The 115,343-nt window shown below is 50.9% G+C and carries 106 protein-coding genes, 1 tRNA gene and 2 riboswitches (1 of these 109 running past the window's edge); of the genes, 10 read left to right on the forward strand and 97 right to left on the reverse strand.

Translation table 11 applies throughout. The features are described 5' to 3' along the window. Nucleotides 1–252: 252 nt before the first annotated feature. The 3 genes from LIZ87_RS05575 to LIZ87_RS05585 form a co-directional block, all read right to left on the reverse strand. The gene (locus LIZ87_RS05575) at nucleotides 253–1,662 is read right to left on the reverse strand and encodes a Na+/H+ antiporter NhaC family protein (RefSeq protein WP_178316784.1); all 1,410 of its coding nucleotides are present in this window, start codon (nucleotides 1,660–1,662) and stop codon (nucleotides 253–255) included. Nucleotides 1,663–1,700: 38 nt separating this feature from the next. After that, nucleotides 1,701–3,056, reverse strand: coding sequence for an N-acyl-D-amino-acid deacylase family protein (locus LIZ87_RS05580; protein WP_178316785.1), 1,356 nt, complete (start codon nucleotides 3,054–3,056; stop codon nucleotides 1,701–1,703). Between the two features lie 232 nt (nucleotides 3,057–3,288). Further along, a complete protein-coding gene (locus tag LIZ87_RS05585) occupies nucleotides 3,289–4,344 on the reverse strand; it encodes a 1-aminocyclopropane-1-carboxylate deaminase/D-cysteine desulfhydrase (RefSeq protein ID WP_178317235.1) in 1,056 nt (351 codons plus the stop codon). Nucleotides 4,345–4,506: 162 nt separating this feature from the next. On the opposite strand from LIZ87_RS05585, the gene LIZ87_RS05590 reads away from it, so the two are divergent. Beyond that, nucleotides 4,507–4,869, forward strand: coding sequence for a NusG domain II-containing protein (locus tag LIZ87_RS05590; protein WP_227145743.1), 363 nt, complete (start codon nucleotides 4,507–4,509; stop codon nucleotides 4,867–4,869). 2 nt (nucleotides 4,870–4,871) lie between these two features. On the opposite strand, the gene metA is transcribed toward LIZ87_RS05590, so the two are convergent. The 6 genes from metA to LIZ87_RS05620 form a co-directional block, all read right to left on the reverse strand. Then, nucleotides 4,872–5,789, reverse strand: a complete 918-nt coding sequence (metA, locus tag LIZ87_RS05595) for a homoserine O-acetyltransferase MetA (protein ID WP_227145745.1) — start codon at nucleotides 5,787–5,789, stop codon at nucleotides 4,872–4,874. A 298-nt stretch (nucleotides 5,790–6,087) separates the two neighbouring features. Beyond that, a complete protein-coding gene (gene ligA / locus LIZ87_RS05600; protein WP_178315687.1) occupies nucleotides 6,088–8,040 on the reverse strand; it encodes an NAD-dependent DNA ligase LigA in 1,953 nt (650 codons plus the stop codon). Nucleotides 8,041–8,064: 24 nt separating this feature from the next. Next, the gene (locus LIZ87_RS05605) at nucleotides 8,065–8,814 is read right to left on the reverse strand and encodes a pseudouridine synthase (RefSeq protein ID WP_227145837.1); all 750 of its coding nucleotides are present in this window, start codon (nucleotides 8,812–8,814) and stop codon (nucleotides 8,065–8,067) included. A gap of 18 nt (nucleotides 8,815–8,832) precedes the next feature. Next, nucleotides 8,833–9,882 (reverse strand): tRNA preQ1(34) S-adenosylmethionine ribosyltransferase-isomerase QueA, encoded by a 1,050-nt coding sequence (queA, locus tag LIZ87_RS05610; protein ID WP_178315770.1) that lies wholly within the window; start codon nucleotides 9,880–9,882, stop codon nucleotides 8,833–8,835. A 27-nt stretch (nucleotides 9,883–9,909) separates the two neighbouring features. Then, nucleotides 9,910–10,998, reverse strand: coding sequence for a hypothetical protein (locus tag LIZ87_RS05615; protein ID WP_227145747.1), 1,089 nt, complete (start codon nucleotides 10,996–10,998; stop codon nucleotides 9,910–9,912). A gap of 232 nt (nucleotides 10,999–11,230) precedes the next feature. Then, nucleotides 11,231–11,302, reverse strand: a tRNA-Arg gene (locus LIZ87_RS05620). 504 nt (nucleotides 11,303–11,806) lie between these two features. Here LIZ87_RS05620 and LIZ87_RS05625 point away from each other — a divergent pair. Further along, nucleotides 11,807–12,709 carry a DUF5688 family protein gene (locus LIZ87_RS05625; protein ID WP_227145749.1) on the forward strand — a complete coding sequence of 301 codons (903 nt, stop codon included), beginning with the start codon at nucleotides 11,807–11,809 and terminating at the stop codon, nucleotides 12,707–12,709. A 4-nt stretch (nucleotides 12,710–12,713) separates the two neighbouring features. Here LIZ87_RS05625 and feoB read toward each other — a convergent pair whose 3' ends face one another. From feoB to LIZ87_RS05670, 9 genes are all read right to left on the reverse strand, one after another. After that, entirely contained in the window at nucleotides 12,714–14,960 is a 2,247-nt protein-coding gene (gene feoB / locus LIZ87_RS05630) for a ferrous iron transport protein B (RefSeq protein ID WP_330664548.1), read from the reverse strand. Continuing rightward, entirely contained in the window at nucleotides 14,957–15,193 is a 237-nt protein-coding gene (locus LIZ87_RS05635; protein WP_227145750.1) for a FeoA family protein, read from the reverse strand. The genes feoB and LIZ87_RS05635 overlap by 4 nt, the downstream gene beginning before the upstream one ends. A gap of 304 nt (nucleotides 15,194–15,497) precedes the next feature. Beyond that, on the reverse strand, nucleotides 15,498–17,030 hold the full coding sequence (locus LIZ87_RS05640; RefSeq protein ID WP_227145753.1) for a sodium:solute symporter family protein: 1,533 nt from the start codon (nucleotides 17,028–17,030) through the stop codon (nucleotides 15,498–15,500). Continuing rightward, nucleotides 17,027–17,179, reverse strand: a complete 153-nt coding sequence (locus LIZ87_RS05645) for a hypothetical protein (protein ID WP_178317059.1) — start codon at nucleotides 17,177–17,179, stop codon at nucleotides 17,027–17,029. Before LIZ87_RS05645 ends, LIZ87_RS05640 begins: the two co-directional genes overlap by 4 nt. A gap of 28 nt (nucleotides 17,180–17,207) precedes the next feature. Further along, nucleotides 17,208–18,542 (reverse strand): oxidoreductase, encoded by a 1,335-nt coding sequence (locus LIZ87_RS05650; RefSeq protein ID WP_227145755.1) that lies wholly within the window; start codon nucleotides 18,540–18,542, stop codon nucleotides 17,208–17,210. Nucleotides 18,543–18,557: 15 nt separating this feature from the next. Next, entirely contained in the window at nucleotides 18,558–20,087 is a 1,530-nt protein-coding gene (locus LIZ87_RS05655; protein ID WP_178317061.1) for a xylulokinase, read from the reverse strand. A gap of 27 nt (nucleotides 20,088–20,114) precedes the next feature. Then, nucleotides 20,115–20,786 (reverse strand): deoxyribose-phosphate aldolase, encoded by a 672-nt coding sequence (deoC, locus tag LIZ87_RS05660; protein WP_227145757.1) that lies wholly within the window; start codon nucleotides 20,784–20,786, stop codon nucleotides 20,115–20,117. 26 nt (nucleotides 20,787–20,812) lie between these two features. Further along, nucleotides 20,813–21,868 carry a glycoside hydrolase family 88 protein gene (locus LIZ87_RS05665; RefSeq protein WP_178316355.1) on the reverse strand — a complete coding sequence of 352 codons (1,056 nt, stop codon included), beginning with the start codon at nucleotides 21,866–21,868 and terminating at the stop codon, nucleotides 20,813–20,815. Nucleotides 21,869–21,904: 36 nt separating this feature from the next. Next, nucleotides 21,905–22,681 (reverse strand): 3-ketoacyl-ACP reductase, encoded by a 777-nt coding sequence (locus LIZ87_RS05670; protein WP_178316354.1) that lies wholly within the window; start codon nucleotides 22,679–22,681, stop codon nucleotides 21,905–21,907. Nucleotides 22,682–22,880: 199 nt separating this feature from the next. On the opposite strand from LIZ87_RS05670, the gene LIZ87_RS05675 reads away from it, so the two are divergent. Continuing rightward, nucleotides 22,881–23,633: a GntR family transcriptional regulator gene (locus LIZ87_RS05675; RefSeq protein ID WP_178316353.1), complete on the forward strand. Its 753-nt coding sequence runs from the start codon at nucleotides 22,881–22,883 to the stop codon at nucleotides 23,631–23,633. Between the two features lie 84 nt (nucleotides 23,634–23,717). Here the strand turns inward: LIZ87_RS05675 and acrA are convergent, their stop codons facing one another. The 23 genes from acrA to LIZ87_RS05790 all read right to left on the reverse strand — a co-directional run bounded on the left by acrA (nucleotide 23,718) and on the right by LIZ87_RS05790 (nucleotide 46,500). After that, nucleotides 23,718–24,827, reverse strand: a complete 1,110-nt coding sequence (acrA, locus tag LIZ87_RS05680) for an acryloyl-CoA reductase electron transfer subunit beta (protein WP_178316352.1) — start codon at nucleotides 24,825–24,827, stop codon at nucleotides 23,718–23,720. Nucleotides 24,828–24,846: 19 nt separating this feature from the next. Further along, nucleotides 24,847–25,647 (reverse strand): acryloyl-CoA reductase electron transfer subunit gamma, encoded by an 801-nt coding sequence (gene acrB, locus LIZ87_RS05685; protein WP_178316351.1) that lies wholly within the window; start codon nucleotides 25,645–25,647, stop codon nucleotides 24,847–24,849. A 12-nt stretch (nucleotides 25,648–25,659) separates the two neighbouring features. Continuing rightward, a complete protein-coding gene (locus LIZ87_RS05690) occupies nucleotides 25,660–26,802 on the reverse strand; it encodes an acyl-CoA dehydrogenase family protein (RefSeq protein WP_227145759.1) in 1,143 nt (380 codons plus the stop codon). Further along, entirely contained in the window at nucleotides 26,799–27,389 is a 591-nt protein-coding gene (locus LIZ87_RS05695; protein ID WP_227145760.1) for a pyruvate kinase alpha/beta domain-containing protein, read from the reverse strand. Before LIZ87_RS05695 ends, LIZ87_RS05690 begins: the two co-directional genes overlap by 4 nt. Before the next feature lie 16 nt (nucleotides 27,390–27,405). Beyond that, the gene (locus LIZ87_RS05700) at nucleotides 27,406–28,188 is read right to left on the reverse strand and encodes an enoyl-CoA hydratase/isomerase family protein (protein WP_178316993.1); all 783 of its coding nucleotides are present in this window, start codon (nucleotides 28,186–28,188) and stop codon (nucleotides 27,406–27,408) included. Further along, nucleotides 28,185–29,789: an acyl CoA:acetate/3-ketoacid CoA transferase gene (locus LIZ87_RS05705; RefSeq protein ID WP_227145762.1), complete on the reverse strand. Its 1,605-nt coding sequence runs from the start codon at nucleotides 29,787–29,789 to the stop codon at nucleotides 28,185–28,187. Before LIZ87_RS05705 ends, LIZ87_RS05700 begins: the two co-directional genes overlap by 4 nt. Nucleotides 29,790–29,808: 19 nt before the next feature. Beyond that, nucleotides 29,809–30,255, reverse strand: a complete 447-nt coding sequence (locus LIZ87_RS05710) for a MaoC family dehydratase (protein ID WP_178316845.1) — start codon at nucleotides 30,253–30,255, stop codon at nucleotides 29,809–29,811. 221 nt (nucleotides 30,256–30,476) lie between these two features. Next, entirely contained in the window at nucleotides 30,477–31,250 is a 774-nt protein-coding gene (locus LIZ87_RS05715; RefSeq protein ID WP_178316846.1) for a CAP domain-containing protein, read from the reverse strand. 307 nt (nucleotides 31,251–31,557) lie between these two features. Further along, complete coding sequence (locus tag LIZ87_RS05720; RefSeq protein ID WP_178314331.1) at nucleotides 31,558–33,138, reverse strand: glucose-6-phosphate isomerase; 1,581 nt, start codon at nucleotides 33,136–33,138, stop codon at nucleotides 31,558–31,560. A 154-nt stretch (nucleotides 33,139–33,292) separates the two neighbouring features. Further along, the gene (locus LIZ87_RS05725) at nucleotides 33,293–34,255 is read right to left on the reverse strand and encodes a D-2-hydroxyacid dehydrogenase (protein WP_227145764.1); all 963 of its coding nucleotides are present in this window, start codon (nucleotides 34,253–34,255) and stop codon (nucleotides 33,293–33,295) included. A 14-nt stretch (nucleotides 34,256–34,269) separates the two neighbouring features. After that, nucleotides 34,270–35,166 carry a sugar phosphate isomerase/epimerase family protein gene (locus tag LIZ87_RS05730; protein ID WP_178315851.1) on the reverse strand — a complete coding sequence of 299 codons (897 nt, stop codon included), beginning with the start codon at nucleotides 35,164–35,166 and terminating at the stop codon, nucleotides 34,270–34,272. A gap of 64 nt (nucleotides 35,167–35,230) precedes the next feature. After that, a complete protein-coding gene (locus LIZ87_RS05735) occupies nucleotides 35,231–36,139 on the reverse strand; it encodes an NAD-dependent epimerase/dehydratase family protein (protein WP_227145766.1) in 909 nt (302 codons plus the stop codon). Between the two features lie 16 nt (nucleotides 36,140–36,155). Beyond that, on the reverse strand, nucleotides 36,156–36,614 hold the full coding sequence (locus tag LIZ87_RS05740; RefSeq protein WP_178316991.1) for a RidA family protein: 459 nt from the start codon (nucleotides 36,612–36,614) through the stop codon (nucleotides 36,156–36,158). Beyond that, entirely contained in the window at nucleotides 36,604–37,965 is a 1,362-nt protein-coding gene (locus LIZ87_RS05745; RefSeq protein ID WP_227145767.1) for a dihydroorotase, read from the reverse strand. The genes LIZ87_RS05740 and LIZ87_RS05745 overlap by 11 nt, the downstream gene beginning before the upstream one ends. A gap of 6 nt (nucleotides 37,966–37,971) precedes the next feature. Beyond that, the gene (locus LIZ87_RS05750; protein ID WP_178316989.1) at nucleotides 37,972–39,207 is read right to left on the reverse strand and encodes a M20 family metallopeptidase; all 1,236 of its coding nucleotides are present in this window, start codon (nucleotides 39,205–39,207) and stop codon (nucleotides 37,972–37,974) included. Between the two features lie 20 nt (nucleotides 39,208–39,227). After that, a complete protein-coding gene (gene dapA / locus LIZ87_RS05755) occupies nucleotides 39,228–40,112 on the reverse strand; it encodes a 4-hydroxy-tetrahydrodipicolinate synthase (RefSeq protein WP_178316988.1) in 885 nt (294 codons plus the stop codon). A 19-nt stretch (nucleotides 40,113–40,131) separates the two neighbouring features. Then, nucleotides 40,132–41,076: an NAD-dependent epimerase/dehydratase family protein gene (locus tag LIZ87_RS05760; RefSeq protein WP_178316987.1), complete on the reverse strand. Its 945-nt coding sequence runs from the start codon at nucleotides 41,074–41,076 to the stop codon at nucleotides 40,132–40,134. A gap of 11 nt (nucleotides 41,077–41,087) precedes the next feature. Next, nucleotides 41,088–41,795: an ABC transporter ATP-binding protein gene (locus LIZ87_RS05765; protein WP_227145769.1), complete on the reverse strand. Its 708-nt coding sequence runs from the start codon at nucleotides 41,793–41,795 to the stop codon at nucleotides 41,088–41,090. Then, nucleotides 41,782–42,555 (reverse strand): ABC transporter ATP-binding protein, encoded by a 774-nt coding sequence (locus LIZ87_RS05770; RefSeq protein ID WP_227145771.1) that lies wholly within the window; start codon nucleotides 42,553–42,555, stop codon nucleotides 41,782–41,784. The genes LIZ87_RS05765 and LIZ87_RS05770 overlap by 14 nt, the downstream gene beginning before the upstream one ends. 2 nt (nucleotides 42,556–42,557) lie before the next feature. Beyond that, the gene (locus tag LIZ87_RS05775) at nucleotides 42,558–43,601 is read right to left on the reverse strand and encodes a branched-chain amino acid ABC transporter permease (RefSeq protein WP_227145773.1); all 1,044 of its coding nucleotides are present in this window, start codon (nucleotides 43,599–43,601) and stop codon (nucleotides 42,558–42,560) included. A gap of 4 nt (nucleotides 43,602–43,605) precedes the next feature. Beyond that, on the reverse strand, nucleotides 43,606–44,481 hold the full coding sequence (locus LIZ87_RS05780; RefSeq protein WP_227145775.1) for a branched-chain amino acid ABC transporter permease: 876 nt from the start codon (nucleotides 44,479–44,481) through the stop codon (nucleotides 43,606–43,608). Nucleotides 44,482–44,509: 28 nt separating this feature from the next. Further along, nucleotides 44,510–45,694 (reverse strand): ABC transporter substrate-binding protein, encoded by a 1,185-nt coding sequence (locus tag LIZ87_RS05785; protein ID WP_227145777.1) that lies wholly within the window; start codon nucleotides 45,692–45,694, stop codon nucleotides 44,510–44,512. A gap of 146 nt (nucleotides 45,695–45,840) precedes the next feature. Continuing rightward, complete coding sequence (locus tag LIZ87_RS05790) at nucleotides 45,841–46,500, reverse strand: GntR family transcriptional regulator (protein ID WP_227145779.1); 660 nt, start codon at nucleotides 46,498–46,500, stop codon at nucleotides 45,841–45,843. A 414-nt stretch (nucleotides 46,501–46,914) separates the two neighbouring features. Here LIZ87_RS05790 and sigG point away from each other — a divergent pair, with 414 nt between their 5' ends. Next, nucleotides 46,915–47,691: an RNA polymerase sporulation sigma factor SigG gene (gene sigG / locus LIZ87_RS05795; protein ID WP_178316140.1), complete on the forward strand. Its 777-nt coding sequence runs from the start codon at nucleotides 46,915–46,917 to the stop codon at nucleotides 47,689–47,691. Between the two features lie 134 nt (nucleotides 47,692–47,825). On the opposite strand, the gene LIZ87_RS05800 is transcribed toward sigG, so the two are convergent. Then, on the reverse strand, nucleotides 47,826–48,572 hold the full coding sequence (locus LIZ87_RS05800; protein WP_178316141.1) for a sugar phosphate isomerase/epimerase family protein: 747 nt from the start codon (nucleotides 48,570–48,572) through the stop codon (nucleotides 47,826–47,828). Nucleotides 48,573–48,920: 348 nt separating this feature from the next. Between LIZ87_RS05800 and LIZ87_RS05805 the strand changes: the two genes are divergently transcribed. Continuing rightward, a complete protein-coding gene (locus tag LIZ87_RS05805) occupies nucleotides 48,921–49,904 on the forward strand; it encodes an NYN domain-containing protein (protein ID WP_227145781.1) in 984 nt (327 codons plus the stop codon). Nucleotides 49,905–50,014: 110 nt separating this feature from the next. On the opposite strand, the gene sigE is transcribed toward LIZ87_RS05805, so the two are convergent. From sigE to lgt, 26 genes are all read right to left on the reverse strand, one after another. Beyond that, entirely contained in the window at nucleotides 50,015–50,755 is a 741-nt protein-coding gene (gene sigE / locus LIZ87_RS05810; protein ID WP_178316143.1) for an RNA polymerase sporulation sigma factor SigE, read from the reverse strand. A 104-nt stretch (nucleotides 50,756–50,859) separates the two neighbouring features. After that, nucleotides 50,860–51,720, reverse strand: coding sequence for a sigma-E processing peptidase SpoIIGA (locus LIZ87_RS05815; RefSeq protein ID WP_178316144.1), 861 nt, complete (start codon nucleotides 51,718–51,720; stop codon nucleotides 50,860–50,862). Between the two features lie 169 nt (nucleotides 51,721–51,889). Continuing rightward, nucleotides 51,890–52,129, reverse strand: a complete 240-nt coding sequence (locus LIZ87_RS05820) for a ribonuclease HII (RefSeq protein ID WP_227145783.1) — start codon at nucleotides 52,127–52,129, stop codon at nucleotides 51,890–51,892. Between the two features lie 102 nt (nucleotides 52,130–52,231). Next, nucleotides 52,232–53,143, reverse strand: coding sequence for an AraC family transcriptional regulator (locus LIZ87_RS05825; RefSeq protein WP_227145784.1), 912 nt, complete (start codon nucleotides 53,141–53,143; stop codon nucleotides 52,232–52,234). 78 nt (nucleotides 53,144–53,221) lie between these two features. Continuing rightward, nucleotides 53,222–54,523 carry a cell division protein FtsZ gene (gene ftsZ, locus LIZ87_RS05830; RefSeq protein WP_178316093.1) on the reverse strand — a complete coding sequence of 434 codons (1,302 nt, stop codon included), beginning with the start codon at nucleotides 54,521–54,523 and terminating at the stop codon, nucleotides 53,222–53,224. Between the two features lie 234 nt (nucleotides 54,524–54,757). Next, on the reverse strand, nucleotides 54,758–55,213 hold the full coding sequence (locus tag LIZ87_RS05835; RefSeq protein ID WP_178316094.1) for a (2Fe-2S)-binding protein: 456 nt from the start codon (nucleotides 55,211–55,213) through the stop codon (nucleotides 54,758–54,760). Then, on the reverse strand, nucleotides 55,213–56,052 hold the full coding sequence (locus LIZ87_RS05840; RefSeq protein ID WP_227145785.1) for an FAD binding domain-containing protein: 840 nt from the start codon (nucleotides 56,050–56,052) through the stop codon (nucleotides 55,213–55,215). The genes LIZ87_RS05835 and LIZ87_RS05840 overlap by 1 nt, the downstream gene beginning before the upstream one ends. Before the next feature lie 85 nt (nucleotides 56,053–56,137). Then, nucleotides 56,138–56,650 carry a hypothetical protein gene (locus LIZ87_RS05845; protein ID WP_178314631.1) on the reverse strand — a complete coding sequence of 171 codons (513 nt, stop codon included), beginning with the start codon at nucleotides 56,648–56,650 and terminating at the stop codon, nucleotides 56,138–56,140. 18 nt (nucleotides 56,651–56,668) lie between these two features. Next, complete coding sequence (locus LIZ87_RS05850) at nucleotides 56,669–57,613, reverse strand: ABC transporter permease (protein WP_178314629.1); 945 nt, start codon at nucleotides 57,611–57,613, stop codon at nucleotides 56,669–56,671. Beyond that, on the reverse strand, nucleotides 57,606–58,664 hold the full coding sequence (locus LIZ87_RS05855) for an ABC transporter permease (RefSeq protein ID WP_227145786.1): 1,059 nt from the start codon (nucleotides 58,662–58,664) through the stop codon (nucleotides 57,606–57,608). The genes LIZ87_RS05850 and LIZ87_RS05855 overlap by 8 nt, the downstream gene beginning before the upstream one ends. Further along, nucleotides 58,657–60,186, reverse strand: coding sequence for an ABC transporter ATP-binding protein (locus LIZ87_RS05860; RefSeq protein ID WP_227145787.1), 1,530 nt, complete (start codon nucleotides 60,184–60,186; stop codon nucleotides 58,657–58,659). The genes LIZ87_RS05855 and LIZ87_RS05860 overlap by 8 nt, the downstream gene beginning before the upstream one ends. 121 nt (nucleotides 60,187–60,307) lie before the next feature. Next, complete coding sequence (locus LIZ87_RS05865) at nucleotides 60,308–61,405, reverse strand: BMP family lipoprotein (RefSeq protein WP_178314415.1); 1,098 nt, start codon at nucleotides 61,403–61,405, stop codon at nucleotides 60,308–60,310. Beyond that, nucleotides 61,402–63,552 carry a xanthine dehydrogenase family protein molybdopterin-binding subunit gene (locus LIZ87_RS05870; RefSeq protein WP_178314417.1) on the reverse strand — a complete coding sequence of 717 codons (2,151 nt, stop codon included), beginning with the start codon at nucleotides 63,550–63,552 and terminating at the stop codon, nucleotides 61,402–61,404. The genes LIZ87_RS05865 and LIZ87_RS05870 overlap by 4 nt, the downstream gene beginning before the upstream one ends. A gap of 351 nt (nucleotides 63,553–63,903) precedes the next feature. Beyond that, nucleotides 63,904–64,632: a GntR family transcriptional regulator gene (locus tag LIZ87_RS05875; RefSeq protein WP_227145788.1), complete on the reverse strand. Its 729-nt coding sequence runs from the start codon at nucleotides 64,630–64,632 to the stop codon at nucleotides 63,904–63,906. A gap of 141 nt (nucleotides 64,633–64,773) precedes the next feature. Next, nucleotides 64,774–66,543, reverse strand: a complete 1,770-nt coding sequence (gene ade, locus LIZ87_RS05880) for an adenine deaminase (RefSeq protein ID WP_227145789.1) — start codon at nucleotides 66,541–66,543, stop codon at nucleotides 64,774–64,776. Between the two features lie 140 nt (nucleotides 66,544–66,683). Then, nucleotides 66,684–67,421, reverse strand: coding sequence for a cell division protein FtsQ/DivIB (locus LIZ87_RS05885; RefSeq protein ID WP_227145790.1), 738 nt, complete (start codon nucleotides 67,419–67,421; stop codon nucleotides 66,684–66,686). Between the two features lie 214 nt (nucleotides 67,422–67,635). Further along, on the reverse strand, nucleotides 67,636–68,955 hold the full coding sequence (gene murA / locus LIZ87_RS05890; protein ID WP_227145791.1) for a UDP-N-acetylglucosamine 1-carboxyvinyltransferase: 1,320 nt from the start codon (nucleotides 68,953–68,955) through the stop codon (nucleotides 67,636–67,638). A 104-nt stretch (nucleotides 68,956–69,059) separates the two neighbouring features. After that, nucleotides 69,060–70,223, reverse strand: a complete 1,164-nt coding sequence (locus tag LIZ87_RS05895) for an FtsW/RodA/SpoVE family cell cycle protein (protein ID WP_227145841.1) — start codon at nucleotides 70,221–70,223, stop codon at nucleotides 69,060–69,062. 112 nt (nucleotides 70,224–70,335) lie between these two features. Further along, on the reverse strand, nucleotides 70,336–71,697 hold the full coding sequence (murD, locus tag LIZ87_RS05900; RefSeq protein WP_178314266.1) for a UDP-N-acetylmuramoyl-L-alanine--D-glutamate ligase: 1,362 nt from the start codon (nucleotides 71,695–71,697) through the stop codon (nucleotides 70,336–70,338). Between the two features lie 32 nt (nucleotides 71,698–71,729). Further along, nucleotides 71,730–72,698, reverse strand: coding sequence for a phospho-N-acetylmuramoyl-pentapeptide-transferase (gene mraY / locus LIZ87_RS05905; protein WP_178314268.1), 969 nt, complete (start codon nucleotides 72,696–72,698; stop codon nucleotides 71,730–71,732). 65 nt (nucleotides 72,699–72,763) lie between these two features. Then, the gene (locus LIZ87_RS05910; protein ID WP_178314270.1) at nucleotides 72,764–74,557 is read right to left on the reverse strand and encodes a peptidoglycan D,D-transpeptidase FtsI family protein; all 1,794 of its coding nucleotides are present in this window, start codon (nucleotides 74,555–74,557) and stop codon (nucleotides 72,764–72,766) included. Between the two features lie 51 nt (nucleotides 74,558–74,608). Further along, entirely contained in the window at nucleotides 74,609–76,930 is a 2,322-nt protein-coding gene (locus LIZ87_RS05915) for a penicillin-binding transpeptidase domain-containing protein (RefSeq protein WP_178314272.1), read from the reverse strand. Then, nucleotides 76,908–77,423 (reverse strand): cell division protein FtsL, encoded by a 516-nt coding sequence (locus LIZ87_RS05920; protein ID WP_178314274.1) that lies wholly within the window; start codon nucleotides 77,421–77,423, stop codon nucleotides 76,908–76,910. Before LIZ87_RS05920 ends, LIZ87_RS05915 begins: the two co-directional genes overlap by 23 nt. A gap of 64 nt (nucleotides 77,424–77,487) precedes the next feature. Next, on the reverse strand, nucleotides 77,488–78,435 hold the full coding sequence (gene rsmH, locus LIZ87_RS05925) for a 16S rRNA (cytosine(1402)-N(4))-methyltransferase RsmH (RefSeq protein ID WP_178314283.1): 948 nt from the start codon (nucleotides 78,433–78,435) through the stop codon (nucleotides 77,488–77,490). Next, on the reverse strand, nucleotides 78,435–78,860 hold the full coding sequence (gene mraZ / locus LIZ87_RS05930; protein WP_178314276.1) for a division/cell wall cluster transcriptional repressor MraZ: 426 nt from the start codon (nucleotides 78,858–78,860) through the stop codon (nucleotides 78,435–78,437). The genes rsmH and mraZ overlap by 1 nt, the downstream gene beginning before the upstream one ends. A 348-nt stretch (nucleotides 78,861–79,208) precedes the next feature. Continuing rightward, nucleotides 79,209–80,075, reverse strand: coding sequence for a prolipoprotein diacylglyceryl transferase (gene lgt / locus LIZ87_RS05935; protein ID WP_178314285.1), 867 nt, complete (start codon nucleotides 80,073–80,075; stop codon nucleotides 79,209–79,211). 196 nt (nucleotides 80,076–80,271) lie between these two features. Here lgt and ychF point away from each other — a divergent pair, with 196 nt between their 5' ends. Both ychF and LIZ87_RS05945 read left to right on the forward strand, forming a co-directional pair. Next, complete coding sequence (gene ychF / locus LIZ87_RS05940; protein ID WP_178314278.1) at nucleotides 80,272–81,369, forward strand: redox-regulated ATPase YchF; 1,098 nt, start codon at nucleotides 80,272–80,274, stop codon at nucleotides 81,367–81,369. A gap of 128 nt (nucleotides 81,370–81,497) precedes the next feature. Further along, nucleotides 81,498–82,940, forward strand: a complete 1,443-nt coding sequence (locus tag LIZ87_RS05945; RefSeq protein ID WP_227145793.1) for an alanine/glycine:cation symporter family protein — start codon at nucleotides 81,498–81,500, stop codon at nucleotides 82,938–82,940. Between the two features lie 83 nt (nucleotides 82,941–83,023). Here LIZ87_RS05945 and LIZ87_RS22350 read toward each other — a convergent pair whose 3' ends face one another. The 9 genes from LIZ87_RS22350 to LIZ87_RS05985 form a co-directional block, all read right to left on the reverse strand. Then, entirely contained in the window at nucleotides 83,024–83,158 is a 135-nt protein-coding gene (locus tag LIZ87_RS22350; RefSeq protein WP_264467920.1) for an OadG-related small transporter subunit, read from the reverse strand. Nucleotides 83,159–83,173: 15 nt separating this feature from the next. Beyond that, entirely contained in the window at nucleotides 83,174–84,322 is a 1,149-nt protein-coding gene (locus LIZ87_RS05950) for a sodium ion-translocating decarboxylase subunit beta (protein ID WP_227145794.1), read from the reverse strand. 120 nt (nucleotides 84,323–84,442) lie between these two features. Beyond that, complete coding sequence (locus LIZ87_RS05955) at nucleotides 84,443–85,549, reverse strand: ABC transporter ATP-binding protein (protein WP_178316211.1); 1,107 nt, start codon at nucleotides 85,547–85,549, stop codon at nucleotides 84,443–84,445. Between the two features lie 82 nt (nucleotides 85,550–85,631). Next, nucleotides 85,632–86,744 (reverse strand): FecCD family ABC transporter permease, encoded by a 1,113-nt coding sequence (locus tag LIZ87_RS05960; RefSeq protein ID WP_178316210.1) that lies wholly within the window; start codon nucleotides 86,742–86,744, stop codon nucleotides 85,632–85,634. 61 nt (nucleotides 86,745–86,805) lie between these two features. Beyond that, nucleotides 86,806–87,963, reverse strand: coding sequence for an ABC transporter substrate-binding protein (locus LIZ87_RS05965; RefSeq protein WP_227145795.1), 1,158 nt, complete (start codon nucleotides 87,961–87,963; stop codon nucleotides 86,806–86,808). Nucleotides 87,964–88,007: 44 nt separating this feature from the next. Continuing rightward, complete coding sequence (locus LIZ87_RS05970; protein WP_227145796.1) at nucleotides 88,008–89,111, reverse strand: hypothetical protein; 1,104 nt, start codon at nucleotides 89,109–89,111, stop codon at nucleotides 88,008–88,010. 214 nt (nucleotides 89,112–89,325) lie between these two features. Further along, nucleotides 89,326–90,318 carry a sirohydrochlorin cobaltochelatase gene (locus tag LIZ87_RS05975; protein WP_330664550.1) on the reverse strand — a complete coding sequence of 331 codons (993 nt, stop codon included), beginning with the start codon at nucleotides 90,316–90,318 and terminating at the stop codon, nucleotides 89,326–89,328. A gap of 194 nt (nucleotides 90,319–90,512) precedes the next feature. Beyond that, nucleotides 90,513–90,708, reverse strand: a riboswitch (cobalamin riboswitch). A gap of 172 nt (nucleotides 90,709–90,880) precedes the next feature. Then, on the reverse strand, nucleotides 90,881–92,656 hold the full coding sequence (locus tag LIZ87_RS05980) for an ABC transporter ATP-binding protein (protein WP_178313533.1): 1,776 nt from the start codon (nucleotides 92,654–92,656) through the stop codon (nucleotides 90,881–90,883). Continuing rightward, nucleotides 92,646–94,400, reverse strand: a complete 1,755-nt coding sequence (locus LIZ87_RS05985) for an ABC transporter ATP-binding protein (RefSeq protein WP_227145797.1) — start codon at nucleotides 94,398–94,400, stop codon at nucleotides 92,646–92,648. The genes LIZ87_RS05980 and LIZ87_RS05985 overlap by 11 nt, the downstream gene beginning before the upstream one ends. 389 nt (nucleotides 94,401–94,789) lie before the next feature. Here LIZ87_RS05985 and LIZ87_RS05990 point away from each other — a divergent pair, with 389 nt between their 5' ends. Next, nucleotides 94,790–95,650 carry a LysR family transcriptional regulator gene (locus LIZ87_RS05990; protein WP_178315643.1) on the forward strand — a complete coding sequence of 287 codons (861 nt, stop codon included), beginning with the start codon at nucleotides 94,790–94,792 and terminating at the stop codon, nucleotides 95,648–95,650. On the opposite strand, the gene LIZ87_RS05995 is transcribed toward LIZ87_RS05990, so the two are convergent. The 14 genes from LIZ87_RS05995 to LIZ87_RS06060 all read right to left on the reverse strand — a co-directional run bounded on the left by LIZ87_RS05995 (nucleotide 95,645) and on the right by LIZ87_RS06060 (nucleotide 107,109). Next, on the reverse strand, nucleotides 95,645–96,472 hold the full coding sequence (locus tag LIZ87_RS05995; RefSeq protein ID WP_178315645.1) for a YihY/virulence factor BrkB family protein: 828 nt from the start codon (nucleotides 96,470–96,472) through the stop codon (nucleotides 95,645–95,647). The genes LIZ87_RS05990 and LIZ87_RS05995 overlap by 6 nt on opposite strands. A 24-nt stretch (nucleotides 96,473–96,496) precedes the next feature. Continuing rightward, entirely contained in the window at nucleotides 96,497–96,772 is a 276-nt protein-coding gene (locus LIZ87_RS06000) for an acylphosphatase (protein ID WP_227145798.1), read from the reverse strand. A 29-nt stretch (nucleotides 96,773–96,801) separates the two neighbouring features. Continuing rightward, a complete protein-coding gene (locus LIZ87_RS06005) occupies nucleotides 96,802–97,746 on the reverse strand; it encodes a 2-hydroxyacid dehydrogenase (protein ID WP_178315649.1) in 945 nt (314 codons plus the stop codon). A gap of 25 nt (nucleotides 97,747–97,771) precedes the next feature. Continuing rightward, on the reverse strand, nucleotides 97,772–98,164 hold the full coding sequence (locus LIZ87_RS06010) for a cupin domain-containing protein (protein WP_227145799.1): 393 nt from the start codon (nucleotides 98,162–98,164) through the stop codon (nucleotides 97,772–97,774). A gap of 40 nt (nucleotides 98,165–98,204) precedes the next feature. Then, nucleotides 98,205–98,840, reverse strand: coding sequence for an endonuclease III domain-containing protein (locus LIZ87_RS06015; protein WP_227145800.1), 636 nt, complete (start codon nucleotides 98,838–98,840; stop codon nucleotides 98,205–98,207). Between the two features lie 221 nt (nucleotides 98,841–99,061). Further along, on the reverse strand, nucleotides 99,062–99,259 hold the full coding sequence (locus LIZ87_RS06020) for a hypothetical protein (protein WP_227145801.1): 198 nt from the start codon (nucleotides 99,257–99,259) through the stop codon (nucleotides 99,062–99,064). After that, on the reverse strand, nucleotides 99,256–99,609 hold the full coding sequence (locus LIZ87_RS06025) for a hypothetical protein (protein WP_227145802.1): 354 nt from the start codon (nucleotides 99,607–99,609) through the stop codon (nucleotides 99,256–99,258). Before LIZ87_RS06025 ends, LIZ87_RS06020 begins: the two co-directional genes overlap by 4 nt. 184 nt (nucleotides 99,610–99,793) lie before the next feature. After that, complete coding sequence (locus tag LIZ87_RS06030) at nucleotides 99,794–100,099, reverse strand: DUF4491 family protein (RefSeq protein ID WP_227145803.1); 306 nt, start codon at nucleotides 100,097–100,099, stop codon at nucleotides 99,794–99,796. A 45-nt stretch (nucleotides 100,100–100,144) separates the two neighbouring features. Next, complete coding sequence (locus LIZ87_RS06035; protein ID WP_227145805.1) at nucleotides 100,145–100,663, reverse strand: GNAT family N-acetyltransferase; 519 nt, start codon at nucleotides 100,661–100,663, stop codon at nucleotides 100,145–100,147. A gap of 19 nt (nucleotides 100,664–100,682) precedes the next feature. Further along, complete coding sequence (locus LIZ87_RS06040; protein ID WP_227145807.1) at nucleotides 100,683–101,585, reverse strand: DegV family protein; 903 nt, start codon at nucleotides 101,583–101,585, stop codon at nucleotides 100,683–100,685. A 175-nt stretch (nucleotides 101,586–101,760) separates the two neighbouring features. Beyond that, the gene (locus LIZ87_RS06045; RefSeq protein WP_178315490.1) at nucleotides 101,761–103,146 is read right to left on the reverse strand and encodes an MATE family efflux transporter; all 1,386 of its coding nucleotides are present in this window, start codon (nucleotides 103,144–103,146) and stop codon (nucleotides 101,761–101,763) included. Between the two features lie 259 nt (nucleotides 103,147–103,405). Beyond that, a complete protein-coding gene (locus LIZ87_RS06050) occupies nucleotides 103,406–104,818 on the reverse strand; it encodes a hypothetical protein (RefSeq protein ID WP_227145809.1) in 1,413 nt (470 codons plus the stop codon). Next, a complete protein-coding gene (locus LIZ87_RS06055; RefSeq protein WP_178313369.1) occupies nucleotides 104,802–106,157 on the reverse strand; it encodes a DUF58 domain-containing protein in 1,356 nt (451 codons plus the stop codon). Before LIZ87_RS06055 ends, LIZ87_RS06050 begins: the two co-directional genes overlap by 17 nt. Further along, a complete protein-coding gene (locus LIZ87_RS06060; protein ID WP_227145811.1) occupies nucleotides 106,138–107,109 on the reverse strand; it encodes an AAA family ATPase in 972 nt (323 codons plus the stop codon). The genes LIZ87_RS06055 and LIZ87_RS06060 overlap by 20 nt, the downstream gene beginning before the upstream one ends. Nucleotides 107,110–107,320: 211 nt before the next feature. On the opposite strand from LIZ87_RS06060, the gene LIZ87_RS06065 reads away from it, so the two are divergent. Further along, complete coding sequence (locus LIZ87_RS06065; RefSeq protein WP_178313374.1) at nucleotides 107,321–108,862, forward strand: hypothetical protein; 1,542 nt, start codon at nucleotides 107,321–107,323, stop codon at nucleotides 108,860–108,862. Nucleotides 108,863–108,937: 75 nt separating this feature from the next. Here the strand turns inward: LIZ87_RS06065 and LIZ87_RS06070 are convergent, their stop codons facing one another. The 4 genes from LIZ87_RS06070 to LIZ87_RS06085 are packed head-to-tail and all read right to left on the reverse strand — an operon-like array spanning nucleotide 108,938 to nucleotide 112,383. Next, the gene (locus LIZ87_RS06070) at nucleotides 108,938–109,717 is read right to left on the reverse strand and encodes a sulfite exporter TauE/SafE family protein (RefSeq protein ID WP_178313376.1); all 780 of its coding nucleotides are present in this window, start codon (nucleotides 109,715–109,717) and stop codon (nucleotides 108,938–108,940) included. Nucleotides 109,718–109,749: 32 nt separating this feature from the next. Then, nucleotides 109,750–111,060: an amidohydrolase family protein gene (locus tag LIZ87_RS06075; protein ID WP_178313378.1), complete on the reverse strand. Its 1,311-nt coding sequence runs from the start codon at nucleotides 111,058–111,060 to the stop codon at nucleotides 109,750–109,752. A gap of 13 nt (nucleotides 111,061–111,073) precedes the next feature. Continuing rightward, the gene (locus LIZ87_RS06080) at nucleotides 111,074–111,520 is read right to left on the reverse strand and encodes a hypothetical protein (protein WP_227145812.1); all 447 of its coding nucleotides are present in this window, start codon (nucleotides 111,518–111,520) and stop codon (nucleotides 111,074–111,076) included. Further along, the gene (locus LIZ87_RS06085; RefSeq protein WP_178313383.1) at nucleotides 111,517–112,383 is read right to left on the reverse strand and encodes a DUF3100 domain-containing protein; all 867 of its coding nucleotides are present in this window, start codon (nucleotides 112,381–112,383) and stop codon (nucleotides 111,517–111,519) included. The genes LIZ87_RS06080 and LIZ87_RS06085 overlap by 4 nt, the downstream gene beginning before the upstream one ends. Nucleotides 112,384–112,577: 194 nt before the next feature. On the opposite strand from LIZ87_RS06085, the gene LIZ87_RS06090 reads away from it, so the two are divergent. Further along, nucleotides 112,578–113,285, forward strand: a complete 708-nt coding sequence (locus LIZ87_RS06090) for a Crp/Fnr family transcriptional regulator (RefSeq protein ID WP_178313386.1) — start codon at nucleotides 112,578–112,580, stop codon at nucleotides 113,283–113,285. A 9-nt stretch (nucleotides 113,286–113,294) separates the two neighbouring features. Here the strand turns inward: LIZ87_RS06090 and LIZ87_RS06095 are convergent, their stop codons facing one another. After that, the gene (locus LIZ87_RS06095; protein WP_330664551.1) at nucleotides 113,295–114,668 is read right to left on the reverse strand and encodes a sodium:alanine symporter family protein; all 1,374 of its coding nucleotides are present in this window, start codon (nucleotides 114,666–114,668) and stop codon (nucleotides 113,295–113,297) included. A gap of 98 nt (nucleotides 114,669–114,766) precedes the next feature. Continuing rightward, nucleotides 114,767–114,855, reverse strand: a riboswitch (glycine riboswitch). A gap of 255 nt (nucleotides 114,856–115,110) precedes the next feature. Further along, a protein-coding gene (locus tag LIZ87_RS06100; protein WP_009320106.1) for a site-specific integrase crosses the window boundary here: on the reverse strand, nucleotides 115,111–115,343 show its final stretch. The gene runs 961 nt beyond the window's last position; the window shows 233 of its 1,194 coding nt (coding positions 962–1,194); its start codon lies beyond the right edge, outside the window — the gene reads right to left on this strand; its stop codon occupies nucleotides 115,111–115,113.

Raw genomic sequence — 115,343 nt, forward strand, 5'->3', positions numbered from 1 at the left:
ATTTATGGCGCAGCCATGAATTCCAACAGAGTGGCGACTTTGTCGACACTCTGAGCACCTTATATGTTTCCATATAAAGTGCTTGGCTTATGTTTCTACCGTATCTTAGTGAACTTTTTGTTAAAACTCACCACTTCATCCCCCAGTATCCTGTGTCTGGCTATCAGGACACAATCCACAAAAGCTTTTCTCTCCGGCATTATACAGCAAAGGAGCCGGTTACTGGAAAAACAGGAATCGGCCCCGCAATCTTTACATCACAAACCCGCACACAATATACAGCACAAAGCTTACCACTGCAACGCCGCTCACATAGGGCAGCTGGGTCTTGATGTGGTCGATGATATCACAGCCTGTGGTGGAGCAGGTCATGATCGTAGTGTCAGAGATCGGTGATGCGTGATCGCCGAAAATGCTGCCTCCGAACATTGCGCCTGCTACAAGAGGGATATTGATACCCATGGAGTATCCCATTGGAAGGGCGATCACTGCCATGATCGCCATGGTTCCCATAGAGGTACCTGTCGCAAAGGAGATCATCAGGGCCATCAGAAACGTCAGGGCAGGCAGCAGGGCCGGGCTTAAGAACTGCTGGAAAATACTGGATAAGTAGTTTCCGGTATCCAGGGCCTTTACCACATTTCCCATGGTAAAGCCGAAAAGCAGCACAAATGTGATGGGAAGCATGGAGCTCATGCCGGCAAAGATCTCATCGATCACCTCAGCCGGAGTAAACACTCTCTGGGCCACACACATAACAGAGGCAACGAACAGGCTGGAAACGACTGCCCAGATCAGGGCCTTCATGCCGGAGCCGTTCATCAGGTTTCCTCCGCCTGTTACGAACAGCGCAATAAACATAACGCCGATCAGCACGCCCACAGGGATCAAAAGATTCATTGCCCTGGGAGTTGCACCGGACACGGAAGTGGAGGTGTCTGAATTTTTCTTTGCATGTGCAGGATCATCCAGGGCGCCCGTCTTCGCTGCGCGCTCCTCCGCCTTTGCCATAGGTCCAAAATCCTTCTGTGTCACTGCCAGCACAAATACCATCAGGATAGACAGGATGCAGTAAAAATTCAGGGCAATAGACTGGAACAGCACAGAGACAGACTGCTCCTCCGGGACACCGCCGGTTACCAGGTAGCCTGCCATCGCTGCCAGCCAGCCGCTGAAGGGGAACAGCACGCACCACGGCGTGGAGGTGGTATGTACGATGTAGGCTGCCTTCTCATGAGGAACCTTCAAGGCATCATTTACAGGACGTGACACAGAGCCTGTCACCATGCAGCTTAAGGTGCCGGAGGTAAATACTGCCAGTCCAAGGACCCAGCTGAACAGGTTCGCTCCCCTCTTTGACTTGATGATCCCCTTACGCTTTACCACTACATTGACAAAGCCCTCGATACCGCCGGACTTTTCTGCCAAATGGATGATGGCTGCAGTGATCAGCACGGAGCCGATGATCAGTGTGTTGCTCTCTGTCATAGTGTCCAAAATGCTGTAGATACCTGCATTGATGCCGGTAAATACGGAAAAATGGTTCAGCACCAGGTTTCCGGTGAGAATACCGATCAGTAAAGCGATAAAAACATTTTTTGTGATAAGTGCCAGCGCAATGGTAAGCACCGGCGGAACAAGCGACCAAAATCCAAATTCCATAACACTTTTTCTCCTTTTTCGTATTTGTTGCCAATTACCTATTTCTTATTTCTGCGCAAAGCCCGTCCACAGTCCGCCTTCACGATCCGGCAGTCCCTGGCAGCCAGCTCACCGCCCACAAACACATAGTCGATCCCCTTTGGCGCAAGCATTGGCTCATCAAAGGTTGCTCCATCCTGTACCTTCTCCGGGTCAAAGATAACCACATCCGCATCTGCGCCCACATTCAGCCGCCCCTTATTGGCAAGCCCCAGGCGCTTTGCAGGAATGGATGTCATCTTTGCGATGCCGTCATAGAGGGAAACATCCCCTTCTCTCACAAACTGGGCCAAAAACCTGGGGAAGGTTCCCGCAGCCCTTGGATGTCCCTGTCCGTTATCGATGAGGCCGTCGCTCCCCACCATCACGCCGGGATCTGAAAATGCCTTGCGGATATCGCTCTCCATCATAACATAACAGACCGTCAGGCATTCCGGGAAATCCCTTCTCATCTCCGCAAAGGTCTCAGGAGTACAGCGCTGCCCCTTATATTTCCCTTCCATCAGCTGGCAGGCACTGTAGTCACAGTGATACCTCTCCAGCCAGCCGTCATCATAGGTGGTAGCGCCGATACGGGTGGAAAATGCAAAATAGGGATAGCAGTCGCAGGCAATGTTAAGACCATTCGCCCGGTAGCCTGCCACCTGCCTGAGCAGTTCTTCCATCTGCCCAAAGCCTCCCATGCTCCCAATATGGGATACCTGGACGGGAATGCTAAAAAGCTTTCCAGCCTCCGCCACCTCTGCAATTGCAGAAAATACCCTGTCCTCATCATCCCGCACATGGGCGGATATCATACAGCCCTCCGCCTCGCAGCAGGAGGCAGTCTCCAGAAATTCCTTCCTGTCTGTCCCCGGCACATAGCGAAGGCCATAGGAAATGCCGATGCATCCGGCCTCCAGGGCCTCCCTAAGCCCTCTCTTCATGTTCTCCAGCTGCTCATCTGTCACAGGTCCGTATTTGTCAGAAGCTCCTGCAGCCTCCCTGTAATATTCATGGCCTGCAAACATCATCACATTGACCGGAGCCCCCTCACGGTCAACCAGCTCCAGATATTTACAGGGATCATATACATTGATGCCGCAGTTTCCGCCAACCGCAGTGGTAACGCCCATGCGCAGCATTGCGTTAAAAATACAATATTCAATATGCCCATCCTTCACCGGATCCTCGTGCATGTGAATATCGATGAATCCAGGAGCAACCACCCTTCCGGCAGCGTCAATGACGCTGTCAGCCTCCGGGCACTCCTCTGTAACGGCTGCCACCCGGCCATCCTCCAGCACCAGGTTCAGATACGCCTGGATCTGGTTTGCCGGATCGATCAGCAGGCCGTTTTTAATCAATGTCTTCATACTCTGTCATTTCTCCTTACAGAAGCTCCGAACATCACGCCAGGCGGCGTTTTCTGCCGGATGCTCCATAGTCTGATGGTCTACTGTTCACAAGCAGGCTGAAAGCAGCCATTCTGTGAACAAAGCGGGCAAGCCCGCCTCAGCCCCCCAACCTCGTACGCTACGGGGCTTGCACGTTTTGCGCGCCGCCGCGCGTGCTCTGTTTTTTAGAGCGCATTTCCTTCGCGGGATATCAATACAGTTCTCCTAAAATGGACTGCTCTGCAAACAGGGCCGTTGCTCCGCCTGTGTGCCAGAACACCACATTGCTTCCCGCCGGGATCTTTCCGCTGCGCACATAGTCCAGAAGGCCTGCAAAAGCCTTCCCGGTGTACACCGGATCAATAAACAGCCCTTCTGTTCTTGCAAGAAGGCGGATGGCCTCGCTGGCCGCCTCATTGGGCTGCTCGTAGCCTGGAGCATAATATCCGGTGTCCATACAGAGATCCTTCTGCCAGTCTACCTTAAGGGGACTGTTCAGAAGCTTCAGCACATTGTTTGCCAGGTCCTCCACCTTGTGCAGATAAGACTCGTCCTTACGGCTGACAGTAACAGAGATGATCTTTGTATCGCTGCCGCAGAGCTTCCGCCCTGCAGCAAGGCCTGCCATGGTGCCTCCTGTCCCTGTGGCATGAAAAATATAATCTGCATGGAGCCCTGCCGCATCCAGCTGATCTTCAAATTCCAGATAGCCTCTGGCAAAGCCCACAGAGCCCATAACGCTGGCTCCGCCCATGGGGATATCGTAGCAGGGATGGCCTGCAGCAGTGAGCTCTGCCGCCCTGGCTGCGCCCATCTCAAAGGAGCGTGCCTCTGCCTCCTCCTCTGTCTCCCCCGGCCTGATATCCACAATATGGAGCTCTGCATCCATGATCTTATCAAGGAGCAGGTTCGCCCGCACATCTTTATCATCCGGCGGAACAACAGCTGTCAGGTACAGGATCGGCTTGATCCCGCATTTCCGGCAGGAGGCCACTGTCTCCATGGCATGGTTTGACTGGGTGGCTCCATAGGTGACCGCATGGTCACAGCCCTTTGCTCTGGCGTCTCCTAAGAGAAATTCCAGCTTTCGGATCTTATTGCCGCCAAAGAGGTTCATCCCCGTAAAGTCATCCCTCTTGATATAGAGATTCACTCCCAGCTCAGCGGACAAATTGTCCAGACGGTAAAATGGTGTCGGAAAGAATCCCAGCTGTTCTCTTGGCAGAACTTCAAACAGCTTCCGCGCTTCCCTTGTAACATGTTCCAATGTGTTATCCCTCCTTCGTGCTTGTATACAAGCTGCAGTACTTTTTACGATTATAGCACATTAAACTAAAAAAGTACAGTCCCATGCGGAAGCGGAAAGCCTGCCTTTGCTTTTATGGAAAAATATGTTATGATAGCACAAGCAATGCTTGAGGAGATATATATGAAAAACGATAGAACAATCATGAAAAAAAACGATATGATTTTATTGGCCGTATTGCTCATGGCTGCTGCCCTGGCCGGGGCAGGCTACCATTTCTCCCACCGTGCCCCTGCCCTCCAGGCGGAGATCACTGTTGACGGCAAGGTGGTAGAAATGCTGGATCTGTCCAAAAACCAGGAGATCATCATCCACGGTGTACAGAACGGCACAAACACCCTGATCGTACAGGATGGGGAGATCTGGTGCTCCGATGCCTCCTGCCCTGATAAAGTGTGCATCCACCAGGGAAAACAGTCCATGGATGGCGGTACGATCGTCTGCCTGCCCAACCGGATGATCGTGCGTGTGATCGGGGAAAAGTAACGTCACTCCTCCGCATCCAGCAGATAAGGAGTTACCTGATAAACGTAATAGTTCAGCCAGTTTGTATACAATGTATTGGATGTATTTCTCCAGGTCAGGGCCGGAACGGAGAAGGGGTCGTTGTGCTCATAGTAATTGTAGGGCACTTCGGGGTTTAAGCCCTTCTTTAAATCCCTGTGGTACTCATTGTTCAGCGTCATCCTGTCATATTCCGGGTGGCCCTGGACGAAGATCTGGCGGCCGTCACGGCTCATTACCAGAAATACGCCAGCCTCCTCGGACTCTGCCAGGATAGCCAGCTCAGGATGCTTTAAGATGTCCGCCTTCCTCACCTCTGTGTACCGGGAATGGGGGGCCAGGAAAAAGTCGTTTAAGCTCCGCACAAGGGGCACCTTCCGTTCTAATACCTTGTGGTTGTAAATGCCGGAAAGCTTTGTTTTCCTGGGATATTTGGGTATCCCATAATGGTAGTAAAGGCCTGCCTGGGCTCCCCAGCAGATGTGGAGGGTGGAGGTCACATGGGTCTTGCTCCACTCCATCATCATGGAAAGCTCTTTCCAGTAATTTACCTCCTCAAACTCCAGGTTCTCCACCGGAGCGCCGGTGATGATCATACCATCGAATTTCTTCTTTTTTATCTCATCAAAGGTCACATAAAATTTGTTCAGATGGCTGGACGAGGTATTCTTTGACACATGGGTGGAAAGCATGAGAAAGGTGCAGTCCACCTGAAGAGGGGTGTTGGAGAGCGCCCTCAAAAGCTGTGTCTCCGTATCCTCCTTAATGGGCATCAGATTCAGGATCAGGATCTCCAGCGGACGGATATCCTGGCTCATGGCCCTGTCCTCATCCATAATAAAAATGTTCTCAGATTCTAATATTGCCCTTGCAGGCAGTTCCTTTTGTACTTTTATCGGCATAACCGTATCTCCCTTCAAATGCTGCTTTTATCATAACTGTTCAGTACCCTCACAATTACGGGCAAAAATCCATTTAAAATCGGCTCCCCCGATGGGATTTTTGCTTTCTAGCCCAGGTTATTTTACGGTCAGCGCAGCAAATGCGCAGACCTACCGAACAGCTATTTTTTACCATACAATTCTCAGAGCCTTCCTGCTATTTGGAACGGCTCCGTGTCACAGGTCCGCACAGCGTCCCACAGCCCAGAGCGTGTCTGAAAATTGCTTTCCGTCAGGCTCTAAGCTGCAGGCGGCTGTGCTACAGCATTCGCAGGAACTCCTCTTCCGAAATGATCGGTACGCCTAATTCCTTTGCCTTTTTATTCTTTGAGGAATTGGATGTCACATCGTTGTTGATCAAATAGGTGGTCTTAGCCGTTACAGATCCCGTGGCCTTACCTCCCTTGCTCTCGATCAGGGCCGTAAGTTCCTTTCTGTTTGCAAAATGCTCCACAGACCCGGTGATCACAAAGGTCATGCCTGCAAATATTGCCTCCGTCTCCTCCACCTGCTCCTTTTCAATATCAAGCTCCTTTAAGAGGCCGTCTACCTCCCGGTTGCTGGCCTCCGATGCAAAGTAATCCATCCAGGCCTGGGCCAGTACGCCTCCGATGCCGTCCACTGCGGTAAGTTCGTCCATATCCGCCCTCCTCATGGCATCAAAGTCATAGGAGAATTCCCTGCACAGCATTTTTGCATTGGCAAGACCGATTCCGGGGATCCCCAAGCCGTATACCAGACGCGGCAGCGTGGTATGGGAGGCTGTCTTTATGGAGGCTATCAGGTTGTCGTAGGACTTCTGTCCAAAGCCCTCCATCTCCACAATGGACTCCCTGTGATCCTCCAGATGGAAGATATCTGCATAGCTGTGGATAAAGCCTGCGCCGATGAATTTTTCCAGAGTTGCCTCGGAAAGGCCGTCTATATTTAAGGCATCCCTGCTCACAAACAGGGTAAAGCTTTTGATCTTCTTTGCCTGGCAGCCGGGATTGGTGCAGTAAAGGCTCTTTACGTCTCCCAACTGGCGGATCTCCGTGGCTCCGCCGCATACGGGACATTTCTCCGGGATATCCCTTACGCCGCTGCGGGTCAGGTTATCCGCAATCTGCGGGATGATCATATTGGCCTTGTACACTGTGACCGTATCTCCTGTTCCCAGCTCCAGGGCTTCCATGATGCTGATGTTGTGAACGCTGGCCCTGCTGACCGTAGTGCCCTCCAGCTCCACCGGCTCAAATACCGCCACCGGATTGATCAGCCCCGTCCTGGAGGGACTCCACTCAATATAAGAAAGGGTGGTCTCCCTGATCTCATCCTGCCACTTAAAGGCAATGGAGTTGCGGGGAAACTTCGCCGTGCGTCCCAGGGATTCCCCGTACGCGATATCATCAAAAATGAGCACTAAGCCGTCAGAGGGAATATCATTCGTCTCCACGGCCTTTGCAAAGCCTTCCACTGCAGCCGGGAGACTGTCCCTTGTCACTTCCTCGTAGCGGACCACCTCAAAGCCCTGGCTTTTCAGCCACTCAAACTGGTTTTTCCTGGAGTTGCCGAAATCCACCCCCTCTGCCTTCACCAGAGCAAAGGCCTCAAAATGGACGTTCCTCTCTGCAGTGATCTGGCTGTTCAGCTGACGCACAGAGCCGCTGCAAAGGTTGCGCGGGTTCTTATATTTGGCATCCAGCTCCTTGATCTCCTCATTGATGCGGTTGAAATCAGAGTAGGTGATAACTGCCTCCCCGCGGAGGATAAGCTGGCCCTTATACGCGATATTTAAGGGGATATTGGAAAATGCTCTTGCATTGCTGGTGATGACCTCTCCGATCTCTCCGTTTCCCCTGGTGACAGCCTTTATGAGGCCTCCATTTTCATAGGTCAGCACAATGGTAAGGCCGTCCATTTTCCAGGACAGAAGGCCCTTCTGTCCTCCCAGCCACTCCTGTAAGTCCTCCACGCTCTTTGTCTTGTCCAGGGAAAGCATGGGAGACTCGTGGGTCTCCTTTGGCAGCTCGCTTAAGACCTCATATCCTACCTGTCTGGTAGGACTACCGGACATGACAATGCCTGTCTCCTCCTCCAGAGAGAGGAGTTCATCGTACAGCTTATCGTATTCAAAATTGCTCATGATCTCCCGGCTCTCCTGATAGTAGGCCTTTGCGGCCTCCCGGAGAAGGGGAACAAGTTCTTTCATTCTCAGGATCTTATTTTCCATTCTACACTCCTGAATCGTTACCATTTATAATTGCTGCTTCACCGGCAGGCTGGAGGAGCCGGAAAGAAGCCTTAAAAGCTCCTCATACTCTTTCCCTGATATCTCCCGGCTCTGCCCTTCCTTCAGGCTTCCCAGCCCGATATTCATGATCCGCACCCTGACAAGCCGCTCCACACGGCAGCCGCAGGCCTGGCACATCCTGCGTATCTGGCGGTTCAGTCCCTGGGTCAGAATGATGGAAAAGCGGCGGTCATCCAGCCACTTTACCTTACAGGGTCTGGTGCGTACCTTAAGCTCCTCTAAATAAATGCCGGCAGACATCCTCCTCAGAAATCCGTCTGTGACATCTCTGTCAATGGTGACAATATACTCCTTTTCATGAGCATTGCCGCTGCGCATGATCTTATTCACCAGATCCCCCTGGTTTGTCATGAGCAGAAGGCCCTCAGAGTCCTTGTCCAGCCTTCCCACAGGGTAAATGCGTTCCGGATAATGGAGAAATTCTACGATGTTTTCCGCTCTGTCCTTATCCGATGTGGTACAGACAATGCCCCTGGGCTTATTCACCGCCAAGAGGATGGGGCGGGGTTCCTTCTCCTTCCCAGATAGTACGGGGCGTCCGTCAAAAAGAACAGACTGGCCCTCCGTGACCTTCTCGCCCATGGAAGCTCTCCTTCCGTCTACCAGGACACGGCCCTCCTCTATCATGCGGTCTGCCTCCCGCCGGGAACAGATGCCCATACGGCTCAGATATTTATTCAGCCGTTCTTCCATCGCCATTCCTCCAGCCTCTTATGCTTCCCGCGCCTTTGGATGTGATGCAATGAACATGGCATCCCCAAAGGAAAAGAAGCGGTATCTTTCCCTGATGGCCTCCTCATAGGCGGCCAGTATATGCTCCCTGCCTGCCAGGGCGCTCACCAGCATTACCAGGGTAGACTCCGGCAGATGGAAGTTGGTGATCAGGGCATCCAGGACCTTGAAGCGGTAGCCCGGATAGATGAAGATCTCTGTCCATCCCGTGCCTGCATGCAAGATGCCGTCCTCCGTGGAAGCGGATTCCACGGTGCGGCAGCTGGTGGTCCCCACGCAGATCACACGGCCTCCGGCAGCCTTTGTGTCGTTGACCTTTTTTGCCTCTGACTCCTCCACCATATAAAATTCCGAATGCATGTGATGGTCCAGCACATTTTCCACCTTGACGGGGCGGAAGGTGCCAAGGCCCACATGAAGAGTCACATGGGCGATCTTTACGCCCATGTCCTCGATCTCCTTCAGCAGCTCCTTTGTAAAATGAAGGCCTGCTGTGGGAGCCGCCGCAGAGCCGTCATGCTTTGCATATACTGTCTGATAGCGGTTCTTGTCCTTTAACTGATGGGTGATATAGGGCGGAAGGGGCATCTGGCCCAGCTGGTCTAAGATCTCCTCAAAAATCCCCGTATAATGAAACTGTATCAAACGGTTTCCGTCATCCACAGTTTCCACCACTGTTCCGGTGAGAAGCCCTTCGCCAAACTCGATGACAGTTCCCGGCTTTGCCTTCTTGCCAGGCTTTACAAGGGTCTCCCAGATGTCATTTTCCCTGCGCTTTAAGAGCAGGATCTCGATCTTTGCCCCTGTATCCTTCTTTACTCCGAACAATCTGGCTGGGATCACCTTTGTGTCATTGATGACAAGGCAGTCTCCCGGCCTTAGATATCTGGTAATATCCTTGAATATTCTGTGCTCCACTGCCCCTGTATCCTTATCCAGCACCAAAAGCCTGGAGGAGGAGCGGTCTTCCAGCGGATCCTGGGCGATCAGCTCCTGGGGCAGGTCAAAATAAAAATCCTTTACATCCATTTACTAGCTATTCCTCCGCTTCAAATCCTATTCAATCGTCACCTGGGGATCAGCTGCCGCCTCCTGGGAGGGAGCTGCCGACGGCTCTTCCTCACTGCCATCCTGAGATACTCCCGGCCCTGCTTCCTGCGTTCCGCCTGATCCTTCTGTGCTCTCACTGCTTCCTGCCTCTGAAGCTCCTCCCGGTCCGCTGACTCCCGGGCCCACCTCTCCGGCCGGGGCCTGTCCTGTCCCCGCACCGTCATCGATCAGCTCAATCTGACTGTCCTGGCCGCTTTCTGTCTCCTCAGAATCCGAGACAACGGCCCCGTTTAAGAGCTCCTTGTATCTGCCTGCCAGCAGGCTGTCAGACTCGATCGCCTGTCTTAAGCGCTCATTGACCTGTGTTGACAGCAGGCGCACGTCCTCTGTCTGGTTCTGGGATGCCACATAATCAGCCTCATCGCCGATCACATTTTCACGGATAATGTAATTCCCGTCCTCATTTTTTACAATATAGCACCACATAAGCCCCGGAGCCAGTGTGTCCACGCGGCGGAATTTCACCTCGTATGTCACATAGGCCACATAGGAATCCGCTGTAAGACCAGGCTTTGTATAGCAGGTAATGGCCTGGTAGTCCTCGATAAACACACCCTCATTTTCCAGCTCCTTTTTGCGGGCTGCCAGGGAGCCGTCGTCCGCCTTGCCAAACAGGCGGTAGAGCGTCTCTGCATCCTGGTCCACCTTTGCCTGGAAATACTCGCTGATCAGCTGGTTTACCTGGGGAATCTCATCTTTTTTCAGCTCATACTTGGAAAAGTCTGTCTTATACTCGCTGTTGTCCGGCTCCACGCTCTCATCCCCGGACGGATCCTCCCCGCTCTGGGCCTGATCCTCTGCCCGGCTCCCTCCATCCGGCTTCTGGTCTCCGTGGATCTCGATCTCCCCTTCTGCCGAAGAGTAGCCTGCCGGAGTACCAAACGTCTCCTCTGTCCCCGGCTTCTTATGCATCAGCACAAATACTGCTACCAGTACTGCCACAATGATAAGAGGGATTGCCGCTAATCTGATATATCTGATCCTGTCATCCACTGACAGGCTGTTCTTTCTGCTTCTCCGCCTGTTCTGTGCCATATCTGTCCTCCTGACCTTCCTGTACCATGTTACGGTTTCACTTCTTTATCTCCGCTCTATTCTAACAAAAAGCAGTTGAAATTGCAATGCTGCGCCTGTAATAAAAAAGAATCCTGCCGGTCGGGCTTTTTGTATCATAGGAGGCTCCAGAGGAGTTTCCTATGATATAAAAAGCGCAAAACCAGGGTTTCCCCTGGTTCCGCAGTGTAATGCAAATATAGGTATCAAAAAATGCGTCTGATAGGAATCGAACCTACGCACGCGGCTCCGGAGGCCACTGCTCTATCCACTGAGCTACAGACGCATCTCTAGTATAATACTATATTTTCCCAAAAACTTCAATACCTAATTTTTTTAATCTGGCCCTTGTGAGGATTTTTCGTAACAGTTCAGTCGGCTGCCGGGAGGGCGGCTGGAGCGACTTTGCAGGACATTAGAAGCACTTAGGCAGCTGGTTTTTCCGTTCAGAGCAGCATCAATGATTGTTTGAGCGCAGCGAGTTACGCCCACGCTGCTCTGGCTTTTAGGAAAAATCAGGTGGCTTAGTGCTTCTTATGTCCGAAACCGGAGCGCCAGCCGCCCTCCCGGCAGCCGACTGAACTGTTACGATTTTTCTTGACAAAATCCCTGCGGTGAATTAAGCTTATCTCATCTTAATAAGATTCAATCATAACATTCTTTTCTCTATATTCCATCTTGTTTCCTTCTGCGGAATTCTTCTCAAGACTTCCCTTTTTGCATGCAGATCCAGGATGATATGTGCTGCTTTTGGCAGATCGCATAAATATTTATAAAGGAGGTATATCTTTTGGTATACGAATTATTTCTCAACACGGTAAAGGAGCAGCTTGAACAGGCTCTGGGCGAAGGGTATGAGCTCTTTTTGCGGAAGGTGCCGAAGAACAACGGAATCGTTCTGGACGGGCTCTGCATTTCAAAAAAAGGCTCCAGCGTAGCGCCTGCCATTTACCTGAACTCCTGCTACAGCCAGTATCTTTCCGGGCGGCCGGTAACGGATATTGTGGCGGAAATAGAGGCCCTTTACCGCGCCAATGAGGATCTTCCCGTATTTGACTGTTCCTCCCTCACGGATTTTGAGTCCATGAAGCCCAGGATCATCTGCCGTCTGATCAACAGCCAGTGGAATGAACTGCTCTTAAGGGATATCCCCCACATTCCATGGCTGGATCTGGCCCTGGTGTTCCATCTGGCCCTGAAGGAGGATGAGGAAGGCCTTATGACTGCCCTTATACAGAAGGAACATCTGGACATCTGGGGCATTACCCAGAAAGAGCTTTATCAGGCTGCCATGGAAAACGGCCCCCGGAGCTTTCCTCCCATTATCACCAGCATGGACCATCTTTTGGAGGAGCTTGCCGGCAGTCCGGTCATAAGCGCCGCGCTTCCCCTCTACGTTCTTACAAATACAGGCGGTGTAGGCGGTGCCTCCTGCCTTCTCTACCCCAATGTATTAAAAAACTTCGCGGAAGGGACGGAAACAGATCTGATCATCCTTCCGTCCAGCATCCACGAAGTACTGCTTCTTCCCTATGAAACTCCCATCTCTTTCAAAGAGCTCTCACGTCTTGTATCCTTTATCAACCGCTCCGAGGTTCCGGAGCAGGACCGTCTCTCTGATCAGGTCTATCTCTATACCAGAAGCACGGATTCTGTGACCATTGCTCCCCAGAACAATGCCCTTGTGTGCTGACCGGTTATCCCAGGATCAGGCTTCCGATCTGGAATACGGCCACAGCCCCCAGCCATGCCACAGCCAGCTGGAAGAACACCATTCCCGCCGTCCATTTCCAGGACCCGGTCTCCCTTTTGATGGTTGCCACTGCTGCAATACAGGGTGAGTACAGGAGGCAGAAGATCATCAGCGCATAGGCATTGACGCCTCCAAAGCCTGCTGCTGCCAGCACATCTGACAGCTGTGCCATCCCTGAGGGGGAGTTGATGTTGTTAATGCCAAACAGAACGCTGAAGCTGGATACCACCACTTCTTTTGCAGAAAGTCCGGAGATCAGCGCCACTGCAACCTGCCACAGGCCCAGTCCTGCAGGCGCAAGTACCGGCACCAGCATATGGCCGATCATGGATGCAAAGCTGTCAGATACCTCATCCACAAAGCCTGATGGCCCCAGATTCATGACAAACCAGAGCACAATGGAGGCAATGAAGATCGTGGTTCCCGCCTTGCTCAGATAGTCCTTGACCTTATCCCATACATAGATCGCCACTGTCCGCTTGTTCGGCGTCTTATATTCGGGAAGCTCGATCAGGAGCGCATTCTTTGCACTGTCATTCCTGGCGTGGATATGTATGATAAATGCCACCAGGATCGCCATGCAAAGCCCGATCAGGTACAGAGAGTAGGCTACAAAAAGCGCCTTGTCCGGGAAGAACATCTCTGCAAACAGCACATAGATGGGCAGCCTGGCCGAGCATGACATAAAGGGCGTGATGAGGATCGTCCTGCGCCTGTCCTTTACGCTTTCCAATGCCCTGGTCGCCATCACTGCGGGCACGGTGCAGCCAAAGCCCAGCAGCATCGGCAGAAAGGCCTTGCCGGAGAGCCCCACCATGCCCATGGTCTCATTCATAACATAGGCCACTCTCGCCATGTAGCCGCTGTCCTCCAGGAAGGCCAGGGCCAAAAAGAGGATGAAAATGTTGGGCAGGAAGGTAAGGATGCCTCCCACTCCCGCGATAATGCCGTCCACGATCAGTGAGATCATCCACTGGGCTGCATGGATATTTGTCAGGAAGACCAGAACGCCCTCTGACAGCATATCAAGAGCTATCTGGAAATATTCCTTCAGGAAATCACCCACGGTAAAGGTCAGAAAGAACACAAGGGCCATGATCCCCAGAAATACAGGAATCCCCCACACGGGATGGGTGAGGAGCCTGTCTACCTTGTCAGTGAAAGCGGCTTTTTCCTCTTTATTAACAAGGCATTCCTCGATCACTTCCTCGATATAATCATATTTTTCATTGATGATCTGCTTCTCGTAGTTTCGCGGAAGGATCTCCCCGGCATTCTCCAGCGGATGGTCGCTTACCACCACCTGGTCAAATTCAAGGAACTTGATGGCATGCCAGCGCATGTTATCCATCTCCCCATACCGTTCGCGGAGGGCATCCTCGATCTGGCTGATCTTCTCCTCGATCTCCTCGCTGTAATGGATCACCACGCCCTGAGGGCCCTCCTCATAGTGGTGGACCACTGCATGCATCAGGACATCAAGCCCTGTGCGCTTCCTGGCTGACACAGGAACGACGGGAATATGGCCCAGCATTTCCGGAAGGCGGTGCATATCGATCTCCATGCCTCTCTCTTCCACGATATCCATCATGTTGAGAGCGAGGATAACCGGTTTTTTCAGCTCGATCAGCTGGGTGGTAAGGTAAAGATTGCGCTCCAGGGAGGAGGCATCTACTACATTTATGATGACATCGACCTCACCGTCCTCAATGCATTTTCTTGTGACCTTTTCCTCTATGGTGTAGGAGGTAAGGCTGTAGATACCCGGAAGGTCAATGACCTTAATGGGCCTTCCCTTATAGCTGGTCTCTCCTTCCACCCGTTCTACTGTCACTCCGGGCCAGTTGGCGACCTTCAGCTTTGCTCCTGTGAACGCATTAAACAATGTGGTCTTGCCGCAGTTGGGATTGCCCACAAAGCCTACGGTAATGGGGCGGTCTTCTGTCCTGTGCCCCTGCCTGTTTGGCCTCAGCGGTGCAGATATCCTGCCGGATACATTTCCATCTTTATCAGTACTGTTCAGCGTGATGCTGCCGTATATCCGGCTTCCCTCTGCGCGGGGACGGATACCTGGGGCCTCCTTCTGTCCGCCTGCAGCCTCAGGCTGCATCAGGTCTTTCCCCTCGCTTATCCGGCTTGAGGCAGCGCCTCCCAGAGTAAGGTCATTCTCTGCTCTTAAGTCTCCGTTCATGACGCCGCCTCCTCCTTCACCGTGATCCCCTCTGACAGCCTCCTTCCCAGGGCAAGCCTGGTTCCTCTTATTTTGATGATTACGCTGCCGCTGCCTTTTTTATTCAATATATTTACCGGCGTGCCCTCGTTTACCCCCAGAGCCTCCAGCCTTCTTGTAATGCTCTCGTCCACCTGTACGCCTGTCACCACGTACCGTTTTCCGACCTCGCATTCATTCAGTTGTTTTTCCATTTCTGGCTTATCCTCCTGTATGTCCTGTAGATCACATTTATTGTATGCTTATTGATAAAAAATGTCAACAACAGCTATGGCCGGACAAGTACAAAAGCAGAGCAAAAAAAACACCGGAGCGCTCAACATAACTGCAGAGCACCCCGGCACTTTTTATAGAACTGAACCGTTCGTTCCTCAGACTCTTATCTTTAAATTCCGATATGGATCCCCATTACCAGCCAGCACATCAAAAAACCGGCTATGGATCCAACAGCGATCAGAATTCCGAACAATGTATCATTATCCTTCATTACAATACCTCCTATTTGCTCTCAACATAACCATGAACCTTTTTATACTGACGGCTCTGCATGCGCCAGAAACCTTCCTCTGCTGCCTTGGTGGGCGCTGCGCGGCTCATTCCTACAAACAGAACGATGAAGGAAGCAGGCAGTGCAACGTAGATCTGGTGAGGCAGGATCGGATTTGTCAGAGTCAGCAGCCAGTAGCCGATATTAAGTACCAGAGAAATGATGATCGACCAATAAGCAGCCGGTTCGGATACCTTCTTGGAGATGGAGCCGATAAAGATTGCCGGCAGCCAGCATACGAAGATACCGGATGCAAATGCCCAGGAGTACAGGGTGAAGAAATCACTTGCCATATCAACCATGGAGATGAGCAGCATCAGGACACCGATCACTAACATACACCCGCGGGATACGGAGAGAACCTTCTTCTCCCTCTCCTCTGCAGGCAGGTGTGATAAGAAGAACTGTCCGTAGATATCATTTCCCAGTGCGGAGCCTGCCTGCTGCAGCAGCGTGGATGCTGTGGACAGACCTGCCGCTGAAATACCAGCCAATATAATACCGGCCAGATAAGGATTAAACCACTCCATAACCATCCACACGTATGCCTGGGAGCCCTGCATATCCGCGGGAGCTGCGATCTTGATAAAGGGAGCAGTCGCATAGACAAGCACCAGGAACAGAACTACTAAAAGCTGCGCAAAAATGAAGCTGCGGGCCACAACCTTCTCATTCTTACAGATCATGGTACGGCTGAGGCAGTGGGCTCCTGTAAGGCCTACGCTCATGGAAACCAGAACCATGAAGCCCATGAAGCCTACAAATCCGGAAGCGGACCAGAATGGCTTGCCAAACATCGGCATGTAGCCGCCTGCCTTAAATGCGCCGGGAAGGCTTGCATTGATGGCCTGTACCAGCTCTGCCGGGGAGGCTGTGCCTGCATGTGTCAGGGCGATGGGGAAGCCCAGGATGGCGGCGCCCACAAAGAGAACCATCATCATGGTATCAGTGACAACAACGCCCCACATACCGCCGGTTACGGAGAAGAACAATACTACGATACCGCTGATAGCGATAGCGAAATGCTTGGATACGCCCAGAGGTCCGGCAAGCGCGATGCCTGCGCCTGCGAAAATACTTACCAGATAGGTAGAGCAGGCTAAGATCATCAGGATGGATGCTGCAGTACGGATGCGGTGTGTGCCGTAGCGGATGGAAAGGATCTCCGGGATGGACAGGGCCTTCAAACGGTAAACGCGGGGGCCCAATACAAAGATCAGAAGCGTCCAGGTAAGCAGGCAGCCATAGTTTAAGATGCCGGGGCCCATGCCCAGATTATAGGCAGAAGCAAAGATACCTGTAAATGCCGTGGTGCTTAAATAAGATGCAACGATTGTTCCTGTAACCAGGAAGGTCGGAGCCTGACGCCCCATTACATAATAGTCCTCGGCGTTCTTCACTCTCTTAGATACCCATACGCCGACTCCCATAAACAGAAAGAATGATACTACGATCATAATTTTTGCAATTAAAGATGTATTCACGCTTTGCCACCGCCTTTCTCCGTTTTCTCTTCCTGCTCCTCGTCCTCAAAATAACCGATTTTACAAAAATGAATGTACAGCAGGGCGCTTACGAACGGAATACCCCATATTATAATTTGCCAGATCAAAAAGTTTGTTGCTTCCGACATGGAATAACACCTCCCAAAATTTGTCTCTCTATGCGCGAGACTGGATTGATTGATAGTAAGGCAGATAGATCTGCGTATTTCGTATGACGCATCCCGTGGGAACGCCTGCGCGGATCAGCTCGCTGCATTTTCCGCAGGTGACACAGGTGTGGAGCTTATCCAGCTTTCCCGTGGTCATGATCTCATTGGGGAAATTCGGATTAGCGAAAGAAAGCCTTCCAAAGCACGCCGCATCGCATATTCCCTCGTGGATCGCTCCCGCCACCAGATTAGGCGAGAACTGTCTGAGATAAGTCGGCGCCGATGCCGCTACGCCCAGGCTGGGGAACGCCTTTTTGATCACGCCAAAGCCCTCGTACAGCCTGGCAATGCTCACCAGCTGATGCTCCGGCACCTCTGTCAGCTTATCATGGTCGTAAGGCCTGGTCACATGGAAATTCTTGTGGGGATCTCCCATGGTCAGGTTGATAAAGGGCATTCCCAGCTCCTTGTGGAGGATCCTTACGATCTCAATGGGCTCCGTATAATCCGGCTCCAGGCTTCCATCCTTTGCCATGCCGAACCCATGGGGATAGGGGAACCTGTCGTGGATACCCAGACGGCAGATGATCGTAAAGGAATCGTCTTCTGCCTGTTTCGCATTCTTTACGGAATTGATCAGCAGGCGGAACCTGTTCTCAAAGCTTCCCCCGTAAGGCCCCTCTCTGGTGAAGGCCGATGCAAATTCATCAAAAAGATATCCGTGACAGCTCTTCACATCCATTGCGTCAAACCCGGCCTCCTTGCAGAGGAAGGCCGCCTCCCCAAAGGTTTCCTCCATCTGCTTTAAGTAGTCGTCCGTGGCAATGCAGCTGTCATCCAACCGGCCCAAAGCCTCGTGCTCCGGGCGGTGGTACGCAATGATCGGCTCCGGTGACGCCTCCGGGTTCGGCCGTGAGTAACGGCCGCTGTGGTTCGCCTGCATGACAACGTAAGGGGCAAACCCATTTTTCTTAAGCCCTATTTCTTTAACCTCTGCCACCAGCTTTTTAAATGCCGGCAGCGTCTCGCGGTTGAGATACAGCTGCTTGAGGCTGGAACGTCCCTCCTGCACAACGGATACCGCCTCAAACCATATTAAGGCAGCTCCCCCTTCAGCCAGCTTGTGATAGCGCCTGATTGTAAGCTCAGACGGAGCACCGTTCGGAAGGGAGTCAACACCCTCCATGGAAGCGATGCACAGCCTGTTCTCCAGCTTCACAGCGCCGAACTCACATGGCTCCTTCAGTATCTCTACATCCTCGCTGAGCGGAAGGGATTTGCCAAGCTCCTTCAGCTCATTTCTCACATCATCCAATGAATGATAATGGAACAACTGTTTCAACACCATACCTCCTCTTTATTTATTATCCAGTTTTGCCAGCCGGTGGCTGATCTCCATGGATGCCTGGCCTGCATCCCGAAAGATCTCATACAATTCCTTGTATATCTGGTGCCGCTTCATGTCCGGCTCAGTCACGCTGGACGTTCCCTGCAATTCCCGTATGACCTTTATGTCCGGGAAGATACCCTGGGCTGTGCCTGCGATCACCGCGATTCCCAGCGCGCCTGCCACATCGGAAAGATGGTTCGACAGGATGGGCACCCCGTAGACGTCCGCAAAAATCTGGCGCCACAGAGGGCTGGATGCACCTCCCCCCACAAGCTTCATACTGCTCAGGGCTTCTATCTGGTTGATATCCATGATCCTCATCAGGATCATCCTCAGATGCATGGCTACCCCCTCCAGCACACTCCGGCAAATATCGCCTTTCTTCGTCCTACCGGAAAGTCCCAGGAACGCTCCTCTAAGTTCTGTATCCCAGTAGGGAGAGCGTTCTCCTAACAGATAGGGCAGATACATGACACCCCCTGCTCCGGGGGAAGATTCCGCCGCCAGACGGTCAATGAGGATATAATCCTTCTGTCCCGTCTCCTTCGCTCTTATGCGCTCCTCACCGCAGAGAGTATTTTTAAGCCAGCTGTAGGAATAGCCGCCGGCCTGCATTGTCCCGGAATCGCGGAGAGTATCAAAGTAGTTGATCTTTGAAATACCTCTCTCAGGGTCCAGCCGCTCGCTGCCCGTCACAACAGAGACCCAGCTGGAGGTTCCGAGGCTGGTATACGCCTCCCCTTCCTCCACGATCCCTGCTCCCAGCGTGGCAGCTCCTCCATCGCCTGTTCCCATTACCACTGGTATTCCAGCCTTGAGCCCGGATTCCAGGGATGCTGCCCCGGTCACCTCCCCCAATATACTCCCTATGGGAAGGATATCCGGCAGTTTCTCCCGTGCAATGCCCGCTGCATCCAGCAATGTCTGGGACCAGTCCCTGACCCTCCAGTCTGCGCAGTGCATGTAGGCTGCGCATTCCGGATCTGTGGCCATCCGCCCTGTCAGACGGAAATTGATAAAATCCTTGACATTTAAAAAGCAATGGGTATGCTCATAAATCTCAGACCGGTGCTTCTTAAGCCACATCAGCTTTGGCAGGCTGTACCCTGCCGCTGACCTCATACCGGTAATGTTGTAATACTCCTTCTCTCCTACCCTGGCTTCCAGCTGCTTGGCTTCCTCTGCCGCCCTGGTATCTGCCCATATTATGGCCGGATAGAGCGGCTTTCCCTGCACGTCCACAGCCAAAGCACACATCAGCTGGCTGCACATGGAAACTGCCGCCACCTCCCCGGCGTCCAGGCCCTCTAACAATGTATGGTTGCACGCGCAGAACGCGTTCCACCAGTCCTCTGGATTCTGCTCCGCCAGGCCATTTGACGGCGTATGTACAGGGTAATTCTCCGTGCAGACCCGCAGCACTTCCCCGCTTGCGGATATCAGCGCCGCCTTGTCGCAGGAGGTTCCCAGATCATGGGCTATCAGATAATTTCTCAAAAAATCCCCGCCTTTAGTATTTGATAGTTAACGGTTGTTGGCCGCATCGCAGATCTCTTTTGCATGCCGGTAACCGATTCCGAACCGGGCCACCCCCATATCCAGCATCCTGTCTACTGTCTGGATATCTCTGATCCCTCCTGCCGCCTTGATCCACACCTTGTCTTTTACTGTCTTTGAGATCAGTTCCACATGGCGCAGGGTGCAGGGGCCTTCCGTACCGGAGCAGGTCTTGATGCAGTCGGCGCCGGAGGCTACGATGATCTCCGCTGCTCTCACGATCAGCTTCTCATCGTGAAGCGGGCATTCAATAATGACCTTCAGCGCCTTGTCCCCGATGGCATCCTTCACAATGCGGATATCCTCCTCCGCTTCCTTGTACATGCCGGAGACAAGATAGCTCTGGTTCATGACCATATCGATCTCCTGAGCTCCCAGGCTCACTGCCCACTTTGCCGCATAGGCCTTGCAGTGGGAGGGATCTGCTCCCGACCAGCGGGTGCAGCCGAATCCGGGATTCGTATCCGTTCCCTTAAGCTGCTCCACCAAATAGGGGAAATAGCAGGCCGGTCCGTTGATGGCAAAGAAATGATACTCCTTTGCCTGGGCGATCATCTCGTCTATCTCCTGCTTTGTGGCAAGCGTTCCAATATCCGTGCTGTCGATCATTCTCGCTAAATCTTTTCCGTTAATTGGCATATTATTCCACCTCGTATTTTGTTCTTTTATTCTGCTATGACGCCCATATAATCGCTTGTTTTTCCGTTCTCTCCCTTGAACATCTGGTTATACCATGCGTCAGGCTGATTGACAGGATTTTCTGCATAGTCGTAATATGCAGCCTCCATCATCAGGAAAAATGACTGCCCGTTTGCAGAAATGCCCGTCTTATTGTTGTCCGGCACGCCGCACACGCCGTACACAAAGCCGTAAGGATCCACCTTGTCATGAAGAGTCTGGCGCAGATGGTTGGCCTTCTCCTCATATGTCTTATCCAGATAGCCTGCTGCCAGAGCGCGGTATATCGCACCTGTGACCATACTAACTGCATTAATGCCGATAATGCTCTCGGGATTATCCAGGGTATCATGGCAGACGCCGTCGTCGTCGATGTACTTAAGGATCGAATCGATCACGATCTTCCCCTTCTCCATCATCTTGTCCTTCTCCTCCTTCATTGACATTGGGAGACGGGCTGCCACCTTCACAAGGCCTACTGCTGCGTAGCCGGTGCAGATGCTCCTGTGGTGTGTTCTCACATAGTGCTTTTTCTCATCGTCCCAGATCCAATAAAGCATCTTGATCTCAGGATCATAGAGGGCGTCCCAGTATCCGTTGATCTGCTTTACCGCCTCTTCATAATAGCCGGCTGCTGCCAGGAAGGGAGGCATCATATAGATGGAGTCAACCCAAAATTCCGGCGCGTCGTTTAAGTGGTAGAGGATTCCCTGAGGATTCCTTGCCGCCTTGTGCAGGGTGTAGTCCAAAAGGCCCTCATAGGTCTCGCGGATCAGGCGGTCATTGGTGAGCTGGGCAGCGACCATCATCGCTTCGCCGCAGGCGCAGGGATCTGTGACAGTGCGCTTCTCCCACTCGGTGGTGAGGGTTGTGCGGCCGTCCTCCAGGCGGATATAGGAGGCTTCCTTCGCAAAGGTGATCAGAGTCTCATAGTCTCTCAGCTCCAGCATGGCCTGCATTGCCTCGCTCTGCTCCCAGCTGCGGCGCTGGATGGACATCAACGCATTCTTTACCTTGCGGATGATTGGTGTATCAGGTATCATTTTATATTCTCCTTTCATATAAAAGTCTGCTGCGTTTTACAGGCGGCGGATATGGTAGCCTCCGTCTGCATTCAGGATCTGGCCTGTAGCAAAGTCAAGCCTTCCGCTGCAGAGCACTGCCACGCAGTCGGCCACATCCTTCGGAGTTCCAAAGCGCTTGATGGGGGTAAGTGTACCGGCCTCGATCGCCTTTCCAAACCTTTCTCTGGAAGCCTCGGCCATCATGTCGGTGAGGATCATGCCCGGACGCACTTCAAATACAGGGATGCCGAACTCTGCCAGCCTGTCGGCATAGAGTGTGGTAGTCATGGAAATGGCTGCCTTTGACACGCAATATTCTCCGCGGTTAGTGGAGGATGCATAGGCGGAAACAGAGGAAATGTTGATGATGCGCGGACAGTAGTCCTCCAGCCCCTCCTTCTGGAACTCGATCATCTTTCTCGCCGCCAGCTGGCACATGAAGAACATGGAGCGGGCATTGATCCCAATCACGCGGTCGTAGCTCTCCTCCTCTACCTCCAGAAGGTCACGCCTCACCTTCGGCGCTACGCCGGCATTGTTCACCAGAACGTCCAGACGCCCGAACTTTTCGCATACTGTGTTGATCAGATTCTCCCTGGCCTGGGTGTCAGCCACATTGCACTGGATATATTCACAGTCAATGCCCAGGGCTTTGAACTCCCCCATGGTCTCCTCTGCCTCGGCGCTGGCAGCGCTTACGACTACGTAGTAGCCCTCTCTTCCCAGCTCCTCGGCAATACCTTTTCCTATGCCCCTTCTGGAGCCGGTGACAATTGCAACTTTCTTAGCCATGTAACCCTATCCCCTTTCAATATTGTATTTATGACATTATGTCTTTACATTTATTATAGCAAAAAAATGGTTACTGTCAAGAAGAACTTGAAATTCTCCTCTTTTTACCATTTTTTTATAATTTTGAAATTGTGCGATTTGCAAAAATATGCTATATTCCTAATGTAAGAATAATATTACATTATAGGAGTGTTACTATATGAAATCTGATCTGTCTATTTTCCGCATTAACAAAGCCATACCTGTCCCTCTTTACTATCAGCTGAAGCTTTGTATTTTGGATCTCATTGAAAATCACACTCTTAATGAGGGGGATCTTCTCCCCCCGGAGAACGAGTTATGTGATAGCCTGGGAATCAGCCGCCCCACTGTGCGCCAATGCCTCGGCGAGCTGGTAAGCGAGGGATATCTTGTCCGCCAAAAAGGGAAGGGAACCTTTGTCGCCCCCAAACGGATTGATGCGCGCTTTCTGAATAAACTGCAGACATTTAACGAGGAAATGAGGGACCGCGGACTGGTTCCCACCTGCAAACTCCTTCAGATCGAGGTCGTAAATCCGCAGAATATGATCAATGAAAGCCTTGGCCTCGCCAAAACAGATAGGCTGATCCTTCTAAAACGTCTGCGCGGAGTTGACAATGAGCCCATCATGATACAGCAGAACTATCTGTCCTACGACAAATTCCACAAGCTGCTGGAGATTGATTTTTCTACCGCCTCCCTCTATCATGTGCTGGAGGAGGAGTACGGGCTCTATATCGACTATGCTCACAGGAGTATTCAGGCCGCAAATGCCACTTCAAAGGAGGCCCAGCTGCTTCAGATCAATTCCGGCATGGCTATCTGCATTGTGACAACGGTGGCCTATGCAAACCGTACGACTCCTGTGGAGTACACCATATCAAAATACAGGGGAGACAGGATGAACTTTGGCGTAGAGCTCTGCCGCTGATCTCCAAAGGCCCTGTACGCCCTGACCACGAATAAATGGCTATGCCCGCACATGAAGGATAGCCATTTTTCTTTCTCATTTTGTTTATTTTGCTTCCTTTGCCGCCTTCACCGCATCGGTCATAAGCGGGACCACCTTAAACAGGTCTCCTACGATGCCGTAATCCGCGCACTCAAAGATCGGGGCAGACTCATTGGCGTCTACCGCAATGATAAGCTCCGAATCCTGCATCCCGGCCTTGTGCTGGATCGCACCGGAGATGCCCAGGGCAACATATATTTTCGGACGCACCGTTTTGCCGGTCTGTCCCACCTGATGGTCGGAGGGCAGCCAGCCAGAGTCGATCGCGGCTCGTGACGCGCCGACCACTCCCCCTCCCAGGGCCTTTGCCAGTTCTTCTGCCAATTCGATCCCCTTCTTCGGATCCCTGCTGATACCGGCTCCCACGGAAACCACGACCTCGGCCCCTATGAGGTCAACCATTTTCCTTGTCTCCTTTACTACCTCAAGGACCTTTGTCTTTAATGCTGCATCCTCCAGCCTTACCTCCACTCTCTCGATCTCGCATGCATCTGCCTTTTCCCGGCAGAAGGCACTCTTCTTAAACACGCCGGGCCGGACGGTCGACATGCAGGGCCGGAATCTGGGACAGATGATCGTTGCCATCAAATGTCCTCCAAAGGCAGGTCTGGTCATCTTCAGGTTGGTGTCCTCCATCTTAAATTTGACGGAATCTACGTCAATGGTGGAGGATTCCCTCAAAAACTGCACATAGCGTTCCATGTCAATATCCAGATGCGTGCAGTCGGCTGTAAGGCCTGTGTGCAGCCTTGCCGCCACGCGGGGGCCCAGATCCCTGCCGATGTTGGAGGCCCCTATCAGCAGCACCTCCGGCTTTCTCTCCATTACGATGTCACAGATTACATTGCAGTACCTGTCCGTTGTATACACATCCAGCGCCGGATCTTCACAAACGATCACCTTGTCAGCGCCATAGCCTCCCAGCTCTCCTGCAGCCCGGCTGATTCCTTCTCCTCCGAGCAGGATGCCTACCAGCTTCGCCCCTCTCTCATCAGCCAGCTTCCGCCCTTCGCTGATAAGCTCAAAATCCGTATTCTGAAGCACGCCGTCCCGCTGCTCACAGAATACCCAAATATCAGAAAATCCATTGATCTCTGCACTGTTAAAAGCCATTCCCGTTCCTCCCTCTTCCTTAGATCACATGTTTTTTTACAAGCTGGCTGACCAATTCCTCTACAGCCTCCTCCTCAGTGCCGGCCAGTATGCGTCCTGCCTCCTTCTTCGGAGGCGTAAAGGAACGGAAAATATTGGTTGGGGAACCCTTCAGGCCAATGGTCGTAAGGTCGATCAGCGGATCATCCTTTAAAGCATTGTAATCTAATATCCGGACCGGTTTTTGATAGCAGCCGAGAATATTTTTAATTGTCATATAGCGCGGAGCGTTCATCTCCCTCACGCAGGTAAGCAGACAGGGCGTCTGTACCTGTATCGTCATATATCCGTCCTCCAGCAGGCGCTTTACTGTCAGAACATTTCCATCCTTTTTCATATCCGCCACATATGTAACCTGAGGAAGATTTAATTTTTCTGCGATCTGCGGGCCTACCTGGGCCGTATCCCCGTCAATGGCCTGGCGCCCGCAAAAGATCACATCCTCCCCGCCGACCCCCAGATAATGCAGGGCTCCGGCAATGATCTGGGACGTGGCAAAGGTGTCAGAGCCGCCAAATTCGCGGCTGGAAATCAGGACTCCATCGTCTGCCCCCATTGCCAACAGCTCCCGGAGCATCCCCTCTGCCGGGGCAGGCCCCATGGTCACTGCTGTGACCTGGCAGCCAGTCTCATCCTTTAACTGCAGGGCCGCCTCCATGGCAGCCATGTCGTCCGGATTAATGATCGTTTCCATGGATGCACGGTCCAACGTTCCATCCTCCTTTACAGCAACCTTTCCGGATGTATCCGGAACCTGCTTCACGCACACATAAATTCTCATGCCAGCTCCCTCCTATTTTAACAAATTGCCGGAAATGACCATTTGCTGTACCTGGCTGGTTCCTTCATACAGGGTCATGATCCTGGCGTCACGGTACAGCCGCTCCACTCTGTATTCCTTCATGTAGCCATAGCCTCCATGGATCTGGATCGCCTTTGCGGCAACCCGGTTTGCCATCTCCGATGTGAAATATTTACACATGGAGCATTTCATAGGAGCATCCTTTGCTCCCGCATCCTTCTCAATGGCAGTGCTGTAGATCAGCTCGCGGGCAGCCGCGATCTCTGTCGCCATATCTGCGATCATAAAGCTGATCGCCTGATTTTTGCAGATCGGTTTGCCAAACTGCTTTCTCTGCTTTGCGTAGCTTATGGATTCCTCCAGGCAGGCCTGGGCAATTCCCAGAGACTGGGCCGCAACGCCCAGACGTCCTCCGTTCAATGTCTTCATAGCTGCTGCAAAGCCTTTGTCAAGAGGCCCCAACAGCTGTGTCTTCGGTACGCGGACATTTTCAAATACGATATCGCTGGTGGGATATCCGTTGATCCCCATCTTGTTCTCGTGTTTGCCTATGGAAATGCCGGGAAGCTTGAGATCAACGATAAACATGGAGATCCCCTTGTTTCCCTTCAGGGCAGGATTCGTCCTCGCATATACAATGGCATAGTCCGAGATCGGAGCTCCTGAGATAAAGCATTTCCGCCCATTTAATATGTAGTCTTCCCCATCCTTTACCGCCCTGGTCATCAGGCTCCCTGCATCAGAGCCCGCTCCCGGCTCTGTCAGTGCAAAACAGAAATTCTTTTCCCCTGACGCCAGCAGGGGAATATAGGTCTTCTTCTGTTCCTCCGAGCCATAAGACAGCAGCGCCCCGCAGCCCAGAGAATTGGGAGTATTGGCATAGATGGCCAAAACAGGACTCACGCGGGCAAATTCCTCCACCATCAGGACGTACGCCAGCGTATCTCCTCCCTGGCCGCCATATTCCTCCGGGATCTTACAGCCCAGGAAACCATATTTTGCCATTTTATCGTGCATATCCCAATCAAATCCGCCCTCGCGGTCTAATCTGTCCTGGAGCTCTGCTGTAAACTCCGTCTCCGCAAAATTGCGGAAATTTTTCCTCATTAATTCATATTCCGGTGAAAGGATCATTCTTTTCCTCCTTTTCCTATTTGCGCTTTGCCCGGCACTATGGGCTTGCAGAGTATCTCGTCAATCCGTGTATCCAAAAAAACGGCAGTATACGCGGGCCTGAGGATGAGGGCAGTATCTGCGCCGCGGCTGGTTCCGGCAACGGCCATCACCGGCTCCCCGTAGGGTACAGCCCCGCAGTCCGCCGCCATGATGGCAGACTCAATGGCAGCCTTTGTCCCGCGTCCGAACATCATAAGCGTCTTTGCCGCCGCCTCCACTGGCCCGATGCCTCCAAAGGCCCTGGAAAATGCCCGCTCTCCTCCGCTGAGGCAATGGGCCGCTATGATGATTCTGACTCCCCTCTCCTCCAGCTGGCGGCGCACCACCTCCTCCATCGTCTGCTTACCGATCTCAAAATATCCGTATACAAGGGAAACACAGATAACTGTCATCCCTTCTATATCCATATCCAACAGTTTTTTTACGGTCTCCCCCGTATTTGACGCAACGATGATGCAGTTAATACCGCGCCTCCTTGCTCCTTCCAATGCAATGCTCAGCGCCTCATCCGTATTCGCTGGTCCTGGCTTTTCAAAAATATGCATCTCCCGTGCTTTTCTCCTATCTTCTGCGATACTCCGGCCTGCGTTTTTCCTTAAAGGCACGCATGCCCTCTATGCGGTCCTCTGTAGAAAAGATCACCCCCGCCATCAGGCCTTCCATATCAAGTCCATCCTGCAGGTTCGTATCCATGGAGGCTCGTATGGCGCGCTTTGCCATTGCGATCGCCAGCGGCGCCTTCTCAAGCAGCGTCTCAGCCAGCTTTTCTGCCTCCTCCATGAGCTGTGCCTGGGGTACCACCTTCATCACCAGGCCGAAATCCTGGGCCTCTTTGGCATTTAAGCGCCTTCCCGCCAGGATCATCTCCTTTGCCCTGCCCACTCCGATCATGCGGGCCAGCCGCTGTGTACCGCCTGCTCCGGGGATGATCCCCAATCCCGTTTCCGGAAAGGCGAAGGCCGCGTTTTCTGAGGCAATGCGGATGTCACAGCCCAGGGCAAGCTCCAGTCCCCCTCCAAACGCATATCCATTGATGGCTGCAATCACTGGTTTTGTAGATTTCTCCAGCTTATTTGTTATGTATAACAGTCCCCGTGCAAACACTTCTGACAGGGCATCGCGATCTGCCAGGGAACGGACATCGGAACCTGCACAAAAGGCCTTTTCACCGGCTCCGGTGATAACTAAAACCTTCAAGTGGTCCGCCGATTCAAAATAATCACAGAATGCTTCTATCTCTGTCCATGACTCCGGATCCAGGGCATTTAAGACCTGGGGCCGGTTAATCGTGAACCATGCAATTCCTGACTCCTCCTTCAATAAATAGCTTTTTCCCTGCTTCATGTTGCACTCCCTTCCTCTTCCAGCTTTTGATCCCCAGACGGAAACCTCTCCTTCAGCCCGATCAGCTCCTCCTTAAACAGCGACTCATCCATGATCTTTAAGTCCGGAGAAATGAGAGGAGCAAATTCCATTAATTTCAAGATATCCCTCTCAAGCTCCACGCCCGGAGCGATCTCCGTGAGCATCAGTCCATCCCTTGTGAGCTCAAATACGGCCCGCTCCGTGACAAACAGTACCTGCTGCCCGCATTTTGCCCCAAAGCTTCCGCTGTAAGTGACCTGCTCCAGATGATCCACAAATTTCAGGTTCCTTCCCTCCTGGAGTATGTGAAGCCTTCCCTCCTGAAAGGTCTCCCTGAGCCCTCCGGCTGTGAATGTACCGCAGTAAATGAGCTTTGGAGTCCGCTGGGAAATATTGATGAATCCGCCGCAGCCTGTTACCTTTCCGGAGAATTTTGAAACGTTCACATCTCCAAACCGGTTTGTCTGGGCTAATCCCAAAAATGCAATGTCGAGGCCTCCGCCGTCATAAAAGTCAAACTGAGGCGACTGCTCCAGGACACCGCTAAAATTGCGCGCTGCGCCAAAGCCAAGGCCCTTGCAGGCCTGACCGCCAAAAATGCCGCTTTCTAATGTAAGGGTGATCTGCCTTCCGCAGCCCTCCTCCTCTGCCACTGCACCCACATATTCAGGTGTTCCTATCCCCAGATTGACCACTGCATTGGGCGTAAGCTCCAGAGCACATCTTCTTGCGATCACCTTTTTCGCATCTAAGGGCAATGGCGCGTTTTGCTCTGCCGGGACAATGATGTCCCCGGACAGGGCCTTATCATAATAGCAGTCAGAGGATTGCTTGTGGTAAGAAACAGGATCCGAGGTCTGCACCACTGCATCTACAAAGATCCCCGGCACATGGATCTTATTTGGCATAAGCGTTCCCGCAGGAACAATGTGCTTGACCTGGGCGATCACCTTGCCTCCTGAGGCCTTTGCAGCCATGGCGATAAGACGGATATCCGTGGGAACCGCCTCATCCTCAATGCTTATATTTCCCTCTGTGTCCCCGCAGGTGCCTCGTATGATCCCCACATCGATCTTGGGAGCGGGATAAAAGAGGTACTCCTCCTCTTTGATATTGATCACTTCCACCAGATCCCGGTCAGTGACCGCATTCATCCTGCCCCCCTCCAGACGGGGATCCACATACGTATGAAGTCCCACCTGGGAGATGGCCCCCGGCAGTCCCTCTACCCTGCTGCGGAACATTTTCTGCAAAATGCCCTGGGGAAGATTGTACGCCTTCACTTTATTTTCAAAAATAAGCTGTCCCAGATTAACCGCAGCCCCATAATGTCCTGCCACTGCGCAGTCCAGAAAGCCCTCATGGGCAAAGTGATCCACCCCATGTCCATGCCAGTCGCTCATGCCCGAACCATAGTACAGCGTCAGATGGTTTGGACTGCCTGTCTGCAAAAACCGCTCCTCCAGCCCCACAGAGATTTCCTCTGCATGGCCGCAGAGGCCAAATCCGCTTGTTGCAACCGTATCACCGGAATGGATCAGATCCAGCGCGGCCTCCAGCTTGTAAACCTTATTCCCCATATAGTAATTCTCCTTCCCCTTAAGCCTGTTTCCCTGAGGCTTCTTCCTTTGGCAGGATCTTTGTGTAGATCTGGCCGTCTACCAGAAGAGTCCCGTCCTGATTCGTGGCGTAGCCCCTGGTGACCAAGATCTGCTTTCCCTGCTTCTTCTCTAAGATCTCAACCGTAAATGTAACCGTGTCTCCTATTTTTGCAGGAGCTAAAAATCTCTGGTTATGGCCGGCATATACTGCGCCGCTGCCGAAAAACGGGCCGCTGCTGGCACTTAAGATAGCGGTGATCAAAAGCCCCTGGGCAATACGTGTGCCAAACATGGTGGTCTTTGCATAAAGCTCATTGAGATGCAGCGGACTGAAATCCCCTGTGAGACCAGCATAATTGAGTACGTCTGTCTCTGTGATCGTACGGCTGTATTCCGTTTTGTCCCCTACATGAAATTCATCAAAAGTCTTGTGTTCGTATGCCATCGTTCTTTTCCTCCGCCTTCTTTGTTAATATGTAATTACAACATTATGTTTTTACATTAATTATTATAACAAATAAGGCACGAAAATACAAGCTCCATTTTATGAAATCAAAAACACATCCCTTCGGCTCAAATCTGCCTTTGAGCCGAAGGGATGTGCTGACAATGAGATCTGGAAGTCCTGTGAAGGGCCGTTTCAGATATCATATAGGAAACTGGATGTTATCTTGTAAACAGCTGAGTCCAATAATGAACACCTGACGGACTCACGTAATGGCCTACGCCTATGGATGTGAAATTCTGATCCAGGATATTGGCGCGGTGACCGGAGCTGTTCATCCACTGCTCCATAACCTGCTCTGCGCTTGTCTGTCCGTAGGCAATATTTTCACCGGAACGGCTGTATGTAAGGCCTGCCTCTGTGAGGGCTGTGGAAAAGCTGCTTCCATTTGGCCTGGTGTGGGAGAAGGAGGCTGTCAGCTCCTCTGCCCTTGTCCGGGCTGCGCTGGCTGCCTTTGTATTCCATGTAAGAGGGGACAGGCCGGCCTTTGCACGCTCTTTATTTACCAGCTCTGCCACCTGTGCCGCCAGAGAATCGCTGCTTTCGGTCACATCCGGAATCGTCTCATCCGGGGCCGTCTGATCCGGTACCGTATGGTCTGGTATCATTTCGTCCGGCGTTGTCTGTACTGGAGGAATCTGTCCTGGTACTCCTTGCCCCGGAAGCATCTGCCCCGGCTGCATCTGTCCAGGTATCATTTCACCCGTCCCGCCGCCATTTCCCGGAATCAGGCAGTCAGAACCCAGGATCTCTGCCAGATTATCACAATTCACCTGCATCCCCGCCAGGATCCCCTTAGAAGGATTTCCTCCGATCACAAGCTTCTGCCCTGCCCCCGGAACTTTACATACAATGTTTGCTGCCATCGCTGTCATAGGGCTTGCTGCTGTAACTGCCAATGCGGCCGCTAAACCATAGATTCCTGTTTTTCTCATGATGTTACCTCCTTATTTGTTACATAAATATTACATTTCTGTTACAAATAGATCATAACATAAAATTACTGGTAATCCTACAGGGAATGTCTGGTAATTATACCGGAAAATGGCAGAAAAAGGCCGGAGACATTTTCCTGACTCCGGCCCGTACTTTTATGTCGATCCGACAAAACGCCTCTCTGGCGCGTTTTGCTGGATACTGTGTAATTGTAACAGTTCAGACGGGGTATCTTCTTGCCCGGCCAGGCCGGACAAGAAGCATCGGATATCCATCCGATGTGGAAATCTGAACTGTTACGTGCAATTAAATATTCAGCAGATCACTGAATTCCTTCAATGCTCCGTCTGTATCATGTGCAAGCACACGCTTTGCCAATATCTTGCCAAGCTGTACGCCCTCCTGGTCAAAGCTGTTCACATTCCATACAAAGCCCTGGAACATAACCTTGTTTTCAAAGTGGGACAGAAGCGCGCCCACTGATCTGGGATTTACCTGGTCGCCGATAATAATACTGGACGGACGTCCTCCCTCAAAGTTCTTATTGCGGTTCTCATCTGACTTACCGCATGCAAATGCCACGATCTGGGCAGCCACATTCGCGCACAGCTTCTGCTGGCTTGTGCTTTCCTCGATCACGACATCCACACCCATCTGATTGTTCTTGAAGCCGATAAACTGAAGGGGCACAATGTCAGTTCCCTGATGAAGGAGCTGATAGAAGGAATGCTGTCCGTTTGTTCCGGGTTCACCAAAGATCACAGGGCCTGTCTGATAATTTACCCGCTCGCCAAAACGGTTTACACATTTACCATTGGATTCCATATCCAGCTGCTGCAGATGCGCCGGGAAACGGTTTAATGCCTGGGAGTATGGAAGAACTGCTGTACACAGATAGCCAAGCACATTGCGCTCGTAAACGCCGATCAATGCATCCAGCATGGCAGGATTCTTTAATACATCCTTATTCATGGCCAGCTTGTCTTCTTCTGCTGCACCCTCCAGGAACTGTGCAAATACCTCAGGTCCAAATGCCAGTGACAATACGGCTCCGCCCACTGCTGAACTGGAGGAGTAACGTCCTCCGATATAATCATCCATAAAGAAGGCAGCCAGATAATCATCGCTCTTTGCCAGAGGAGAGGTCTCACTGGTAACGGCAACCATATGTTTGGAGGCGTCTAATCCTGCATTTTTCAGTGCATCCTTCACAAAGGATTCGTTTGTCAAAGTCTCCAGCGTAGTACCGGATTTGGAAACAAGGATAAAGAGGGAATGTGCTACGTCGATGGAATCCAACACTGCAGCTGCATCATCCGGATCTACATTGCTGATGAATTTTGCCTGCATTTTAAGTGTATTCTGCTTCTTAGCCCAGTTCTCAAGAGCCAGATAAATCGCACGTGGTCCGAGATCACTGCCGCCAATACCAATCTGCACAACCGTAGTGAATTTCTCACCTGCTGCATTTGTGATCTCTCCTGCATGCACCTTGTTTGCGAACTCGGTGATCTTCTTCTGCTGCTCCACATAGAAGGTGCGCTTATCAACGCCGTCCGCCTGAACAGCCTCGCCCAGCTGTCCACGGGTCAGATGATGAAGCACAAGGCGCTTCTCACCGGTATTTACCACTGCGCCGTTGTAAAGAACTTGAAATTTATCTGCAAGCTGAGCTTCCTCTGCCAGCTTTACAAGATCGGCCAGGATCGCGTCATCCACCTGCTTTGCAGCATAGTTATAAACAAAACCCTCTGCCATCGGAACGCTGTACTTTTTTACACGCTCTGATCCGTTCTCTCCAGACATCGCCTCCACGAGATTTACACGCTCTGCCTTTAAAAGCTCCTGATAGGAAGCAAGCGTATCTAAGTTGTTCCAGTTGATCATGATAGATTCCCCCTTAAGATTAATATTGGATGGTATTGACCGCACAAATATCGTTGATCGAAATAATTATACTATTAAATCCGGTTTTCTTCAAGCATCTGTATACGGTGTGGGGATAATTTTCTCAAGGGGAAGCAGAGCAATCGGAACTCTTTTAGGAATTCACAACATTGACCGGTTTTCCATCTACAAAAGCTTTCAGATTGTCTACTGCAATATTCATCAATCTCTGTCTTGACTCCTTAGATGCCCAGGCAATATGCGGTGTGATGATACAATTCTTTGCAGACAAAAGTGGATTATCTGCACAGATAGGCTCCGTAGAAACCACATCAACTGCTGCTCCTCCTACTTTTCCGCTGTTTAAAGCATCTCTTAAGTCCTCCTCCACAATCAATGGCCCTCTGGAATCATTAATGATCAATACTCCATCCTTCATCTTGCTAATATTGTCTTTATTTATGATCCCCTGCGTAGCTGGAAACAGAGGACAATGAAGAGAGATCACATCAGAAACCTCAAAAAGTTCATCCAGAGAAGCATATCTGCAGCTTTCACTTTCCAGTCCATCTATTTTATGGGTATCAAAAGCTACAACCTTCATACCCAAAGCCTGAGCAATACGCGCTGTTCCCTGCCCAATTCGTCCAAATCCGATGATTCCCATTGTCTTACCTGCCAACTCAATGAGAGGATAGTTCCAGAAACACCAATCCTGGTTATTGGTCCAGTCCCCCTTCTTCACACATCGGGAATGTTCCCCGATATGATGGCACAGCTCAAGTAAAAGGGCTATCGCATACTGAGAAACTGCATCTGTTCCATAAGTGGGGATATTGGTTACAATGATTCCTGCCTCCTTAGCAGCTTCAACATCCACTACATTGTAACCTGTAGCCAATACACCAATATATTTCATTTGGGGGCAGGCTTTCATGGTTTCTCTTGTAATCGGTGTTTTATTTGTATATACTACTTCTGCATCCCCTATTCTTTCCACAATCTGACTGTGATCTGTGGTTCTGTCATATACTGTTAATTCTCCCAACTCTTCAAAGCCATTCCAACTCAGATCTCCCGGATTCTCTGTATATCCATCTAAAATAACGATTTTCATCTGTCTGATCCTCCTTAATCCTCAACCAGTGCCCATGCACGGTTCAGCACTCTCTTGGTATTTGCCAAAACAATTTCTTCGTCCTCATCCCCTACCAGAGTCACCTCCATAGATAAAACCAAGGGATTCTTACTGTTGAAAAAGCCCTCCTGCTTCAATACTGTCAGATAATCAACCAGTTCTGCAGTATCATTGGCGCTGTCAGGGAAGCCCATACGCGGATGCTTATCACCGTAGGCAGTGCATCCCTCTTTTACAACAGCATTGCCGAAATGAAGATGCGTAATATAAGGCCTTAGTGTCTGGATCACAAATTTAGAGGTCTCATATGTAGTCGGGAAATGGGACAGGTCAACCAAAAGGCCAAAATTATGATTAGTCATTCTCATGTCAGCTGCAAATTTAGCTGCATAGGGAGCCGGTCCGATAAGAGCCGCCTTATCCATATCAAAATCAAATACCTCCAGCTCTATCATCATATTCTTCTTTGCTGCATAATCACAGAGATTTCTGGTGGTTTTTAAAAGCTGTTTATAAGCCTGCTCCTTTGTAGCCTCTTCCCACTTTCCGGCCAAAAAAGCGATACCCTTTGCCCCCAAATACTCTGCCTCATCAATAGCCTCAATCAGGGTAGCCTCTGCCGCCTTTCTGCCCTCCTCATCAATATCGTTGGGATTCAGCTTCGGTCCGAGGAGCCTCGGCTGTGCTCCATAGCACACCTTCAGGTGAGACTGTTCCAGCAGCTTCTTTACCGCCTCTCTTTCCTCATCATCCTTACATTTTGTAAGCTCAATCGCATCAAAATAATCATCTGCCGCAATCCTTTTGATTGATTCCAAAACTCCCATCTTTGGAAAAGACATCCATCGGATGGTTCCTATCTGAAAATATTTGTGAATAGATTCTCTCATTTTCGCTTTCCACCTTTCATCTGAGCTTCCATTTTTATTGCAAACATACTATTGCCTTCTATAATCAATCCGGTGATTTTTGATACTGTAAATCCTGCTCTAACCAGCTTAAATATCTTTCCATTCCTTCCTCAAAACCTATCTGGGGCTCCCAGCCGAAGTCCTCTTTAATACGGCTTATATTCAAAGAATTCTCTGTAAACCCAAGTTTACCTGACCCAATGGAAATTTGATATTCAGGATAACGTTTTTTTAATATCCTTAGAACCTGTTTGAAGCTGGTAAGGACTCCGCTGGAAAGGTTGTATTCCGTATGCGGCAAAACAGAAGCATGAAGTATCTGTTCAATTCCTGCTGAGACATCATCCACATAAATGAAATCCTGTTGCTGGTCTATTCCACTCTCCCTATTTATCTTTCCTTTTTTGTATAATTCCTCCGCCATTTCCCGAATCGGACAGGAAACGTAACGTCCCGGACCATAAACATAGCTTACTCTTAATGACACGCTTTCCATACCATAATTTCTGACCATCTCCTCCCCACAGATTTTTGATGCTCGGTAGGGAAGATTTCCTTTTCTTGTGTCTTCTTCTTTTACATCAATGGGGGCATCCGGTGCATAGACTCCAGCAGAACTAATATAAATAAATCTGGATACCTGGTACTTTTTTGCCACTTTCAGAGAATTTAAAACACCGATCACATTGGTCCGGTAAATTTTGTATGGATCATCCAGATATAATTTAGGAGAGGAAACTCCTGCATTGTGAATAACACGGTCAATCTTATTTTCCTGAAATACCTGCGTCAGCCGCTTCTCATCTGTCACATCTCCCTGATACCATGCACAATCAACCGCTGTTTTAGGCATATGTGCAGAATAGACAACCAGCTCTTCATTATGATCACAAAGTCGCTGCACCAAATTGTTTCCAATCAGGCCTCCGCCCCCAACCAATAGGACTGCCATGAAAAGTCACACCCCCCTATTCAAATAATACGATCATCTCAATCTCTAATGGTGCATCTCCTGGGAGAGAAGATACTGCAATAGCAGTACGTGCATGTTTTCCAGCTTCTCCTAAAATCCGAACTAACAGATCAGAAGCTGCATTCATAACCTCTGACTGACCCGTAAAGCCATATTTGGCCGCTATATAGCCGTTTACCTTGATTACTTCTTTCACTCGGTCCAGATTGCCAAGCACAGCCTTAACCTTTCCTAATTCACATATTGTTGCTTGTTCTGCAGCTTCTTTTGCCTGCTCCATAGTCACCTCATCGCCTACCGTTCCCTTAAAAATCGGCTTTCCATCTTTCAGCGGTGTGGAACCTGATACAAACAACAGATTTCCGGCTATCTTGCCAGGTACAAACTGGGAATTATCTGCCTTTACTTCCGGCAATTTATAACCTGCATTTTCTATCTTCTGTTCAATTATCAATCTCTGCCTCCTTATCTGGCCATATAAATTTACCAAAGCCTTTCTTGCCAACCAACTGTCCATTTACATAGACTGCTTGTCCGCGCACAAAAGTTGCCTCTATTTTCCCCTTATAGCACTTCCCCTCATACGCAAACTTATCGGATTTATTCTTCCAAAAGGTTTCCTTTGCTCTGAATATCCACTTTTTATCTGGATCCACTACAATAACATCTGCATCGTATCCCGGCGCTATTTTCCCTTTTTCTTTTAACCCGAACCGTTTAGCAGCATTTGTTGCTATTAATTCTGCAAGTCTTTCCCAGGTCATTCCCCTTTTGTGGATTCCTTCATCGATCAAAGTTGGGATTGCTATATCCATTCCCGGAAAACCAGAAGATGCTTTCCAAAAATCCCCTTCTTTATCTGCTTCTGTATAAACGGTACTGTCTGTTCCGATGGTATCTACACTTTTATTCAGAACATATCTCCAAAGTTCATCCCTTTTATCTTCCGCCCGCAATGGCGGTCCGCATTTTGCATATGCACCATACTTTACAATGTCATCTTTTGTCAGTGATAGATACTGTGCACATGTTTCGGCCGATACATCAGTACCATTTCTCCGTGCTATCTCAATGATTTCCATTGCTTCCGGACACGTTACATGACAAATATGAATTTTGCTCCCCGTAAGTGCCGCCATGACACATACTTTTGCAACCTCCATTGCTTCAGCTACAATGGGACGGCTTTCTTCAAAGTATTCTTTCCCCGCTCCTCTACTCACAAATTCTTCTGTCAAATTATCACATATAGAACTATTTTCTGCATGAATCCCAATGATCGTGTTCTGTTTTGACGTTCTTTCCATCAACTTTAAAAGATGATAATCATCAAAATACGGATATGTTTTACCTGCTGGACAGGTAAATATCTTAAATCCTGCACTGCCGCTTTTTATCATATCTTCTAAAAGATCCAGGTTGCTGGGATAAGCTGCTCCCCATAATGCGATATCAATATACGCCTGCTCCTCAATCAGTCTTTTTCTCTGTTCAAACATAACTGTATTATCATTGTTCGGCATGAACTTTGACATTGGCATTTCAATTACTGTAGTAAATCCGCCGCGAGCAGCCATAGCTGTTCCATAGTCAAATGGTTCTTTATTATTAATATGTCCATGGGTGTCAATTGCTCCTGGTAAAATCACCTTTCCGCTAAAATCCCACATTTCCTTTGCTTCAACCGGAACCTCTGGTGGAATCAGGGAACAGATTTTTCCCTGATTCACTCCTATCGTACAAAATTGCAAACCTTCTGGTCCTAATACCCTTGCTCCCTGAAAGGCCACATCAAATTTAACCATCTTATACTAGTCCTCCGATGCCATTAATCTCATAACAGCAATGGCCAATGTTTTCGAAGCTTCCACAAGTTGATCGATAGAAACACACTCATTGGGAGCATGTCCCAATACAGGATCTCCCGGGCCAAAAATTGCGATAGGAATTCCGAGCTTTGCAAAACGGCTCCCATCACTATGCTGGTAATAACCCGTTGGCTCTACTTGTTTCCCCCGTACATCTTTCAGTGCTCCCAATAATGTCTTTATTAAAGGATGCTCTGCATCTGTGTTTACACCAATATCATTATTCGTAATTTCTACAGACCACTCAAATGGCTGATCAGATTCTTCTGACATTTTTCTAAGTAAATCTTCCAAACGACCCTTCACATACTCTTTCGTAATATTAGGCGTCATACGGCAGTCAATTCCCAACACACATTCTTCGGGTATAATGTTTGTCAAGCTTCCTCCTTTTATTCTGGTAGTTGCTAATGTCGTTGCAGGAAGATAAGGAGGCTTGTTAGCCTGCAATTCTGGTACCAGCTCTTCATTTACCAGCATAACAAATTTAGACATATGTATGGTTGCATTATTTCCGGCCCAGGGCATGGCTCCATGAGCTGCCTTTCCATGGATCGTAACAACGAAAAAGGCGATAGAGCGCTCACCGACTGCAACTTCATTATCAGTCTGCTCACCGATAATGGCCAGATCAGGCTTGAGAATGCCAGAATCTCTCAACCAACGCGCTCCTCTCCAGCTATGTGCTTCCTCATCTGCCACAGGATTAATCAATAAAGTACCCTTTAATGGGATTTCTGCCTTTTTTATTGCGCATGCTGCCATAATTTGAGCCAGAACAGAGCCTTTGTCATCTCCAGCTCCCCGCCCGTAAATCATCCCATTATCTACTACACCCTCAAAAGGATCGTATTTCCACTGGCTCAAATCACCTGCCGGTACAGTGTCAATATGAGCATTCAGTAATAATGTAGGTCCCGGCTTTCCCTGAATCTTTCCAATAACACTGGGTTTCGTAATATTGTCGATTCCATCATTTTTCGGTGATATCACTGTTTCCGGCGGAATAACAATTTCGGTTTCAATTCCATATTCCTCCAGCTTATTCTTACATAATTCTGCGATTTCTCTTGTATCACCAGGAGGATAATCACTGTGTGCCTGTATCAGGGCCTTCATAAAGCTGGTGATCTCCTCCCTGTTAATCAATGATACAACCTTTTGTTCTGCTGAATTCATAAAATAAACCTCTCCTTTTATTATAAAAGTTCCATTCCTTCAAGAATTTTTCTTAAACTTGCCTTTTGATCATCGTGTAAAGGAAGAATTGGTAAGAAACAGGGGCCAGCGTCAATGCCAAGCATAGTAAGCGCCTCTTTTATAACTGCCGGAAATGTTCCCATTCCAAATGCCAGTCTAAGAGGATTCAATCTATTCTGGCATTCCAACGCCTTGTTTCTATTACCCTTCTGATAATGATCATAGATATCCGCACATAGTCTGGGAGCAACATTGGCACATGCCGCAACAGCCCCGGCTCCTCCCTGACACAAGTTTGCATAAATTAAAGTATCTCTGCCCACGAGGACATTAAATTCCTTATCCTCTGTTTTCTGAATATAGCTGGATATTTGGGTAAAATCCCCTTTACTGTCCTTAATTCCCACAATATTAGGAATATCTGCCAAGCGTTCAACCAGTCCTGGTGCGAGATTTACCCCCGTTTTCGGGGTATTATTATAAAGCAGGATCGGTTTATCTGTGCTTTCTGCGATTACGCGGTAATGTTCAAACAACTCTTCATCATTAGGTGAGATAAACATGGGTGTCAAAACTGAAATTGCATCAACGCCTACATCACTTGCAATCTCAACCAATTCCATGGCACCCTTTGTTGTAATACTGTTTGCCCCTGCATAGACCGGCACTCTGCCATTGGTATATTCCTTTGCAGCAGACAGAATTTCCCGATATATATCATGATTTACTGCATAGAATTCGGCTGTTGTTCCCATTGCAAAAATTCCATGGACCCCTCCGCTGATCATATAGTTAATCAACTTTTCTAATACTTTGTCATTAAATTTCCCCTCCTTTGTCAGAGGCGTAATCATTGCCGGAAGAATTCCCTTTGGTTTTAACATATCTTTTCTCCTTTTTCTCTCATACAGGTGGTAATCCGCACTGTTTACGTACATCATTGATCGTTTTTCTTGCACCTTCTTTTGCTGAAAAATATGGTTCATATCCGAGCTCGTCCCTGGCTGCCGAACCATCAAACTTCCATCCGCATCCATAGTGTCCCGGTTTCAGCTCAATCTCTGCCTCCGGCAACAGAGTCATGATATAATCCTTCAATTCCTTCATAGGCATAATCTCACCTGTTATCGTAAATGCCTTTGACTTTGTATAGGGAACAGTACATGCAAGCAGCGTTGCTCTGGCTGCATCTTCTACATAAAGCCAGTTCGGAGCATCATCGCCATAATCCACAACACCTTTTATACCCATAGCAGGATTAACCATTAGCTGCGATGGATATGCACCATGCCGTCCCATTCTGCCCATTCCATAGACAATACAATACCTCAATGCAATATTATCGACTCCAAATTTTTGAGCATATGCTTTTCCTGCAAATTCCAGATAAGTTTTTATAGATGAATAATTATCCCATGGATGGGGCATTCCATCGTTTGGTATCCACTCTTCCTCATGCATGACCTGCGGACCAAATATTGTTTGAGAACTGGCCCATACAACTCTGCGCAATTTTAATATACGTGCTGCCTCAAATACATTTAATGTGCCAATAATATTCACTTTGGCTGCTTCCAGATAATTCCTATCTGCCGCTCCCAGCAATCCCGCCTGATGAACGATGGTGTCAATCTGATAATCCTGGCACACTCGGATCAGTCCTGCCAGATCTCTGACATCTCCCTGCACCAAAGGAATTTCTGCAAGTTCTTCTGGTGAGAACAACATCTGAATGGAGGTATGATCCATCACATTATCATATCCCACAATTTCATGTCCTGCCCCCAGAAACTCCTTCATAATGTAAGATCCAATAAAACCGGTTGCACCTGTTAATAATACTTTCATATCCACCCTCCTTATCCAAGCCCCAGATATGCCTTTTTTACACGAGGATCATTCGCCAACTGCTTTGCATCTCCACTCATACTAACCCTTCCTGTTTCCAATACATACGCACGATCTGAAATTGCCAGCGCCATATTTGCATTCTGTTCTATTAAAAGAATTGTCACGCCCTGTTTATTAATAGACTGAATTAGCTCAAAAATCATCTGGACAAAATTTGGCGCCAGCCCTAAAGATGGCTCATCCAGTAAAAGAAGTTTTGGATCGTTCATTAACGCACGTCCAATAGCAAGCATCTGCTGTTCTCCTCCGGAAAGCGTTCCTGCCGTCTGTGTAATGCGCTCTTTCAGACGCGGGAACAAATCATAGATACGTTCATAAGCAGCCTCTGTTGCTTTTTTATCTTTTCTGGGATATGCTCCCAGACGCAGATTCTCCTTGACTGTCAATGCAGGAAATACTTCTCTTCCTTCAGGAGAAAAACCTATTTTTTTCCTTGCAATTAAATGCGTTGGCTGATTGGTAATATCATCATTCTCGAAGATAATCTTTCCTCTCTGTGCAGGAACTAACCCCATAATGGAATTAACAGTGGTTGATTTTCCGGCACCATTGCTTCCAATCAAAGAAACAATCTCTCCACTGGCAATCTGGAGGTCTATTCCTTTTAATGCATGAATATGGCCATAATATGTATTTAGTCCTTTAATCTCCAGCATTTCTTGTCCCTCCCAGATATGCCTCTATCACCCGCTCATTATTAATAATTTCTTCCGGGGTTCCCTGGGCAATCTTTTTTCCATGGTCGATCACATATATCCTGTCGGAAATATGCATAACGACATTCATATCATGTTCAATCAGAACAATTGTAAAGTTTTTATCCCTTAGTTCCTTGATAAAATGAAGCAATTCTTCTGATTCCTGTGGATTCATCCCTGCTGCCGGCTCATCCAGTAATATTAATTGAGCACCTGTTGCAATTGCCCGTGCAATTTCTACTTTTCTTTGATCACCATAGGGTAGATTGGAAGCATAATCATGGATTCTATCCCCCAATCCAAGTGAGTTTAAAATATCAATAGCCCGTTTTGTCTTTTCACTTTCTTCTAACTGGTATTTTTTATTTCTTAAAATCGTATCAAAGAAATTATATTGTGTTCGGATGTGGGTTCCTACCAGTACGTTTTCAATTACACGCATATTCGGAAATAAGCGGATATTCTGAAATGTACGTGAAATTCCCGCCTCTACTATTTTGAGGGGTTTTTGATTATGGATCGCCTTTCCATCAAACAGTATTTCTCCTGAATCAATGGAGTAAACACCAGTTAACATATTAAATACCGTTGTCTTTCCAGCACCATTGGGCCCAATCACACTGACAATTTCCCCTTTTTCCACTTCAAAATTTACATGATCTACTGCAATAAGACCGCCAAATCTTTTTGTGATCTCATTCACCTGCAAATATGCCATTCTCATATCTCCTTTGTCTCAGTGCAATTCTGTGTTTTCCGAAGCAGCTTTGGAAAACGATATGGCAGCTGCGACTTCCATCCCAAAATTCCCTGCGGTCGAAAACGCATCATAATTATAAGGATTAATCCATAAAATACAAATCGATAATTCATTAAAAAACGAGTCATTTCCGGAAAAGACAATAGAATTGCCGCCCCCAAAAACATTCCTCTTAAGGTTCCCATTCCCCCTAAGATAACAACACTGACAATCAATGTGGAAACATCGTTTGTAAAAGAATTAGGGTCGATAAAACTGATCATAGAGGCATAGAATGCTCCTGCAATGCCTGTAATAAATGCTGATATTGCAAATGCCAGTTCTTTATATGCACTTATATCAATTCCCATCATTGTTGCTGCCAGTTCATCTTCCTTTATGGAAATAAAGGCCCGGCCGATTTTTGAATTGATCACCAGATGACACAATATAGTTATAGCTGCAACCAATATCAGCATAAGATAATAAATCCCATAATTTGCCAATGTGAGCTGATAGCCAAAAATGGATGGCCTAGGAATATTTCGAAGTCCCAGAGTTCCATTTGTCATACTGTCCCAGTTTAAAAAAATCGTTCTCATAATCTCACCGAATCCCAAAGTCACTACAGACAAATAAGGACCTTTCAGCTTTAATGTGGGCAGACAGACCAGTGCTCCGCACAGAGCTGACATGATCCCTCCCAATAAAGCTGCCGGAAAAAAATTCATACTGAGACGCAGCATCAACAATGTAGCTGTATATGCTCCTATTCCATAGAAGCCCGCATGCCCCAAAGAAACCAGACCTGTATATCCAATGAGAATATTTAATCCATGTCCCAAAATGGTATAGATGCCGATCATAATTATAATGCGCAGAAGATAATTTCCGATTCCTAAAAAAGGCAGCGCAATCAGGCCTATAATACCCACTGCAAATAATAAGATTCTGTTCTCTGAGAAAAAAGCTTCCAGTTTGTAGAGCTTACTTCTCTCTTCTTTATTACTACTAGATTTCTTCATAGCTCTACACCTTTTGAATATCCTTTCTGCCAAACAATCCTGTGGGTCGTATGATCAACACCAGTACCAGAATGATAAATGCTACAGAGTCTCTGTAGGTCGATCCTAAAAATGTGGCTGCCATACTTTCCGAAATTCCAACGATCAGTCCACCTATGACAGAGCCATATAAAACTCCAATTCCCCCAAGCACTGCTGCTGCAAATGCCTTTAATCCAACCATAACGCCCATTGTAGGATATACAATCTGGTAATATCCTCCGATCAATGCTCCTGCGATTGCAGCAGAGGCACCTGCCAGAAAGAATGTAAAAGAAATCACAAAATGAACATTCACTCCCACAATACTTGCCGCACGTGAATTTTGTTCGGATGCACGCATAGCCAGCCCTATCTTAGTACCACTTACCACCCCTGTCAGCACAACAAGCAAAACCATGGATACTATGAAAATAATAATCTGCGATGAGTTGATTTTGAAAGAGCCTATCTCAAGTATTCCAAAATTCAAAAATGCCGGTAAGGGTTTGCGTTCACTATTAAAAAAAATCATTAAAAGATTCTGGATTACATTGGATATGCCAATCGTTGTAATCAATGACGCAATGCCTGGAGAATGCTTTTTTCTTAACGGTTCAAGGGCAGTCTTATCAATAATGATTCCCAAAATTCCGGTCAGTACCATACTGAGTATGATAGCCGGTACAATACCGAACTTCATTCCCACAAGTAACAGAACCATATGTGCCCCAAAAGCATACACGGAACCATGTGAAAAGTTCACAAGCCGAAGAATACCGAATACCAAAGAATATCCGACTGCAATCAATGCATATGCCATCCCCAGTGCTAACCCATTAAAAATCTGTTGTGTAAGCATAATGGTTTGCTCCTTTTACTTATTTCTGTTACTTAACTTCTACAAATTCTCCATTCTGAATTTCAACTTTCGTATATGATTTTGCCGCATCGCCATTTTCATCAAAATTAGTATCACCAGTTACTCCCGGATAAGCCAACTTAGTCAATTCATCTCTAACTGCCCTATGATCCGTTGTTCCAGCATTTTTGATAGCCTCTAACAGCATTCCCGTTGCATCATAAGTCTGAGCAGCAAAGGAATTTGGCAGACCCCCATATTTTTCATCAAATTCATCTACAAAATCTTTAACCTTGGGATCCTGTGATCCGGCAAAAAAGCTAATCGGGAATCGTAAACCCTCAGCGGAGTCTCCAGCAAGATTTAACAGCTGCTGGCTAAATGCATTAGAAGTTCCTACCAACTTTATATCTGGATTAATCTGGCGATACTGTTTTGCCAGTGGTCCCGTTAAACCATATTCGCCAACGCAAAGAATAACCTGCGCACCTTCTTCTTCCATCTTAGTCACGATCGGGCTAAAGTCATCAGAACCCGTGATTATTTCTTCATGAGCCACGATCATTGCCCCGCTATCACTATAATTTGTCTCCAAGAGTTCTTTTAAAGTATTAGAAGTAGTTGTCCCCCAGTCTGTTTTAATAGACACAATACCGATTTTTTTACATCCAAAATCTTCGATCGCAATTTGGAGCATATAATTAGCTTCTGTAGAAATAATAGAATTATTGCGGAAAATAAAATCTCCAATTCCTGTAATATCCGGGTGAGAACCAGAGGTAGTAATTGCAATCACTTCATTTTCCTGATAAATTGGATCTGCTATCAGACAGAGATTGGAGGAGAAATGTCCAATAACACCTATGATATCCTTGTCTTCAACAATTTTTTGAGCAACAGTTGCAGATTCATCACCAGAATTTTTATCATCATATGGAACTATCTCGATCTGCTTTCCAACGACGCCGCCATCTTTGTTCCATTTTTCTGCCATAATTTCTGCCGCAGCCTGCATCTGCTTTCCATATTCCGCATTTTCACCTGTCATAGAAGCAGCAACCGCAATCTTAATCACTCCATCCGCACTTGTTTCTTTGGCAACACCAGTCTCATTTTGTGTTCTGATATTATTGCTGCCATTTCCGCATGCTGTTACACTTAAAGCAACCATAGCTGTCAGTAACACACCAAATAATCTCTTTTGCATCCTCATGTTTATCTTCCTCCTTCACTAGTTAAAAATTCAAAATGACATCTGATATATTATATCTGATATATCAGATAGGGATAAAATATTCCCTATCATAATAAAAATATTCCATCCCCCCTCTCTATAAATCTGATATATCAGAAAATAAATCATTCTTCTTCTAAAGCTTCATTCGCAACTCGACGAATATGATCTACTATGTAATTTTCCACCTTTTTTGCATCTTTTTTGCAAATTGCTTCCATAATCTCTTGATGCTCACGATAGGAAATAGCAAACTCTTCTTTATTTTTTTCCAAAGTATTATTTAGTGATGTTCTATCCATCGCCCGAAGAATTTCAACAATCTTAAGGATGTATTTATTATTACAGTTCTGTCTTAAAATTTGATGAAATTGGCTATTATACTCGCTGAATTTCTCAATATTTTCTTCCTGCATTGCCTTTTCTGATTTTTTTAGAATTGCTTTCAATTCCTCAATTAGTTCTTCTGTTATGTTTTCAACTGTAAAATATGCCGCAGTTCCCTCTAACGCCGCACGCGCATAAATAATTTGTCTCACATGAGTGAGAGAAAAATCAGCGACAAAACTTCCTTTTCTGGCAACTGAATAAATCAGACCTTCAGATTCTAAAATACGCAATGCTTCTTTTATTGGTGTTGTACTAATATTTAACTGTGCGCTAAGGGCCCTCTCATTTAATTTCGATCCGGAAGGCAGTTCTCCAGTTGTGATAAATTTTCGCAGCAAATGAGCTACCTGCTCTCTTACTGGAACATATTCGTTAATTGTCTCTTTCTCAAACATCTATAACCTCTCTTGTAATTGATATTTAATATCTGATATATCAATCATATAACAATTTATTTCCCATGTCAAGATAAATTTATATATATTGCATAAATATTCCTGCTTTTCTATTCATTTTGTAGACAATACCCCTATTAGGAATATTTTACAAGCTCATTCCGATATCATTTCCTCCTTCCATCATTCAATCAATATGATCCATTTCTTCCAAAACCTGCATACGCCCTGCAGCAATAGCCTCAAGCCATACTGCAGCAGATGCCAAGCAATGATCCTGGAAATTTTTTCAATCCCTTTTTCTGCCCATCTCCGGTATAAAACCCTCCCAATCCGTACATCATTTCGTTATAGCAGATTCATCCAGTGACCCTGCCCAGGCAGGGAAATGGCAATATAACGGAGGTAAGGATCATGTCGGGCTACAAAGTTGAGATTTGCGGAGTCAATACCGCCAAGCTGCCTTTACTGAGTAATGAAGAAAAGGAGGCTCTGTTCGGCCGCATACTGGACGGAGACATGGAGGCCAGGGAGCAGTACATCAAAGGAAACCTGCGCCTCGTATTGAGTGTTATCCAGCGTTTTGCAAATAATCAGGAAAATATTGACGATCTGTTCCAGATCGGCTGTATCGGCCTGATCAAGGCCATTGATAATTTTGATATTACACAGAATGTAAAGTTCTCCACTTACGCTGTTCCCATGATCTTAGGGGAAGTGAGAAGATATTTACGAGATAATAATTCCATCCGCGTCAGCCGCTCCCTGCGCGACACTGCCTACAAAGCCCTCTACGCCAGGGAACAGCTCACTCGCCGCAATGCAAAGGAGCCCTCTCTTCTGGAAATCTCCCAGGAGATCGGCGTGTCCGGCGAGGATATCACCTATGCACTTGATGCCATCCAGACACCTGTGAGCCTCTATGAGCCTGTATATACGGACGGCGGGGATCCGCTTTACGTCATGGACCAGATCAGCGACAAGAAGAATCTGGAGGAAAACTGGGTGGAGGATCTCTCCCTGGTGGAAGCCATGAAGCGCCTGCCTGAACGGGAGAGGCACATCATCGATATGCGCTTTTTTGAGGGAAAAACACAGACAGAGGTGGCCGAAGAGATCCACATCAGCCAGGCCCAGGTCAGCCGGCTGGAGAAAAATGCGCTTAAGAGCATGAAGACCTATCTCAGCTGACACTACCCCATAAAAAATTAATAGACTGACACAAAGGGTATAGCAGCAAAAACCTTTTCATTTTTTGCTGCTATACTACCGCTTTCATATCTTATGGCAGGCAACTATGCGGCCGGACTCAATCCTCCCGGACCCTATATCTCACCTGTCAGCTCAAACAACGCTTTCGCCTCGGCCGGAAGAGACTCTATCTTATCATCAGGCATAAATTCCAACAGCATCATATGATCGCCCGGTATCTCCCTAAGATAAGTCTTCCACTCTTTGATTCCTTCTGCCAGAGAAAAGCGCAGTGTCTCCTTCCACTGGAATACATGAATGTGCGTAATATAGTCCTTTAAAAGACGGATATACTCCACATTTTCATCGACTGTCCGCATCTGATTCGGCTGCCAGTACATGCGAAACGCAGGAGAATCCACTGCCTGCATTAATTCCAGGGCCCCTTCTTTTGTCTCTGTATAAGATTTCCTGTGACACTCCATGCATAACATAACGCCTGCTTCTTCTGCCATTGCTGCAGCTTTTTTGCACTGATCAAATAGAAACGCCTTTTCCTGCAAAGTAAAGTCCTCTGACTTTTTATTTCCGCACCACAGCCTCAGAATATCGGTCCCCAGCATTTTTGTCGCCCTGATGTAGCCGGCAAGCTCCTCGATCGGAGTCACTGCCAGACGAAAATAAGTGCCATAAGAGCAGCACGTTACTCCATACTTCTCCTGAAGCTTTACAATTTCAGCCAGACGCTCTGTATTTGTATAGGGTGCATGAACATCACTCCCCCACTCAATATATTTAAGGCCAGCCTGTGCCGAAGACATGATCACTTTCTCAAGAGGCAGGTCACGAAAAGACACAGATACCAAACCGGAATGCAGCATAAGTTTATTCCTCCTATCAATAAGATGTTTTATCTCTGCAATATCCACTTCTCAATTGTAGCATTGAATACTTTATTCCGCTATATAAAGTCTGCTTCTGCACTCAAATTCCTATTGACAGGTCTCATAAAGTTTCCTCCACGCTTTGTGCAGAGCATTAATGAGGCTATCATCCTAGTACCCCTCCGCATCGATTTTTGTCATATTCTTTCCCTTGCCGCATTTTTCCAGATGTGTTACACTAAGATAGAAGGGTTCGCCTGACAGAGCGGCGAATTCTACTATAACATATCCCTATAAAACGGTCAGCTTCCTGTTTTATCGGGTTCTTTTAGAAAGTGAACATATATGGAACAGAATGAAAAGCGATTTGCAGTATTGATCGATGCGGACAATGTATCTCCGAAGTATATCAAATATATCCTGGATGAGGTATCTGACATCGGCATTGCCACTTACAAGCGTATCTACGGCGACTGGACAGACACAGAAAAGAAGGGATGGAAAAATGTGCTTCTCGACTGGTCTGTCAATCCCATCCAGCAGTACAGCTACACAACAGGCAAAAATTCCACGGATTCAGCCATGATCATTGATGCCATGGATATTCTCTACTCCGGCAATGTGGACGGCTTCTGCCTTGTCTCCAGCGACTCCGATTTTACGAAGCTGGCTCAGAGGCTCAGGGAAGCGGGTATGTTAGTCATGGGGATCGGAGAGCAGAAAACACCCAAGCCCTTCCGTGCTGCCTGCGACACCTTTAAGCTGTTAGAGATCATCTCCTCTGAGGATACCCCTGAGGCCGCTCCTGTGGTCAGAGGCAAGACAAGCTGTGCAGCTGCGGCAAAGGCAGAGACTGCCTCCATTGATGAGATCCAAAAGACCATCACCAGCACAGACGAGATCCAGAAGGCCATCACAAAGCTCCTTATTGAGAACAACAGCCAGAACCAGCCTATTATCCTCGCAAAGGTGGGGAATTTCCTCACAAAGCGCTTCTCTGACTTTGACGTGCGAAACTATGGCTATTCAAAACTTTCCACCTTCCTCGAAAGCCTGGACAACAACGATTTCCAGGTAGTCAAGCTCCACGGCGGCTATTTTGTACAGGAAAAGAGCGCCAGTATTTCAAAGGATGAGATCGAAAAGGAGATCATACGGCTCATACGTGACAGCAAGGGCCATGTGGATAATCTGAGCATTATCCATGAGGACCTCAAAAAAGCTTTCCCCTCCTTTGATGTGAAGCAGTACGGCTTCAGCCGGCTTTCCAGCTTTATCCGCAGCTTCGGCACCTTTAAGATCAAGGATAATGTGGTGCAGATGAGATAGCTGCCAAACGGCCGGCAGATCCGGCAGGGCGCGTCATTGGCGCATATTGCCGGATTCTCCATAGCGCATAAAAGGGCGGCTCCACCCGGAGCCGCCCTGCTTTTTTCGTCTCACTCAAATCTGACGATCTCTTTTTTCAGCCTTTTCATGATCTTTTTCTCAAGCCTTGATATGTAGGACTGGGAAATGCCTAAGAGGTCTGCTACTTCCTTCTGGGTCATCTCCTCTCCTTCCTCATTTGTCAGGCCGTAGCGCAGCTCCACGATCTTGCGCTCCCTGGGATTCAGACGGCTGATGGCATTGTTCAAAAGATTCTTTTCAATCTCATCCTCAATATCATGGTAGATCACATCCTCGTCTGTTCCCAGGATATCGGACAGCAGGAGTTCATTTCCATCCCAGTCCACATTTAAGGGCTCGTCAATGGATACCTCCAGCCGGGTTTTGTTGTTGCGGCGCAGATACATGAGGATCTCATTTTCAATGCACCTGGATGCGTAGGTCGCAAGCTTGATGTTTTTATCCGGCTTAAAGGTATTGATGGCCTTGATCAGCCCTATGGTGCCTATGGATATCAGATCCTCCACCCCAACGCTCGTATTGTCAAATTTTTTGGCAATGTAGACCACCAGACGCAGATTGTGCTCGATCAGGGAAGATCTGGCCTGCTTATCATCCTCACTGCCCAGCATTCCGATCATTTTTCCCTCCTCCTCTGCTTCCAAGGGCGGCGGCAGGATATCTGCTCCTCCTATATAGTGGACCTCCCCCTGCTTTGGAAGCAGCATAGCCCGGAAGGATGGGATCGTTTTTAATTGGAAACGGTTGGGTATGGATACTTTTACTATCATGAAAATGTCCTCCTGTAGATTCTTGCTGTCAGTAATGCTTCTGCTCCATCTGCTGTATCTTTCCGATTCCTTTTCGTGTAAATTTCCCGGACGCGGGCAAGACACTAAGGCCGTTTGGCAGCATAGAACTCCTCTGTCCTTTGCACCAGCATCTGATATTCTCCGGCGGCGGACAGCTTCTGCCTTAACACTGCCACCAGAGGCTTTTCAAGGATGTATCTCCTTCCCTCCTCTTCGACCTCCATCTGGTCTAAAAACATGGCGGCCAGCATACCTTTTTCTGTACCCACTGCCTGATAGGGCACATACATCACGCCCTTCACGGCCGGACAGAGCCGTCTCATGACCTCCTCCTCTGCCACATGGACAGGCCTTCCTGTCACCGGCTCCCGCAGGCGGTTTCCCGTATCGATCAGGCCTATGACCTGCTCCTCCCTGCCGCCGCACCGCAGGCATACGCGGCAGAGGCATTTTCTGCGGGCTGCCCTCCCTAATACTTGGCTCCAAAGCCCTGTAAGGCCATATACCGCCCCTATGGCTCCTGCCGCCAGACATATCCAGGCCGCAGCCGGGATCCCGCCTGCTCCCTCTTCACAGAGCAGTCTCTGCACATACCAGCCGGCTCTGGTATTTTCACGGAGCATCAAAAGGACACCGCCTAAGACTACAGAAGTCAGATAGATCCCGGCCACAGCAGTCAGTATATCCTTTGGCCGTTCCAGGCTGTAGGCCGTCACCGCCATAAGGCCGCTCACCGCCACATAGGTTCCGATCATCTGGACCGCTGCCGGGATACCGGGACACAGCGACAGCACACAGGCCCAAAGCCCCCCAATAGCAGCCCCGGCCAGAATACGCCTTTTCGTAGTCCTGTAAGAAAGAACTCTGTTCAAAACAGTCAACACCACAATATCCATTATCATGTTCACTGCAAATACCACATCTATGTAAACTGTATAAACCACAAAATCCAGGCGCCACCTCCCTTCCATACATTCCGAAGGACATTATAACCATTCTGAACTGCGAATGCTGTCGAAAAAGGTAGAGAATGCGTAAATAGTTTTCGACAAAAAAAGAGCAGGGCCGCCTTGTGTAAAAGCAGCTCTGCCCTTTCAGACAAATGCTATGTTTTTAATATTCCCCAACATAATAATACACGATCTTCATATAATCCTCCGCGCCAGGTATCTCCAGTGTGAGCCGGAGGGAATCATGATTTTCCGCAGACCTGGCGCGCAGCTGGTCCTGAATCCAGTATCTCTTGTTGATATTCTGCTTTCTCCCGTCAGGGCACAGCATGTTTACTCTTCCGGTGCATCCGTTCACCGTCTCCAGAAAACGTTCCATATTTAAAATATTCAGCTTTATCATATAGCTCCTCCATTTTGAAAACATCTGCCTGTTATCCGCCGGTCATCCCTGTGAATACTATTATATTGAACTGTTTTCAAAATAGATATATGATTTCCGCCACTATTTATCATTATCCTGCCATTTGCTCCGGTATTCCAATGGCGTACATCCCATGTGCTCCCTGAAGATCTTTCCAAAATAGCTGCTGGTTCCCAGACCACAGGCATGGCTGATGGAGGTGACAGATTCCCGGCTCTCTGCCAGCATCCTGCAGGCTATCTGGAGGCGGTAACCCATCATATACTCCACCGGCGTCATGTGAAGGCAGTCCCCAAAGGCCCGGTAACACTCCCTCTCACTGATAAAGGCAGCCGCAGCCAGCCGGGCTACTGGTATCTTCTCTCCATAATGCTCATGGATATAGACCATCATCTGCTTTATCTTCTCATTTGCCTTCTCTCTCCTCCCTTTTTCCTGAAACCTGGAATAAGACATCACAAAGAGATGAAGCCATATGCGCGACAATGCCTCCCGCAGGAAAATCTCATAGCCCGGCTCCTGCCCGGACAAGCAAAAACTCTTCCGTATCAGCCTCAGGATCTCTGCCTGTTTCTCATCCTCAGGATACAGTGGGATCACCTCAAGGCCGGAGGCAGAAACTACAGGAAGCACATATTTTTTCTCGATCCGGCTTCCCGGTTCCCCGGCAATGAAGGAAGAATCAAATATGTGAAGAAGCTGGACCGTATTTCCCTTCTCCCCTGCATCCCTTGTCATATGGAGCACGTTGGAATTCACCAGCCCTCCTGAGCCGGCGGGGAATATCAGTTTCCCGCCGGGAATATGATACTCCAATACGCCACTCTCTATGTAGAACAGCTCTACTGCCCTGTGCCAGTGCCATGGACAGGTACGGCCTATATAGCTGCCCATGTTCACATGGGAGGCAATATAAGGAAACTCCGGCAGGAAATCAGGCAGGCGCTCCTCCTTTGTTCCGGGATGAAATTCTATGGTCGTGATATCCTTCATGAGGCTCCCCTCTCCATATGCAAAAATCCCCCGGCCTCCGGAATCTCTGCCGGAAGCCAGGGGCATCACATGTCTCTATTATCTCTTATTCTTCAGGAAATCAGGAATATTGATCTGCATTTCCTTATTTGCTGTAGGACGGAAGGAAGGTGCTGGAGACGGATTAGAAGATCCGCTGTTCGTGCTGCCGCTTCCATACTGGCCCTGATTGTATCTCGGTCCATTGTAGCCCTGGTTGGCTGTATTTCCAGCCGGCTTATAGGATGGAGTATAACCCTGAGTCTGTCTGGTGTAGGAAGAAGCTGTGGTTGCCGCTGCCTCCGGAGCTGCTGCCTGGGAGCCTGTCTCTCTGGCGCTGCCTGGTGCTGCCGGATTCTTCTTAAAGTTTGTAAATCCGGTCATGGCCTTTGCAACGGAAGGAGTTGCGCCGTGCTCGTCCAATCCGGTAGCGATCACAGTGATGCTTGCCTCGTCCTGGGCATTCTCATCATACATCGCACCAAAGATGATGTTGGCATCCTCGCCTGCCAGCTCCTGTACGTAGCTTGCAGCCTCGTTTGCCTCGATCAGGCTGATATCACCGGAAATATTGATGATCACATGGCTTGCACCCTCGATGGTTGTCTCAAGAAGCGGGCTGGATACTGCCTGCTTCACAGCCTCAAGGGCCTTGTCATCACCCTTTGCCTTACCAATACCGATATGGGCAATGCCCTTGTCGATCATAACTGTCTGTACATCTGCAAAGTCCAGGTTGATGAGGCCGGGAACATTGATCAGGTCAGTAATGCCCTGCACTGCCTGCTGGAGCACCTCGTCTGCCTTCTTTAATGCATCCGGCATGGTGGTACGCCTGTCCACGATTTCAAGGAGTCTGTCATTGGGTATCACAATTAAGGTATCAACTGCCTGCTTCAGGTTCTCAATACCGTTAAGTGCATTTGTCATACGTGTCTTTGCTTCAAAGCGGAAGGGTTTTGTCACTACACCGACTGTCAGAATACCCATGTCCTTTGCAATCTTTGCAACAACAGGAGCTGCGCCGGTTCCGGTTCCGCCGCCCATACCGCAGGTAACGAATACCATATCTGCGCCCTTTAATGCCTGGGAGATCTCCTCAGAACTCTCCTCAGCAGCCTTCTCGCCAACGTCTGGTCTTGCGCCTGCGCCCAGTCCCTTTGTCAGCTTCTCACCGATCTGCATCGCAGTGGGAGCCTTGCAGAACTGAAGGGCCTGCTTATCGGTATTGATCCCAACAAACTCTACCCCTGCAATATTCTCATCGATCATGCGGTTCACTGCATTGTTACCTGCTCCGCCTACGCCCACAACGATAATCCTTGCGGCATTTTCTGACTCATTTATCTTAATCTCTAACAAGATACATATCCTCCTTTATTCCCTCACAGCCCAAAGCCTGAATTTCTTTATTATATATCGATTACACACAGATGTCTAGCCTAACTAATACTATATTTGATTTTAGAAAAAATATCAACCCCATTTTCAAGAAAAATTTGTGTCCCGTACTATCCGCCAAAGACCCGGAGCACGCGATCATTTTCAACCGCCTGCTCCGGGCCCTTTTGCCTTTCGGCATTTCTGTTATCTCCATTATCGAATCAGTGATTCTACCGCATCCACCATTGCCTGATACCCTGTACACCGGCAGAGGTTTCCGGAAAGTCCTCTTCTGATCTCGGCCTCGGTGGGATTCGGATGTTCTTTCAGCAATGCACTTGCAGCCAGGATCATACCCGGAGAGCAAAAACCACACTGGACAGCTCCGTGATCCACAAAGGCTCTCTGGATCCGTGCAAGCTCCGGATCCTTCTCCACGCCTTCAATGGTCAGGATCTCCTTTCCCTGTGCCTGGATCACGGGATAAATACAGGAGTTGACGGCCTTTCCATCCACCAGCACGGTACAGGCCCCGCAGTCCCCTTCACCGCAGCCCTCCTTCGTTCCGGTCAGGAACAGGCGCTCCCGAAGTACATACAGAAGGGTGTCATCCGAACATACCTCTGTCTGGCGGATCTCTCCATTGATCAAAAGTGAAATCTGCTCCATCACTTAAACCTCCTTTGCAGCTCCTTCAGGTTATGCAGCAGCATCCTGAATGCAATCCTCCTCCTGTATTCAGCAGTGGCACGGATATCATCAATCGGAAAAATGTCTTCCATCAGGGCATGCTTCAGTCCATTGCAAAATGCCGGATCCTCCATTTCCTGAAAGCTTGCTCCTAAAAGCAGCTCCTCTGCTCTGTGAGCGCGGACCACTGTGGGTGCCACCGATCCCATGGCAATGGCGGTCTCCCTGATCCGGTTATCCAGCAGATTCAGATACACTGCCTGTCCGCACACGGAAATGGCAGCCGCATTGCGCTTTCCCGCCTTGTAAAACACCGACTGGCCGGATTTCTCCGGAAGAATGATCTTCGTCAAAAGCTCCCCCGGACGAAGCCCGGTCCGGCCCACACCAAGGAGAAATCCCTCCAGGGGCACTGTGCGCTTTTCCTCCACGCTGATCAGCTCCAGCCTGGCTTCCAGTGCCATAAGAGGCACAACTCCGTCAGAGGCAGGGGATGCACAGAGGATATTCCCCCCAATTGTCCCCCGATTACGGATCTGGGGACTTCCCATCACAGAAGCTGACTGGGAAAGGCTCTCCCCAAAGGGAATTTCTGACCTTTCTATCTCAGCAAAGGTAGTCATACTTCCGATCTCCCAGCCATTCTCCGTTCTTCTTATCCCGCGAAGCTCCTCAATGCGGTCCAGGCTTACATAATCATAATCCAGAAAGGCCCCGTGATGCCTGTCCACATACAGGTTGGTGGCGCCTGCGCAGGCTTTCCTCTTCTCTCCTGCCAGCAGCCTCACTGCTTCCTCCACCTGATTTGGCTGATACATAAGTGACATCTTTTTCTCCCCTTTCCTCACCACGCTGCAGCTTGGTCTGCGGATCTGCACCTGCCTCCCCGCTCCAGCGCTTTCCTCACTGTCCCAATGATTCTGCATCATCGAAATAACTGTCCAGTGAGTAGCTTAAATCCTCAAATTTTTTCAGATAGCTGCCATCAGGAAAATCCTCAAAGGCAATGACCTTATACTGCCCATCCTCATAGACAAAGGGCAGCTCATACACCATTCCCGGAAGCCGGGCTGCCTGGGAAAATACTGCTGTTCCGCTCCTTCGATCCTCCGCCATCTCAATAGACTCATAATTGATGAACAACGGCGTAAGATAGGGATAGGACCGCTCCTTTCTGAAGGCCTCACAAAATTCCTCCAGGCTCATTTTCTCCTTAAAATCCCTTGTCAGATATCCGTACAGCCGTTCCGGCTCTTTATAATGATAATCCAGATCCTCAGCAAAGGCACAGACTGCCTTCACTGCCTCGGCCTCAGAGGGCCTGACACGGCCCGCAAACTGTTCTCCCATAAGCGCTGTTCCTATCCCCAGGCCCAAAAACAGCACTGCCGTCCAGACTATTCTACAATTTCTCATATTTCTTTGTCCGCCTCTTTATCGCTCCATCCTGGAATACGGGATTGTATAAGCGCTGGGGAATTCAGCCTTTCTGGAAGCTGTCACCAATGCCAGGATCACCAGCACATAAGGCAGCATCAGCATCAGCTGATTAGCCACATTGATCCCCAATGCCTGCAGGCGCATCTGAAGGGCTGTTGCAAAGCCAAAGAGCAGTGCGCCGCTGATCGCCCTAAAGGGCATGAACCGTGCAAAGATCACAACGGACACAGCGATAAAACCTCTGCCGCTGATGATATCCTCGGTGAACAGATTCATATAGGCAATGGACATAAAAGCGCCTGCCGCTCCCGCATAGGCCCCGCCGATGAGCACGGCCCCGTAGCGTATTCCTGCCACGCTGATCCCCTTGGAATCAGCCGCCCTGGGATTCTCTCCCACGGCCTTGATTTTTAAGCCGAAGGTGGTCTTTTCCAGGATAAACCAGGTGACAACTGCCATCAGGTAGCTTAAATATACCAGGATATTGTGCTGGAACAAAATGGGCCCGATCACCGGGATCGCCGACAATACAGGAACATTCACTGCAGCAAAGGGCGTTACCTGAGGAGGCAGGCTCTGGATCCCGAAGATAACGCGGTAAAGATATACGGCAGCGCCTCCTCCCAGAATGTTCAGGGCTGTTCCCGCGATCACCTGGTTGGCCCGCATGGTGACACTGAGCCAGCCCATGATGCAGCTCCAGAGAACCCCTACCAGGATGCCGGCCAGGACACCGGCCCAGAGATTGCCTGTGATAAAAGCAGCAGCAAAGCCGCTGACTGCTCCCATGGTCATAGTTCCCTCCACACCCAGGTTCAGGATACCGGCCCGCTGTGTGTAGAGCTGTCCCAGGGCCGGAAGCAGGATCGGCGTTGCCAGACGCACAGTGCTGGCAAGAAGACTTACAAGAAAGCCTACGGTAAAGATATTACTAAGCATGGCTCTTCCTCCTTCCTATCAGGTTCTTCACAAAGGACAGATTCATGGAAGCCCTTGCGATAATGAATACGATCACCAGCCCCTGAATAATATCCACGATGGAATAGGGCACCTCCGTCATTCGCTGCATGGTGGCTCCTCCCACCAGCAGAGCTGAGAAAAAGAAGGAGGCAATCACAATGCCCAGTGGATTTAAACCTCCAAGGAGGGCAATTACCACCGCGATATCGCCGTAGCCGCTGGCCAGGCCCTCCAGAAGACGGTACTGGACGCCATAGATCTCATTCCAGCCAGCCAGGCCCACCAGGGCGCCTGACACCATCATGGTGATGATCATGGTGCGCTTTACATTCATGCCGGAGTAGGTAGCCACCTTGTCTCCCTGGCCTGCCAGATCGATCCGGTAGCCCAGGATAGTTTTCCAGAAGAACAGCATCACAACCGCCACCAGGATTCCCACAAAAATTCCTCCGTGGATCCTCAGCCTGTCGGAAAACAGGGGCAGCCTGTAGATCTCAGCCAGATTGGGGGACTGTGGGAAATCGCCTCCCGCCGGATCCATCATGGGCCCGTGGACCAGAAATGACAGGAAATAAGAGGCAATGTAATTTAACATCAGTGTTGTGATAACCTCATTCGCGCTGAAGCGGACCTTAAGCCAGGCTGCCGCTCCCGCCCAAAGAGCGCCTCCTGCCATGCCGCAGACCAGCGACAGCGGCATAAGGAGAATGGGCGGAAGGTTGAAGTACAGTCCCGGAAGGATGCCGCAGATGGCCCCCAGGATAAACTGTCCGTCCCCGCCGATGTTCCACAGCTGTGCCTTGAAGGCAATGGACACGCCGAAAGCCATCATGGACAGCGGTATCATCTTTACAAACACCTCGGACATCCTCTGCTTTGAGCCAAAGGCGCCCCTGAACAAGGTCTGGTATGCCTCCACCGGGTCATTTCCTGACACTGACACCAGCACCGCTCCGATGGCCAGGGCGATGGCGATGGTGAGGACAGCCACCAGAACCTCCTTTATGATCGTTACAGCCTTGTTATTCATTTTCCTGCACCTCCCTGCGGTTTCCCATCATCAGGCTTCCGATCTCATGGATGGCCGCCCCTCTTGGAAGGATTCCCATCAGCTTTCCGTCATAGATCACCGCAATGCGGTCTGAAAGCTGCAGGATCTCCTCTAAGTCAGCGGAAACTAAAAGCACGGCGCAGCCTGCGTTCCTGGCGTCCAAAAGCTTCTGGCGCACATACTCGGAGGCGCCGATGTCAAGGCCTCTGGTGGGCTGGTTCGCAACCACCATCCGTGGTTCTCCCTCCAGCTCCCTTGCCAGGATCACCTTCTGTTGGTTGCCTCCTGAAAGGCTTCTGGCCTGATCCTCACCTGAGATCGCCTTGATCTGGTACTCATCCTTTGCCTTATCCCAGAGCTCATTGATCTTTCTCTGGCTTACAAAGCCGTGGGAACTCACCGGAGTCCTGCCAAAGGATTTCAGCACCAGGTTCTTTTTCAGGCTCCATTTAAGGGCCAGGCCTGTGGTCAGGCGGTCCTCCGGAATGTGGGAGATCCCCTTCTGTATGTAGTACACAGGAGCCCTGTTTACGATCTCCTGCCCATCCATCACAAGGCGGCCTTTCGTGGCCTTCCTGAGGCCGGTGATCACCTCACACAGCTCTCTCTGACCGTTGCCGTCCACTCCGGCCAGGCCTACGATCTCTCCCTCCCGGATATCCAGGGAAAAATCAGTGAGAGCCGGGATCTTCTTGTCATTATCCGCGCAGATGCCGTCTATGGAAAGCCTGACTGCTCCCGGCTCCCGCTCCGGATCCTTAAAATCAAAGAGGACCTCCCGTCCTACCATCATGCGGGTAAGCTCCTCCTTTGTCATCTTCTCCCCAGCGCTCATGGAGCCGATCAGCTTTCCGTCCCTCAATACAGTCACTTCATCAACGATCGAAATAATTTCTTCCAGCTTGTGGGTGATAAGGATAATGGACTTCCCATCCTCCTTCATATGCCTCAGCGTCTCAAAAAGCACCTCTGTCTCCTGGGGCGTCAAAACAGCCGTGGGCTCGTCCATGATCAAGATGTCCGCCCCCTGATAGATAGCGGTAAGGATCTCCACCCTCTGCTGCTCGCCTACGGACAGCTGCCATACCTTGGCGTACGGATCTACCTTCATCCTGTACTTCTCCGCCAGGGCTAAAAGCTCCTTTGCCGTCTCCTCTGCATCCAGCAGGATCCCCCGGCGTGACTTTCTGCCCAGCATTACATTTTCCACAACAGTCAGGGAACGGGCAAGCATAAAATGCTGGTGGACCATGCCGATTCCCAAAGAAATTGCTTTGATCGGTGATGAAATATCCTGCTTCTGCCCACGGATAAGGATGTCTCCCTCCTCCTGGCGGTACAGACCGTAAAGGATATTCATAAGTGTTGTCTTGCCTGCGCCGTTCTCGCCCAGCAGGCCGTGAATCGAGCCGCTTTTCAGCTTAAAATCAATGCTGTCGTTGGCCTTTACTCCACCGAATATCTTGGTGATATGACGCATCTCAACTGCCAATACTTCCATATATGCAGACCTCCTGAACTATAGATGTACTCCCAAAAAAGGTGCAGCGTGGTTTTGAGAGCACATAAGGATCGAGGGCGCGCCCCGCTGCGGGACGCCCCTCTCATCTTTCACTTTCTGATCAGCCCTGATTGAACTCAGGGAACTCGATCTCTCCTGCCTGCAGCTTCTCAAAGGTCTCCTGGATCTGAGCCTTATCCTCGTCTGTCAGCCAGCCCTTGGGATCGTTGATAGGAGCATAGTTTAAGCCCTGATTCTCTGCGTTGATCCAGTAGAAGCGGTCTCCTTCTTCTCTGCCGCGGAAGCTGCCGTCACGGATATCATCAAAGATAGAAGCGATCACGGCCTCCCACTGATATACTACGCCTGAAAGTACGTTGTTTGGAGCCAAAGTCTGCTGGTCAGCTACGTTTCCAAGGCAGTACATATCCTTTTCCTGAGCTGCCTGAACAACGCCAAGGCCGATGCCGTCACCGGAATGCCATACAACGTCAACGCCTGAATCGTACATACCTACAGCTGCTTCCTTGGCGCCTGCGGTATCGGTCCAGTCGCCAGTGTAAACCTCCTGGATCTCAATGTCAGGATTTACAGATTTTGCGCCCAGCTTAAAGCCCTCATGGCCGCGGAAGATCTCAGAAGCGTCAGCGCCGCCTACAACGCCGATCTTATTGCTCTGGGTTGCCAGGGCAGCGATCACGCCCATAAGATAGCCGCCGCTCTGGAGCTCTACATCATAAATAGCGGAATTGTCCACAGACTTGTAGCCTGTTCCTAACAGGAAGTCGGTCTCAGGATAGTTGGGAGCTACCTTTACGATGGGCTCCATAAACTGGAAGCCATGACCGAATACCACATCATAGCCCTGGTCAGCAAAGTCCATCAGTGCCGGCTCAATGTCAGCTACCTCATACACATTCTCAGTTACCTTCAGCTCGATCTCATCGGGATGAGCCTCAGCATACTTCTGCATGCCCTCAAACATTGCCTGATTGAAGGACACGTCATCCTTCTTGCCCGGAAGGATCAAGGCTACCTTCAGCTTCTCGACCGGCTCAGCTGCTTGTGCGGCTGCCTCGCTCTCAGCTGCTTGTGCGGCAGTTGTCTCTGCTGCTGCGGTTGCTGCCGCGGTGGTGCTTGCTGCGGAACCTGAACCGCATGCTGTCAGCATCATTACGGCTGCCATTGCTGCTGCCATTACTCTTGCACTCTTCTTCATTTGTTCTCCTCCTTGTTCTCCATAGATAATAGGATCTTATTTATATCTAAGGGCAGGCTGTTAAGCTTAGCCCCTGATACCTGATAAACGGCTGCGTTGATAGCCGGCGCGATGGACACGGTGGATACCTCCGCTGCTCCCTTGACCCCCATGGGGCCTGACTCCTCCCTGGCCTCCACATGGTAGCTTGCAATGTGAGGCACATCTGCCGCTGTGGGCATCAGATAGGTGGAAAAGCTGTTGTTTAAAAGCCTTCCCTCCTTAAACTGGCAATTTTCTCCCAAGGCATAGCCCACTGACATCACCACGCCCCCCTGGATCTGTCCTGCCATGGACAGGGGGTTGATGATGCGGCCTGCCTCCGTAGCTGCCGCTATATCCAAAAGCTGGATATTCCCTGTCACCGGGTCGATCCGCAGCTTTACAGCCTGGGCAATGAAGGTATACATGGCGTGGGGGAAGCCGGGAGTGGAAAACTCCTTGCCGGACTCCGGAAATGCCGCCTGGCCTGTCACCCAGTCCTCCTGCCCCTGGCTGCCCGCCCTATCCTGGCCGCTGCCTCTGGCTTTTTTTCGCTCCTTCAGCTTCCTCACCGCGTCCAGCAGGGCATTTCCCGCAATAAAGGTGGAACGGGAACCGGCGGTGGAGCCGCAGTCTAACGTTTCATCTGTATCCGCCATCACCAGATGGATGTGTTCCATATCCGTCTCAAGGGCATCTGCCGCCATGGCGGCAAGTGCGGTGGCGCTGCCCTGCCCGATATCAACCATACCAATGCAAATGGTATAGCCGCCCTCCTCTGTTTCTTTGATCCTTACCTCGGCCGTATCGCCGATGTTCTTGCCCAGGCCGCAGCTCAAATGGCCTCCTGCAATGCCATATCCCACATAGGGGTCTGTGTTGGTCTCCCTGCTCTTCCACAGATCCGACTGCCGGATCAGCTCAAGGGTCCCTTTAAAGTCCACACAGTGCTCCATCTTCTGTCCAAGGGCACCGATGGAACCGTACTCCAGGGCATTCTTCATGCGGATATCTATGGGATCCAGTCCCAGCTCGTCCGCTGCCCGGCTGATCAGCGTCTCTGTGGCAAAGGCCCCCTGGGGAGCCCCAAAGCCTCTCATGGCATGGGCCGCAGGCTTGTTGGTGTAAAAGAGACGGCTTTTGAGCCGCACGTTTGGTATCTCATAGGGCCCTGCGAAATGCTCTGTAAACAGGCCTAAGACAGCCGGACCAAGGCCGGCATAGGCTCCTGTATCCAGATCGCCCCTTCCGTCAAAGGCAAGGATCCTTCCGTCCTTCCCAAAGCCCATTTTCACATGCATCTTTACGGCATGGCGCTTAAAGCTGGCTGCCAGGGATTCTTCCCTGTCAAAAACGATCCGGGCCGGCCGGCCTGTGAGCCAGGCTACCGCTGATGCATAGATCTGGCAGAGATGACCGTCCTTTCCCCCAAAGCCGCCTCCTACAGCTGCGGCCTTCACATGAACCTGATCCGGTGTAAGCCCAAGGGCCCGGCAGATCATCCTCTTATCATGGAATACATTCTGGGTTGATGTGTATACCAGAAGCCTTCCATCCTCTATTGTGGCAAAGCATGCTTCCGGCTCCATATAGCCGTGATCCTGTACCGGTGTTTCAAAATCCTCCTCCAGGATCAATTCACTTTCCTCAAAGCCCTTTTCCACATTTCCCTCTTCATTTTCAAAGTGGACAAGAAGATTGCCTCCCTCGTGCAGAGCCGGATATCCCGGATCAGCAGCATCCACCACATCGCGCACCACCGGAAGGAGCTCATAGTCAACCTTTGCAGAAGCAGCTGCCTGCCTGGCCTTCTCTCTTGTGGCCGCCGCCACGATAGCCAGCGGCTCTCCCAGGAAACGGACGCAGGTCTCTGCCAGCACTGGCATGTCCTCGATCACATCCTCCACCACATTTTCTGCCAGATCCTTTGCAGTAAAGGTCAGAACATCTTCGGGCAGGCCGGAAAGATCCAGCTTCTTGATCCGGCCATGACAGACCTCAGAGCGGACCAATGCCAGCTCCAGCATTCCTTCCTCATGAAAATCCCCCGCGTACATAGCACGCCCGGTGGCCTTATCCATTCCCTCACGGCGTCCCATACCTGTTCCTACATACCGCTGTGTCATCTCAAACCGCCCTTTCTCTTAAAGTATTCTCCTTCGGCATTCTTCCTAAATTCAGGAAAATCTCCGCAGCTTCCTTTCTCCGATATCCTGCAAGCCAAATACCCCGTAGCAAACTACGGGGCATCAAATTTGCAGAGCTGCGGGGTATTCGGCCCTCGCGGCATTCGCCAAATATCCGTGCAAGCACGGCTACTTGGCTCATTGCTTCGCGGGAACAAAAGAAGCCTCCAGCGAAATTGCATCATCCTGCTTCCTTGCAGGATTGTGAACGATATCACCAAACGCTTCTCTTTTTCAAACAGCTTCTGAAAACCCCTATGCCGCAGCAGCCCGGCTTCCTCCACTGCTGTGTTATATCTTCTTCCGCAGCACTTTGTGCTGTAAAATTCCATCCATATAATACTCCTTCGACATCAAAACCGGCTCTCCTCTGAAATTATACCCCACCTCATCCATATACAAAACAGGCGTCCCCTGATCGATCTTGAAAATTCCTGACAGCGTTTCATCAGAGGCAACTGCCCGAACCTCCGTAAGATCCATATATACGCTCTCCCCGCAATATTTTTCCAAAAAACAGAAAATTGGCTTCTCCAGTTCCTTTATATCGTAGGACTCTGTTTTCAAATGACGCATTCCAATTTGATCCACACAATAAATCGCCGGCCTGCCGTCTGCGCTGATCAGCCTTGTGACCTGAAAAATCATCTCTCCCGGCTCCAGATGAAGCTTTAAAGCCGTTTCCTCCGGACAGGGCTTTTCTGCAACAGTGGCAAAATCGATCCTGGCTGTGTAACCGGCATCCTCCACCATTTCGAGAAATTCCTTTTCCAGGTCCATGCGGGTAACAACATCCAGCACATGCTTGTTGATCACTGTCCCCACTCCATGCTTGCGGCTGATAAAGCCCTCCCGTTCCAGGATTGCCAGACAATCCCTAAGCAGCGTTCTGCTAACTCCCATTTGCTCCGCAAGGATCACCTCCGGCGGAAGCTTTTCTTCATCAGCATATCTTCCGACACGCAGTTCCTCCAACAATCTCCGCGTAACTTCCTCTGAGCGCTGCAATACCTGCTCCATAAATCCACCTCTGATGCCGCATATTAAAATAGGTAGTACCTATTTCGGTGTTGTTTTCATAGTATCTCATAAGTAGAATCATGTCAATAGAAAAAAAAGAATAGCGTTATTCCACTTGAAGAATAACGCTATTTTCTTCTCCTACAATATTACAGGAATCAGACAATGGTGAATCACGTCCACCAGCCCCTTATCTGTCAGCCCCAGCTCCGGAACTGTGGGCAGCGAGATAAAGCTCAGTGCCATAAAGGGAGCAGCCACCGTGCAGCCCAGGCTTTCGGCTGCCTTATTCAGAACATCCAGCTCCTTTTCCACCTCATCCGGACTCTTCTCACTCATGAGACCGCCAATGGGAAGCTCCATGGAAGCCAGGATCCGGCCGTCACAGGCTACTGCCAGCCCTCCGTGCAGCCGTGCCACCTCATTCACAGCCAGAGCCATATCAGTGTCGCTCACGCCTGTGACCACGATGTTATGATGATCATGGGACATGGAGTATGCCATCGCGCCCTTTTTCAGGTGAAAGCCCTTTACGAAGCCGTTTCCCACATTTCCGTTCTTTCCATAGCGCTCCACCACAGAAAGCTTGATCACATCCTGTGCCAGATCCGGCTGGATTCCATTCTCACCAACTGTAAGCTCTGCCTGATCCTCCTCATTGATGATCTGCGAGGGCACCAGGCGGATGACGCGCACCTTCACCCTGTCACCGACTGCCTTTTGGAGCGCTTCCACCCTGAAGGATCCTGCTGTAATGGGATTTTTCAGCTTCACCGTGTCCTTAAGCCACGCGGGATAGGTACGCACCGGGGTGGGAACCAGCATAGCCCCGTTCCTGGCAGCCAGCTTGCCCTCAAACCAAACCTCAGCAGGCTGGATGTCACATATATCCTCACAGAGGATGATATCTGCCAGGCGGCCCGGTGTGATGCTTCCGATCTCCTCCTCCATGCGGAAATGCTTGGCCGCACGAATGGTTGCCATGCGGATGGCCTCCATGGGGTCAAGTCCCAGGGCAATGGAGCGGTTGACATTATAATTGATATGGCCTTCACGGCGTATATCACCAATATGCTTGTCATCGGTGCAGAACATCAAATGCTCCGTATCCAGCTTATGCTCTACCACTGCCTTCACAAGAGCGTCCACGTTGCGCTCCGTGCTCCCTTCACGGATGAATACCTTCATGCCCACACGGATACGCTGGATCATCTCCTCCTCGGTCACACACTCATGATCATCGGAAATGCCGGAGGATGCATAAATGTTCAGCTCCTGTCCCAGGCGGCCGATGGCGTGTCCATTAGCCGGCTTTCTTCTGTTTAAGGCAGAACAAATCTTCTTCAGATACTGATCCTCTTTTGAGAGAAGGATCTTGGAGGAATCCATTTCCCCCAGGCTCACGCTCTCCTCCCAGCTCATGAGCTCATCCACCTCTGCTGCTCCCAGGACAGCTCCCGTGGTTTCCAGGCCAGGTGCGGTAGGTACGCGGGAGGACACCTCGATCAGCATACGGCAGGACATGCGGTCCAGCGACTTTAACATTTCCCTCAGCCCGGCCTCTCCTGCCACATTGGCAATCTCCATCAGATCTGCCATCAGTGTTGTGGTCCCCTTTGGCACCACCACATCCGCCAGCGCCTCCGGCGACAGCATGGTGGATTCAAAATGCATATGGGAATCAATCAGCCCTGGCACAGCATACATCCCCCTGCAATCCTGCTCATGCTCTGCCATAAGATCGATCCCCGGTTCAATGGACACAATCCGCCTTCCCTTTATATAGATGTCCGTTGGATAAATCTCCCCAGAATACACATTCACCAGTTTTACATTCTTAAGCTTCCAATCGCAGGGAAGCTCTCCCTTACCGCAGGCAATCAGCTCCTTAAGCTCTCCTAGCGTCCTCATAAACAGTCCTCCTATTGGTATTACCTATTTTTCATATTGTATCACATGTTTCATGGAAAGTCGAGTTACATCACTTTTTAGATTTCCGCATGCTGCACTGCGGCTGCTGGCCGTCCTCTCAGCAGCCGCGGTGCGACGTGTCATTTCTTTTTAAATGTGATACCCGCCCGGCTGTTATTCTCCGTATAGTTTTCAAGCTTTAAGGTGCCGCTTATCTCTGCCAGCTGAGGCTGGTCTGTCAGAATGTCATTCAGGGTGGAGATCTTGCCGTCGATGTCCGCATTGTCACCCATGGTGACCTCCATTTTGTTGATGAACAGGGTGGCTTGTCCTTTGGAATCATACTGGATCCTGTCTACGGGGATATCATAGACCGAAAGCTGCTGGGTCAGGTTCATGATCTCCCCGAATATCCGGTCATCTCCCACCGGAAGGGGCCGGTAGAGCACGATCTGTCCAAACTCCAGTCCTGTGATCCAGGGCACGCCGTCAAGTTTGCTGCCGGAACTCTCCACAATGATGCCGTCCCTGTCAAAATACATGTAGCTGCTCATATAGGAGACATAACCCACAATATCCTTTTCATAGATAATGACCTCCACATGGAACGGGCTGTGAAAAATGACCTTGTAATCCTCCACAAAGGGGATCTGCTTATGTGGACGGAACCTGTTTTTAAAATAGGCAATGCCCGCATTCTTCCCCCATTTTCCCGCAAACAGTAGCTCCTCTATCTGGGCATCTGTGTACCGCTCGCTCCCGGTCACCGTCACATCCTGTATGTGCACGGACAGCACAAGGATAGCCGCAAGCAGCAGCGCTGCCACGGCAATCCCGGCTCCCATATGATGGTTTCTCCAAAATCTCCTCAACCTCATGTACCTCACTTTGGAATGTAACTGCTCAGCCTGCGGCTGTGTAGTTACGGAATCCGGCTCATTTTAAGTTCACCTACGGTGAAGGAGCCGGATTCTTCTCGCCCACAACTCATTCTTACGGTCTTTGCAGTAAATGCAAAGACCTACACTGAACTGTTACTTTGGAATCGCTGCGTCCGCCGTCCGGCCGCGATGGCCCTCCTGCAGGCAGCAGCTATGAATCTTCCCCCATCCACTTTATCCTTGCACCCAGGGCCGACAGATCCCTGCATATGTCCTCATAGCCCCGCCTGATATGACGGCACTCTCCGATGACCGTCTCCCCCTCTGCCGCCAGAGCAGCCACTGCCAGGGCGGCTCCTCCTCTCAGATCCGAGGCCGCCACCTGGGCTCCCCTTAAGGGACGGGTTCCCTGAATAGTAGCCCTCTGGCCCTCTATGGTGATCCTTGCACCCATCTGCCTTAGAGCCCCTGCTGTGGCAAATCTGCCCTCAAACACCTTCTCCTCAATATGGCTTACGCCCTGGCCTGCGGCCAGAAACGCCATAAAGGGCGACTGGAGATCTGTTGGAAATGCCGGATAAGGGCCCGTCTTCAGATCCAGGGCCCAGGGAGCCTTCCCCATTGTCACCTCAATGGTTCTGCCCTCTTCCTCCCTGCGCACCCTTGCTCCCGCCCGCTCCAGCATGGTGAGGGGGATCCGAAGCTGTGAGGGCCGGACGCCCTTTAGGACAATGTGGCCTCTCGCCGCAGCTACGGCTGCCCCGTAGGTTCCTGCCACGATCCGGTCTCCCTCCACCTGAAAGCTGCTGTCATGAAGGGAGTCTACGCCCTGGACCATCAGATGCTCTGTTCCCATACCGCAGATAACAGCTCCCATATTGTTGAGGAAGCGGCAAAGCTGGTCGATCTCCGGCTCCATGGCCGCTCCGTGGATGACCGTTACCTCCTTTGCCAGCACAGAGGCCAGAATGGCCTGCTCCGTAGCTCCCACGCTGGGGTACGACAGATGGATCTCCGCCCCCCGAAGGCCGCCTGCCTCCGCCGCCCTGGCCTCCAGCCAGCCGTCCTCCTCCTTCACACAGGCTCCCAGGCTTTTTAACACCTCCAGATGAAGGTCAATGGGCCTGGCCCCGATGAGACAGCCTCCCGGATAGCCGCTGCTGGCCTCTCCCATCCGTCCCAGCAAAGCCCCCAGCACCACAATGGAACAGCGCATGGCTGCCACATACTCCTTCGGGACGCGGGTGCTTTTTATCTGTCTGGCATCGATCACCAGGCAGTCCCCTTTATGACAGCAGCGGCAGCCCAGCCATTCCAGGATGTCCACCATACATGCTACATCCTGGATCACGGGAACATTGGTAAGCACGGTCACTCCCTTGTGGAGCAATGCAGCAGCCATCATGGGAAGGACAGCATTTTTAGAACCTTGTATGGAAATCTCCCCCTCCAGGGGAGTAGGGCCGAAAACCTGGATCCGGCAAAACGCGTCACTGGCACATTTTGCTGGACACTTCGCAATAACAGACAATGGGGCACCTCCTGGTATCTATGCTCTGAGCAGAAAACTATCTACTTTAAGCATATGCAGGTGAAGGCGCCCCTGTGCATGCAGGACCGGCCCCGGGACAGAGCCTATTTTTCCAGCCGAATCCTGTTGGACACGCTCAAAACGATCCCCATCTCCATAAGAAGGAACAGAACCGACGTACCGCCATAGCTGATAAACGGAAGGGTGATACCGGTATTTGGGATCGTGTTGGTGACAACTGCGATATTCAATATCACCTGGATCGCAATATGTCCCATCACTCCCACCACCAGCAGGGCACCGAAGAGATCCGGCGCATTGTTGGCAATGATCATAAACCGGTAGATCATAAACAGGAAGATCAGAATAATGGACACTGCCCCGAAGAGTCCCAGCTCTTCACAGATAATAGCAAAGATCATATCATTCTGTGACTCCGGCAAAAAGCCCAGCTTCTGGATGCTTCCTCCTAAGCCCTGGCCCACCAGCCCCCCGGAGCCAATGGCATAGAGGCCCTGGAGCACCTGAAAGCCCTTGTCTGTGGGATCGGACTCCGGATTCAGCCAGGCCTCGATCCTGCGGTACTGATAGGGCTGAAGAAGCTTTATCTGCACCAGCGCCCTTCCTATGGGGCCTGCTCCTGCCAGAACTCCCAGCCCCAGAAAGCCGATTCCGAAGAAAGGCCATTTGATCTTGCAGGCCACAAACAGCATCACAAAAGCAATGCCGCATACGATGATCCCTGAGCTTAAGTTGTTCATACCCACCAGTGCGGCGATGGGCAATGTCAAAAACACGATGGAAAGCGCTGACTTTAACTCATTGATCTTATTTCCCAAAACTGTGATGATCGCTGCCAGCATGACGATCAGGGCGATCTTCACAAACTCGGTCGGCTGGAAGCTTACAGGTCCCACGCCCAGCCAGCGCTTCTTGCCGTTTACCTCACGTCCCACGATGCTTACGGCAATCATCAGTATGTAGGACAGGATATAGGCAGATGCCGCAAATTTTGCAAACAAATGATAGTCGATCTTTGAGATGACAAGCATCATCACAAAGCCGGCAGCTGCAATACCCGCCTGGCGCTGCATGAAATACGCGCCGTTTCCCTTGTATAAGGGATTTAACTGAGCCGTATAGGAGCTGGCGCTGTATATCATCACCAGCCCAAAGGCTGTGAGGAAAATGATGCAGAACAGAAGGCTGTAGTCATAAAAATGCTTTACCTTCTTTTTTTTCTTTGCCACTGGCTGCTGCTCTCTCATATCCCTCACTGCCGGCCTTCCCTGCTGTACGCTCTGGGGCCTGACGGCCATCTGCTGGCCCTGGACTCTCCTGTCTGCGGGCGGCCTGTTTCCTGCCATACGCATTTACCTCCTACAGCGCCATGACGCACTCCTTAAATATGCGTCCGCGCTCTTCATAATCCCGGAACATTCCCCAGCTTGCACAGGCAGGGCTCAAAAGCACATAGTCGCCGATATCCGCATAGACAGCGCATACCTGGACAGCCTCGCTCATATCCTCTGCATACATGATCTCCGTAAAGCCATGCTCCTTTGCGCACGCCGCGATCTTATCCCTGGTCTGTCCAATGAGCACCAGGTATTTCACCTTGCCCTCAAACTCCTTTACCCACTCATCGTAGCTGCTCTCCTTGTCATAGCCTCCTGCAATGAGGATCGTAGGCCCAGGCATCGCCCTTAAAGCCTGGATCGCTGCGTCGGGATTGGTTCCCTTTGAATCATTGTAGTAGCGGACGCCTGTGCGCTCCCTCACAAACTCGATCCTGTGCTCCACCGGCTGAAAGTTCTTTATCACCTCTGTGATCTTTGACATGGGCACTCCCATAGAAAGGCCGATGGCAGCGGCAGCCATTACATTTTCGTAATTGTGCCTGCCTAAAAGCTGCATCTCATGGACATTGACCACCACTGTCTCCCTGCCCTTCTGGCAGTATACGATGTCATCTCCCGCCATGCAGAAGCCGTCTGCAAGCTTTGTGCGGCTGGAAAACCAGATAACCTCCGGCCGAAGCTCCGGATCCTCCCCAAATTCCCGCAGCACAGGATCATCGTAATTCAGCACCACCTTGTCCTCCTCTGTCTGGTTTAAGGTGATGCCCTCCTTGATCTGGATATAATTTTCCATGGTCCCATGGCGGTTTAGGTGATCCGGCGTGATGTTTAAGATCGCACTGATATTCGGATGGAAATCCATAATGGTCTCCAGCTGGAAGCTGCTGATCTCAGCCACGGTCACGGACTCCTCCGTCATCTCCATGGCCTTTGACGTATAGGGCTCTCCGATATTGCCCACCACAAAGGTCTCCTCATAGTGGGACCGCAGGATCTCTCCTGTAAGGGCTGTGGTGGTCGTCTTGCCATTGGTCCCTGTGATGGCAGCCAGCTTTCCCAAGCTGCATTGGTAGGCCAGCTCGATCTCTCCTAAGATGGGGATCTTCGCATCATCCACCACTGCCACAAAGGGGCTGGTGAGCGGAATGCCTGGGCTTATGATGCAAAGCTCCACCCCCAAAAGGTCTGAGCGCTTCATCTCTCCCAATACGACACTCACCCTTTTTTTGTCCTCACCGAAGTTTTCCTTTATGTCCTCTTCCTTTAACGCTTCATTGCCGTCATAGAGGATCACCTCTCCTCCCCGCTCCAGAATGAGCCTGGCCGCCGCAATGCCGCTTTTACCAGTTCCTGCAACTAACACTCTTTGACTCTGGTCCATTCTCCAATAACCTCCTTCCCGTTTGTCTCATGTTAAAGCCCCAGATAGGCTACCATACAGAGTATTGCCGTCACAATGGCAAATACTGCCACCACTCTTGTCTCTGACCATCCGCAGAGCTCAAAATGATGGTGGATGGGAGCCATCTTGAAAATGCGTTTTCCCCCGGTCTTCTTAAAATATGTGACCTGTATGATAACCGACAGGACCTCCACCAAATAGATAAGGCCAATGATCGGAATGAACAGAGGAAGCCGCATCATGTACGCGGAAGCCGCCACAAAGCCTCCCAGGGCCAATGAGCCTGTATCTCCCATAAATACCTTTGCAGGGTACACATTAAACAGGAGGAATCCCAAAAGACTTCCCACCACAGCACCTGTGATAGGGCTGATCCCCATATCTTCCCCGATGGCTACAATGGTGAGGAAGGTCGCCACCAGGATCGTAACGCTGGTGCACAGCCCATCCAGACCGTCTGTAAAATTCACGCCGTTATCCGTTCCCAGGACAATGAAGAACAGGGCCGGTATGAACAGGATACCCAGGGACAGGAAACGTCCGTCATCAAAGCCTCCCGTAAAGGGGATCAGCATATCGGTGCCGACCTCCCCGCTGTTCATCAGATACCAGGCAAAAATGCCGGTGATCACAAACTGGCCGATCAGCTTCTGCTTTGGGTTCAGCCCCTCCGAGCGTTTCATCACGATCTTGATGTAGTCATCCAGAAAACCGATGATCCCAAAGCCCACGGTCACGAACAGGACAGGGATGATCTTCGGATAACTGGGTATATAAAAGATCGATGTAATGATAATGCTGCACAGGATGATCAGACCGCCCATGGTCGGCGTGCCCTGCTTTTTCAAATGGCTCTGGGGACCATCATCCCTGACCTGCTGGCCGAACTTCAGCTTGTGCAGAAAGGGGATAATGATCGGGCACAGCAGAGCGCTGATGGCAAAGGCAATAATAACTGCTAATATGGTTTCATGAATCATAGGTCACCTCAATCTCATATGTATGTCTCATTTGGTAATTAGTATACGTCTTTTTCCCCGAATAATCAACCAGCATTCTCCGGGCTGCCGTCAGTTTCTTCCTTCTCTGCCTCGATTCCCAGATAAGGAAGAATATTCTTAAACAGATCTCCCACCACCGGAGCAGCGATGGTTCCGCCGTAATAGATCCCCTCCGGCTCATCGATGGTGATGAGCGCCATCACCCTTGGATCATCTGCAGGCGCAAAGCCCAAAAAGGAAGAAATATATTTTTTCAGGCTTCTGGGAAGCTTCTCCGAAGTGGCAGTCTTTCCTCCGATGCGAAAGCCCTCCACTGCCGCCTTTTTCCCGCTCCCCTCGGCCACCACCTGCTCCAGCACATAGCGCATGGTAGCGCTTGTTTCTTCTGATAATATCCGGTCCCCTAAGGGATAATCCAGACGGTGTACGGCAGTACCCTCCCTATTCTTCACCTCCACGCCGAAATGAGGCGTTACCCGTCTTCCGCCGTTTACAATGGAGGCGGCTGTTGTGATAAGCTGTATGGGCGTGATCTGGAAAGACTGGCCAAAGGAGACCGTGGCAAGCTCCACCAGCCCCATATTTTCCTTTTTGTGCATAATGGTGGCTGCCTCGCCGGGGAGGTCGATCCCCGTTTTCCCCTTTAACCCGAACTGGGTGAAATATTTGTAATAGCCCTCCACTCCCAGGCGCTGTCCCACATCGATAAACACAGGATTACAGGAATTCATCGCCCCCTGAAGAAAGGTCTCCGCTCCATGGCCTCCCACCTTATGGCAGCGGATTTTCCGGTCCTCCACCACCCGGAAGCCGGGACAGCTGAAGCGGTCTGTCAGGGATACCACACCGGCCTCCAATCCCGCTGCCGCCGTGATGATCTTAAAGGTGGAACCTGGCTCATATGTATCATTAATGCAGGTATTTCTCCACATCTGGTTCAAAAGCTCCTGCTTTTTTGCTCCTGTTGCCCCCTCATTCTCTGCTGCCAGGTCCCTGAGGCTCTGGCTTTTCAGGTTCTGGTTTAGGGTGAAGGGATCATTTAAGTTAAATTCCGGCACATTGACCATTGCCATGATCTCCCCGTTCTGCGGATCCATGACAATGATGGAAACTCTTTTTGCATTTTTCTTTTCCAGGACCTGGTAGGCCAGCTGCTCTGCGTACTTCTGGATATTCACATCGAGGCTCACATAGAGATCCCAGCCAGGGACCGGCTCGATCCTGTCCTCGGCAGCATTTGCAAGCTCAACGCCCTTTGCGTCAGACATGGTGAGAATGGTGCCGCTCATGCCTTTCAGATATTTCTCGTACTTTACCTCCAGCCCAATGATGCCCTGGTTGTCTCCTCCTGTAAAGCCCAGGACCTTTGAGGCCAGGCTGTCGTAAGGGTAATAGCGCTTATAGTCCTCATCCACCTTAACTCCGGGAAGGCGCAGGGAGCGTATCCTGTCTCCCGTCTCCTTATCCACATTTGTCTTGATGATCTCTCTGGAGCTTCGCTTCTCCACCCGTTTTCTGACAAGAGCCTCATCCATGGAGAGCTCCCCGCACAGAACGCGGATCACCTCCTCCCTGTCCGTTACCTGGTTGTAGATAACAGAAATGGTGCAGACGGTCCGGTTGTCCGCGATCACCACACCATTTGCGTCAATGATCCTGCCCCTGGCAGCCTTTATGGTGCGCTCCCTCTGGTGAAGGTCCTCCGCCATGGCGCTGTAATGGGCGGAGCGAAAGATCATGAGAAAGCCAAGCCGCCCTGAAAGGCTGATCATCACAAGGGCGATGAGCAGCCACAGGACGGCTATATTTTTTCTGTGCTTTGTTAAATTCCCATTCATACGGCTCTCCGCGTCCATCATTGATACTAATATATGGACGGGAGGAACTGATTATTCCCCTTCTCCCTTTGTGGACTCCGGGGGCGCTTCTGTCTCTGTCTCTGTCTCACTTTCCGCGGGCACAGGGAGCCTGTAATCTCCTTCCCCGGCCGCTGCCGGGACTGCGTCCGGAAGGCCGCTCTCATAGGAGGCTCCCTCCTCACCGCCCTCTATGTACTCATCTGTCGCATAGGGGCGCTTTGTCTCTGCAGGTGTCTCCTCCGGCTGTTCTCCGTTTTCTCCTTCTGTCTCTCCGTGGATCCCTTCCTCTGCCGGAAGACTGCCCTCCAGCTCCTCATCATCCGGATAATCCTGGGCCGGAAATACATTTAAATAAGGAAGAGCCTCTGTCATGATCTTTGAGAAAATGGCGCTGGCATAGGAGCTGTGCGCCTGCTCCGGGCCTGGCGGAAAGCCTGGAGTGTCGATCACCACATATACAAAGAGCTGCGGATCCTCCACCGGGGCAAAGCCTGCAAAGGATACCAGATAGTTTTTCGCAGAACGCGGCTGCTTCTCCGCTGTTCCCGTCTTGCCTCCTACATGGTAGCCCGCTACGGCTGCCGCCTTTCCGGTACCTTCGTCTACGGTCTTGAACATGGCCTCCTTTAAAAATTCAGAGGTTGACTGGGAAACGGTCTCGCGCACCAGCACAGGATCCTTTTTCTCCACCACGGACCCCTGCTCATTTAAGATCTGCCTTACCACATGGGGCTCATAGTAGGAGCCGCCGTTTATGACCGAGCACAGCGCCGCCGCCATCTGCACCATGGTGCAGTTAAAGTTCTGTCCAAAGGCATTGGTGGCCAGATCCGTAGGCCCCATATTCTCTGCCTTGTAGACCAGGCTGGCTGCATCTGCCTCGCCGGGCAGGTCAATGCCTGTTTTATCTCCAAATCCGAAAATGGCCTGGTATTTTGTGAACCTGTCCCTGCCTATCATGGCGCCGATGCGCATCATTGCCACATTGCAGGACTGCATCAGAGATTCCTCCAGGCTTAAGGAGCCATGGCCTCCCTTCAGATAGGCCGTGCATTTGATATCGTAATCTCCCACATGAAGGTAGCCGGGACAGTCAAAATATTCATTGCCCTTTAATACTCCTTCCTCTAAGCCTGCAGCCACTGTCAGGATCTTGGAGGGGGAGCCTGGCTCGTAGCTGTCACTGACGCAGAAGTTCCTCCATATCTGGTTCCAGGCCACCTGCTGGCCATAGGAGAGAACTTCTTCCCTGGAGAAATGGTCCAGTACCTCCTCCTCCGAAATGGTCTCCCCATCATGTTCCCTGCGGTATACGGCAGCGGCCTCTTTACGTCCCAGAGTCATCAGCTCCTCCTCCGTATAGCCGCTCACATCCCTGGGATTGTTTAAATCGAATTTATTGCTGGTGGCCATAGCCAGGATCTCCCCGTTGTTGGGATCCATGGCAATAACGGCTGTCACCTTGCTGCCAACGGTGTTCTGCCACTCATCCACATATTTCTGGGCAATGTTCTGGATATTGACATCAATGGTGGAGACAATGGTCTTTCCGTTTGTGGCAGGCTTTACCACACCCTCTAAGTTGGCCTCATCATCCAGATAGCCATATTCACGGCCATTTACGCCGATCAGGCTGCTGTTGTAATACTGCTCAATGCCGCCTGTACCTGCCGAGCCGTCGCTGCTGGTAAAGCCGATCACATTGCAGGCAAGGGAATTGTAGGGGTAGATGCGCTTATACTCATCCTCAAACCAGATACCCTTTATGCGTTTTTTGGCCTCCTCATCGTTCTCGCTCTTGCGGTAGGCGTCATTTGTCTGCTTTACATACTCCTCAAAAGCCACTCTCTGGTCATAGGTCAGCTGGCGTCCGGGAAGATAGCGCAGGTAAGCGCTCTTCGGGCGGTCCAGGATCATGCTGCGGATCTCATCCCCATTAAAGCCAAAGCAGGTCACAAGGGCCTGGACGGTCGGCTCCAGGTAATATCGGGCCAGCTCCTCGTTTGGTATGATCTGGCTGGGGTCGATGATCAGATTGTACACCTTCTCGCTGGTGGCCAGATAAGTGCCGTTCCTGTCCACGATGTCACCGCGCCTGTAGGGTATCACGCGGCTGTCATATTGCTGCTGGCGCTGGGACAGGACGATCTTATTGTATCTCTCATTGTTGTCACGGACGATCCGGTAGAGCACCATGATCAAAGCAAATAAAGCCAGCGTAATCACCAGAACGGTGATTGCCAGCTTTTCCTGCATGTATCTTGTAAAAATCTTTTTTCCTTTATGCGCTCTCCGGCCGCCTCCCTCTCCGCCGCCGAAGGCATTCGGGCTAGTATTCCGGGATGTCTTCATACTGTCTTACATACTCGCTTTCCGTCTTGTCATATAAGAGCACCTGGTTCTTCCTCGCGTAGACCATTCCCAGCTCCTTGGTAGCGATCTCATATATCTTATTTAAATCAATGCTGGTGTTTATGCTTGTCTCCAGGGCATCATTTTCCGCCCTCATTTTCTCAAGCTTTGCTTCCATCACCTCGATATTGTGCATCCTGGCCGTAATGGAGGACTGCACATGGAGATATTGGATACAGAGGTATAAGGTACAGATCGATGCGATCGTGAGCAGGATGACATATGGAAGATCCATATACATCGCCCGTTCTTGGTTGCGGCGTATCCGGTTGCTTGTCCGGACGGACTGGCCCTTTGCCGGCCTATGCTTCTCAGGCATGCTCTGCGGCTCCAGCTTTGGAGCGGCAGTACCCTGTACATATGCGCTGCCGTAGGTATCCCGCCTGTTTCTTCCGGCGGTTGTTCCCGGCGCTTTCTGCCTTCTTGCAGCCATGACCTTATTCCTCCCTTCTTTCCATATTCTGATCGCGGAGGCCAGAGCCTGCTTTCAAACAGTTCTACTCTTCTCCCCGTTCAAATACGCGCAGCTTTGCGCTTTTAGAACGGCTGTTTTCCTCCAGTTCCTCTTTTGTCGGCAAGATAGGCTTTCTTGTGATCACTCTTCCCTTGCTCGCTCTGCCGCAGACACAGACCGGGAAATCCGGCGGACAGATACAGGGGGATTCGTTGATGCGGAATCGCGTCTTAACGATCCTGTCCTCCAGGGAATGGAAGGTGATGATGGAAAGGCGCCCTCCCGGCTTTAACAGATCGATCATAGTGTCAATGGAAGCCTCCAGCACAGCCAGCTCTCTGTTCAGTTCAATACGTATCGCCTGGAAGGTGCGTTTGGCCGGATGGCCTCCCGTAGCCCTTACCTTTGCAGGTATGGCACCCTTTATGATCTCTGCCAGCTCCCCGGTGGTCTCAATGGGGTGCTCCTCTCTTGCCTTCACAATGTGCTTTGCAATGTTCTTTGCAAAGCGGTCTTCTCCGTAATCGCGTATAATGCGGTACAGCTCCATCTCATCGTAGCTGTTGACAATGTCTGCCGCTGTCCTCTCCTCCCTCTGATCCATACGCATATCAAGAGGGGCGTCTTCTCTATAGGTAAATCCTCTGGCGGCCGTATCCAGCTGATAGGAGGAAACCCCCAGGTCCAGATAAATGCCGTCTACTTTTTCAATGTGTAAATCCTCAAGTACCCGTTTGATGTTCTCGTAGTTGCTTCTGACAATGGTGACCTTGTCCTCCACGGTCCTAAGCCTCTTTGCTGCCGCTGCAATGGCGTCTGCATCCTGGTCAATGCCGATGAGCCTGCCGCTTCCCAGGCGCTTTGCCACCTCGCTGGCATGTCCTCCGCCTCCCAGGGTTCCATCCACATAACAGCCTCCGGGCTTGATATTCAGGCTGCCCACTGTCTCATATAGCAGTACGGACTTATGTACAAATCCATGTTCCTCCATCAAATTCCCAAGCCTTCCATGTGTTCTGCGATCTCTTCCATATCATCAAAGGTGTTGGCTTCCATCCACTTATCCTTGCTCCAGATTTCAATGCGGCTGCCCACACCTACCAGTACAGCATCCTTCTCGATCCCTGCAAATTCCCTTAAAACTGCAGGAAGAAGGATTCTTCCCTGCTTGTCAACTTCACAGGTGGTAGCTCCTGCTAAGAGGAAACGTGAAAACTTACGTCCGGCGGTGTTCGTTAAAGGCAGGGTGCGGAGCTTTTCTTCAAGGGCGGCCCATTCGGAATTTTCATACACAAAAAGGCAGTTATCGAGTCCCTTCGTCACAACGAACTCATCACCTAACTGCTCTCTGAATTTGGAAGGAACAATAAGACGTCCCTTCGCGTCCACTGTATGATTGTATTCACCCATGAACATAGCTATCACCTGCTGTACATCATCGAGGCAACGTGGAATACAATGGGGGATATCCGAATCTCCCCCACTTCATCCACTTAACAACCATCTTCTACCACTTTGCACCACTTTCTACCACTTGTATGTCTATCATAGTACAGAAAATGGGAAATGACAAGGATTTTTTAAGAAATTCTTTAAAAATGCTGACAAAAAAATAAGGCAGCCGCGCACATTTTCGCGGCTGCCCCTAAATATGGGACGTGCCTTTTTTGAGACACAAAATATGGTTTTTCTACTGTTTAAGGGCTTTTTTGCCCCTCTGGCGGGGGGATTTCCCCACTTTTGGGAGTCTGCCCTTTGAACTGCTTACTGTTTTTTCAGCTTGCGGCGGCGGTACAGGATCACTCCTGCCGATACCCCCACCAGCACAGCCGAAAGGAGCTGTGACACGGCAAAGGTTGTCCCCGGCAGCTTCAGCTGATCCGTCCTCAGGCTCTCGATCCACACCCGTCCCAGGCCGTAGCCCAGGAAATAGATCCAGAGCATTTCCCCATCAAACTTCTTGCGCTTTCTGTACCACAGCATAAAGCAGAGCACACAGAGGTTCCACAGGGATTCGTAGAGGAAGGTGGGATGGACCTGGATGTAGGCGACCCCATTCTCCACGATCTGCTTATTGATCAGCTCCCGGGAGATCATCCCTGGATTCACAATGCTCATTTTGATACGCATGGCCAGCAGGTTGTCCGTAAAGCCGCCAAAGGCCTCGCAGTTAAAGAAATTCCCCCACCTGCCGATGATCTGCCCTGTGATCAGCCCCAGCACACAGCTGTCCGCCATGGAGAAAAAGGACTTCTTCCTGATCCTTGTAAATATGATCAGCGTCAGCACAGCGGCGATCACACCGCCGTAGATCGCCAGCCCGCCTGCCCGCAGGTTGAATATCTGAAGAAGATCATCCTTATAGTTTGCCCAGTCAAAGATCACATAGTATGCCCTGGCTCCCATAATGGAAAAAATAATGGCATACAGCGCAAAATCCAGGTACATATCCGGATCCTGCCCCCTCCTTCTGGCATCGGAAAAAGCCACCGCCATCCCCGCCAGCATACCGATCCCTATGATGATCCCGTAAAACGCAATCCGAAAGCCGAATACGGAAATACTGTTTCTCAAATGCTCTATGGTAATGCCTAAATTGATAAAGCTTAAATCTGCGCCTGCTGTCTCCATCAATGTCTGCGCTCCCTTTCTCTATACTGTAAGAGTATCTTATACATTTTAAACCTTACACTTATAAAAAGCAAGGGAAATACCTCTTTTATTTCCTGCCTTTTTATGCTATGATAATAAGGCTGTATAATGTATTGTTTATAGATGACATGCAATCACATGATAGACAAACCATTTAAGATAGGAAGGTAATCACATGAAATTAGGAATCGTAGGACTCCCCAATGTGGGCAAGAGTACCCTGTTCAATTCACTGACAAAGGCCGGGGCGGAATCAGCGAACTATCCGTTCTGTACCATTGATCCCAATATCGGTATTGTTCCTGTGCCGGACTACCGTCTGGACAAGCTGACGGAAATGTATCACTCCGAGAAGACGACTCCCGCTGTGATCGAATTTGTGGATATTGCAGGCCTGGTAAAGGGTGCCTCTAAGGGTGAAGGCCTGGGCAACCAGTTTCTCTCCAATATCCGTGAGGTGGATGCGATCGTCCATGTGGTGCGCTGCTTTGATGACCCCAATGTCATCCATGTGGATGGCAGCGTGAACCCCTTAAGGGATATTGAGACCATTAATCTGGAGCTTATCTTCTCTGATATTGAGATCCTGGAGCGCCGGATCGCAAAGCAGTCTAAGGGCGCTTTTAATAACAAGGATCTGGCAAAGGAGGTTGCTCTCTTAAAAGAGCTCAAGGAGCATCTGGAGGAGGGCCGCCTGGCAAGAAGCTTTGAGGTGGAGGATGAGGATGACAGAGAATTTATCAATTCCCTGAACCTTCTTACCTGGAAGCCTGTGATCTTCGCTGCCAATGTGGCTGAGGATGATCTGGCAGATGACGGCGCTTCCAATGCCTATGTCCAGTCTGTCCGCAGCTTTGCCTCTGAAAACGGCTGTGAGGTCTTTGTGATCTGTGCGGAGATCGAGCAGGAGATCGCCGAGCTGGACGAGGACGAGAAGAAAATGTTCTTAGACGACTTAGGCCTGACAGAATCCGGTCTTGAGAAGCTGATCGCGGCCAGCTACCGCATCCTGGGTCTCATGAGCTACCTGACGGCAGGCCCGCAGGAATCACGCGCATGGACCATCAAGGTCGGCACAAAAGCTCCACAGGCAGCAGGCAAGATCCACAGTGACTTTGAGAGAGGCTTTATCCGGGCTGAGGTGGTAAATTATGATGACCTTATGGCCTGCGGCAGCATGAACGCTGCTAAGGAAAAGGGTCTTGTGCGCTCTGAGGGCAAGGAGTATGTTATGAGGGACGGAGATGTGGTTCTGTTCCGGTTTAATGTGTGATCTGACATCCTTTCGGACAGGCGGTATGCATCCCTTCTTGGGGCGTACCGCCTGTTTCTTGCTTTTCCGCGGACACTGTGCTAAAGTAAACGTATTGATCTTATTTTATGAGGCGGGGGATAGGAAGAATGGAACTATTCAGCAATGTGATTGAAACAATCAATAACTATCTGTGGGGGATCCCTATGATCGTCCTGCTTTTTGGTACTCATATTTTTCTGACCCTGCGCACAGGCTTTATCCAGCGCAAGACCTTTACGGGTATCAAGCTCTCCATCACCAGGGATCCCGATTCCAGCGGTGATATCAGCCAGTTTGCTGCCCTTACCACTGCCTTGGCCTCCACCATAGGCACAGGCAACATTATCGGAGTTGGCACAGCCATTGCCCTGGGCGGTCCCGGAGCTGTGCTGTGGTGCTGGCTTACCGGCGTGTTCGGCATTGCCACAAAGTATGCGGAGTCTCTGATCGCCGTAAAATACAGGGTTCGCACAAAGGACGGGACCATGCTGGGAGGTGCCATGTATGCTTTAGAGCGGGGACTTCATATGAAATGGCTGGCTGTGGCCTTCGCCCTTTTGGGAGCCCTGACTTCCTTTGGCATTGGCTGCGGCGTACAGGTCAACGCCATTTCCAGTATTATCAACAGCAATGTAAAGCCAGCTCTTATTTCCAGCTCCCAGGGCATGGCAAGCCTGATCGGAGCTTATCCATGGCTTATCAGCCTCACAGTGGGTATCATCACCGGAGCTGTCACATGCCTTGTCATCTTCGGCGGCGTGAAGTCCATTGCAAAGGTATGTGAAAAACTGGTTCCATTTATGGCATTTTTCTATGTGGCAGGCTGCCTTATCATATTGATTATCAACAGAGCCTACCTGGGAGAGACCTTCTCTGTGATCTTCTGCAGTGCTTTTACGGAGGTGGATTCCATTGCCGGAGGCCTGGTGGGATCCGGCATTATGATGTCCGCCCGCTACGGGATCGCCAGAGGACTATTTTCCAACGAATCCGGTATGGGCTCTGCCCCCATTGTGGCAGCTGCCGCCCAGACCCGTAATCCTGTGCGTCAGGCTCTGGTATCTGCCACCGGGACCTTCTGGGATACTGTAGTAGTCTGCCTGCTCACGGGCCTCGTGCTTGTCAGCAGCATCATTGGTCAGGATTCCATCCATGTAGCAAGCCTCTCCGGCGGAGAGCTGACAAATGCTGCCTTCAGCCTGATCCCTTATATCGGACAGCCGATCCTGATCATCGGCATTATCACCTTTGCCTACTCTACCATTTTGGGCTGGTCCTATTACGGTGAACGCTGCCTGGAATATCTGCTGGGCAAGGGCGGCGTCATGCCCTACCGCCTGGCCTGGATCATCATCCTGATCGTGGCCCCTGTCCTGAAGCTGGAGCTGGTATGGAGCATCGCTGACACCTTAAACGCCCTGATGGCAATCCCCAATCTGGTGGCTGTACTGCTTTTATCAGGGGTGGTTGCAAGGGATACGAAGTATTATCTGAAGCATCTGGATGAAACGGATGAGACGGTGATACCGGTGATCGAGGATAAGCTGTAGATCTGTTGGCAGAAAAACGGGTATCCTGCAGCCAAATCAAGGCTTTCAGGATACCCTTTAGAGATTGCTCCCATATTTTTCTGTTATTCTTCCTTCTTCCCTCTGGTAAGCTTCCCCAAAACCATCACTGCAAGCATGATGATAATGATCGCAACAAAGATCCCGCCCATGCCCTTTGCCATGATCTCCAGGGCAATTTTTATGTTCTGTATATTCATATTCTCGCTTCCTCCCTACAGATATTGTGTTACAATGCTGATCACAAGGCCGCCTGCGATGACGGAGGCTACCTGGCCGGAGACGTTGGTTCCTGCGGCCTGCATCAGGATGATGTTGCCCGGCTCCTCCTTTGCAGCCATCTTCTGGACAACACGGGAGGACATGGGGAAGGCAGAAATGCCGCAGCCGCCGATCATGGGATTCACCGGCTTCTTCCCTGCCATTTTTAAGAACACATTCACAAGCTTCGCAAAGAGCACGCCGCCAATGGTGTCAAACACAAAGGCCACCAGGCCCAGCCCCATGATCATGAGAGTGGCAGGATTGACAAACTGCTCTGCCCTCATACTGAAGGAAATGGTGATCCCCAGCATCAGGGTAATGATATTGGCCAGCTCATTCTGGGCGGCCTGGCTTAAGCTGTTAAGCACACCGCACTCCCTTAAGAGGTTTCCAAACATGAGAAAGCCCACCAATGCCACGGACTGCGGGGAAATAAAGCCCACGATAATGCTTACTGCAATGGGGAAGGCAATGCGCAGCGCCTTATTGACGCTCTTCGGATTGTATTCCATGTGGATGCACCGCTCCTTGTGGGTAGTCACCAGCCGGATGGCAAAGGGCTGGATGATCGGCACAAGGGCCATGTAGGAATAAGCTGCCACTGCAATGGGGCCCATATAGTTGGAGCCCAGAACCTGGGATACCAGGATGGAGGTCGGTCCATCCGCTGCTCCGATGATGCCGATAGAGGCAGCATCCTTTAAATCAAAGCCCAGCATGCAGGCAATGAGAATGGCTGCAAAAATACCAAACTGCGCTGCTGCCCCAAACAAAAACAGCACCGGCTGGCTGAGCAGAGGGCCGAAGTCGATCATAGCCCCTATGCCGATAAACAGCAGGATAGGCATTGCCTCCGAAGCCTCGATCCCTGTCTCAAACAGCCACTGTATGATCCCTGCCGCCGGGACCTTGCCCTGGACCATCTGATCCACTACGCCGGAATAAGGGAGATTTACAAGAATTGCCCCAAAGCCCAGCGGAAGCAGCAGGGAAGGCTCATATTCTTTTTTCACCGCCAGCCATATGAGCAGTATCCCCACTGCGTACATCACGATCTGCTGCCATGTGACAGCCATCAATCCATCCAATAAAAACTTCATTTTGTCCTCCTTGTTATGATCACTTTTCAGTCGCCTTGTCCTCCATGGCCAGTATCTCAGAATCCGCCTCCATGTACTTTCATGGTGCGGTGGCGCGTCCGCTGCCCGGCGCATGCAGGTTTATACAGTGCCCGCTTTTCCTGTGCTTTTCGCATATTCCCAGAGCCCGCGCAGCGCATCTGCAAACTCCCCAGGCCTATGGAGATCCACAGTACAGACAACCTTCCTGCATTTGCTGATCAGCTCCTCTGCACGCTTCACATGCTCTGTGCTGATAGGACAGAAGGCACTTTCACTTACCACCTCTGCTGCCAAAGCCCTTGCTGCCGGGTAGTCCAGATCATTTTCCCACAGGATTCCGGCAGCAAAGGGGATCCCGGCCCGCTGAAGTTTTCGGAAGGTATGAGCCCCGCTGCCGTTTCCCGCAATAACAAATACCTCCGGCTCTCCCTTCGGTGTCTCCAGCTCCAGACATCCGGTCTCCTCATCATAGGAACCGGAGCCAATGTCAAACAGTTCCCTGATATAGCCTGGCGTAAATACCTCCTGGGGACTGCCGAAGCGATCCACCTTGTCTCCCTTGATACAGACCACCTTGTCGGAAATGCGCTCTGCCAGATCCAGCTCGTGAAGGGACATGATGACTGCCAGCCTTCCTGTTCTTGCCAGCTTCTGGAGCACGGACAGAAATTCCAGCTTATACTTGATATCCAGAAAAGAGGTAGGCTCATCCAGCACGATCATCTCCGGCTGCTGGCAGATCGCCCTTGCCAGCATTACCCGCTGCTTCTGCCCGTCGCTGGCTGTGGAGAAATCCTGGTCTGAGAGCTCTCTCACATGCACCAGCTCCATGGACTCTCTGACGATCCTTTTATCCTCCCCGGAAAGGACTCCGAACCTTCCGGTATAGGGATACCTCCCCGCAGCTACTACATCCTCGCAGGTCATAAGCTCCGGCCTGGTCCGTTCTGTCAGGACAACTGACATGGCTTTCGATAGATCCCTTCCGGGAAATTCCTTTATATTCCTGCCATCCAGATACACCGCTCCGCCCACAGGCTCCAGCTGCCGGATAATGCTTTTTAAAATGGTGGTCTTCCCCGCACCATTGGGGCCGATGAGAGTCACGATCTCTCCCTGTTTCAGCCCGATCCCGATCTCCTTTACCAGGGGGACTCCATGGTATCCCACAGTAAGGCCTTCCGTATAAAAGTAATATTGATTCATGGTCTTTTCCTCTCCCTTACTCTGAAGGTCCCGCCGCCGGATAGGCGGCATGTATTCAGGTATGCCAGATGCGCGCCAGCCTTCACCGTGAAGCGGCGCGCCCTCCGCCGGACCCACGCAGGTTCTGCCGTATCAAAATGTAAATGACGACCGGCGCTCCGAAAATAGCTGTCACAGTGCTGATGCTGAGCTCTGTGGGTGCAAACACCACCCTGGCCAGCAGGTCACAGAACAGGCAGAAGGCCGCTCCCCCCAGGAAGCAGGCCGGGATCATGAGAAGGGGCTTTGCCGTGCCAAACAGCTGCTTTACCAGGTGGGGGACTGCGATCCCCACAAAGGACACAGGCCCTGCAAAGGCTGTCACACAGGCGGAAAGCAGGCTGGAAAGCACCACAAGCCACATCCGGAAACGCCGGATATCCACTCCCATATTGGCAGCATATGCTTCCCCCAGCTGATATGCTCCCATGGGCTTTGCCAGGAGGAAGGCACCTGCGGACGCTGTCAGGATAACGGCCGCCATCACCGCCACATTCTCCCAAGTGATACCAGAAAAGCTTCCTCTGGACCAGTTATGCAGGTTCACGATATCCGCATCATCTGCGAATGTCACAACAAAATCCGTTACGGCCGAGCAAATATAGCCGATCATAACACCGCTGACGATCAGCATGGACATCCGGTCAATCAGCTTCGACATCAGGAGCACAAAGCCCATGGAGATCATCGCTCCCACAAAGGCTGCTCCGATCAGGGCAAGCGAGCTGACGGCAAGGGCATTCCCAATAAAGCACACCAGCACCAGGGAGACCACCAGCTTTGCCCCGGAGGAAATTCCCAGAATAAATGGGCCTGCTATGGGATTATGGAAAAATGTCTGGAGAAGATAGCCGGAAAGGGCAAGCCCTCCTCCCAGGATCAACGCTGCCAGAGCACGCGGAAAACGTATCTGCAAAATAATGTCGGAGGGTACGCTCTCTGATGCTTTGCCTGCCAGCACCTGGATCACCTGAAGAAAGGGGATTTTCACGCTTCCTCCGCACACATTGGCTCCCAGGAGGACAAGGACGAGAACAGCCAGGAATAAAAACGCAGCACAATAAAAGCGGGGACCTCTGCGCCCTGCCAAAGGTTTTCTTCCTGCTGCAGAATCTGTTTCAGCTGCTGCAGCCTCTCTCTCTCGGCTGTCTGTCATATTGTGCTCCTTTCCGCCTATTCCTGCTGTTTTCCCGTCATTCTGTTTCTCTGATGTGAGCCTATTTTAATTGGTACAGGTAGGTAAGCCCGTCTGTTTCCCCAGCCAGCATGTGATGGATATCGGAAATGATATCTCCCAGCTCCATGGAGGACTGGTAGAGATTCTTCGTGGTACAGAAAACCCGGTTTTCCTGCACTGCCTGAAACTTCTCAAACAGCGGGCTTTTTGCCAGAAAATCCTCCATGGAGCCCAGACCGCCCTCAATGGTGCTGTTGTAGATCACATAATCTGCATCCTTTGCAGCTGCGTAAAATTCCTCCATCTGCATGGTAACAGTGGAAGAGGCCATATCCTCCTTCTCTCCCAGCTGGTCAAAAATATATCTTCCCCCGGCCATCTCTATCATTTTAGGCAGATAGTCCGATGCTTTGCGCACATTGACCTCGCCATTGGCCGTCAGATAGAAAAACGCCACGGTCTTTCCGGAGGCCTCCTTTTCCCGAACCGCCTCAAAGGCCTTTTCCTGAGCCTCAAAGGCTGCGGCGGCCTCCTCCTCTCTGCCTGTCAGGATCCCATACAGCTTGACCCATTCTGTCCGGCCCAGAGGATTGTTCTCATAGCTGGAATGGTCCACCAGCACCGGAATATGGAATTTTTCCAGCTGCTCCTTCACCTCCGGCGTGTGGTAGATCATAGTATTCTCAATCGCCAGTCCGCACTGCTCTGCCAGGATCCCTTCATAATCCGGAGCCGAATACCGTCCTGCATAGAGGATATCTCCCTGCTCCATGGCGCTTTTTGCCTCCTCCAGATACCACCCCTCTGCCTTTAAGCCGGAAAAACGGACACAATCCAGGGCATCTATGGACACAAACATGTCCATAACGGCAGAGGCCACCAGGTAGATATTCCTGACCGGCATTTTTAAGGGTACAATATCCGGGGACAGATCCTCCGGTATCTTCCCTCCTTCCGGTATCACCAGAAAACGGCTGCTGTCTGAAATGCTGATCAGGACATAGCCATCCTTATAATAATCTGCCTTGAATTCCTCTGCATATTGCAGCTCCATACTGCGGTCATACTGCAGCATGGAACTGACAGTCCTCTCCTTCTCCTGTCCCGCGTCCTTTTTCAGGCCTGCGCAGGAGGAGGCCAGGATGGCGCAGATGATGCATACCACACATGCGATGGCCCTTGTCCGCCGTTTCATCATGCTCCATTTTCCCTTCTTTCATTTATAACCGCGAGCCCTTACAGTTACTGTTTTTTCCGCCGCAAAAAAGCGGCTGCGCATAAGATAAGGATTCCTGCTGCCGCTGCCACAGCCGCAAGAGGGCTCCTGACAGATGGCTGTGCCGGGGACTCTGCTGCCTTGATCGTATCGCCGTGAAAGGTGATCGTATATTCCACCTCATGAGGCGTACTCATAGCGGTGGTGTCCGCTGTCACCAAGACCTCCTCATCCAGCACTGTGAGGGGAAGGGCAAAAACAGAGTTTCCTTCTGTGTTCACAGGAAGATATTTCCGGCCGTCTGCGATCATGTAATCGTAATTTGAGCTGCTCCATGCGATCTGTACAACAGCCTCTCCCTCATGGACAGAAAATTTTGCCGGAGACTCTACTGCAGCCCTTCCCGTACCGCCTGCAAGAGTGATCTCCACCGTATAGTCTCCATCTGTCAGGGCAGTAAGCCTCTCCTCTGCTGCCTGCGTTCCTTCGGCAGCTGACGTTTTCTCTGCACTCTCAGCCTCTGCCCCTGCTGCACTCTCCTTTTCTGCCTTCAAGGCCGCGATCCTCTTATCTCTTGCGGCTTTCTTTAAGGCCTCATAGTCGGGAAGCTCTGCTGTTACCGCCCCCTCCGGAAGGCTCTGGGCCTCAAACAGGAGCGTACGGTCATACCACTTTTCTTTTCTTTTGCTGAAGGCAGCGCATTCGATGGGCTTGTCCAGAGCTTCCACCGGGATGGTGAAGGTATATTTTCCTTCTTCCTCTTCCACATAGTCAATATAGGAGGAGCCGTCATCTGCCGCTGCCTCCAGGCCCGTTCCCATGAACAGCTTTAAATAGCCTGTCCCGCTCAAGGTAAGGGCTGCCTCCATTTTCCCATCCTTTACTGTCAGAACCGCCTTTTCGATACGGAACATGGAGGAGCTGCATTCCACCTCCACATCATAGACGCCCTCTGATACTTCCGATCCGTCAACCGGGATCATTCCCTCCAGGCCCACCTCCTGGGCCGCCACCTTTTCATCCTCTGAGGCGACCTGATCGTAGGCTGCGCCAAAGCTGACTGCTGCGTTCCCTACCGGGCACAGGAGAAGGCCCGCTGCAAGGAGACATAAACACATTGTTTTCTTCATTCTGATCATTCCCACCATTGGAAATTCCCCCGCCTGTAAGATGCCCGGATAACCGGCATAACAAGCGGGGGGATATCACCACATATTTACCTGTAACGTTTCCGCCTTATCTCTCCATAAAAGTCCGCTTCCGGGAGCATAGGGCAGGTATGCCTCCTGCACCCTCCGAACCTTCACAGCGAGCAGCGCATCCGTCTGCCGGACGCACAGTGTCTTACTTGGAAAGGCTCTCTAATGCTGCCTTCGCATGATCTACGTAAATGGCGCGAACCGCCTCATTCTCACCCAGACCCTTGATCAGGCATTCCACCTCGTATCCTTCCTTTGTAAGTACGGTCTTCCAGGAATCCTCCTCATCTCCTGCCATATCATTGTTGGCATGGTCGCCTGCCACTACCATAAGAGGCTCCAGGACTACCTTCTTATAGGATCCTGCCTCCTTCAGAGCGGCTGTGATATCATCCAGGGAGGGCTCTGCCTCTACTGTGCCTATGTAATAGTGCTCAAATCCATTGGCAGTCAGCTTCTCCTGCAGCTTTGCATATACCTCGTTGGAATCTGCCTCTGTGCCGTGTCCCATGAATACGATGGCAGTCTCGCCGTCATCATAGGAAGCAGTTGCGTCTGTAATGGCCTTGATGACAGCCTCAAAGTCCTCATCGCTTGTCAACAGGGGCTCGCCTACTGCCACCTTCTCAAAGCTATCCTTATACCCCTCCAGCCCATTTACAAGATCTGTGTACTCAAATCCATTCATCAAATGGGTTGGCTGCACGATCAGGTTCTTGATCCCATCGGCAGCTGCCCTGTCTAAGGCTTCTTCCACATTATCGATCTCCAGCTGGTCTCTCTCCTTCAGCTTGTCAATGATGATCTGGCTGGTAAATGCTCTCCGCACCTCATACTCCGGGAAGGCTGCAGCGATATCCTTCTCGATTGCTCCGATGGTGATGTCCCGGCTGTCATTAAAGCTGGTGCCAAAGCTGACTACTAAGATCGCAGTGTCGGAGGCCTGTGCTTCTGTCTCTGCTTCCTCTTCCGTCTCAGCTTCTGTCTCTGCCTCTGTGGACGCTGCTTCTGTGGCTGTCTCTGCCGCTGTGGTTTCCGCAGCTTTTGTCTCCTCTGCTGCCTTGCTGCCCGAACAGCCGGTTAAGCCTGCCGCCGTGATTGCCAATGCTGCCATAATCGTTACCATTTTCTTTCTCATTGTCTCCTCCTTCTTGATGGCCTTACACCATCCCTTATGTTATGACTCTGTGGATCACTATCCTGCAGATTCAAAAATGCCTCTCTGGGAGGCATTAGGGCAAGAGGACGCAAATTGGACGCAGACCTTCCGCCGATATATGGCTTACCGGTGCTGTCATCCAGTTACGACCAGTTACTCGTGGCCCAGGGAAATCCCCGCTCTATCCGCAGGCAGGTCTCCTGACTCATAGATCACCACAGGGAACCGCCTTCCCGATCGCTCAGTGACATCTTGGCTCCCTATTCCCTACTCACAGTGACGAGTTCGTACAGGACTTGCACCTGTTTCCCTTTTCACCGGCATGGACGATGGACTGACCATGCCGACACCTGCGGCGGCAGATTTATAGTCTCTGCAGGACTACATGCTTAGAGCGCATATGAAAACTCATACACGCTCTTACTGTATCACATCAATTAGGGAATTGCAACAGCAGGCTTCAATTTGCTTTCTTTACGCGTAACCGTTCAGGCGGCTGGAGCGAGAGCCGCCCTCCTGGCAGCTGCCTGAACGGTTACGTTTATGCCCTCGCAAACTGGCTGTTATAAAGCTCTGCGTAGAAACCGCCCTTTTCAAGCAGCTCCTCATGGCGCCCCTTCTCCACAATATGTCCATCCCGCATCACTAATATCACATCGGCCTCCTTGATGGTGGACAGGCGGTGGGCGACGATGAAGCTGGTGCGGCCCTCCATCATGCGGGCAAAGGCCTTCTGCACCCGGATCTCCGTTCTGGTATCGATGGAGGAGGTGGCCTCATCCAGGATCAGCATCGGCGGCAGGCAGAGCATTACCCTGGCAATGCAGAGAAGCTGCTTCTGGCCCTGGGACAGGTTTCCTCCGTCCTCGCTGATCACGGTGTCATAGCCGTCCTTCATTCTCATGATAAAGCTGTGAGCATGGGCCTCCTTTGCTGCCCGGATGATTTCCTCCTCCGAGGCATCCGGCCTGCCGTAGGCGATATTTTCCCGTATGGTCCCTGATTTCAGCCAGGTTTCCTGGAGTACCATGCCGTAGCTTGCCCGGAGGCTTTCCCTGGTGACCTCACGGATGTCCTTTCCTTCCACCCGGATCGCGCCTGCATTTACATCATAGAAACGCATGAGCAGGTTGATGATGGTGGTCTTTCCGCAGCCTGTAGGCCCCACAATGGCCACTCTCTGACCCGGCTTTACCCGGAGGTTCAGATCCTCTATCAGCTTTCTTTCCGGAGTATAAGAAAAATGTACATGCTCCAGCTCCACATTTCCGGGCGCATCCCGGAGCACGGCGGCTCCCGGAACATCCTCCGGTATGGTCTTCTCATCGATCAGCTCAAACACGCGTGCAGCGGAGGCCAGGGCATTCTGCAGCTCTGTCACCACGCCGGATATCTCATTGAAGGGCTTTGTATACTGGTTGGCATAGCTTAGGAAGCTGGTGAGCTGTCCCACGGTCAGCATCCCGCGGATAGCCCCGTAAGCCCCTGTAATGCCCACAGCCGCATAGACCATGCTGTTGACAAAGCGGGTGGCAGGATTTGTGATGGAGGAGAAAAAGGTGGCCCGCAGGCTGTAGCCCGCCAGGCGGTCATTGATCTCCTGAAAACGCTCCCCTGCCTCCTTCTGATAGCCGAAGGCCTGGACCACCTTCATATTGCCCAGCATCTCCTCTGTGAGGGAGGTCAGCTCTCCTCTTGTCTCAGACTGGTGCTTGAACATGATAAAGGTCTTTTTCGCGATAAAGCTGGCCACGAACAGGGATATGGGTGTCAGGACTACCACCACTGCCGTGATAAAGGGATTGATGGAAAGCATGAACAGCAGTGTGCCTGCAATGGTCATAACTCCGGTGAACAGCTGGGTAAAGCCCATCAAAAGGCCCTCTGAAAACTGGTCGATATCCGCTATGATCCTGCTGATGATATCTCCGGAGGCATGGGAATCAATATAGCTTAAGGGCAGTACCTCCAGATGGTTAAATGCCTTTGTGCGGATGTCCTTCACCACCCGGTAGGTGATGATATTGTTGATATGGTTCATGAGCCACTGGCTCACGGAGGTCAGTGCCATGGCTGTGAGGATTTTTGCTAAAATGGATGTAAGGCCTCCAAAATCCACGTGTCCGGGACTGACGATCCTGTCCACTGCCTGGCCTGTGAGGATCGGAACATAGAGCGTCAGGGCAACGGTCACCACTGCCAGGAAAAGAGACAGCATAACACCCCATTTATACTGGGCAATATAGCGCAGGATACGCTTTAAGGTCGCTCTGCTCTTATCCTTGTCCAGAGCCTGCTTTTTTGATTTACTGCTCATCTCTTTCCACCTCCTCCTTTGAAAGCTGTGACAGGCAGATTTCCCTGTATACGCTGCATTCCTTTAACAGCTCCTTATGACTGCCCATGCCGGCCAGACGGCCGTCATCCAGCACCAATATGGTATCTGCCTGTTTAATGGTGGTTGCGCGCTGGGATACAATGAATACGGTCATATCCTGTGTATTTTCCCGAATGGCCCTCCGCAGCCTTGCGTCTGTGGCAAAGTCCAGGGCCGATGCGCTGTCGTCCATGATCAGGATCTGGGGCCTGCGCACCAGAGCCCTTGCTATGGTGAGACGCTGGCGCTGGCCGCCGGAAAGGTTCTTTCCCCCCTGGTCGATGTGCATATCCAGGCCCTGCCCCTTTCCTTCTACCACTTCCCTGGCCTGGGCAGTGTCAAGGGCTTTGTAGATCTCCTCGTCTGTGGCATCTGCCTTGCCCCACTTCATATTGTCCCGCAGGCTCCCCTTAAAGAGAACGGCTCTCTGGGGCACTATGCCGATTTTTTCCCGAAGCTCAGAAATGCCGTACTCCCGGACGTCCTTGCCGTCCACCAGCACCTGGCCCTCCTTTGCATCGTAAAATCTGGGAATGAGGTTGACTAAAGTGGACTTGCCGGAGCCGGTACCGCCGATGACACCGATGGTCTGGCCCCTGAAGGCAGAAAAGGAGATGCCGCTTAAGGCATCGGACTTCGCTCCCGCATAGGCAAAATCCAGATCCTTAAACTCCACCTTGGGACAGGGATCAGAAGTCTGGCTTGGGGCCGGACGCGATGCCCTTTCCGGCTCCTTAATGGAGGTCTCGATCCGGAAGATCCCATCCACACGGTTCATGCAGGCAATGGCCTTTGATATCAGAATGATCAGGTTTGCCATCTTGATCAGCTCTACCAGTATCTGGGACATATAGTTCACCAGGGCAATCACCTTTCCCTGGGTGATCATGCCTCCTTCCACCTGATTCGCTCCCACCCAGATAACGGCTACGATCGCCAGATTGATGATCACATATGTCACCGGGTTTAAAAGGGCAGATATCTTTCCCACAAATACCTGCATTTTCACAAGGCTCCCGTTCTCCTCCTCAAAGGCCTTCCGCTCGCTTTCCTGGCGGTTGAAGGCACGGATGACGCGGACGCCGGTCAGGTTTTCCCTGGTGGACAGAAGGACCTTGTCCAGCTGGCGCTGCACTCCCTTATATAAAGGCATGCTCACCAGCATAATGCCGAACACCACCACACAGAGAGCCGGGATGGTGATAAGGAACACCATGGCGGACTTCACATCCACGGTAAAGGCCATGACCATGGCTCCGAACACCACAAAGGGGGATCGCAGCAAGAGGCGCAGCGTCATGTTGATGCCGCTCTGCACCTGGTTGATGTCGCTTGTCATCCTTGTGATCAGGGTGGAAGTGCCCACCGTATCGATCTCTGTGTAGGAAAGCCCTCCTATGTGGGCAAACAGATCGTTTCTTAAGGATGTGGCTGTTCCGGTAGCTGCCTTTGCCGCAAAATACTGGGCTGTCAGGGAACAGGTGAGTCCGATGAGGCCCAGAAGCACCAGAAGTCCCCCCATCTTCATCACATAGGAGGTATCCCCCTTCCCAATCCCCACATCCACCATACTCGCCACCACCAGAGGTACAAACAGCTCAAAGCTGGCCTCCAGCATTTTAAACAGCGGCCCCAGTATGCTTTCTTTTTTGTAAGCCTTCATGTAGCCTAGAAGTCGTCTCATGGTTTCCTCCATATTTCTCTGTTCTTGAGTTTTTGCATGCTGCGCCGAGACTGCCGGGAGGACGGCTGGTGCGACTTTGCAGGACATTAGAAGCACTTAGGCAGCTGGTTTTTCCGTTCAGAGCAGCATCAATGATTGTTTGAGCGCAGCGAGTTGCTTTGATGCTGCTCTGGTTCTTAGGAAAAATCAGGGGCCTTAGTGCTTCTTATGTCCGAAACCGGAGCGCCAGACGTCCTCCCGGCAGTCTTGGTGCAGCATGCGGAAACTCAAGTTTTTTTGTTTACTTGTGTTTTTTTGCACTGTCTGCTATTATAGCATAGAATAAACCATATGAAAAATATTCCTTTTATATGGTTTCCATATTTTTATCCTATAGGAGATAGGCGAAGATGAATTTAAAACAGATGGAATATTTTACAACGATCGTAAACAGCGGCAGCATTTCCGCCGCAGCAAAGGCCCTCCATATCTCCCAGCCTCCCTTAAGCATGCAGATGAAGCTTCTGGAGGAGGAGCTGGGCATCACCCTCTTTGAGCGCGGCTCCCGGTCCATCCTCCTGACCGAGGGCGGAAAGCTGTTCTTTGAGCGTGCCTCGGACATCCTTGAGATGACAGGAGGCTTAAAGCAGGAGATGGAGCAGCTGGGCAAGGGCTTAAAGGGCTCCCTGCGCTTAGGGATGATCTCCTCTGTGGAGACAGAGGCCGTCATCGGGCACACGGCAGCCTTCCGCAAGCTCCATCCGGAGGTGAACTTTCTCATATATGAGGGGAATACCTATCAGCTTCTCGACAAGCTGGATACGGGGATCATTGAGGCTGCCATTGTGAGGACGCCTTTTCCTGAGGGATCCTACGAATGCCTTTCCCTGGGCTCCGAGCCTATGATGGCTGTCGGCAGGGAGGAATTCTTTCCGTCATCCTCCGTGGACGGCGTTTCCCTAGAATCCCTCTCCTCCTGTCCCCTTATCATATACCGGAGATGGGAAAATGTCCTTAAGCATAGCTTTTCCCACAATCCCCCGGATTATCTATGCATCAATGATGATGCCAGGACCAGCCTGGCCTGGGCCAAGGCCGGAGCAGGCATCGCCATTGTGCCGGCCTCCATAGCAGGCTGCAGCAGCCAGGGCATTTCTGTAAAGCCCATCCTTGATCCCGGCCTTGAAAGCCGTATCACCCTGATCTGCCGCAGGCACAGCTCCTCCTCCTCCATTGTCCGGGAGTTTTTCAGCTTTTGGAACGCTCTATGATCTCCTGTATTCATTCCATATATAGTTGATCTCTGCTCCAAAAAACAGGATACACATGCAGGCATAAAGCCACAGAAGCAGCAGGACGATCGCTGCCAGGCTTCCGTACATGTAGGAATAATTTTTCCCTCCGATCCGGCTGAAGTACAGGGAGAAGGCCAGGGAAAAGCCCATCCAGCCCGCAGTGGCGCAGACAGCGCCCGGGAGCTGCTCCCTCAGCTTCAGCTTTTTATCCGGCACAAAGGTATAAATTCCCAAAAAGAACACAAGGAGCACCATGGCAGACCACAGTGCCCGAAAGCCGATGATGTGCGTCACAAAAACGGCGAGAACAGGAAGCCGTTTTACGAGAAACGCCTGCAGCATATTTCCGAACACAAGGATGCCCAGAGACATGATGCAGACCAGCATAAATACAATCGTGTAGCCGGAGCATATGAGCCTGTTTATCACATACCAGCGCTTCTCCCCATGACCGTGCACCCGGTTTAAGCCTCTGGCAACGCTGAACATGCCCCGGCCTGCGGACCAGAGCGCAGTGACAGCAGTCACAGACAGCATGGTGGCCGGTGATTTTAAAGACAGGTCATTGACCATGCGGAAGGCCAGGGATTTGTAATCCACCGGCACAAGTCCCACCACCAGTTCCAGAAACTGTGCATTGGTAATGCTTGGTATCATCTGGATCGCTGTCAGAAGGAGCATGATAAAGGGAACCACGGACAGGATAATGAAAAAAGAGACCTGAGCCGCATATACGGTCATTTCATCTTCTGTAAATTTGTCATAGATCTGTTTTGCTGTCACAATGAATCCCACCATAGCTGAACCTCTTTTACCTGCGCTCTAATACATTTCCCGAAAGCCTCTTTCCCCGTTCACGAGGGGGAGCCGCTGGGCCTCCATCCGGTCGATCCGTATAAAACGGCCCTCCTCCAGGCTGTTTAGCATTCTGTCAATCAGTACCTCTTCCCCCTGGACCTCCATCTCCACGGTACCATCCCACAAATTTTTCACCCATCCGGTGAGACCCAGAGGGCGGGCCAGGTAGCAGGCTGTATAGCGGAAACCCACTCCCTGGACACGGCCATGAAAAATAATGTGCTTTCTGATCCTTTCCACTGATTCCTCCCTGCGCATATGCTGTGCTGCTATTTCATCACATTCTGAGGTGTGCCTGCAAGGTAGTGCGCCACATTGTCAAACACGATCACTGCACGCTTCACCAGTGCCTCCTTTGTGGCAAAGGCCACATGAGGGGTCACGATCGTATGAGGCGCCTGGAATAAGGGATGAGACCGATCGATGGGAGGCTCATTTTCAAACACGTCAATGCAGGCTCCCGCAATGTCTCCCCTCTCCAATGCCTCTGCCAGAGCCTGGGAATCCACAACCGGTCCTCTGGCTGTGTTGATCAGGACGGCATTTTTCTTCATAAGGCCAATGCGCTCTTTATTCATAAGTCCTCTTGTCCCCTCATTTAGCGGTGTGTGAAGGGATACAATGTCACTCTGGGCAAGAAGGGTCTCAAGATCCACATAGGTAACGCCGGGAACCTCCTTTTTCGTCCTGCTGTAGGCAAGAACCCTGCAGCCAAAGGCCTGGGCAATGGCTGCCACCCGAAGGCCGATGGCCCCGGTCCCCACCACGCCGAAGGTCTTTCCCTCCAGCTCAAAGCCCACTAAGCCATCCTTTGTGCCGCCCTCACGGCAGACATGATCGCAGGCAATGATGTTCCGATAGAGGCTGATCAGCATGCCGAAGACAAGATCCGCCACTCCGCAGGTGGAGTAGCCGGCACAGTTGCACACCATGATTCCCTGCTCCCTGCATGCGTCCATGGCAATATGGTCCACGCCTGTAAATGCAACGGACAGAAGCTTTAATTTCCTGCAGCCCCGGATCACCTGGGCATTCAGGGGAAGGTTGGAAACAACGATGATATCGGCCTCCTCTCCCCTTCTTATCAGCTCTTCTGTGTCCGTGGTGCGTGTATCATAGTATACAAGCTCTGCCTCTTTCCCCAGCTTCTCCTCTGCAATGGCAAGGAGCGCCTCCTTTTCCACACCTAATGGTTCTATTATAACCACTTTCATTTGTTTTCCTTCCTTTCTCTGTTCCCTATGGAGCCGGAACAACTATTTTATCTGTTTTTATCACTTCCCGCTTATCTACGCCCTCAGGCACAAAGCGGAATACGGTAAATTCTGCCGGCTCATCTGTTTCATTGGAAAATGTATGTATGGACCTTCCTACGCGTATGAGCCCGCCGGGCCCTGTCTTTCTCGTCCTTGTCTCTCCATCCTCCTGCCAGTAAGCCGTCAGCTCCCCCTTTGTCACAAGAAGGGTCTCCTCGATCTTCTGGTGGTAATGCCATTCCTGGACCGTATGGGGAGCGATCCTGTTTAAATGGATCTCATATTCCTCAAAGATAAAATAGCTCACATCAGTGCCGTTTGACTTGCTGACATTGACGGCGTCTTCTTTTCCATAAAATTCCATTTTTGTCTCCATATAGCAACTTCCTGCCGTTCTCCTTCTCCTTGATCTAAGATCAGACGCCATTCTTCCGGCAGAGATGGCTTACGCAGCATTTATCACAGTGAGGCTTTGTTCTGGCTGTACAGACATCCCTTCCGTGGTACACCAGCCTGTGGCAGAAATCGCTTCCCTCCTCCGGCGGGATCAGCTTCCAGAGCTCCATCTCCACCTTCTTCGGCTCCTTTATCCCATCCACAAGGCCCATGCGGTTTACTAGGCGGATGCAGTGGGTATCTGTCACGATTGCCGGCTTTCCAAACACATCCCCCATGATCAGGTTGGCGCTCTTTCTGCCGACTCCCGGAAGGGAGAGCAGGGCATTAAAATCATCCGGCACTTTTCCATTATATTTTTCCTTTAACAGCTTCATGCAGCCGCTGATATCCCTGGCCTTGCTGTGCCCCAGGCCGCAGGGCTTTACAATGGCCTCGATGTCCTCCACCTTGGCCTCTGCCAATGCCTCCACGCTGGGATATTTTGCATACAGGTCCTGGACCACCACGTTTACCCTGGCGTCCGTGCACTGGGCAGCCAGACGCACGCTGACAAGAAGCTTCCAGGCTTCGTTGTAATCCAGCGTACAGCCTGCATCAGGATATTCCTTTTTCAGCCCCTCTATAAGAGCAAGGGCCAGCTCTTTTTTCGTCATTTGTATGTTCTCTCCTTTTATTTCTGCGAAGCAATGAGCCCCATGTATTTTATTTATTATATAGCATGGATTCCTGTTTTACAATAATAACTCTGCGTTTCCGCATTTTGTGTCCGCCTGACGCCGGACACAAAATGCTTCCCATAAGTTTATACCCATAGCGCGCAAAAATGGCAGGATCCCTCTATATGCGACCCTGCCGTTTCTTCTCTGCGCCATTTTTACCGGCACTCATCCAGTATCTCTTCCTGCAGATCCCTGTCCATCATTTTCATATCTGAGACAAATACCTGAGGATAGGGAAATGCCATATCTCCGTAAAGCTTTCCAAATGCAACGTATACCTTCCCGCCTTTTAAGGCAAATATAGTCCCTGCCCCAAAGCGCCTGTGCTCTACCTTCTGGTTAATGATCTTCATGCTGTCATTCCTCCCTGTCTCTTCTCCCTTTCCTGGCGCTCCTTTGCAGCCTTCCTGCGGCGGCGCAGAAGTTCTCTCTGCTCCTTTTTCCGTTCAGCCTCCCGAAGCTCATACAGCTTCTGTTTCTGCTCCTGCTCCTGGTTTTTCCTGAGCTTCAGCTGCTCCAGATCATCCTCTGCCTGAGCCTGAAGGCGGCTGCTTGTAAACTGGAGATAGGTTTCAAATGCCTCCGGGTACTGGAAGGTCTTTTCCTCCTCCATCCCCTGGAACATGACCGTGATATGGCCCTCCCTTGTGCGGATAACATTTCCATTCCCATAGGTTCTGTGGACTACAGCTTCATTTAACATACTGCTTAACACCCTTTCTTAGCAAAGCCTCTGTGCACTTGTCTAAAATAGTTCAGGACTGCAGCTCCCAAAGGGTCTCTTGCAGTCCTGAACTGTTATCCTTATTTTATCATTTTTTTAAGACTTTTTCTAAAGATTTTAAGGTGGAAGAAAGCAATTTCAGCACTTTGCAACAGAATGGTCCTCATGGTTTTTGTGCACAATTTCTTTTCCTCTTCGGATTTTTCGGAAACCAGCCCCGCTCTACCCGCTTTTCCTGCTCCTTCAGCTCCAGGATGCTCCACAGGCAGCTGCAGCCCAGTACCCCCAGGACAGCCGATATGGTTCCCTGCTCCACCAAGGCACTGACTGCCAGAAACAGGACTCCCGCAGCCAAAAACAGGGGCCAGCACCTGGATGACAGATAATACTCCGCCTTGATCACAATAGGATGGAACAGGCCGATTATCATGAAGCAGGCTGCTCCGATCACGATGCCATTTATATTCATAAGATTCTCCGCCTCTATGTTGTCCTTTTTCTTGCACTTCCCGTCTTACCGTACCTGCTTCATCAGAATATCCCTCAGATATCCGCCATACTTTTCCTTTGTCGCCATCACCTCATAGCCCTGACGCAGCACATTGTCCCTGCTGTAGCTGTTTTCCGGATGGACCGTGCACATAAGGTACCGGAAGCCCCTTTCCCTTAAGTCTGCCTCCGCCTCCTGCATCATCTGGTACTGAAGGTGATTGCCTCGGTATTCCGGTAAGATGGCGGCGGAATCCATGTGGGCTACCAGGTCCAGCTCCTTTTCAGGAAGGCCGATGTCATAGCCTAAGTTCTCCTCGTCCTTTCCCGGAAATGTGACCATAAATACTCCTGCCAAAGCGCCTGTCTCCGCCTCCACTGCCTTATATCCCAGGCCCTTTCCCTCTGCCAGGATACCATAGGTATACTCTGCATTGTCTGCCGCAAACCACTCCTTATTGGCAAGGCTGTCCCAGACCTTCTGTATCAGCCCTGCCATCTCCCTGTAATCCGCTTCCAGGGCCTTCTCAATCCTGAACTCCATGTACAGATATCTCCTTCCCTTATGCTTTTAAAGAAAATGGCTGCTTCGGACGTCTGGGCCTGCAGGAGCAGCCGATCCCTAAGCCGCCCTGACCAATGTGGCAGGACACCCCTAGGGACAGGTCATCGCACATGACCTCCATTCCAGGAAATGCCTCCCTGATCTCCCTGATCCAGCTCTCCGTTTCCTCCTGGGAGGCGCTGGAGGCCGCCAGAAGATAGACCTCTCCCCTGTCGTACCAGTCCTTGAATTTGGTCTTCAGGTCATGGTCCATGGCCTCGATCATCAGCTTTCTGGCCTTCACAAAACCTCTGCACTTCTTAAAGGTATCCAGATTTCCCACGTCAAATTTGAGCACAGGCTTGATGTTCAGCACCGCACCCAGGGCTGCTGTGGCAGGAGTGATCCTTCCCCCGCGCTTTAAATGCTCCAAAGTCTGCACTCCCACGTAGATCACCATCTTATCCCTGGCTTCCTCCAGGATATCCTTGATCTCCTCTGCAGAATACCCCTCCCTGATCAGCTCCAGGGCATCCAGCACAGAGCGGTGGAGCGGTGTGGAAACACGTCCATTGTCCACCACAAGGATACGCCCTTCATAGGGCTCCTCCTGTGCCATGGCTGTGGCTGTGCTGCAGGAACCGCTGAGTCCGCTGCTGATAGGTATGTAAAGCACCTTTTCATATTCCTTTAACGCCTCATCCCACAGCTCCAACACTGTTTCAGGAGATGGCTGGGAGGTTGTGATATCAATGCCGGAATCCAGCTTTTCAAAAAACTCCTCTCTGGACAAGGTCACATCCTCATAGTAGCATTCTCCCCCCAGATAAAAGGGCATGGGCAGAACGGTGATCCCCAGCTCTGCCGCCTGCTTCTGGGTAATGCTGCTGTGGCTGTCTGTTATGATTCCAATTGGCTTCATGTTGTTCTCCATATAAACCCGCTATTTTTTCAATCATTTTTACATTTATCGTATAGTATACATCAACTTATCCTCTGTTTACAACCAAAAACTCGGAAACTTCTGTATTCATCTCCGGTCCCGGACTCTGAACGCCGCCCTGCCAGCAGAGGTTTTCCGCAGCTGTCTCCCTCTTTCAGCTGCTTTTCTTCCCATCAAACCCATGGACCCAGTCTGTCTTAAACAGCCATACCAAAAATACCAGGGAGCTTAAGGACCATGTAATGGGATAGGCCCAGGAGATCGTCCGAAAGACCGGAAATACCGGAAGGGCCAGGGTCACATACAGTATGCGGAAGCCGCACCAGAACAACAGCATTGCCACCATGGGAACAAAGGCCTTCCCACAGCCCCTCATAACACCCGCCGCACAGTGAGAAAAGGCCAGCAGGAAAAAGAAGAGGGAAACTGTCCTTGCATGGATGCATCCGAACTCAATGGCTTCAGGCGTATCCACAAACAGCCTCAGGGCATGCTGCACTTCAAAATAGAACAAAACGCCTATCAGCTCTGCCATTGCCATTCCTGAAAGGATCCCGAAGGCAGCGCCCTTTTTTGCCCGCCCATACTCCTTTGCTCCCAGGTTCTGGCTGATAAAGGTCGGCAGGGCCAGGGACATACTCATAATAGGAAGAAACACAAGTCCCTCCACCTTTGCATAGGCCCCCTGTCCGGAAATGGCGTAAGCCCCAAAGGAATTGATGTTTGCCTGCACTGCCAGATTGCCGATGCTGATCACCGCATTCTGAACGCCGGTCGGGAGTCCCTGACGAATCACCTGGCCCATCATGGACTTATGAAAACGCAGCCTTTTCAGCTCAAGCCTTGTATCATCCTTTACGCGGCACATACGGAACAGGCACATGACAGCGCTCAGGCCCTGGGCGATCACAGTAGCCACTGCCGCCCCTCCGACGCCCCAGCCAAAGCCTGCCACGAACAGAAGGTCCAGAGCCACATTTACGGCAGAGGAAAAGATCAGATAATACAGGGGATGGAGGCTGTCCCCCAAAGCCCGCATCACTGCCATGCAGATATTGTACATGATCACAGTGGACACACCGCCGAAATAAATACGGAAATACACCAGCGCATGGGGCATCACACTTTCCGGCGTCTTCATCCACAGAAGGATATGGGGCACCAGCCAGAGTCCCACTGCCGTGGAAAGAACAGAAGCCCCGATCCCAAAGAGCACATTCGTGTGGATGGCCCTCCTCACCTGCTCTCTGTCCTTTGCCCCAAAATACCGGGAGATCACAACGCCTCCGCCGATGGCGATCCCATTAAAAAAGCCGATAATGAGAAAGGTCACATGAGTCGCCAGACTCACCGCCGCAAATGCATCATTATCCGCAAAATTCCCCACTACCCAGGCATCTGCCATATTGTAGCACTGCTGGAGCAGCTGGCCTAAAAAAATGGGCAGCGCAAAGGAGAGCAGCCCCAGGGCAATTGGTCCCTCCGTCAGGCTGGCCTGCTTTCTGTCTCCATGCCCGGCGGATATCTGTTTTGTAACCATTTTTACACTTCCTTTTATCTTTGGATCAAATTCTCCTAATAATACTACAGAACATTCCCGGAAATGTCAATGACACAGAGACTTAAGCTTCCGCATTTGTAACAGTTCAGTCGGCTGCCGGGAGGGAGACTGGAGCGACTTTGCAGGACATTAGAAGCACTTAGGCAGCTGGTTTTTCCGTTCAGAGCAGCATCAATGATTGTTTGAGCGCAGCGAGTTACGCCCACGCTGCTCTGGCTTTTAGGAAAAATCAGGTGTCTTAGTGATTCTTATGTCCGAAACCGGAGCGCCAGTCTCCCTCCCGGCGGCCGCCTGAACTGTTACAAATGCGGAAGCTCAAGCAAAGAGAACGTATTTCCTCCGCATACCGCTTATAATCTGCCTCCGTAAGGGCGGCCTTCCCGTCCCCATAGTAGATCCGATCAAGAAGGAACGACAGCTCCAGGAGAGAGGAGGCCTCCTCCGGGCTCTGCTGACTGACAGCCTGCCTTCCCGCACGCGCCAGCCTCCTCATATACTCCCCAGGGCCCTCATCCCTGCGGCGTTTCAATTCTTTTTCTTTCACCGTCCGCTCTGCTAATACAAGAAGCCCCTGGGGCGTCTTCCTGCAGCACAAATATTCCCACTCAAAACGCACTGCCTCTGCCGCCTGCCGCACAAGCCTCCTGACAGCCTCAAAAAAGTGGCTCTTCCTCCTCACTTTTCTGCGGCTTTCCCTGGCTCTCCTGCGCTTCAGCCTCAGATGGCGGCATGCATACAATATCCACACGCACAGTACCGCCAGGAGCACTGCTCCCACCGCAGCAAGTATCCACACGGGTACTGGTCCGGATGGCCCTTCTGCGATCTCCTCTGTCCCGAATCCCACATTCTCCGCAATATTTTCCCTCATTCTCCCCGATGTAAAAGGGGAGAACAGCATAAGAAGCAATATGATCTTCCCCAGCACAAGGCCAATCACTCCAAATATGGCTTCCAGACAATCACCTGCAAAACAAAGCACGATCAAAAGGAAGTCCGCAGCACTGTGGACCTGACCTGAGGCAGTCCCGGCCAGAAAGCCTGTGAGAAGGATACTTCCGACTACAAGGCCCAGAAGGATCAGCTTTCCCCCGGCCCCTGCTCCTTGAACCACAAAGGCTGCCTCATCCCCGGTCCGCAGCCTGCCTATGATCCACAGATCCAGTGCAGCGGCCAGCAGGGCAACGAGGATCAGCTCTCCGTCCGGCTCCTGCCCTGTTCCCGCTGCCACAGCCAGATAAAGCCCCAAAAGCACGATCAGGATATCCACCTGCCTTACGATCCCGTTGGATCTCGGCAGAAAATAAGCCGCTGCTGCCCCATGTATGCCGCAGCCCGCTGCTGCCGCCCAGATGTACATTGTATGAAATTCATAGGCCGGTGCAAAACCGGAGCATTTCACCGTAAAAAAGCTTCCTGCCCCGATCCCCAGCAGATTAAACACCAGATAGGCATTGACCGGCAGCCCTATTCCTGCAAGGATATCGTCTGCAAGGAACAGGGCCAGCAGGTATCCGGAAAATACCACAAGTGGAACAGAACATTCCTCCATCCGGAATGCCGCAGAGACCATATACAAGAATAGGCATGAACCAGCCGCATCTGACAAAAGGACACTGGCTCCTCTGAAATAATCAGTGATCTGTCTCATTGCTTCCTCCATCCCTCATGCATCTTCCAACCAGCACCTCTTTTTCCATATTTCCCCAATCAAGGCGTTCCAGGCAGATGTCCTCCTCGTACAGACATTCAAATTCCCCTGCCGCCCTTGCTTGTCTCTCCAGCACCAGATACCGCGCCCTGCTCCTGCCCAGGCCCTCTGCGAGCCCGTCAAGGCCGGAGGCTTCATCTGTTCTGGTACAGATATGGACATTTCCCAGCTTATGTCCTGCCTGCCAGAACTCCTCATAAGGAAAATGGGGCTCCTCCGCCCTGTAATCCACCTTTGCCAGGGCTTCCATTGCCTGCTTTAAGAGCATCTCCGGCTCCTCCCCGTCCGGGATGCAGAGAACGGCCTCCCTGTCCCCGTAGGCGGGGATAATAAGGGCCGCCGGGATCTGATACCCGGCAACGGTTCTCATGCAGGAGGCAACCAGGCTGATCATGCGCTCTAAATCCCTCTCCAGAAGGAACAGATCCAGGCAGGCAAGGCCCTGTTCTTCCTTCCTCTCTGCCGTCCTGCGAAAGGAGGACAGGTCAAGAAGAAAGGTCATGCAGCCAGGCATCACCGTCTCATATACATTTACTTCCATCTGTCCGCTTCCCGCAAGAAGGCGCCAGTTGATCCTCTTCACCGGATCCCCCGGCATATAGGGGCGGCTGCTCTTTAATATAGTCATATCCTCCGTCTGTCCCCTGTTCCTGGCAGCCGCCTCCTGGAAGACCTTTAAAAAGGGCTGGGGGCGCACAGGCACAATGCCAGGATACACCGTAAGCCCTGCGGGAACAGAGAAGGCATACCAGCGCTCCCTGGCTGACAGCCCCAGTCCATCCCCGGCCTGAAGGGATGCCCCTTCCAGCACCGCCACGCCGCGCCTCAAGGCCGTAAGCTCCTCTGTCCACCGGATCTCCTGCTGCCACAAAAGCCAGGCAAACCGAAGTCTGATCCCGGTCTGCGCTTCCCGCCATCCCTCCAGCTGATAGCGCCGCACATTTTCCGCCAAAGTCTGGCACACCAGCTCCCTCGTTCCAGTTGGGAGCAGCACATCCAGCCATGTCAGAGGGAAAAAGCTATTGTTTTTTACATTTATTTCCAGAGAAAGTCTGTCTCCGGCATATCCCTCCCCTGACAAAGCTTTCACGGAAACCTCTATCTGCTTTAGCACTCTCCTGCTCCAGAGAAAGGAGCTGCCGCACAAAAACAACAGCAGAAAAAAGAAGGCCGCTGCCTGCCAGGCCTGAAAATAGCTGGCCGCTGCTGCCAGGGAAAACAGGGCTGCTATGCCCGGGATCCCGGAAAACAGGCTGCTTTTATTTCTCTTTTCTTCCATGGAACAGCTCCTTTTTGCAGGGCGGCACTTCGGTTTCCTCCAGTATCTCGCGAAGCAGCAGCTCTGCTGTTTTCTTCTGGAATCTGGCTTCGCTCGTCAGGACTACCCTGTGTGCCATCACCGGAAGCCAGATCTCCTTGATGTCCTCCGGAATCACATACTCCCTGCCCTGCATGGCCGCGTAGGCCTTGCTGCCCTGGTATAGGCTCCTGGAGGCCCTGGGGCTTGCCCCCTGTTTCAGCCATGGGCTTACTCTGGTCTTCTGCACCAGCTCCACAATATACCTGTTTATGGCATCGGAGACCTGTACCTTTGCTGTCTCAGCCCGCAGCCCCTGGATGATTTCCTGGTTTGCCACTGCCTTTACCTCTTCGTAAGGTATCCCGTCCCCTAAATGGCTTAAGATCGCAAGCTCCTCCCGGGCATTCGGATAGCCCATGGAAAGGCAGATGAAAAAACGGTCCATCTGCGCAGCCGGAAGCATAAAGGTACTCTCACGTTCCACCGGATTCTGAGTGGCAAGCACCATAAAGGGCTGCGGCAGAGGCAAAGTCGTTCCGTCAATGGTCGTCTGCCCTTCCTCCATGGCCTCCAGCAGAGCGGACTGAGTCCTGGGAATGGCCCTGTTGATCTCGTCCGCCAGCAGGATATTGGTGTGCACCGGCCCCTTCACCAGCTCAAAATCAGCCTTTTTCTGGTTGAACACCGTCATACCCACGATATCCGAGGGCAGCAGATCCGGTGTAAACTGAAGGCGGCGGAATCCGCAGCCCAAAGCCAGGGAAAGCGTCTTTACCAGCGTGGTCTTTCCGCTCCCCGGCAGGTCATTTAACAGCACATGGCCTCCCGAAAAAATCGTCATAAGGATCAGATCGATCTGCCGGCGCTTTCCCACGATGATCTTCTCTGTTTCCGCCTCTAAAAGCTTTGTATAATACAAAACTGACTCCATGTTCATATCCTCTCTTCCGTATATCAGAAAATGTACTGTATTTTATTATATAATAGGAGCCGGAAAATGTCATCGGGATTTCGCCCCCAGTGGCTGTCCAAAAGGCAGTGGGTTTCTGTCCGCATTTTTCCATATCCCTTATTGTCTTCCCTGAAATATGTGCTATAATTTTCCCAGGTCAATACACAACTATCGATCGCACAAGGAGGATATGACAATGCTTAAAAAGCTGGCAATAGCTGCCCTGCTGCTCTGGTGCCTTGGACTTGCCGGGTGCAGTGCGTCCGGTACAGGCAGCGGCAGACAGGTAAAGGAGATCAGGGAATACTTAGAAGCCCGGTACGGCTCCCAGGATTTTCAGGTGGAGCCCTCACAGAATGGAGGTACTGCTTCCTATCAAGTAATCCCGGTCAATTACCCAGAGGCTGCTTTTACTGTTGAGGAGGGAAAGCTGGAGGAGAGCTCTGACTACAGCTACCACGATGATTTTGCCGCTCAGATGCTCTACGGCGGTGCAGACCGCCTGGGCCTTTCCTATGAAAAGGGGGCGGAAGGATATGATATCTTTGTTACCTATGAAAATTTTGCTTCTTTAGATACCTTGGGCGGGAAGCTGGAGCAGCTGGTCACCTGCTGCCGGGACAGCAGAGCCTTTGACAAACTGCGGACCTCCTGCCTGATCACGGTCAAGCCGGAGTCTGAGACAGATCCCTATTTTCCGGGATACGAGATCCGGCTGGAAACCCGCTACTCCTACCCTCTCAAAGATGATTTCGGCATCATGGCCTCGGACCTTGAAGAGGGAAAGCTGACAGACTCCTTAAAGCGCTGCCATGTATACACAGCCTACAACTATACCATTCCCACGGACAGCGCCATGTTCTCTGCCAGTGACCTTGAAGGCTACAAGACCTCCTGCACCGGGGCCACCGGGGAGGCGAAGGACGGAAGCATTACCATCTATGAGCTGGCAAACAAGGACGACCTTACGATGACCTTCGGCGGCGTCTACCAGCTGCTGTCCCAGGAGGGGCTGGTAACAGAGACCTCAAAGGACAGCTTCACTGCCTCAGGAAATGGTGTCACCATCCAGTTTACCAGGGCATTTGGGCCAGAGGGCCCCTCTGTCTCCTGTCAGATCCTTACAGGTGAAGACCAGCTGGACTCCAACACCCTGGATATGATACTGGATTTAAGCGATGCCCGGTATGCTGCAAAGGGTCTTACAGGCAAGACCATCACCTTCTCTACCCCTGAAAAGATCGCAGCTGCTAAGGATGCAGAGCGCCTGGAGCGCCTTCCTCTTGTGGAGGAGGCCTTCGCAAATGCAGCTGCACCCGGGCAGTCCCTTTCTCTGGGCACAGCTGAAGTCACCCTGCTGGGCACAGAACAGCTTGAAACCCTCCAGGGAGACAGCCTGGCGGCAATGCACTCCACGGAAGAGGAAGTATGGTGTGCCATGGATATGAGGATCAGGAATACAGGCACGGAAGAGCTGAATGTATTTCACCTGGTCTTTTACGGCGGCGGCAATGAGCTCTTTGGGATCGTGGCTGACAAGGATGCAAACCTCTATAAGCCTGTGGATGTCATCAATCTGGGACTGGAGGATATCTATGGTCAGTTTCTCCCTGCCGGGGAGACCTTAGAGGGCAGAGTATACTTTAAGCTGCCCAGAGACCGGATGGCAGACGGTTCCCTGGCCCTTCTCTTCTTCTGCGGAGCCGAGGAGGCGGCCTTCCTGCTGGACTAATTTGCTTCCGGCATGACAAAAACCAGCCCTGGCCCTCTCTGAGGGATTCCATGGCTGGTTTCTTTTGCCCTTTTGTCATAAAAACAGCTTCCATATGGCCACCATAATGGAAAAAACAGCAATTCCCTTTTTTAACACGGTCTGGTTGATCCTTACTGCATTTTTGCTGCCAAAGGCAACGCCTGTCCCGTGGAATATGAGTGCCACTGCCATGATAGGCAGAAGCTTTACCGGGGAGCATTGGAGCAGATAGCCTGCGCAGGCCGGAAGACCGATAAATACGGAATCAAACAGAGCCACGCCTACGGCGGTGCGGATGTTAATCCCCAGCACCACTAAAAGGGGCATGACGAGCACCGGACCTCCTGCACCGGACAGGGCACAGATGGCTCCTGTGAAAAAGCCCAGAAGGAGGGTTGCTGGCAGATGCCTGACAATGGACCATGCCTCCGGCCTCTGGCCTGCCCTCTGCTTCTCTGCTTTGTCCTTTCCTGCTCCATCCTTCCGAAGCAGTATGGAAATCCCCGACAGCAGCACCACCACATAGAGCAGTGTCTTTACCATATGCTCCGGTATGATGAGATTCAGCTTCACTCCCAATATGGCCCCTGCCAGGCTTCCTGCACTCAACCGCAGGCCAAAGGGCACATCCAGGTTTCCCGCCCTGTGGTAGTGAAAGGAACCCAGGGCCCCGGAAACAATGAACGCAGCAAAGCTTAACGCCAGCCCTTCTGTCACCTCCAGCCCCAAAGGCCCTGTATATATAATAGGAAGCAAAAATCCAGCCACCCCTGTCAGGCCTACCAATGCCCCCACGATCAAATTTGCGGCTGCTGCAATAAGCCAGAACGCCATGCTTCTCTCCTCCTGTTTTCGTAACTATTTCATCATTGTCCCCGGGCCTCCATGTACTTCCTTGACTCGTACATGATCCGCTCCTCATCCAGGGACAGCACCTTCCTGTTCTTCATGAGAAGCCTTCCCCCCACGATCATATCCCACACATCCCCTGCATTCACACACTCAAGCAGAGTATGCAGCTTATTTCCCGTAGGGCATAGATGGGGCTGATCCATGTTGATGCTGATCATGTCTGCCTTATATCCGGCCTCCAGTCTTCCAAGGCTTCCTTCCTCTCCCAGAGCAGCCGCCCCGCCCTCCAGGACGATCTGAAACAGCCTTTCTGCCGGCATTACCTTTGGATTTCCGTTGGGAACCCCGTGGTAAATATTCATGATGGAGCGGAATATCTTCATCTCATTCCACAGGCTCAAACCCCCGTGGGCAGCGCCGTCTGTGCCCATTCCCACCGGGATCCCCATCTCCAGAAGCTTTGGCGTGTCAGGCACTGCCTTGCCGCAGTTGCTGAAGGGACAGTGGCAGACTCTAACACCTCTCTCCTTGATAAGCTCTATCTCCGCCTCTGTAAGGATCAGGCTGTGAGCCCCCAGGAAATGACTGCCGAGAGCCCCCATTTTTTCCAGATATTCATAGGGCCTCATGCCCTCCCTCTTGACGATGCCGCTGACCTCTCCCATATATTCATTCATATGAGCCTGGAGCATAGTTTCCCTCTCCTCTGCCTTTTTCGCTGCCAGCTCCACCAGCTTATTGGAGCAGGAATTTAAAGCCCTCAGGGAATAGTAGACCTTCAAATTTCCTTTATGGTGGAAATGGTCAAAGAGGTCGTCTGTGCGCTTAACGGCTCCTTCTGCATCCATGGCAATGGAAGCCGGCAGTCCCTCCTCGTCCATGGTAGAGTAGGAAAGCGCTCCTCTCAGCCCGCTCTCCCCATAGACAGCCGCTGCGTCCTCCATAAAATAGCTCCCCGCATCCACAAAGCCGGTAGTGCCGCATTTGATCATCTCCAGTGCTGCTGCCTGGGCGGAGAGGCGCATTTTTTCCGGTGTCAGGGTGCTCTCAAAGGGAAGCATGATCCTGGTCCAGATGATCGGCTTTGCATCCAGCACCAGCCCCTTTAACAGCTGCTGTCCCGTATGCATATGGCTGTCTATCAGTCCCGGCATAAAGAGCTTTCCCTTTCCGGAAAGCACCTCCTTTGCCTCCCACTTCTCCCCCAAGCCTTTCCCAATTTCCCGGATCACGCCTTCAGAGACAGCGATATCCACATTTTCCTCCAGCGTCTCGTAATCCTTTAACACTGCTGCATTTTTTATCAATAAATCACATGCTGCCATATGGTTTTCCTCCTCAGATCGCCCCTGCCAATGTCAGCACCAGCTGATCCCACAGGCAGGACCCCAGAAATGTCCCTGTCATAACAAAGATACCCACGATCAATATCTTCCAGCCCTGGCTTACAAAGGTCTTTAACTGGTCACTGATAGCCAGGCCTGCAAATGCACCTACCATGGTAAAAGGCGCTGTAAAATTAATATTTCCTGCTGCCCGGATCACAAACTCCCTGATAGGAGAGACCGGTGACGCCGAGATCAGCCCGATGATCGAGCAGTATGCCAAAACCGGAAGCTTTAAGGGCAGCACCTTTACCAAAAATACCGCGATCATGGAGATCACCAGGAGAACTGCCAGCCCCGGAAGGGATTCTCCAAAGGGCACGCCGTATCCCACCAGATTTGCAAGGCCTGTTCCGTAGGCCCCTATTACAAACAATACCAACCATTCTATGTATCTCATTTGTTTTCCCCCTCTTTCTGTTCTCTCTTTGCATTCCAGGCAAATTTCCCCAGCCTGGGCTCCAGGAAGGTATAGAGCTTGTCACACAGCGGGATCGCCAAAAACATGGTAATGTAAATACCGGTGATGCCTGCCATGGTCTCTCCGGCGCTGGCCATGGTGGAAATAGTCTCTGCCCAGTCCGGATAAATGGTACAGAGGCTTGCACTGGCACTGGCCATCATGATGCCTGCCCCTACGCCTGAGGCAAGGCCCAGTGCCTGGGGATGGAACCATCCCGTCATTCCGATCAGGGAGGCCATCAGTCCAAAGTAGATCGTTCCAACCATTCCTCCCACAATGTAGATGGAAAGGCTTCCCCTGGCCTCTGCCGAATCAGGGCCGTAAATGTTGTTGATCAGCGCCATGTGGTATTCCCTGTTGATCGAATGGCAGGCGCCTACCGCCTCCCTCTTCATTCCCAGGAGGACTGCCACAGGGACAGCCAGCACTGGTCCCAGGAGATTACCAAAGCCGTGGAGCAACAGAGCCGGACCTGAGCTTAAAATGGTATCAATGTTTGCCCCTGCCGTGATGCCAAGCTTTGCGATAAAGGGACAGATCCCTACCACCACCAGCTTTGAGGCTGCCTTTACATGCCTGTTATCCACGATCTTAAGCACCTGAGGACCGCTTAACACGCCTAAAATAATGGCATAAAAGATCGGAAACAGGATAAACATTCCCTTCCCCACCGGAATCTTTATCTGACCGATATTGTCAGCGATCAGTATGAAGACATATGCCAATGCATATATCCTCCATTCCAGTGCAAACCGTTCCTTCAGGGAACCATATGTGTACGTCTCTTTTTTTCTGCTCATAAGAGCCTCCTCCTTTCCAGCCGGCTGTTATCTTCCCCGTCCGGCTGTTACAATCACCTTGTACTGATATTTTAGACAAAAGGGATTTTCAAAAAAAGGACAAATGAGCACTTTTGAACAATTTTTATTGATTTTGGGAAATCTTCCGTGATATACTTATGAAAATTTGATGTTATCAGAAATGAGGGAACTCTATGACCTTAAGCGAACTGGAGGCCCAATACCCGGCCCTGCTCCCATACACAAAAAATATGCCTGAGGATATCCGCAGGCGTTGTACTGTCCGGACTCATCCCGCCGGATCTATCATTCATCAAAAGGATATGGAGCTTCATTATTTCGGCATTGTGGCCACAGGGGAAAACAGGGTGATCAATGAATTTGAAAATGGCAATGTCTATATGATCGAGACCAACAAGCCCATTGATTTCATCGGCGAGGTGACGATCCTGGCACAGATGCCCAGGACCTCTGTCACCATTGAGGCTGTCACAGAGACCATCGCCGCCTATATCAGCCGCAAAGATGCGGAACGCTGGCTTTCCCAGGACGCACAGATCCTGCGCCTGGTCTCACGACATGTGGCATTTAAGCTCTACCGTTCCTCCTACAGCAACGGAGCAAAGCTCTTCTATCCTCCCAGCTATCTTCTGCTGGACTATCTGGTACAGCACGGCCGGGCAGAGGGCATGGAAAGCGCCCATCCGCCAAAAAGCCTTACCATCGGCCAGACAAGGCAGCACCTCCAGGAGGCCATCGGTGTCAATGTAAAAACATTGAACCGCACCATCCGTCATCTGAAGGATGAGGGATTTTTCAGTCTGTGCAAGGGCAAGATCACCTATGACCGGACCCAGTATCTGAAGGCATTGGAATGGCTCAGGCTGGCAAAAGACAAATGACAGCAGCTCTTACCCCCGTCTCCTGCATGCACTCTCCTCCACAGCCTTTGACAACACGATGAGTGCCATCACGTTGGGGATCACCATCAGCTGATTGAACATATCTGCCAGCTCCCATACAAGGTCATTTGAAAGACAGGAGCCCAGGATGATAAATACGACTGCAAGCAGGGAATAGATGGGGACTGCCTTTTGGCCAAACAGATCGATCACATTGATCTTTCCGAACAGGTTCCAGCTGATGATCGTAGAAAATGCAAAGAACAGGAGGCAAACAGCCACAAACAGATTTCCCAGCCTGGCGCCGAATATGCTTGAAAAAGCGATCTGGGCCATGTTGGCCTTGCTGATGCCCTCGGCTGCACCGGATACCAGCACTCCGTCTCCTGTATATAAGGTGGAGATGACGATAAGCGCTGTCATTGTCAGGACCACAAAGGTATCAATAAATACACCGATCATGGCTACTACTCCCTGGTCATGGGGAGACGGTACATTTGCCATGGCATGTGCATGAGGTGTGGATCCCATACCTGCTTCATTGGAAAACAGACCGCGCTTGACGCCCTGGCTCACCGCTGTTTTCAGGGCATAGCCAAAGCTTCCGCCTATGATTGCATTGGGCATAAATGCATATTTGAAAATGACCGCAAAGGTCTCCGGGATATAACGGATCCTGACGCACAGAACGATCAGCCCCCCTAACAGGTACAGGATCGCCATGACAGGCACCAGTTTTTCTGTCACCGATGCAATACGGGATACACCTCCCAGGAAGATAAATCCGGCAGCCAGAGCTGCCAGAACACCCATAACCCAGGAGGGAATGCCGAAAGCCGTACTGCAGGTCGCCCCAATGGAATTGGACTGCACCATGCAGCCCATAAAGCCAAGAGCCAGGATAATGGCTACAGAGAAAAAGCCTGCCAGTATTTTTCCAAAATGATTATCGTAGGCCCTTTTTATGTAGTAAACAGGGCCGCCTAAGATCGTACCGTCCTGGTTCACGATCCTGGTCTCCTGGGCCAGTACAGCCTCTGCATACACGGTCGCCATGCCGAACAGGGCAATGATCCACATCCAGAAAATCGCTCCCGGCCCTCCTGTCAGGATCGCTCCGCAGGCTCCGATGATATTGCCGGTGCCTACCTGGGCTGCAATGGCGGTTGCCAGGGCCTGGAAGGAGCTAAGTCCATTTTCCTGCTTTCCTCCCCGCATGGTGAATTTTCCAAACACCTTATTCATACCTTCGCCAAAGCAGCGGAACTGCACAAATCTGGTCTTAATGGAAAAGAAAAGTCCTGTGCCCACCAGCAAAAACACCAGGATGTAATCAGAAAGATAAAAATTGATCTTTTGCACGATCTGCAACATTGTCTGCATGATATTCTGCCTCCTTCACATAGAAAAGCCGCTGAACCAACATCCAGCGACTCTGAAGAACAAGATCCATATGCAGACAATGAACACATATCATAAATACTGCCCGCTCTGTCCTTTTGCCTGAGAGATTCGGCTGTACGCCTTGCACCTTCGGCACTCATAAATGAGATTCTCCAGAGTTTCCTCCACCTTCAGTTTCCATTAGATTCTAAAGGCTTCTTAGGAAAGCAAATGTATGATAACACATTCTTAAGGAAAGAGCAAGTATTTACGAAAAATTATATATGTGTTTTTGACTATCTTTTTATATCTTCTTAAATGTCCGCAAAGCCTTATTTTATCGGCTCTACGGGCATTTTGCTTTTGTGGTAAACCTCACATATCTAGGTCTATCTTCTTATATTTTCTCTATCAAACGTGGTTAAAATCGTGGTAAATACTTCTATGCAATTAGACGCTGAACCTCTGATTTTGCGGTATCTATGGACGCATGAGCGTACCAATTCATTGTGATACTAATGTTTGAATGCCCCATGATATACTGTAAATCTTTTGGGTTCATGTTCTTGCTTGCCAGCCTTGTGCAGAACGTATGGCGTAGCGTATGCGGTGTGATATGTGGCAAGGGATTGTCTTTGTGGTGCTTGTTGTATTTCTTTACCATACGGACAAATA

The sequence above is a fragment of the Lacrimispora sp. 210928-DFI.3.58 genome (genome assembly GCF_020554865.1).
In the GTDB taxonomy this organism is placed as follows: Bacteria; Bacillota; Clostridia; order Lachnospirales; family Lachnospiraceae; genus Enterocloster.

Coding starts and splice junctions, on each gene's coding strand:
- LIZ87_RS05575 (WP_178316784.1), bottom strand. CDS start 1,662: ATGGAATTTGGATTTTGGTCGCTTGTTCCGCCGGTGCTTACCATTGCG.
- LIZ87_RS05580 (WP_178316785.1), bottom strand. CDS start 3,056: ATGAAGACATTGATTAAAAACGGCCTGCTGATCGATCCGGCAAACCAG.
- LIZ87_RS05590 (WP_227145743.1), top strand. CDS start 4,507: ATGAAAAACGATAGAACAATCATGAAAAAAAACGATATGATTTTATTG.
- metA (WP_227145745.1), bottom strand. CDS start 5,789: ATGCCGATAAAAGTACAAAAGGAACTGCCTGCAAGGGCAATATTAGAA.
- ligA (WP_178315687.1), bottom strand. CDS start 8,040: ATGGAAAATAAGATCCTGAGAATGAAAGAACTTGTTCCCCTTCTCCGG.
- LIZ87_RS05605 (WP_227145837.1), bottom strand. CDS start 8,814: ATGGAAGAACGGCTGAATAAATATCTGAGCCGTATGGGCATCTGTTCC.
- queA (WP_178315770.1), bottom strand. CDS start 9,882: ATGGATGTAAAGGATTTTTATTTTGACCTGCCCCAGGAGCTGATCGCC.
- LIZ87_RS05615 (WP_227145747.1), bottom strand. CDS start 10,998: ATGGCACAGAACAGGCGGAGAAGCAGAAAGAACAGCCTGTCAGTGGAT.
- feoB (WP_330664548.1), bottom strand. CDS start 14,960: ATGAACGGAGACTTAAGAGCAGAGAATGACCTTACTCTGGGAGGCGCT.
- LIZ87_RS05635 (WP_227145750.1), bottom strand. CDS start 15,193: ATGGAAAAACAACTGAATGAATGCGAGGTCGGAAAACGGTACGTGGTG.
- LIZ87_RS05645 (WP_178317059.1), bottom strand. CDS start 17,179: ATGTCGGAAGCAACAAACTTTTTGATCTGGCAAATTATAATATGGGGT.
- deoC (WP_227145757.1), bottom strand. CDS start 20,786: ATGCCAATTAACGGAAAAGATTTAGCGAGAATGATCGACAGCACGGAT.
- LIZ87_RS05665 (WP_178316355.1), bottom strand. CDS start 21,868: ATGATACCTGATACACCAATCATCCGCAAGGTAAAGAATGCGTTGATG.
- LIZ87_RS05670 (WP_178316354.1), bottom strand. CDS start 22,681: ATGGCTAAGAAAGTTGCAATTGTCACCGGCTCCAGAAGGGGCATAGGA.
- LIZ87_RS05675 (WP_178316353.1), top strand. CDS start 22,881: ATGAAATCTGATCTGTCTATTTTCCGCATTAACAAAGCCATACCTGTC.
- acrA (WP_178316352.1), bottom strand. CDS start 24,827: ATGGCTTTTAACAGTGCAGAGATCAATGGATTTTCTGATATTTGGGTA.
- acrB (WP_178316351.1), bottom strand. CDS start 25,647: ATGAGAATTTATGTGTGCGTGAAGCAGGTTCCGGATACATCCGGAAAG.
- LIZ87_RS05690 (WP_227145759.1), bottom strand. CDS start 26,802: ATGATCCTTTCACCGGAATATGAATTAATGAGGAAAAATTTCCGCAAT.
- LIZ87_RS05695 (WP_227145760.1), bottom strand. CDS start 27,389: ATGCATATTTTTGAAAAGCCAGGACCAGCGAATACGGATGAGGCGCTG.
- LIZ87_RS05700 (WP_178316993.1), bottom strand. CDS start 28,188: ATGAAGCAGGGAAAAAGCTATTTATTGAAGGAGGAGTCAGGAATTGCA.
- LIZ87_RS05705 (WP_227145762.1), bottom strand. CDS start 29,789: ATGGGGAATAAGGTTTACAAGCTGGAGGCCGCGCTGGATCTGATCCAT.
- LIZ87_RS05710 (WP_178316845.1), bottom strand. CDS start 30,255: ATGGCATACGAACACAAGACTTTTGATGAATTTCATGTAGGGGACAAA.
- LIZ87_RS05715 (WP_178316846.1), bottom strand. CDS start 31,250: ATGAGAAAAACAGGAATCTATGGTTTAGCGGCCGCATTGGCAGTTACA.
- LIZ87_RS05720 (WP_178314331.1), bottom strand. CDS start 33,138: ATGATCAACTGGAACAACTTAGATACGCTTGCTTCCTATCAGGAGCTT.
- LIZ87_RS05725 (WP_227145764.1), bottom strand. CDS start 34,255: ATGAAAATCGTTATTTTAGATGGATATACAGAGAATCCGGGAGATCTG.
- LIZ87_RS05730 (WP_178315851.1), bottom strand. CDS start 35,166: ATGAGAGAATCTATTCACAAATATTTTCAGATAGGAACCATCCGATGG.
- LIZ87_RS05735 (WP_227145766.1), bottom strand. CDS start 36,139: ATGGCAGTCCTATTGGTTGGGGGCGGAGGCCTGATTGGAAACAATTTG.
- LIZ87_RS05745 (WP_227145767.1), bottom strand. CDS start 37,965: ATGGTTAAATTTGATGTGGCCTTTCAGGGAGCAAGGGTATTAGGACCA.
- LIZ87_RS05750 (WP_178316989.1), bottom strand. CDS start 39,207: ATGAATTCAGCAGAACAAAAGGTTGTATCATTGATTAACAGGGAGGAG.
- dapA (WP_178316988.1), bottom strand. CDS start 40,112: ATGTTAAAACCAAAGGGAATTCTTCCGGCAATGATTACGCCTCTGACA.
- LIZ87_RS05760 (WP_178316987.1), bottom strand. CDS start 41,076: ATGAAAGTATTATTAACAGGTGCAACCGGTTTTATTGGATCTTACATT.
- LIZ87_RS05765 (WP_227145769.1), bottom strand. CDS start 41,795: ATGCTGGAGATTAAAGGACTAAATACATATTATGGCCATATTCATGCA.
- LIZ87_RS05770 (WP_227145771.1), bottom strand. CDS start 42,555: ATGGCATATTTGCAGGTGAATGAGATCACAAAAAGATTTGGCGGTCTT.
- LIZ87_RS05775 (WP_227145773.1), bottom strand. CDS start 43,601: ATGAAGAAATCTAGTAGTAATAAAGAAGAGAGAAGTAAGCTCTACAAA.
- LIZ87_RS05780 (WP_227145775.1), bottom strand. CDS start 44,481: ATGCTTACACAACAGATTTTTAATGGGTTAGCACTGGGGATGGCATAT.
- LIZ87_RS05785 (WP_227145777.1), bottom strand. CDS start 45,694: ATGAGGATGCAAAAGAGATTATTTGGTGTGTTACTGACAGCTATGGTT.
- LIZ87_RS05790 (WP_227145779.1), bottom strand. CDS start 46,500: ATGTTTGAGAAAGAGACAATTAACGAATATGTTCCAGTAAGAGAGCAG.
- sigG (WP_178316140.1), top strand. CDS start 46,915: ATGTCGGGCTACAAAGTTGAGATTTGCGGAGTCAATACCGCCAAGCTG.
- LIZ87_RS05800 (WP_178316141.1), bottom strand. CDS start 48,572: ATGCTGCATTCCGGTTTGGTATCTGTGTCTTTTCGTGACCTGCCTCTT.
- LIZ87_RS05805 (WP_227145781.1), top strand. CDS start 48,921: ATGGAACAGAATGAAAAGCGATTTGCAGTATTGATCGATGCGGACAAT.
- sigE (WP_178316143.1), bottom strand. CDS start 50,755: ATGATAGTAAAAGTATCCATACCCAACCGTTTCCAATTAAAAACGATC.
- LIZ87_RS05820 (WP_227145783.1), bottom strand. CDS start 52,129: ATGATAAAGCTGAATATTTTAAATATGGAACGTTTTCTGGAGACGGTG.
- LIZ87_RS05825 (WP_227145784.1), bottom strand. CDS start 53,143: ATGAAGGATATCACGACCATAGAATTTCATCCCGGAACAAAGGAGGAG.
- LIZ87_RS05835 (WP_178316094.1), bottom strand. CDS start 55,213: ATGGAGCAGATTTCACTTTTGATCAATGGAGAGATCCGCCAGACAGAG.
- LIZ87_RS05840 (WP_227145785.1), bottom strand. CDS start 56,052: ATGTATCAGCCAAATCAGGTGGAGGAAGCAGTGAGGCTGCTGGCAGGA.
- LIZ87_RS05845 (WP_178314631.1), bottom strand. CDS start 56,650: ATGAGAAATTGTAGAATAGTCTGGACGGCAGTGCTGTTTTTGGGCCTG.
- LIZ87_RS05850 (WP_178314629.1), bottom strand. CDS start 57,613: ATGCTTAGTAATATCTTTACCGTAGGCTTTCTTGTAAGTCTTCTTGCC.
- LIZ87_RS05855 (WP_227145786.1), bottom strand. CDS start 58,664: ATGAATAACAAGGCTGTAACGATCATAAAGGAGGTTCTGGTGGCTGTC.
- LIZ87_RS05860 (WP_227145787.1), bottom strand. CDS start 60,186: ATGGAAGTATTGGCAGTTGAGATGCGTCATATCACCAAGATATTCGGT.
- LIZ87_RS05865 (WP_178314415.1), bottom strand. CDS start 61,405: ATGAAGAAGAGTGCAAGAGTAATGGCAGCAGCAATGGCAGCCGTAATG.
- LIZ87_RS05870 (WP_178314417.1), bottom strand. CDS start 63,552: ATGACACAGCGGTATGTAGGAACAGGTATGGGACGCCGTGAGGGAATG.
- LIZ87_RS05875 (WP_227145788.1), bottom strand. CDS start 64,632: ATGGAGCAGGTATTGCAGCGCTCAGAGGAAGTTACGCGGAGATTGTTG.
- ade (WP_227145789.1), bottom strand. CDS start 66,543: ATGAGGACGCTAGGAGAGCTTAAGGAGCTGATTGCCTGCGGTAAGGGA.
- LIZ87_RS05885 (WP_227145790.1), bottom strand. CDS start 67,421: ATGAGGTTGAGGAGATTTTGGAGAAACCATCATATGGGAGCCGGGATT.
- LIZ87_RS05895 (WP_227145841.1), bottom strand. CDS start 70,223: ATGAGAGAGCAGCAGCCAGTGGCAAAGAAAAAAAAGAAGGTAAAGCAT.
- murD (WP_178314266.1), bottom strand. CDS start 71,697: ATGGACCAGAGTCAAAGAGTGTTAGTTGCAGGAACTGGTAAAAGCGGC.
- mraY (WP_178314268.1), bottom strand. CDS start 72,698: ATGATTCATGAAACCATATTAGCAGTTATTATTGCCTTTGCCATCAGC.
- LIZ87_RS05910 (WP_178314270.1), bottom strand. CDS start 74,557: ATGAATGGGAATTTAACAAAGCACAGAAAAAATATAGCCGTCCTGTGG.
- LIZ87_RS05915 (WP_178314272.1), bottom strand. CDS start 76,930: ATGAAGACATCCCGGAATACTAGCCCGAATGCCTTCGGCGGCGGAGAG.
- LIZ87_RS05920 (WP_178314274.1), bottom strand. CDS start 77,423: ATGGCTGCAAGAAGGCAGAAAGCGCCGGGAACAACCGCCGGAAGAAAC.
- rsmH (WP_178314283.1), bottom strand. CDS start 78,435: ATGGAGGAACATGGATTTGTACATAAGTCCGTACTGCTATATGAGACA.
- mraZ (WP_178314276.1), bottom strand. CDS start 78,860: ATGTTCATGGGTGAATACAATCATACAGTGGACGCGAAGGGACGTCTT.
- lgt (WP_178314285.1), bottom strand. CDS start 80,075: ATGGAGACAGCAGGCGCAGATTTAAGCTTTATCAATTTAGGCATTACC.
- ychF (WP_178314278.1), top strand. CDS start 80,272: ATGAAATTAGGAATCGTAGGACTCCCCAATGTGGGCAAGAGTACCCTG.
- LIZ87_RS05945 (WP_227145793.1), top strand. CDS start 81,498: ATGGAACTATTCAGCAATGTGATTGAAACAATCAATAACTATCTGTGG.
- LIZ87_RS22350 (WP_264467920.1), bottom strand. CDS start 83,158: ATGAATATACAGAACATAAAAATTGCCCTGGAGATCATGGCAAAGGGC.
- LIZ87_RS05950 (WP_227145794.1), bottom strand. CDS start 84,322: ATGAAGTTTTTATTGGATGGATTGATGGCTGTCACATGGCAGCAGATC.
- LIZ87_RS05955 (WP_178316211.1), bottom strand. CDS start 85,549: ATGAATCAATATTACTTTTATACGGAAGGCCTTACTGTGGGATACCAT.
- LIZ87_RS05960 (WP_178316210.1), bottom strand. CDS start 86,744: ATGACAGACAGCCGAGAGAGAGAGGCTGCAGCAGCTGAAACAGATTCT.
- LIZ87_RS05965 (WP_227145795.1), bottom strand. CDS start 87,963: ATGATGAAACGGCGGACAAGGGCCATCGCATGTGTGGTATGCATCATC.
- LIZ87_RS05970 (WP_227145796.1), bottom strand. CDS start 89,111: ATGAAGAAAACAATGTGTTTATGTCTCCTTGCAGCGGGCCTTCTCCTG.
- LIZ87_RS05975 (WP_330664550.1), bottom strand. CDS start 90,318: ATGAGAAAGAAAATGGTAACGATTATGGCAGCATTGGCAATCACGGCG.
- LIZ87_RS05980 (WP_178313533.1), bottom strand. CDS start 92,656: ATGAGCAGTAAATCAAAAAAGCAGGCTCTGGACAAGGATAAGAGCAGA.
- LIZ87_RS05985 (WP_227145797.1), bottom strand. CDS start 94,400: ATGAGACGACTTCTAGGCTACATGAAGGCTTACAAAAAAGAAAGCATA.
- LIZ87_RS05990 (WP_178315643.1), top strand. CDS start 94,790: ATGAATTTAAAACAGATGGAATATTTTACAACGATCGTAAACAGCGGC.
- LIZ87_RS05995 (WP_178315645.1), bottom strand. CDS start 96,472: ATGGTGGGATTCATTGTGACAGCAAAACAGATCTATGACAAATTTACA.
- LIZ87_RS06005 (WP_178315649.1), bottom strand. CDS start 97,746: ATGAAAGTGGTTATAATAGAACCATTAGGTGTGGAAAAGGAGGCGCTC.
- LIZ87_RS06010 (WP_227145799.1), bottom strand. CDS start 98,164: ATGGAGACAAAAATGGAATTTTATGGAAAAGAAGACGCCGTCAATGTC.
- LIZ87_RS06015 (WP_227145800.1), bottom strand. CDS start 98,840: ATGACGAAAAAAGAGCTGGCCCTTGCTCTTATAGAGGGGCTGAAAAAG.
- LIZ87_RS06020 (WP_227145801.1), bottom strand. CDS start 99,259: ATGAAGATCATTAACCAGAAGGTAGAGCACAGGCGCTTTGGGGCAGGG.
- LIZ87_RS06025 (WP_227145802.1), bottom strand. CDS start 99,609: ATGTTAAATGAAGCTGTAGTCCACAGAACCTATGGGAATGGAAATGTT.
- LIZ87_RS06030 (WP_227145803.1), bottom strand. CDS start 100,099: ATGAATATAAATGGCATCGTGATCGGAGCAGCCTGCTTCATGATAATC.
- LIZ87_RS06035 (WP_227145805.1), bottom strand. CDS start 100,663: ATGGAGTTCAGGATTGAGAAGGCCCTGGAAGCGGATTACAGGGAGATG.
- LIZ87_RS06040 (WP_227145807.1), bottom strand. CDS start 101,585: ATGAAGCCAATTGGAATCATAACAGACAGCCACAGCAGCATTACCCAG.
- LIZ87_RS06045 (WP_178315490.1), bottom strand. CDS start 103,146: ATGGTTACAAAACAGATATCCGCCGGGCATGGAGACAGAAAGCAGGCC.
- LIZ87_RS06050 (WP_227145809.1), bottom strand. CDS start 104,818: ATGAGACAGATCACTGATTATTTCAGAGGAGCCAGTGTCCTTTTGTCA.
- LIZ87_RS06055 (WP_178313369.1), bottom strand. CDS start 106,157: ATGGAAGAAAAGAGAAATAAAAGCAGCCTGTTTTCCGGGATCCCGGGC.
- LIZ87_RS06060 (WP_227145811.1), bottom strand. CDS start 107,109: ATGGAGTCAGTTTTGTATTATACAAAGCTTTTAGAGGCGGAAACAGAG.
- LIZ87_RS06065 (WP_178313374.1), top strand. CDS start 107,321: ATGACAATGCTTAAAAAGCTGGCAATAGCTGCCCTGCTGCTCTGGTGC.
- LIZ87_RS06070 (WP_178313376.1), bottom strand. CDS start 109,717: ATGGCGTTCTGGCTTATTGCAGCAGCCGCAAATTTGATCGTGGGGGCA.
- LIZ87_RS06075 (WP_178313378.1), bottom strand. CDS start 111,060: ATGGCAGCATGTGATTTATTGATAAAAAATGCAGCAGTGTTAAAGGAT.
- LIZ87_RS06080 (WP_227145812.1), bottom strand. CDS start 111,520: ATGAGATACATAGAATGGTTGGTATTGTTTGTAATAGGGGCCTACGGA.
- LIZ87_RS06085 (WP_178313383.1), bottom strand. CDS start 112,383: ATGAGCAGAAAAAAAGAGACGTACACATATGGTTCCCTGAAGGAACGG.
- LIZ87_RS06090 (WP_178313386.1), top strand. CDS start 112,578: ATGACCTTAAGCGAACTGGAGGCCCAATACCCGGCCCTGCTCCCATAC.
- LIZ87_RS06095 (WP_330664551.1), bottom strand. CDS start 114,668: ATGCAGACAATGTTGCAGATCGTGCAAAAGATCAATTTTTATCTTTCT.